This is a genomic window from Nesterenkonia sp. PF2B19 (assembly GCF_001758425.2).
GTDB lineage: Bacteria > Actinomycetota > Actinomycetes > Actinomycetales > Micrococcaceae > Nesterenkonia > Nesterenkonia aethiopica.
In genome coordinates, this window is sequence record NZ_MDSS02000002.1 from 1 (window position 1) to 115,343 (window position 115,343).

The window sequence follows — 115,343 nt, forward strand, 5'->3', positions numbered from 1 at the left end:
CGCCCAGCAGCCCGGGCACGGTCGCCAGCGGCAGCAGCGGGGCCGCGAGCACGTTGGCGAGGACTGTATAGGTGGTCACCCCGCGCAGCGGCAGCAGCAGCGGCGTGACGAACAGCTGAGCGGACACAGCCAGCGCCAGCGGACCGGCGACCACCCCGGGCAGCACCCGGGCGAAGGCCTCCTGGATGCGAGCCCCGGTCAGCACGATCCCGGCGGTCGCCGCCGCTGACAGCTGCATGGCAGCATCCACTGCGTACCAGGGATCCCAGATGAGCATGCCCAGCACGCAGACGCAGAGCAGCGAGAACGAGACCCTCCGACGTCCCGCGAACAGGGACAGTGCCCCGAGCGCGCCCATCACGGCGGCCCGCACCACGCTCGGAGCCTGATCGACCAGGCCGACGTAGAGCATCAGACCCGCCAGGGCGAGCACGAGCCCGGGACCCCGCGGCACCCGCAACAGACGCAGCAGCGCCAGCAGTGCCCCCATGACCAGTGCGCAGTGGGTCCCGCTCACGACTGTCAGATGCGTCATCCCTGCCACCTGCATGGCTTCCGACAGTTCGCGAGACTGAACACTTCTGTCACCGAGGATGAGTCCGGGCAGCAGCTCAGGACCGTCGCCCACCGTCTGCGAGGACAGCTCGATGGTCCCGCGGCGAACGTCGCTCCGCCATCCCTCCCAGGTCTCGGCCGCCCGGGCCGCGATCCCTCCGACCTGTGCTGGCGCATCCGCAACCGGCACCAGAGCACCCTCCCCGAATGGGGTCAGCAATGCTGTGCTCCTGCCTCCCGAGTCCGCAGGGGTCGACCGCACCATTCCTTCGAACCGGACGGCACGATCGGCATGATCCCGGTTGAGCCCAGCGGCCTCCGCTTCAGTGAGCAGCACGACGGCCGCGGCGTCCACCTGGCGCCACGTCGGCTCCTCTTCGCCCGAGCGAGCCGCGCCAGAGCCTGATGGAGAGGCTGAGTCGGGTGGGGAGGCTGAGCTCGGACCACGGGGCCGCTGCGCGTAGGCCCGCACGGTCACCGGCACGATGACTCGAACCGTGCCGTCAGGACCGGGGCGGACCGTCTCCCGCGCGGGCCCTGTCGGCTCGAGCTGCACCTGGACAGGAATGTCCTCGCTGACGGTCGTGGGCCATCCGCTCAGGTCGATCTGCCGCTGAGCGCCGGAACAGCTCAGTGCGACGGCGGCTCCTGCGACGCAGCACACCGCCAGCTGCACCGCCGGGGCTGATGACCGTCGTCCCCGTGGCATGAGGTGGCGCAGCAGCACCAGGACCCCGAGCAGCGCCAGACCGGAGATCCCCAGCAGAGCTCCCAGGGCTGCCGAGATCGCAGAGCTGCTGTGCACTGCGGCCCAGGCCACTGCCCAGGCCGTCGCGGCAGCGGGCAGCAGCCGAAGGTCCACCGGGCGCACAGGACCGGCGGCGTTCCCCGGAGGGTCGGTCGCCCGGCCCGCGGGGTCGTCGTCCCGTCGGTGAGCCGCGATCACCAGGTCACCTGATCGGCCACATCCTCCAGGATCGCCGGTCCGATCCCGCGGACCGCGGCCAGCTCCTCGAGCGAGCCGAAGGGACCGTGCCGGGCCCGGTGCTCCAAGATCCTTTCGGCAAGCGCCGGTCCGATCCCCGGCAACTGTTCGAGCTCTGCGGCCTCGGCCGTGTTGAGGTCCACCACCGGTGTCCCGGGCGCACCACCATCGTGGTGACCGGAGTCGTGCGGCCCCAGGGACTCAGACTCTTTCCCCTCGTCGCCGCCGTGGCCGTCCTGGACCCACGACGCCCCCGGCTCGGCGGCGTCGACGTCAGCGTGGGTCGGGACATGGATCAGCGAGCCGTCCACGAGGGGCGCGGCCAGGTTCACGACCTCCAGCGCCGCGTCCTCCTCGGCCCCGCCGGCCTGCTCCACCGCGTCATGGACCCGCGCCCCCGGGTCAAGCTCGACGACGCCCGGCTCCTGGACTGCGCCGACGACGTGGACCACCAGCTGCCCCCCGTCGTGGTCAGCCCCGTCATGGTCAGCACCGTCGTGGTCAGCTCCGTCGTCACCCGTCTCATCCGAGCGCTGCTCGGGCACCTCATCCGGCCGCGTGCCCTGACCAGGGGCGGGGCGCCCTCCGCACCGGGCGGCGTCTCCCGCGGACGCGCCTCCCCCCGCCCCGCCTCCTGGGCACCCTCCTGGGCACCCTCCTGGGCACCCTCCTGTGCGCTGTCGAGCGCCGGCGCCTCCGGCAGCGGCTCAGACGAGGACGGGCTGCTGATCAGCCACGAGACGAGCAGCCAGGCGAGCAGCGCCACCACCAGCGCGACCGCCGCTGTGATCCGCAACCGGGTGCGTGCAGGACGTCGCAGAGCGGCCTCTCGTTCCTGCCTGAGGCGCTCCCGGCGAGAGAGCACCGGCGCCTCGTCCCAGAGCCCATGATCCTCCATGCCGTCAGGCTAGGACCACGGCGATGCACCGTTCAGCCGCGCCCCGAAGGATGTGGAGACGTCGGCGTGTCAGTCCCGCAGAGAACCCCGCTGTGGAGGACACCACAGGGCAGGACACCACAGGGAAGGACACTGTGACTCAGGCGCCTTCCGCCGACGCCGGCCTCCTCAGGACCGGGCCGCGCTCGGCCCCTCACCGCGGCGACGGCGTCAGACACACCGCCAGCGCCCCCAGGCCGAGATGCGCTGCGAGCGAGGGAGGCAGGTCGACCACCGGCACCGGCCGGGCCGAGAGCCCCGAGACCCGGTCCGCCAGCTCGAGCGCCTCCGGAAGATTGCCGAAGCCGTGGACCACCAGGCGTGGGTCGTCCATCGCGGAGGCCGCCTCCTCCACGCGGGCCATGAGCCGCTCCATCGCTCGCGGCATCGTGCGGGGCCGCTCCACCAGCTGCACCTCGCCGTCTTCAAGCCCCAGAAGAGGCTTCACCCAGAGCAGGCCGCCCACCAGGGAAGCCAGGGCATTGATCCGGCCGCCTCGCCGCAGCTGCTCCAGATTCGGCACCACGAAGAAAGCGCTCGCCCCACGCGCGCACCGCTCGGCCGCGTCAGCGACGGCGTCGATCGACCCACCGCGACCAGCCACAGCGGCGGCGTCCAGCACGGCGTCCCCCAGTGCGGCTCCGGTGAGCTGCGAGTCGACGACACGCACCGGGACGCCCACGGCCTCGGCAGCCAGACGCGCGGCGTCCACGGTGCCGGAGAGCTTGGAGGACAGGTGCACCGCCACGATGCCCTCACAGCCGGCCGCCTCGGCAGCGCGGAACGCCTGAAGGAGGCGGCCCGGAGAGGGACGGGAGGTGCGCACCGGTGCACCCTGAGCGACCGCAAGGGCCAGATCGCGCTCCAGTTCGGCACCTTCGCCGCCGCCTGCCGACGCCCCGGTCTCCCCCGCGTAGATCTGATCACCGATCATCACGGGGATCGGCACCGAGGTCACCGGGGGCCGGGCGGCGTTCAGCAGGGCCGGGGGCAGCGAGCAGGAGGAATCCGTCACCACTGCGACGCCGCCCTGCCGTCGCCGCGGCCCCCAGAGCCCGGATCGACGGGGTCCGCCGACCGTGAGGGCGTATTCACAAGACCGGATCCAGGCTGCCAGGCCTTGGTCCCTGCGCTCCCGCGAGACCTGGTCCATCGGGTCAGCCCGTGACGACGTTGACGAGCTTCGGAGCCCGGACGATCACCTTGCGAACCCCGCCGTCGGCCTCGATGTACTTCTGGATCTTCGGCAGCGCCAGTGCGCGGGCCTCGAGATCGTCCGCCGTGATGTCCGTGGACACCTCCAGCTTGTCCCGCAGCTTGCCCTTGACCTGCACCACGGCGGTGACCGTGTCCTCGACCAGCAGAGCCTCATCGACGGTGGGCCAGGTCGAGTTCGCCACGGAGGCCTCATGCCCGAGCATCGCCCACATGTCCTCAGCGGTGTAGGGGGCCACGAGGCTCAGGATCTGTGCGGTGACCTCCGCCCCCTCCCGCACCGCGGCGTCGGCCGCGCCGGCCCCGGAGTCGATCTCCTTGCGGATGGCGTTGACCAGCTCCATGAGCCGCGCCACGACCACGTTGAACTTCTGGTCCTCGAGCAGCTGCTCCACCTCGTGGACGGTGCGGTGGGTGACCGCACGCAGTGCTGCGGTCCCGCTGGTCGGATCCGTGCCGGGGGCGCTGGCCACATCCTGGGCCACACGCCACGCCCGGGCCAGGAACTTCGCCGACCCAGCCGGCGAGACGTCGGCCCAGTCGACATCGTCCTCGGGCGGTGAGGCGAAGACCATGGTCAGCCGGACCGCGTCGACGCCGTAGGCGTCCAGCTGCTCACCGAGGTCGACACCGTTGCCCAGCGACTTCGACATCGCCTTGCCGCCGTTGAGCACCTGGCCCTGGTTCATCAGCGCCTTGAAGGGCTCGTCGAAGCGGATCAGGCCCATGTCATGGATGACCTTGGTGAAGAAGCGTGCATAGAGCAGATGGAGGATGGCGTGCTCCACGCCGCCCACATACTGGTCCACCGGCATCCATCGGTCGGCCTCGGACGAATCGAAGATGCGCTCGTCGTTCTGCGGGTCCAGGAATCGCAGGAAGTACCAGGAGGAGTCCACGAAGGTATCCATGGTGTCAGTGTCCCGGGTGGCAGGCTCACCGCACGAGGGGCAGTCCGCCGTGACCCAGTCGCTCGCCGCGGCCAACGGGGACTGGCCCTTCGGAGCCAGCTGCTCGCCTCGCAGGTCGGCCGGCAGCCGCACCGGCAGCTCGTCCTCGGGCACCGGCACCTCGCCGCAGCTGGGGCAGTGCACGATCGGGATCGGGGCGCCCCAGAAACGCTGACGGGACAGCAGCCAGTCGCGCAGCCGGTAGTTCACCGTGGCCTGTCCGAGCTGGCGCTCCGCCAGGACGTCCACCGCGCGAGCGATGGCCTCCTGCTTGCCCAGCCCCTCCCAGGCGGGCGAGTTCACCAACGTCCCTTCGCCGGCCGTGGCCGTGCCGGACACCGCGGGATCCTCTTCTCCGGTGTCCACCACGACGCGGACATCCAGCCCCATCGTCCGGGCGAACTCGAGATCCCGCTGGTCATGGGCCGGCACAGCCATGACCGCGCCGGTGCCGTAGTCGGCGAGCACATAGTCCGAGGCCCAGATGGGCAGGCGCTCTCCCGTCAGCGGGTGGGCCGCGTACCGGCCCAGGAACACGCCGGTGCGCTCCCGGTCGGCCGACTGACGCTCGATGTCGGAGACCGAGCCCAGCGCCGCGCGGTAGCGCGCCAGCTCCTCCCGGTGTTCCTCGGTGACCAGCTGCTCGGCCAGCGCCGCATCGGCGGCGACCACCATGAACGTCACCCCGTACAGGGTGTCGGGGCGGGTGGTGAAGACCTCGATCGGCTCGACGTCGGCGCCGTCCTCGGCAGGCTCGACCTCGTACCGGACCGTCGCACCGGTGGAGCGGCCGATCCAGTTGCGCTGCATGCTCAGCACGCGCTCCGGCCATCGTCCGGCCAGCTGCTCCATGTCGTCGAGGAGCCGGTCCGCGTACTCGGTGATCTTGAAGTACCACTGGTTCAGGGCCTTCTTGGTGACCTGAGTGCCGCAGCGCTCACAGGCGCCGTCGACGACCTGCTCATTGGCCAGCACCGTCTGGTCCTTCGGGCACCAGTTCACCGGGGAGTCCTTGCGGTAGGCCAGGCCCCGGCGGTGGAACTGCAGGAACAGCCACTGGGTCCACCGGTAGTAGGACTCGTCCGAGGTGTGCAGGCGCCGCGACCAGTCCGCACTGATGGCATAGCGTTTGAAGGACGCCGCCTGGGTGTCGATGTTGGTGTAGGTCCAGTCCGCCGGGTGCGCGTCGTTCTTGATCGCCGCGTTCTCCGCCGGAAGTCCGAAGGAGTCCCAGCCGATGGGGTGCAGCACGTTGTATCCTCGCAGCCGCGCATAGCGGGCCGGGATGTCGCCGATGGCGAAGGCCTCGGCATGCCCCATGTGCAGGTCGCCCGACGGGTACGGGAACATGTCCAGCACATAGCGCCGCTCGCGAGTGTCGTCGGGGTCCACCTCGAACGTGCCGTCCTCCTCCCAGAAGGGCAGCCAGCGCGCCTCGATCTCGGCGACGTCATACTGCTGGGGCTTCTCGGAGGCCTGCGCGGACTGGGCCGCGGCGGAACCGCTCGCGTTGCTCACCTGGGGGCACCTCGTGGTCGTTCGATGGGATCGGGCAAAGGGCATCTCGGGACGTCATGGACGGGGCTCGCCGCGGTCGGCTCACCCAGCACGGTCGCAGGCAGGACCTCGTCCCGCCCCACGATCCCGTCGGGTTCGACCGCCGGCCTCAGAGACGACGTCCGGCCCACCCAGTCTAAGTGACGATGCCGACCTGAGTGACGATGCCGCCGATGCCGACCTGAGTGACGACGCCGCCGATGCCGCCGACGCCGCCGACGCCCGCACCGCTACCCTGGTGAGGTGCCGCTGTCGACGCCTTCCTCCTCTGACCTGCCCGCCGCTCCCTGGGTGCCGCATCCACGTCGCGAAGGGGAACGCCGCACCGTCCCCGTTGGGGTCCGCCTGTCCGACGGGCGCGCGGCGACCGCTGACATCACCCTGTGGCACTACCGTGCCCGGCATCAGGTCCCCGGGCCGGCGCGCCGGCTGCTGGTCATCCATGGCTTCCGAGGCGACCACCACGGGATGCAGCTGATCGTCGACGCCCTGCCCGACCAGGAGCTGCTGGTCCCCGACCTGCCGGGCTTCGGCGCCACCGCCCCGCTGTCCCACGGCGTCCACGACGCCGAGACCTACGCGCGCGTCGTGGAGGCCCTGGCCCAGGCCCTGGCACTCGACGACCAGGACGTCCTGGTCGGCCACTCCTTCGGATCCATCGTCGCCGCGGCGCACACCGCCTGGCAGCAGGGCATCCCGGAGGGCCGACGCTGGGCTGGGCTGGGACTGCTCAACCCGATCAGCGACGACGTCTTCACCGGGTCGCTGCTGCCCGGCGCCGTCGCCGTGGAAGCCTACTATCGGGTCTGCGGCCGACTGCCTGAGCCCTGGGCGCTCTCCCTGCTGCGCTCACCCCTGATCCTGGCCGTGACGAATCTCACCATGATCGTGTCGCGGGACCGGGACGTGGTCGAGCATGTGCGCCGTGAACACCGGGAGCACTTCGGGGGCTTCACCGACCGGGACACCGTCCTGCAGGCCTACCGGTCCTCCAGCCGCACCACCGTGACCCAGTTCGCCCGCGAGCTGGACCTGCCGACCCTGCTGGTGGTCGGGGCGCAGGATCAGCTCTCCACCCTGCGCGGACGACAGCGCCTCGCCCGACTGCTCCCCCAGGCCCGACTGGAGGTCCTCCGCGGGGTGGGCCATCTGCTGCACTATGAGAAGCCTGCCCCGACCGCCCGGGCCATCCGCCGCTTCCTCAGCGAGCTCTGAAGGTCTCAAGCGTCCGAGTGTCAGCGTCCCGCCAGACACCCCCAGTCCTCGAGCCCTGAGGAGTGCCTCAGACCTGCAGGGCCGCCACGTCGTCCACGGCGATCCGCACGGCCCGATCCCCACGCTGGGCGCTCTGGGTGCGACGCAGCCGCCGCATCTCCTCGACGACCTCGGCGGCCTGCGCATAGCCGAAGAACAGCAGGTACCGGTGACGACCGTCCTCGAGAGGGCTCGGCCCGATCCAGCTGACGCCCTCGGGCAGGTTCGCCGCCCGGATGAATGCCTCGGCCTCCTCCGGTTCCGCCGTCAGGCTCAGCATGCGCTTCGCCGGGGGAAGACCGAGCTCCAGCCGACGGTAGAGCTCCCGACGGGCATAGGTGACCGGGTCCCAGCGCACCAGCGCCGCGGTGAGCTCCTCGGCCTCCGCGGTGACCACCACCGCCCCCGAGCGTGCCGGGTCAGCTCCGTGCGGCCGGACCAGAGACGCCGCACGGAACCAGCGAGCCAGGACCCTGCGCGGCACGTCCAGTCCCTCACGGCTGAGCTGGGCGTCCCCGTCGAGGAGCAGTGCGGCGGCATATCCTCCAGCGGCCACGGGCTCCACCCCGGGAGTGCTCACCACCACGGCCGGAGCCGCCGAGACCTCACGCACCGGGTGGTCCCCGGTGGAGGAGATCACCGTAGTGTTCGGGAAGGCCCGGCCAAGCTCATGCGCGGTGCGGTCCGCTCCCCTGACACCTGCCCGGAAGCGATCGTGCCCGCACTCCGCGCAGCGGTGGCCCCGGTGATGCAGCCCGCACCAGCGACACCTCAGGGTCCGGGACTGCTCATGGTGGGGCGGCAGGCTCAGCGGCCCATGACAGCTGGGACACTGCTGCCGGACGCGGCAGCGCTCGCACAGCACCGCCGGGACGAAGCCGGCCCGTGCCACCTGCACCAGCACCGGCCCGTGCTGCAGAGCCTGCTGGGCCGTGCGGTACGCCGCGGCCGGAAGCCGCGCCCCGCGTGCCATCGGGTCCCGTTCCGTGTGGTGAGAATCGGCGGTGGCCATCATCAGCGGGGAGGCCTCCCTGCGAGACTCGCGGGACGGGGCGACGTCCTGGAGCCATCCGCGCTCCACGAGGCGCTGCACCTCCAGGCTGCGGGAGGTGGACAGGAACAGCAGGCCGCATCCGGTCAGCACCGTGCGCAGCAGCGCCACCTCACGCACGTGATGGTAGGGCGCGCGCGGCTCGGCATGCGAAGGGTCGTCGTCGTCGACCACGATCAGCTGCCGCAGGCGCGGCACCGGGGCGAAGACGGCCGACCGGGTCCCCACCGCGATGCGAGCCTGCCCGTGGCGCAGGCGCAGGAACGCCCGGTATCGGGGTGTGGGGCCGACGTCGGCGGTCAGCCGGGCCACCTGCTCCGCGCCCCACACGTGCTCGAGCGCCTCCGCCACCTGCTCGACGTCGCGCGCATCGGGCAGGACCACCACGGCATCGCCGTCCTGCTCCAGGCAGCGACGCACCGTGTCCAGGATCTGGGCGACCCAGCTCTGCTCCCCATAGCCGGTCAGCGCCAGGGCCGCCTGGCGGGGTCTCGGGGTCTCGGGGTCGCACACCGGATCCGGGGCGGTCAGCCCGGCGAACTCCTTCTCCACCCGGGCCACGCGCGGGGGGATCGCCGCCCGCAGCACATCCGAGGTGACCCCGGCACCGCGCTCAGCCACCTGCCGGGCCAGCTGGAGCACCTCCGGGGACAGCACCGGGACCGCCGAGACCACCTTGTGGATCAGAGAGAGCCGGGACGCCGTCTCCGCCGCCTCACAGCGCTCGACGACGAAGCCCAGCATCTCGCGACCGGAGAAACGGACCTTCACCCTCCCCCCGGGCACGACGGCGGCGTCGTGGTCCCGCGGCACCACATAGTCGAAGGTTCGGTCCAGATGCGGGACTCCGGAGTCCAGCAGCACCCGCGCCACCGGCAGCTCCGGGGCCGCCCCCGCCGGCAGACGCGCAGGCGGCGGCGGAGCCAGGGCGTCGAGGAGCGCCGGCTGGCTGTCCTCCCGCTCCGTCATCGCCTGTCTCCCTCCACGGCACTGGGACCTGTTCACCGGATGATGCTACGCGCCCGGGCTGACAGGCACGAAGTCCCCGGTGGCCGTCTGGTGCCGGTGCAGGCACGGCAGAGGCCGCACTGGACACAGAGGCCGCACCGGACACAGAGGCAGGGAGGACAGCACGCGCCCCCGCCCTGGGGTGGGCGGGGGCCGCGTGCTGCAGGGTCGCCGGGCCTCAGGCGCCGAAGTACGACTTCAGAGCCTCGACACGGTCGAGACGCTCCCAGGGGAAGTTCTCGCCCTCACGGCCGAAGTGGCCGTTGCGGGCGGTCTCGCGATAGATGGGCCTCTTGAGGTCCAGATCCTCGATGATCCCCAGCGGGCGGAGGTCGAAGATCTCATCGATGGCCGCGGAGATGCGCGCCGGATCCACCGTCTCCGTGCCGAAGGTCTCCACATAGATGCCCACCGGACGCGCCCGGCCGATGGCGTAGGCGATCTGGATCTCGGCGCGCTCGGCCAGCCCGGCGGCGACCACGTTCTTCGCCACCCAGCGCATCGCGTAGGCGGCCGAGCGGTCCACCTTGGAGGGGTCCTTGCCGGAGAACGCGCCGCCTCCGTGCCGAGCGAAGCCGCCGTAGGTGTCGACGATGATCTTGCGGCCGGTGAGTCCGGCATCGCCCACCGGACCACCGACCACGAAGGGCCCAGAGGGGTTGATGATCTCGGAGACCGCGGAGATGTCCAGCCCGGAGGCCTCGATCACCGGCGCCACCACGTGCTCCGACATGTCAGCGTGCAGCTGCTCCTGGGCGGTCTCCTGCGTGTGCTGGGTGGAGACCACCACAGTGTCCAGGCTCACGGGTCGCGCTCCGTCGTAGCCGACCGTCACCTGGGTCTTGCCGTCGGGGCGCAGATAGTCCAGCTCACCCGTCTGCCGGACCTCTGTGAGCCGGGCCGAGAGACGGTGGGCCAGCGCGATGGGCGTCGGCATATAGGTGTCGGTCTCGTTGGTGGCGTAGCCGAACATGATGCCCTGGTCGCCGGCTCCCTGGGCGTCCCGGCGATCTTCGGCTCCGCCGCGGGCCTCCATCGAGTTGAACACGCCGGCGAAGATCTCCGGGGACTGCTGGCCGATGCTGACGGAGACGCCGCAGCGGGCGCCGTCGAAGCCGTTGGCCGAGGAGTCGTAGCCGATGTCCAGCAACGTGGAGCGCACGATCTGCGGGATCTCCACATACCCCGAGGTGGTGACCTCCCCGGCGACATGCACCAGGCCGGTGGTGGTGAGGGTCTCCACCGCGACCCGAGAGTCGGGGTCTACGGCGAGCATCGCATCGAGCACCGCATCGGAGATCTGGTCGCAGATCTTGTCCGGATGACCGATGGTCACGGACTCGGAGCTGAACAGCCGCAGTCCCTGCGGCAGGGGCATGTCAGAAGAGGCAGCGCTGGTGTTGGTCACCGGCTCATCCTACGCGAGCGGCCAGCGTCGAGGCTGGCCGGTCAGCCAGCGGCTTCACAGAGCGTAAGGCGATCGCGCCCGGCGGGAGATCAGCTGCGCGGCACGGTCGACCACGGCCTGCGCGGCCTCCTGCTTGGTGCCCACCACATGGACCGGATCGGCGTCACCGAGGAGCCCCTGGACGCCGAAGGACGCCAGGATATGGATCTCTGTGTCGTCCTGACCGAACACCAGGTTCCGGCCCACGCGATTCAGCACGAGCAGCTCGCATCCCTTGCGCAGCAGTTTGGCCTGTGCGAGGTCCAGCGGATCGTTCTCCGCGTCGCCGGTCTCGGCGGCGAAGCCGACGATGACGGTGGGACCGGTCCCTCGCTCGGCGCGCCTCCGCACCGTCGTGGCCAGGATGTCCGGATTGCGCTGCAGGTGGATGACCGGGTCCGTGCCGTCGTCGGTCTTCTTGATCTTGGCCTCGGCATAGTCGGCCGGACGGAAGTCGGCGACTGCCGCCGCCATGAGCAGCATGTCTGCTGCGGCGGCCGCGGACTCGACGGCGGCATGCAGCTCCTCGGCCGTCTCGACGGTCTCCACCGTCAGCCTGTCCTGAGCCGCCGGTGCCGGGACGTCCATCACCCCGGCGATGAGGTGCACCTGCGCACCCGCGGCCAGCGCGGCCTCGGCCAGTGCCAGTCCCTGTTTCCCGGAGGAGCGGTTGCCCAGGTATCGCACAGGGTCCAGCGGCTCGCGGGTGCCCCCGACGGTGACGACGACGGCTCGCCCGGACAGCGGGCCCTCCGACGGGGTCACGGCGCCCGACGGCGGCGCCGGGTCTGCGTCACCAGGGCCCTCGGCGAGGACCCTGCGGAGGTGCGCGTGGATGTCGTGGGGCTCGGGCATCCGGCCCGGACCCGAGTCGGAGCCTGTCAGCCGCCCGACAGCGGGCTCCATGATGTCGACCCCGCGCCGACGCAAGGTCTCGACGTTGTCGGCGGTGGCGGCGTTGCGCCACATCTCGGTGTGCATGGCCGGCACGAGCACCACCGGCGCCTCGGTGGCCAGCAGCGTGGACGTGAGAAGATCATCGGCCATGCCGGCCCGCACCCGGGCCATCAGGTCGGCGGTGGCCGGTGCCACCACGACCAGGTCCGCCTCCTGGCCGAGGCGGACATGCCGCACCTCGTCCACATGAGAGAAGACGGAGGTGCTCACCTTCCGCCCGCTGATGGCCTCCCACGTGGGACGGCCCACGAACTCTTCCGCGGCGGCGGTCGGAACGACGTCGACCTGATGGCCGTCCTCACGGAGCAGTCGCACCAGGTGCACGGCCTTGTAGGCCGCGATGCCTCCGCTGACTCCCAGGACGATGCGCATCAGGTCGATCGGTGCTCTCCGGACCGTAGGGTCAGGATGCCGGGTTCTCGGCGGGGTGGTTGACCAGCAGGTCCTGGTCGATCTCCCGCAGAGCGATGGACAGAGGCTTCTCGTTGAGCTTCGTGTCCACCAGCGGGCCGACGTACTCGAAGAGCCCCTCGTGGAGCTGCGCGTAGTAGGCGTTGATCTGGCGGGCGCGCTTGGCGGCGAAGAGCACCAGGGCGTACTTCGAGTCGCTCTTGCCCATCAGGGAGTCGATCGGCGGGTCGATGATGCCTTCGAGCTGCTCAGTCACGGAAGAAAGGTCCTTGTCGGTCGCGTGTGGTGGGCCGTCGATCAGACGGCGTCCTTCTGGAAGCCCATGAGGGCGACGAGTTCGGCGGCGGCGCGGTCGAGGTCGTCGTTGATCACGGTGACGTCGAACTCCGATTCTGCCGCAAGCTCCATCTTAGCGGTTTCCAGGCGCCTCTGCTGTTCCTCGGGCCCCTCCGTACCCCGCCCTGTGAGGCGAGACACCATCTCGTCCCACGACGGCGGCGAGAGGAACACGAACTGCGCCTCGGGCATGGTCCGCCGCACCTGCCGGGCCCCCTGGAGGTCGATCTCCAGCAGGACGCTGCGTCCCTGGCCCAGGGCCTCCTCCACGGTGGATCGCAGGGTCCCGTAGCGGTGCCGCCCATGGACGGTGGCCCATTCGAGGAAGGCGCCCTCCTCCACCAGGCGGTCGAACTGCTCGGGCGCGACGAAATGATAGTCGACGCCGTCAGCCTCCCCCGGTCGCGGATCGCGGGTCGTCGCAGAGACCGAGAAGCAGACCTGCGGATAGTTCTCTCGGATGTAGCGGCTCATCGTCGACTTCCCCACAGACGTGGGGCCTGCGAGCACGGTGACCTTGGGCTCGTTCACTGCGGTGGACTCCTCGGCGCGGTCCGAGCCGCTCGACGGCGGCCGCGGAACCTCGGTGTGGTCGGTGGGCCGAGGCGGAACAGTCCCGGCCGGAGCAGGACCGACGCACCTCAAGCCTGGGCATCAGGATGTCGTCCATCCTAACGTCCGGACGAGGCCCCGCCGACCGAGACGCGGGGCAGCACGCGGGCCGCTTCAGGCCAGCTGAGCCAGATGTCGGGCCAGAGCGGTCCGCTGCTTGACGCCGAGTCCACCGATGCGCCGGTTCTCGGAGATCCCGAGATCCTCCAGCGTCCGGGCGGCCGTGACCTTCCCCACGCCGGGCAGCGCCTCCAGCAGCTCCACAGTCTTCAGCCGGGCCACCGCCTCGGACGTCTCGGCCTTGGCCAGCACGTCGTCGAAGCTGATCTTCCCCGCTCCGAAGGCCTCCTTCAGCTCGGCCCGCTCGATCCGGGCCGCGAGGGCCTTCTGCCGGGCGATGTCGCGCTCTTCCTTGCTCAGTTCTCGCAGGGCCACGGTGTTCTCCTCTGCTGCGCCGCCTATGACATGTGGCAGAATCTAGCCTCATTTGTGCCCAGGGGCAATAGCCAGTTCCCCCAGATCAGGCGGCGACAGCCCCGGACGCGGCGCGGTCGAGCGTCCAGACGGACCTGGACGGTCAGTCGCCCAGATCGGCCACGGTGCGGTCGATCGCAGCGGTCAGCGAGGCGACGTCGGGTCCGTGCGCGAGGATCCCCCGGGAGGAGTTGACGACCACCTGCCGGTGAGCCGGGCCGAAGCCTCGCCGCAGGTCCTGCGCCGTCGCCCCCTGCGCCCCGTATCCCGGAGCGAGCAGCGGCATCGCCCCTGCGGTCAGGTCGACACCTGCTTCTTCCGCCAGGCCCGCCGTCGTCGCGCCGACCACCAGGCCGATGTCTCCCAGGGCGCCGTCGTCGACCACGTCGTTCTCCGCGGCGGCCCGAGCGGCGATGCCTGCGGCCACCGTCCCGTGGGCGTCCCGTGCCAGCTGGACCTCCCGCCCTTCGGGGTTCGAGGTCAGCGCCAGCACGAACAGCCCGGCGCCATGGCGGCGGGCCGCCTCGACGGCGGGGCTCAGCGAACCGAAGCCCAGGTACGGGGAGACGGTGAGCGCATCGGCGGCGAGGGCGGCGTCGGGGTCCAGCCACGCCTCGGCGTAGCCGGCCATCGTCGAACCGATGTCGCCCCGTTTCGCATCGGCGATCACCAGCAGCCCCTCCCGGCGGGCGGCCTGCTGCAGCTCGGCCAGCACGCTCAGGCCCGCAGGCCCGAACCGCTCGAAGAAGGCGACCTGCGGCTTGATGATGCCGACCCGACCCACCGCGGCATCCAGCACGCGGCGGCCGAACTCCCGGAGCCCGGCGACGTCGTCGGCCAGGCCCCACTGAGTCAGCAAAGCGGCGTGCGGATCGACGCCGACGCACAGCCGACCGTGGCGACGGATCGCCTCGGCCAGCCGTGCGCCGAACTGCGGAGGGCGCTCGCTCATGAGGAGAGCTCCGCGAGCCGTGCCGCGTGGTCCTGCAGGGAGGTGACCGACCAGCTGAACTGGCGCAGCGCCTCGATCGCCAGGACCGCGGCGCCGAACTCCGCCACCGTGGTGATCACCGGAGTGCCCACCGACGTCGCCGCCGCACGGATCTCGTAGCCGTCGCTGCGGGCGTCCCCACCCGAGGGCGTGTTCACGATCAGGTCGATCTGCCCGGACTCCACGAGGTCGAGGATGGTCTCCCCCTCCCCCGGGGCGTCGGCGATCTTGCGCACCACCGAGGGGTTCAGGCCGTTGCGCCGCAGCACGTCCGCGGTGCCCCCGGTGGAGACGACCTCGAAGCCGAGGTCCACCAGGCGCTTGACGGTCATGATGACGGCGCGCTTGTCCCGGTTGGCCACCGAGACGAAGACCTTGCCGGAGGTCGGCAGCGGGTTGCTCGCCGCCTGCTGAGACTTCGCGAAGGCCGTGTCGAAGTGCTTGTCGATGCCCATGACCTCACCGGTGGAGCGCATCTCCGGACCCAGCAGCGAGTCCACCACACGCCCCTCAGGGGTGCGGAACCGGTTGAACGGCAGTACGGCCTCCTTGACGGACACCGGGGCGCCCGGGGGCAGCAGGGATCCGTCACCGAAGGTCGGCAGCAGCCCGCCTGCCGGGTGGCCGGAGCCCGCCCGCAGCTCGCTGATCGAGACGCCCGTGCCGATCAGCGCGGCGGCCTTGGCCAGCTGCACGCCGGTGGCCTTGGAGACGAACGGCACCGTGCGTGAGGCCCGCGGATTGGCTTCGATGACGTAGAGGACGTCGGAGGCGACGGCGAACTGGATGTTGATCAGGCCACGGACCCCGACGCCGGCGGCGATCGCGGCGGTCGCCTCCCGGACCCGCTCCAGCACGTCCGGTCCCAGGGTGATCGGAGGCAGGGCGCAGGCCGAGTCGCCCGAGTGGATCCCGGCCTCTTCGATGTGCTCCATGACACCGCCCAGGTAGAGGTCCCGGCCGTCGAAGAGGGCGTCGACGTCGACCTCGATCGCGTCCTCCAGGAACCGGTCCACCAGCACGGGATGCTCCGGGGTGACCTCGGTCGCGTTGGCGATGTACCGGGCGAGTCCAGGCTCGTCGTAGACGATCTCCATGCCGCGTCCGCCCAACACATAGGAGGGCCGCACCAGCACGGGATAGCCGATGCCGTCGGCCACCCGCTTGGCGTCCTCGAAGCTCACGGCCGTGCCGTTCTTCGGCGCGATGAGCCCGGCCTGCCGCAGCACCTGGTCGAACTCGCCACGGTCCTCCGCCAGATCGATGGCCTCCGGCGACGTGCCCAGGATCGGCACCCCGGCGTCGGCCAGCTGCTGGGCGAGCTTCAGCGGCGTCTGACCGCCGAGCTGGACGAACACCCCGTGGACGCCGCCGGTCCGCTCCTCGGCGGCGATGACCTCCAGGACGTCCTCCAGGGTCAGCGGCTCGAAGTAGAGCCGTGTGGAGACGTCGTAGTCGGTGGAGACGGTCTCCGGGTTGCAGTTGACCATGACGGTCTCGTAGCCCGCATCCCGCAGCGCCATGGTGGCATGCACGCAGGAGTAGTCGAACTCGATGCCCTGGCCGATCCGGTTCGGCCCCGAGCCCAGAATGATGACCGAGGGCTTCTCGTGGTCGCTGATCTCATCCTCACGGTCGTAGGACGAATAGTGGTACGGCGTGTAGGCCTCGAACTCGGCCGCACAGGTGTCCACCGTCTTGAAGACCGGCCGGATGCCCAGTGCGTGGCGCACACCCCGCACCACGGCGGGGTCCATGTGGCGCAGGGCGCCGATCTGCTCGTCCGAGAAGCCGTGCCGCTTGGCGGTGCGCAGCACCTCCGGGCTGAGCTCACGTGCCTCAGCGATCGTCTGGGCGGTCTCGTTGATCAGCTCCAGCTGGTCCAGGAACCACGGGTCGATGGCGGTGATCTCGTGCACCTGCTCCAGGCTGGCCCCGGAGAGCAGCGCACGCTGCACCTGGTGGATACGCTCGGTGGTCGGCGTGGCCATCTTCTCCAGCAGCTCGGCGAGCTCCTCCTGGCCGGCGGGGGTGAAGTCGAACTCCGAGCCCCGCTGCTCCAGGGACCGCTGGGCCTTCTGCAGCGCCTCGCTGAAGTTCCGCCCGATGGCCATCGCCTCACCGACAGACTTCATGGTGGTCGTCAGCGTGGTGTCGGCGGCCGGGAACTTCTCGAAGGCGAAACGTGGGACCTTCACCACCACGTAGTCCAGCGTGGGCTCGAAGCTCGCCGGGGTCTTGCGGGTGATGTCGTTGGGGATCTCGTCGAGGGTGTAGCCCACCGCGAGCTTCGTGGCGATCTTGGCGATGGCGAACCCGGTCGCCTTCGAGGCCAGCGCTGAGGAGCGCGAGACCCGGGGGTTCATCTCGATGACGACCACCCGCCCGGTCGCCGGGTCCACTGCGAACTGGATGTTGCAGCCGCCCGTGTCGACGCCGACCTCGCGGATCACGTTGATCGCGATGTCGCGCAGCTTCTGGTATTCCCGGTCGGTCAGCGTCAGCGCCGGGGCCACGGTGATGGAGTCGCCGGTGTGCACACCCACCGGGTCGAGGTTCTCGATCGAGCAGACGACCACGACGTTGTCGTTGGCGTCGCGCATCATCTCGAGCTCGTACTCCTTCCACCCGAGGATCGACTCCTCCAGGAGCACCTCCGTGGTCGGGCTGTACTGCAGTCCCGTCCCGGCGATGCGCCGCAGGTCCTCGGCGTCGTAGGCGAGCCCGGACCCCAGCCCTCCCATGGTGAACGACGGCCGCACCACCATCGGGTAGCCGAGGTCCTCGGCCGCCTCGAACGCCTCCTCCATGGAATGGACGATCCGCGAACGGGCGGACTCGCCGCCCGAGCGCTCCACGACGCCCTTGAACTTCTCGCGGTCCTCACCGAGCTCGATAGCGGCGATGTTCGCCCCGATCAGCTCCACGCCGTACTTCTCCAGGACGCCGTCCTTGTCCAGCGCGATGGCGGTGTTCAGCGCCGTCTGCCCGCCCAGAGTGGGCAGGATCGCGTCGGGACGCTCCTTCTCGATGATCTTGGCGACGACGTCGGGGCTGATCGGCTCCACATACGTGGCGTCGGCGAACTCCGGATCGGTCATGATGGTTGCCGGGTTGGAGTTGACCAGGATGACGCGGATGCCCTCTTCCTTGAGCACGCGCAGGGCCTGGGTCCCCGAGTAGTCGAACTCTGCCGCCTGGCCGATGACGATCGGGCCGGAGCCGATGACCAGCACGGAGTTGAGGTCTTGACGCTTAGGCATTGTCCTTCACTTTCATCAGCTCGACGAAGCGGTCGAAGAGGTAGGCGGAGTCGTGAGGTCCGGCGGCGGCCTCCGGGTGGTACTGCACCGAGAAGGCCGGGATGTCCAGGCAGCGCAGCCCCTCCACGACGCCGTCGTTGAGGCTGGAGTGGCTGACCTGCACGCGGCCGTATCGCGACTCCGGGGCGGTGGTGGTCTCCCCGACGGGTGCGTCCACCGCGAAGCCATGGTTCTGCGAGGTGATCTCCACCTTGCCGGTCAGATGGTCCATGACCGGCTGGTTGATCCCGCGATGCCCGAAGGGCAGCTTGTAGGTGCCGAAGCCCAGCGCGCGGCCGAGGATCTGGTTGCCGAAGCAGATCCCGAAGAACGGCACTCCGGCGTCGAGGACCTCCCGCAGCAGGCCCACCTGGGTGGCTGCCGTGGCAGGGTCCCCGGGGCCGTTGGAGAGGAACACGCCGTCGGGCGAGACGGCCTCGATGTCCGCGAAGGACGCCGTCGCCGGCAGGACGTGGACGCGCAGCCCGCGCTCCGCCATGCGGACCGGCGTCATCGTCTTGATGCCGAGGTCGAGCGCGGCCACGACGGCGAGGGGCTCCCCCTGCCAGCCGTGGTCGGACGGCTCCACGACGTAGGCCTGCTCCGTGGTGACCTCCTCGGCCAGGCGTGCGCCCTTCATCGACGGCTGGGACCGGACCTCGTCGACGAGCTCCGCCACGGGACGCGAAGCGGCCTCCCCGGAGAAGATGCCGGCCTTCATGGCGCCGGCGGTGCGCAGATGACGGGTCACCGCACGGGTGTCCACTCCCTGAATCCCGACGACGTCCTGCGCGACGAGCTCCTCGTCCAGGCTGCGTCGGCTGCGCCAGTTCGAGGGACGCCGCGCGGCGTCACGGACCACATAGCCGGCCACCCAGATCCGGCGGGACTCCGGGTCCTCGTCGTTGACTCCGGTGTTTCCGATGTGCGGGGCCGTCTGCACGACGATCTGACGTGCGTACGACGGGTCGGTGAGGGTCTCCTGGTAGCCGGTCATGCCGGTGGCGAAGACCGCCTCCCCCAGACGGGAGCCTCGGGCCCCGTAGGCGGTCCCCTCGTGGACGGTGCCGTCCTCGAGGACGAGGAGGGCAGGATCGATGGTGCTCATAGGTGGGTTCACTCCTCGGTCAGTCTCTTCAAGTGGCTCAGCAGCTGCTCATGGGCCTCGGCGTGCCGCGCACGGAAGGCCGTCTCCACGGACTCCTCCCCCAGCTTCCAGCCGATGATGAGGGCGCCGTCGCGCTCGACGAACTTACCCACCACCCCGCGGTCGGTGCGCGTATGGGTCAGCTGGTCTCGGGTGATGAGATAGTTCCGCGCTCCGGCACGGAACACGGCCACACCCTGGTCATGGACCTCGATCCGACCGTCGGTGCGGATCCCCAGGCCGTGCACGGCCACGCGGTCCAGGTAGTCCGAGGCCTTCACCGTGCCGATGACCATGCCCTCGCCGGCGGCCAGCGGCTCGGCGTCGATGATCTCCGGCACGATCGTGGCCGGCTCCGGCAGCCCGGCCTGTCGTCTCTTGCGTCCTCGCCAGCCCCACCAGAGCATCAGGGCCGCGACCACGATGATCGCGAAGGACACATAGAAGTAGTTCAGATAGACCTGCGTCATGCGGGGTCAGTCCGCCTCTCTGCCGGTGAGCGAGGTCTGCAGCGCACCGTCGGCGACGACGCGGTGTCCCGCCAGGAAGGTGGAGTGGACCCGGCCCGGCAGCTCCATGCCGGAGAACGGGGAGTTCCGGCCCTTGGTGGCATGCTCCTCAGGACGCACGGTGCGGCGCGCCTGCGGGTCCACCAGAATCAGATTCGCAGGCTCGCCGACGGCCAGCGGGCGGCCCTGGTGCCCGTGGCGTGCGATCTCCGCCGGACGCACCGAGGTGACCTCCGCGAAGCGCCGCCAGTCCATCATGCCGGTCTCGACCATCGTGTGCTGCACCACCGAGAGCGCCGTCTCCAGCCCGGTCATCCCCATCGCGGCCTGGTGCCACTCGCACTCCTTGAGCTGCGTGGGGTGCGGGGCGTGGTCGGTGCCGACGACGTCGATCGTGCCGTCGGCCAGCGCCTCGCGCAGCGCCTGGACGTCCTCAGCCGTGCGCAGCGGCGGATTGACCTTGTACACCGGGTTGAAGCTGCGGACCATCTCCTCGGTGAGGATCAGGTGGTGCGGAGTGACCTCGGCGGTCACGTCGATGCCCCGCTCCTTGGCCCAGCGGATGATCTCCACCGACCCCTTCGTGGACACGTGGCAGACATGGAGACGCGACTCCACGTGCTGAGCCAGCAGCACGTCACGGGAGATGATCGCCTCTTCGGCCACTGCCGGCCAGCCGGGAAGCCCCAGCACCGAGGACACACAGCCCTCATTCATCTGAGCACCCTCGGTGAGCAGCGGCTCCTGGGCGTGCTGGGCCACGAATCCGTCGAAGGACTTCACGTACTCCAGTGCCCGACGCATCAACACCGGGTTGTGCACGCAGATGCCGTCGTCGGAGAACATCCGGACCTGGGCGGAGGACTCGGCCATCGCGCCCAGCTCAGCCAGGTTCTCACCGGCCAGCCCGACCGTGACGGCCCCCACGGGATGCACCTCGGTCCAACCGGACTCCAGCCCCAGACGGTGGACCTGTTCGACGACGCCGGCGGTGTCCGCCACCGGTGAGGAGTTCGCCATGGCGTGCACGGCGGTGAAGCCGCCCAGGGCGGCCGCGCGGCTGCCGGTCTCCACGGTCTCGGCGTCCTCGCGCCCGGGCTCGCGGAGGTGCGTGTGCAGGTCCACCATGCCGGGGAGCGCGATGAGGCCGGTGGCGTCGATGGTCTCCAGCGGCACGCCCTCCCGCGGCGCGGCCGTGTCGGCCCCGAGAGTGGCGATCTTCCCGTCCCGCAGCACCAGGTCGGCAGTCGTCTCCCCGAGGATCTTGGCACCGAGGATCAGGTGGTCGGTCATGCGGAACTCCCGTCGTCGTGACTCTGTGAAAGCAGCAGGTGCAGCACCGCCATGCGCACCGAGACTCCGTGCGAGACCTGGTCGAGCACCCGGTTCAGCGGAGAGTCGGCGGCGGCTGCGGAGATCTCCACGCCTCGGTTCATCGGCCCAGGGTGCAGGATCATGGCTCCGTCCCCTCCGGGGCCGTTGAGACGTTCCACCCGTGCGAGGCGCTCGTCGGTCAGGCCCCACCGGCGCGTGTACTCCGCCGGTGTGGGGAAGAAGGCTCCGCCCATGCGTTCGGCCTGCACGCGCAGCATCATCACGGCGTGCGGTCCCGAGGCCAGCGCCTCGTCGAAGCTGTAGTGCACGCTGACGGGCCACTGCTCCACACCCACAGGCAGCAGGGTCGGCGGAGCGACGAGGCCGACCTCGGCGCCGAGAGTGTTCAGCAGCCACACGCCGGAGCGGGCGACCCGAGAGTGCAGGATGTCCCCGACGATCAGCACCCGCATACCGGTCAGGTCCGTGCCACGAGGCCCGTGGCCCCGCCCAGCGGCCCAGCCTCGGCGCAGCGTGAGCGCATCCAGCAGCGCCTGTGTGGGATGCTCATGGGTGCCGTCTCCGGCGTTGACCACCGCGCAGTCCGTCCAACCCGAGGCCGCCAGCTGTGCCGCGGCGCCGGAGGCCCAATGGCGCATCACGATCGCGTCCGCTCCGATGGCCTCCAGGGTCTGGACTGTGTCCTTCAGCGACTCGCCCTTGGAGACGGAGGAGCCCTTCGCCGAGAAGTTCATGACGTCCGCGGAGAGGCGTTTCGCGGCGGCTTCGAAGGAGATCCGCGTCCGCGTGGAGTCCTCGAAGAAGAGGTTCACCACGGTGCGGCCCCGCAGCGTGGGGAGCTTCTTCACCTCGCGGGTGGCCACCGCGCTCATCTCCTCGGCGGTGTCGAGGATGCTCAGCGCGTCGCTGTGGGACAGGTCCGCGGTGGAGAGCAGGTGCCTCATGGGCGTGGCCCCCTCTCGATGAGCACGGCCTCGTCCTCGGCGGCGACGCCGTCGACGTCGGCCAGGCGCACCGAGACGCGTTCGTCCCGGGAGGTCGGCAGGTTCTTGCCCACGTGATCGGCACGGATCGGGAGCTCGCGGTGGCCGCGGTCCACCAGGACGGCCAGGCGCACCGCACGGGGCGTCCGAGGGCGGAGAGGGCGTCCAGCGCGGCGCGGACGGTGCGGCCGGAGTAGAGCACGTCGTCGACCAGGACGACGGTGGCGTCGTCGACGCCGGCCTCGGGCACCCGGGTGGGCTCCGGGGTGCGTGCGCTGCCGGTGCGCAGATCATCCCGATACATGGTGATGTCGAGGGAGCCGACCGCACGCACGGGGTCGAAGGCCCCGTCGATGCGGGCGAGCCGTTCGCCCAGCCGGCGGGCCAGCGGGGCACCCCTGCGGGGGATGCCGAGGAGAAGCAGATCGTCGACACCGCGATGGGCTTCGACGATCTCGTGCGCGATGCGCGTCAAGGCCCGCTCCACATCGGAGGCGGACATGACCTGTGAGGTCTCTGGTGTGGTCACCAGGCGACTCCTTCCTCGCCTCACGGGACGATCATTAAAGGAGACAGCAGGGTATTCAGCTGTTCAGACCCACTCTAGCGGATCCCGGAGCCCCGTCCGCCCGCGGTGACATCGCGGTGACATCGCGGTGACGTGGCGCGGGCGTGGGAGCACGGTTCAGTCGAGCAGAGTCGACTTGAGCTTCTGCAGCCGCCCCAGGACCCCGTTGACGAAGGGCGGGGACTCGTCCGTGGAGAGTTCCCGCACCATGGCGACGGCTTCGGCGACGGCGACGCCGTCGGGGATGTCGTCGTTGTAGAGCAGCTCCCAGGCGCCGATGCGCAGCGCCATCAGGTCCACGCGCGGCATGCGCTCCAGGCTCCAGCCCCGGGAGTAGGTGGTCAGCAGCTCGTCGATCCGCTCGCGGTGGGAGACGACGCCGTCGAGGACGGTGACGACGTAGTCATCGACCACGAGATCGGCCTTCTCCCGGCGGACCCGGAGGACTTCGAGCGGCTCGGCTCCACGCTGCTCCGACTCGAAGAGCACCTCGAGCGCACGGCGGCGCGCCTTGCTTCGACGGGCCACAGGTCAGTCCGTCACGCGGCCGAGGTACTCGGAGGACCGGGTGTCCACCTTGACCTTCGTGCCCTGGTCGACGAAGAGAGGGACCTGGATCTCGTGGCCGGTCTCCAGGGTGGCGGACTTCGTGCCGGCCGAGGACCGATCGCCCTGGAGGCCCGGCTCCGTGTAGGTGATCTCGAGGACCACGGACGGGGGCATGTCCAGGTACAGCGGTGTGCCCTCGTGCAGCGCGATGCTGACTTCCTGGGACTCCAGCAGGAAGTTCGCCGCATCGCCGACGACGGCGCCGGGGACGGTGATCTGGTCATAGTCCCGCAGGTCCATGAACACGTAGTCGTCGCCGTCGGCGTAGAGGTACTGATAGTTGGAGCGGTCCACCGTGGCGAACTCCACCTTGGCGCCGGCGTTGAAGGTCTTGTCCACGACCTTGCCGGAGGTGATGTTCTTCAGCTTGGTCCGGATGAACGCTCCGCCCTTGCCGGGCTTGACGTGCTGGAACTCCAGGGTGTTCCAGAGCTGGCCCTCGAGCTTGAGGACGGAACCGTTCTTGATGTCGTTGGAGGTGGCCACTGATTGCCCTTCTTCACATCGGATGCGGGTGTCCGCGCGCCGGTCGGCACACGGCACGGCTGTGCGCGGTTGTCGATTCTACAGGGAGACCGTGGTGCCCTCGTCCGACTCCGCGATCTCCTGATATGTGGCGAAGAGGATCGAGGCGTCGGGGATCTCCACCGTGGCGGGCTGGCCCTGCCCGGCCAGGAGCACGAAGCGCAGCTGGTCGCCGCGGTTCTTCTTGTCCCGCCGGATGCCTTCGAGCAGCTGGTTCCAGCGGTCGTCCCGGTAGGTCACCGGAAGGCCCAGCGAGGTCAGCACCGACCGGTGACGGTCCGCCGTGGCATCGTCCAGACGGCCCAGACTGCGCGCCAGCTCGGCGGCGAAGACCATGCCCACCGAGACGGCGGCCCCATGGCGCCACTGGTAGCGCTCGGCCAGCTCTATGGCGTGGGCCAGGGTGTGCCCGTAGTTCAGCGACTCGCGCAGCCCGGACTCCTTCGGGTCCTGGCCGACCACCGAGGCCTTGACCCGGATGGCGCGTTCGATGAGTTCCCGCAGCTGTCGCGAGTGCGGATTCTGGGCCTGTTCCGGCGAGGACTCGATGATCTCGAGGATCCTCTCGTCGGCGATGAAGCCGCATTTGACCACCTCGGCGAGTCCGGCGACGAGCTCGTTCCGCGGCAGCGTCAGCAGAGTGTCCAGGTCGGCGAGCACCGCGGCGGGCTGGTGGAACGCTCCCACCAGGTTCTTGCCCTCGGCGGTGTTGATGCCGGTCTTGCCCCCGACGGCGGCGTCGACCATGGCCAGCAGCGTGGTGGGCATGTGGACCACCCGGACCCCACGCAGCCAGGTGGCGGCCACGAACCCGGCGACGTCGGTCACCGCTCCCCCTCCGACGGCGACGACGGCGTCGGAGCGGGTGAAGTCGTTCTGCCCCAGGACCTGCCAGCAGAAGGCGGCCACCTGGATGTGCTTGCCCTCCTCGGCGTCCGGGATCTCCGCGACCACGGCCTTGTAGCCGGCGTTCTCCAGGTCTTCGCGGACGACGTCGCCGGTGGCGCGCAACGCACGGGGGTGGATGACCAGCACACGCTCGGCCTGAGATCCGATCATCTGCGGCAAGCGTCCGAGCAGCCCGTTGCCGATGACGACGTCATAGCCGAGCTCCTGGCCGCCCGTGCCTCGGCCGTCACCGACAGTGATGACCGTGGGCTCGGCGGCCTGGTCCGTCTCGGCGGCCGGCCCCGCACCTGTTCCAGGGCTGTTCTCGGGCACGGGGTTCTCGGGTGCGGTGTCTGCCTGGGGGCTCATGGAGTGAGGTCTTCTCCTCGGCTGGGTCAGTGGACGGCACGGAGTGCCGACACGATGGTATCGACTCGCTCGTCGATCGTCCCCTCAGCAGGCGGGACGACGACGTCCGCGCATTCACGATACAGGGCCTCGCGCTCGGCGTAGATCCGCCGCCAGGAGGTCACCGGATCGTCTCCGAGGACCGGGCGGGTGGAACCGTCGCCGAGACGCTGGGCAGCCTGCTGCGCGGTGAGGTCCAACATGACGACCAGCTGACGGCGCAGCGCCTCGCGGGTGCGGGCACTGAGCACGGAGCCTCCCCCGAGGCTGAGCACCGAGGGGCGCGGCGAGTCCAGAAGTTCCGCCACGATCTTCTCCTCCTCGGCGCGGAAAGCCTCCTCACCATGGGTGATGAAGTACTCAGCGATGCTTCCATGACGCGCGACGAAGAAATGGTCGGTGTCCACATGAGGCCTGCCCAGCCGGCGTGCCAGAGCGGAGCCGACGGTCGACTTGCCGGATCCCATCGGCCCGATGAGCACGATGTTGCGCGCCGGCTCCTGCATACGTCCGGTTCCCACCATCGGCTGTGCCCGCCGTCAGTCCTGCATCGCCGCAGGAGCCTGCAGCGGATCGCCGTCGGTGCCGGCGCTCCCCGGCCGGGAGCCGAGCTCCGGGAGCTCGGAGACGTAGGACTTGAGGTTCCGACGCACCTCGGCGAGGCTGTCGCCGCCGAACTTCTCCAGGACGGCCTGAGCGATCACCAGCGACACCATCGCCTCGGCCACCACACCGGCCGCCGGGACGGCACAGACGTCAGAACGCTGGTGGTGAGCGGTGGTCGGCTCGCCTGTCGCGGTGTCCACAGTGCGCAGCGCGCGCGGCACTGTGGCGATCGGCTTCATGGCGGCGCGCACGCGCAGCGGCGTGCCGATGCTCATGCCCCCTTCGATGCCTCCGGCCCGGTTGGTCGCACGGCGGGCCGTGGAGCCCTCGGGCTCGATCTCGTCATGGGCCTCGGAACCGCGCCGGCGCGCCGTGCGGAAGCCGTCGCCGACCTCCACACCCTTGATCGCCTGGATGCCCATCAGCGCACCGGCCAGCCGGGCGTCGAGGCGCCGGTCCCAATGGACGTAGGACCCCAACCCCGGAGGCAGTCCGTCGACGACGACCTCCACGACGCCGCCGAGGGTCTCCCCTGCCTTGTGGGCGTCGTCCACCTCAGCGACCATCCGCTCGCTGGTGGCCGGGTCGGTGCAGCGCAGCGGATCGGCGTCCAGACGCTCGACGTCGCGCGCCGACGGCGTCTCGACCTCTTCCGGGATCTCCACGGTTCCGATGGCGGTGGTGTGGGAGACCGTGGTGATGCCCAGGTCGTCCAGGAAGGACTGGGCGACGGCCCCCAGGGCGACACGGGTGGCGGTCTCGCGCGCCGAGGCGCGCTCCAAGACCGGTCGGGCCTCGTCGAAGCCGTACTTCTGCATACCGGTGTAGTCGGCGTGCCCAGGACGCGGACGCGTCAACGCGGCGTTGCGGGCGAGCCCTTCGAGCTCATGGGCGTCGATCGGGTCGGCCGACATGACCTTCTCCCACTTCGGCCACTCGGTGTTGCCCACCTCGATTGTCACCGGCGCGCCGATGGTCAGACCGTGCCGCACACCGGCCAGCAGCCTGACTTCGTCCTTCTCGAACTTCATCCGGGCTCCGCGCCCGTAGCCGAGACGACGGCGCGCCAGGGCATCCTGGACCGCCTCGGTGGTCAGCCGCACCCCGGCGGGAAGGCCCTCGATGATGCCGACGAGGGAACGGCCGTGTGATTCTCCGGAGGTCAGCCAGCGCAACATGGCCTCCATGATGCCATGTCGCAGGGCGCACGGCGGCGTCGTCGGGCACGATTCCGCCTGGTGGACGCCTGGTGGGCCTCGGAAGGACGTGCAGGGCGCGCCGCGGGCACCTTCCCGACCGATCAGTCGGGCAGCACCGACCGCATGCGGGCGACCATCTGCTCGTGTTCCGCCGACGGCAGCTCCGCCGCCGGGCGCGCGGTGCCTGCGGTGAATCTGTGGACCTGTTCCACTGCCTGGTGGAGCAGCATGGTCAGCCCGGAGACCACGTGGCCACCGGCCCGCTCCCAGGCGTCCGCCAGCGCGGAGGGCCAGGGATCGTAGGCGACGTCGAGCAGCGGCAGGCGACGTCTCAGACGGGGCACCTGCGCGGCGAGGCCGTCCGCCGCCCGCGGAGGCAGGGTGGAGACCACTGCACCGAGCTCGTCGCCGGCGACGTCACGGGTGAGCGCTCGAGGGTCGCCGTCCGGAGACGGATCCCCAGGGCCTCAGCCACGGGCTCGAGCGAGACGGCCCGCTCCGGGGAGCGGGCGTAGGCGCACACCTCGGTGAAGCCCAGCTCGGCGGCAGCGGCCAGCGCTCCGCCGCCGTCGAGCCCGCCCCGATGACGCCGAACCGGCCCTGCGTCCCCTCGGTGGGCGGACGCTCCGTCGCCGCCGTCGGGAGCCCGGCCTTCTGGAGCCCGGCCTCCTCGAGCGCGGCCACGATTCCGTCCACGTCGGTGTTGTCGCCGGCCAGGCCATCTGGACGATGGACCACCGTGTTCAGCACCCCCAGGGTCTCCACTCGCGGAGAGAGGGTGTCCATATGCGGCACCATGCAGATTTCAGGGGCATGGTCACTGACCACCCGACCCAGCCGCGCTGCGCCCCTTCCCCCGCCAGGAAGTCGGGGAGCTCGGCGACGTCGACGTCGCGGCGTGAGTAGGTGATATCCGCTCCCAGCATCGCGTAGGCGGCACCGTGCAGCGCCGGAGAGAGGGAATGGCCGATGGGGTGCCCGAGCACCGCGGCGCGGGGCCGACTCATTCGCCCTCCTCCACCTCGGCCTCTGCAGCCTCCTCCTCGGCCGGGCTGCAGACCCCGGGGTTGTCGTCGCAGTAGTCGTTGAACACCGCGACATCCTCCAGATGCTCCGCGTAGGTCTCGTTGAAGCGGGTCTCCCCGGTCTCGACGTTCACGGTGACCCAGTAGTAGTAGTCGGTCTCGGCCGGGTCGACGGCGGCCTCCAGCGTGCCCGGCGTCGGCGCGGCGATGGGGCCGGGTGGCAGTCCCTCGTGCACGTAGGTGTTGTACTCGTTCTCCGGGTTCAGCCGCTCGGACTCCGGGAAGTGCAGGTCGCCGGACAGGCCGAGGCCGTAGTTCACGGCTGCATCGATCTGCAGCAGGCCTCCGGTCTCCGTGTTGTCCGGGTCCAGCCGGTTCTCGATCGCGCTGGCGATCACCCGGTAGTCATCGGGCTCGGAATGGTTGGCCTCCCCGGTGATGAGTGAGGCGATGATGACGGCTCGCCACTGCTCGTCCTCGTCGGTGATGCCGGCATCCTCGAACTCCTCGAACGTCCGGTCCACCATGGCCTGCAGGATCTCTGTCGGCTCCGGGTCCTCCTCCACGCTGAAGCGGTACTCGCCGACCGCCAGATAGCCCTCCAGAGTCTCCGCCTCCTCGGGCAGGCCGAAGTCAGCAGGGTCCTCTGCGGCCTCGCGGAAGTCGGCCTCGGGGATCCCTGTGGCGTCAGCGACTGCGGAGAAGACCTCATCGATCCGCCATCCGGCGTTGACCCAGACGACTCCCTGAGCCTCCCGGTCCGGGGTCAACGCGCTGACCGCGTCGGCGGCCGGCATCTCCTCGCGGACCTCGAACTCTCCGGCCTGCAGGACGCCGAGGTCGTCGGCGTCGCGCAGGGCATCACGCAGAGCCTCCTGGCTGGCGATGATCCCCTGTTCGGCGAGCCGTCGGCCGACGACCTCCCAACCCTCGCCCGGGTTCACCTCGAACGTGACCGTGTCTCCGGCCTGGGTCTCGTAGTCCTCGGGGCCGGAGAGCAGCCCGCCGAACACCGCGTTGAACACGACGGCCACGATGACCAGCAGCGCGGCGAATCCGCCGAGCACGAGCCCGAGGGCGAGATTGCGCCGACGGCGCCGCTCCCGACGCCGCGTGAGGATCTCGCGGCTGGCGCCCGTGTCGAGGGGGGTGACGGTCTGGTATCCGCGGCCATAGCTCGAGGAGGTGATCAGCAGCGGCGTCCCGTCCGCGTCGTGCTCGACATGCTCCTCCAGCACGTGTTCCTCCGGCCCCAGGACGGCCTCGTCCGGAGACACAGGAGAGGCGGCGGATTCCGGGTCAGACACGACCTCCACAGGATCCGCCGTGCGGGAGGGCTCCGGGTCGGCCGGCGCCCGCCGATCCGTCGAAGCCACTTCTCCGGAGGCGGCGCCGGGGGCGCCGATGGCCTGCTCGAAGGGAACCCGCCTCGAGGGCGCCTCCGCCGCCTGCCGCTCCCGCTCGGCCCTCGCGCGCTCCCGGGCCTCCCGGATCTCACGACGGCGACGGCGGGAGCCCACCTGATGCGGCATGTCATCGCTCACGCGGGGGTCCTCACTGGTGTCGGCGGCACATGTCGATGCGATTGTAATCTATTCGTGATCCGGATTCCGGGACGTCGGGAGACCTGAGGACCGGGAGACCTGAGGACTCAGCCCGACTCCTCGATCATCCGCCGCCAGCTGCGCCGCGCCTCCAGAGCCTCCTCCGCCTCAGCATGGTCCGGGCGTCGCCCGCGGACCGTGCCTGCTCGAGCTCCTGCTCCAGGCCGGCGATGGTCTCGTCGAGCTGGGTGAGCATCGAGTTCTGACGCGCGACCGTCTCAGGGTCAGTGCGCCGCCAGTGGGCCTCCTCCGCCTCACGGAAGGCGTCCTGGACGCGCTTCAGAGCCCCTTCCATACGCTTGACGTCACCCCGCGGCACCCGACCGGCCGCATCCCAGCGTTCGAGCAGCGCATGGTAGCGATCACGGACGGTCTCGGGGGCCGTGAACGGCATGAGCGCCTCGAGCTCCTTCAGGAGCTGCTCCTTGACCTCCAGGTTCGCCTGGTATTCGGCGTCGATCTCCGCGTTGACCGCGTCTCGGGAGGCGAAGAACACGTCCTGGGCCTTCCGGAACCGCGCCCACTGCGCGTCGTCGGTGCGGCGTGCCCCGCGGCCCGCCGCCTTCCATTCGTCCATGAGGCGGTGGTAGGCCTTCGTGGTGGGCCCGAAGTCGGTGCTGTGCTGGAGCTCCTCCGCACGCGCGATGAGCTCCTCCTTGATCCGCTTGACCTCGCCGTGTTCCTTGTCCCGCCGGCTGAAGAAGGCCCGGCGTTCCTTGTCGAACGTGTTGCGCGCGGCACGGAAGCGCTTCCAGTACGGGTCTTCCTGGGCCTTGGTCAGTCGCGGCGGCTTCTTCTGCTCGGCCTTCCACGCCTCGAAGAGCTCGGACATGCGCTGCTGCGCCGACTTCCAATGCTGGGCTCCGGGATCGGTGGCGGCGATCTGCTCCGCCTCAGCCACGATCCCCTCACGCACCGTCAGGTGCTCGGCCACGGCCTGCTCCGCCTCCTCCTTCTCCCGGGCGGCCAGGGCGTCGATGCCCTCGGCCAGCTCGGCGAGCATGCTGCGCAGAGCCGGGACGTCGCCGACCCACGCGCCGCCGTCCAGCTCGGCGAGGAGCGCCTCCCGGCTCTCTCTGAGCGCCTTGGCACCGTCAGCGGCCGCCTCCACTCGGGCCTTGAGCAGCAGAGCGCGGTTGAAGAGCTCGTCGAACTTGCGGGTGAAGTACTGCAGAGCCTCCTCCGACGTCGCGCCGGGGTACTGGCCGACGTAGACCTCCCCGGCGGACGGCCGGCCGGCGCTCTGATCACCCTCGGGTTCCTGGGGCTGGCCGGTCTGCTCAGCAGGCGTCTGCTCAGCCGACTCCTCCTGCCGGACGGCAGGCTCGGGCGTTCCCGACGACGTCGGCGCCGTCGCGTAGACATGGCCGTCCTCGTCGACGCGGGCCAGCTGCCGCGCCTCGTCGAGAGTGGTCTCGTGGTGTCCGGGTCTGACTGCGGGACTCATGGGCACCACCCTACCGGCACCGCACACGACCTGCGACGCGGCCGCTATGATGGACCGGTCTGTCGACCCCGTCACCTCCAGTGAGGAGCGCCCACCCCGCATGGCACGCACAACGTCCCTCTCCGGCTTCACCGAGTGGCTTCCTGAGGAGCGGCTCGTGGAGCTCCATGTGCTCGACACGCTCCGCGAGGTCTTCGAGCGCCATGGGTTCGCCTCCATCGAGTCCCGCGCCGTGGAGACCGTGGACACCCTGCTGCAGAAGGGCGAGATCGACAAGGAGATCTACGGGGTCTCCCGGCTGCAGGCCGACGAGGACGCCGAGGCTCGCCTGGCGCTGCATTTCGACCTCACGGTGCCCTTCGCACGCTATGTCGTGGAGAACGCCGGCCACCTCTCCTTCCCCTTCCGTCGATACCAGATCCAGAAGGTCTGGCGCGGAGAACGCCCGCAGGACGGCCGGTACCGCGAGTTCACGCAGGCGGACATCGACATCGTCGGCGACGGCGCCCTGCCCTTCCGCTGCGACGTGGAGCTCGCCGTCGTCATGGCGCGGGCCCTGGAGTCCCTGCCCATCGGTGATTTCCGGCTGCGGATCAACAACCGGAAGCTCTCGGAGGGCTTCTACCGGTCGATCGGCCTGGAGGACACCGCCGCGGTGCTGCGTGCCATCGACAAGCTCGAGAAGATCGGCCCGGAGAAGGTCGCCGCCGAGCTGGCGGAGACGGCCGGCGCGACGGAGGAGCAGGCGCAGAAGGCGCTGGCGCTGGCCCAGATCCGCACGCCGGACCTCTCCTTCGTGGAGCAGGTGCGCGCCCTGGGCGGATCGCACGAGCTGCTCGACGCCGGACTGGCCGAACTGGCCGACGTCATCGGGGAGCTCGAACGACGCGTTCCGGGGCGCGCCGTCGCCGACCTCTCTATCGCACGGGGCCTGGACTACTACACCGGCACCGTCTATGAGACCGTCCTGGAGGGCCACGAGTCCCTGGGCTCGATCTGCTCGGGCGGCCGCTACGAGTCGCTCGCCTCGAAGGGCAAGCGCACCTTCCCCGGTGTGGGGCTGTCCATCGGCGTGACCCGTCTCGTCTCGCGGCTGCTGGCCGAGGAGACCGTGAGCGCGAGCCGATCGGTGCCCAGCGCCGTGTATGTGGCCCTGCGCGCCGATGAGGAGTGGGGCGCCGCTCAGGACGTCGCCGACCAGCTGCGGTCGCGCGGGATCAACGTGGAGGTGGCGCTGCGGGCCGAGAAGTTCGGCAAGCAGATCCGTCACGCGGATCGACGCGGCATCCCCTTCGTCTGGTTCACCGACGAGGACGGTCGCCATGAGGTCAAGGACATCCGGTCCGGGGACCAGGTCTCGGCCGATCCGCAGACCTGGACGCCGCCGCAGGAGGATCTGTCCCCGCGGGTGGTCCCCGCGGGCTGACCCCGGTCGCCGACGCTCCGTGTCGGCGCAGCAGAGCACACGACGACATCAGCACACATCCAGACAGCTACAGACATCGGCCCATCAGGCCCCAGGACAGAGGCAGCACCGAGGTCGGCCGGCAGAACCCGGACCGACAGCGGGCCCTCCAGGGAGGACATCGTGCTTCGCACACACCACAACGGCGCACTCCGCGCCGAGCACATCGGACAGACTGTCACGCTGACGGGGTGGGTCGCCCGCCGTCGCGACCACGGGGGCGTGGCGTTCCTCGACCTGCGGGACGCCTCAGGCGTCGCCCAGGTCGTCGTGCGGGACGAGGAGGACTTCGCCCCGCTGCGCAATGAATTCGTCCTGCAGATCCGCGGGACGGTCGAGCGCCGCCCGGAGGGCAACGAGAACCCGAACCTGGCTTCCGGCGAGGTGGAGGTCATCGCGGACGAGGTCACGGTGCTGAACACTGCCGACCCGCTGCCGTTCCAGGTGGACGAGCACGTGGAGGTCGGTGAGGAGGCGCGCCTGCGGCATCGCTATCTCGATCTGCGCCGCGAGGCACCGCAGCGTGCCCTGCGGCTGCGCTCGGAGGCCAACCGTGTGGCCCGGGAGTTCCTGCACACGCAGGACTTCACCGAGATCGAGACGCCGACGCTGACCCGGTCGACGCCGGAGGGTGCGCGCGACTTCCTGGTCCCCGCCCGCCTGGCCCCCGGCTCCTGGTACGCACTGCCGCAGTCGCCGCAGCTGTTCAAGCAGCTGCTGCAGGTCGGCGGTTTCGAGAAGTACTACCAGATCGCCCGCTGCTATCGGGACGAGGACTTCCGCGCCGACCGTCAGCCGGAGTTCACCCAGCTGGACATCGAGGCCAGCTTCGTGGACCAGGAGGACATCATCGCGCTGACGGAGGACCTGATGCGGCGGCTGTGGCGCCTCATCGACGTCGAGCTTCAGGCTCCCCTGCCGCGGATCACCTATCGGGAGGCGATGGCGCGCTACGGCACCGACAAGCCGGACCTGCGCTTCGGCCTGGAGCTCGTGGAGCTGACCGACTACTTCGCGGAGACGCCGTTCCGGGTGTTCCGGGCCCCCTATGTGGGCGCGGTCGTGATGCCCGGCGGTGCCGACCAGCCGCGCCGCACCCTCGATGCCTGGCAGGAATGGGCCAAGCAGCGCGGGGCCAAGGGTCTGGCCTACGTGCTCGTCTCGGAGGACGGAGAACTGGGTGGCCCGGTGGCGAAGAACCTCTCTGACCAGGAGCGCGCCGGCCTCGTCGAGGCGGTGGGCGCGAAGCCCGGCGACTGCATCTTCTTCGCCGCCGGAGAGGTCAAGACCTCCCGCGCCCTGTTGGGAGCGGCTCGCGTAGAGATCGCCGAGCGCACCGGCCTGATCGACCACGACGCCTGGTCCTTCGTGTGGGTCGTCGACGCCCCCATGTTCGAACCCGCCGCCGAGGCCACCGCGGCAGGCGACGTGGCCGTCGGCTCCGGCGCCTGGACCGCAGTCCACCACGCCTTCACCGCCCCGAAGCCGGAGTTCGCCGAGACCTTCGACCAGGACCCCGGTGAGGCGCTGGCCTACGCCTACGACCTGGTCTGCAACGGCAACGAGATCGGCGGCGGCTCCATCCGTGTGCATCGACGCGAGATTCAGGAACGGATCTTCGCCGTGATGGGCATCGCGGAGGACGAGGCCAGGGAGAAGTTCGGCTTCCTGCTGGACGCCTTCAAGTTCGGAGCTCCTCCCCACGGCGGAATCGCCTTCGGGTGGGACCGCGTCGTCGCTCTGCTCACCGGTGAGGACTCCATCCGCGAGGTCATCGCCTTCCCGAAGTCCGGAGGCGGGTTCGACCCGCTGACCGCCGCACCGGCGCCGATCACCGCGCAGCAGCGGAAGGAGGCCGGAGTGGACGCCCGCCCCGAGCCGAAGGGCGGCTCCTCGGACGGAACCCCGAAGCAGGCGGTCGAGGCGGCGTCCTGACCCAGGGCATGCCCTCCTCCTGAGTTCGCCTGTCCTGTACCCACGGGATGACATGAGGCCCGGCCGGAGTTCGCTCCGGCCGGGCCTCGCGCTGTGCGGAACCTGAGGCGCGGAGAGCCCGTCCGTATGGGGCAGTCCGTGGGTGGGGCAGTCCGTGGGTGGAGGCAGTCCGTGGCGAGCGTGTCGACTCGGCTGAGCTCAGCTGCGCCGAGGGCGGCCCAGCTCTTCGGTGTCGAGCAGAAGCGTGACGGGCCCGTCATTGACGATCTCCAGATCCATGTGCGCCCCGAAGACCCCGGTGTGGACCATGGCGCCGAGCTCGCGCAGATGGTGGACGTAGCGCTCGTAGAGGGGCTCTCCCACTGCCGCCGGAGCGGCGCTGCTCCAGGAGGGACGTCTCCCCCTCCGTGCGTCGCCGTAGAGGGTGAACTGGCTGACGGCGAGCACGGGCGCCTGCGCCTGTTCGGCGGAGCGCTCCTGATCCAGCAGGCGCAGCCGCCACGTCTTCTCCGCGAGCAGGCGGGCCTGGTGATCGGTGTCGTCGTGGGTGACACCGAGCAGGACCACCAGGCCCTCGCCATCGAAGCCGGCCACATGCTCACCCCCATCGACGTCTCGGGCACGGACCTGGGCACGGGAGACTCGCTGGATCACGGCACGCATGGGCACCATTCTGGCATCCGCGCCGCACCGCCGTGCCACCCGGTCGGCGACGCCGACGATCTGCCTCGCGGTCGGTGTCCCTGCGCGGGGCGTCCCAGCGGTAGAGTGGAGCCGACCGACTCGAACATGTCTACGAGGAGCTCCGGTGACCGACCCCCTGACCGGCGATCTGTTCTCCGCCGCCGCCCACCAGGAGGGGGGCGGACGACGTCGACATGTGCCCCTGGCCGTCCGCCTGCGGCCCCGCCACCTGGACGAGATCGTCGGACAGCAGCACCTGCTGGAGCAGGGCTCCCCGCTCCGGGTGCTGGCGGAGGGCTCACGAGGCCCCGCCGGCGCCTCGTCGGTGATCCTCTACGGCCCGCCGGGCACCGGCAAGACCACGCTGGCCCACGTGATCGCACGCGGAGAGTCCCGCACCTTCGTGGAGCTCTCGGCCATCCGAGCCGGCGTGAAGGACGTCCGCCGCGTCATGGATCAGGCCCTCGAGGACCGGGACCTGCGCGGCAAGACGACGGTGCTCTTCCTCGATGAGATCCACCGGTTCAACAAGGCCCAGCAGGATGCGCTGCTCCCCGGGGTGGAGAACGGCTGGGTGATCCTCGTGGCCGCCACCACCGAGAACCCGTCCTTCTCCGTGGTCTCTCCGCTCCTCTCCCGGTCCCTGCTGCTGACCCTGCGCCCGCTGACCGACGATGACCTCTCCGGACTCATCGACCGCGCCCTGTCCGAGGAGCGCGGTCTGGACGGCGCCTTCGCCCTGGACCCGGAGGCGCGCGGGCACATCCTGCGCATGGCCGGCGGTGACGCTCGGCGGGTGCTCACCACTCTCGAGGCGGCCGCTGCGGTGGCCGCGGGACGGACTGATCGCTACGCGCCGGGCGGACCGGCGGACGGGGGCTCGCCCGACGCGGAGGCCGCGGACGCCGACCCGCAGGGGGACGTCTCGCACCCGACGGAGGACGATCCGGAGGGTGCCGACGTCGTCACGATCACCTCCGAGGACGCCGAGCAGGCGATGGACCATGCCGTCCAGCGGTACGACCGGGACGGGGATCAGCACTATGACATCGTCTCCGCGTTCATCAAGTCCCTCCGCGGCTCCGACCCCGACGCGGCGCTGCACTACCTGGCACGCATGGTGGTCGCCGGTGAGGATCCCCGATTCATCGCCCGCCGTCTGGTGATCGCCGCCGGTGAGGAGGTCGGGATGGCCGATCCCAGCGCTCTGCAGACCGCCGTCGCGGCCGCCCAGGCCGTCCAGCTGATCGGCATGCCCGAGGCCCGAATCCTCCTGGCGGAGGCCACAGTGCACATCGCGACCGCGCCCAAGTCCAACGCCTCCTACCGCGCCCTCGACGCCGCCATAGCCGACGTCCGCGCCGGCAAGGGCGGCCCGGTCCCGCTCCATCTGCGGGATGCGCACTACGCCGGAGCCCACCGACTGGGCCACGGCCGCAGCTACGTCTACGCCCACGACGAACCCCATCATGTGGCCGCCCAGCAGTATCCTCCCGACGACCTCGTCGGAGTGGACTACTACCGCCCCACCGGGAACGGACAGGAGCGGACCGTCGCCGATCGGCTCGAACGGCTGCGTGCCATCACCCGACGAGGCTGAGCATCCGTCACCGGCGAACCCGGCCTGAACGAGCGACCACCACGCTCCCCCGGACGACCGCCGCAACGCCCCCACAGACGACGGCGGGGCCGCACCCTCCGAGGAGAGTGCGGCCCCGCCGTCGACAGCTCCGCCAGCCCGAGCTGCGGTCGATCGGTCCCTTCGGACTCAGCTGCGGCTCAGTGGCTGGCCTCGATCGACCGACGATCCGTCGCCTCGAGGCCGCCCTCGTGACCGTCGCCGTGGTGGTCGTGTTCCAGCGCCTCGAGGTACTCCTCGCGGCTGACCGGCTCGACGCGGTCCTGGTAGAACCACTGGTTGAGCCTGGCCCGGAGCTTCTCCGTGCGCGTGATCTTGCCCTTCGCGTTCGGCTGCGGGCCGGACGGGGCCGGCGACTCGAAGGCGACCAGCGTGTACAGCTCGTAGTCCGAAGGCCGGGTGTGCTTCTCGCGGAACTCGCCGTGCGGCAGCATCTCGATGACGCCGGCCTCGTGACCGTGCAGGACCGTCTCACGGTCCTTGCGCTGCAGCGAGAGGCAGATGCGCTTGGTGAGCACGAACGCGATCACCGGGCCGACGAAGATGAGCACCCGCGACCAGTAGGTGATGTCGTTCAGCGAGAGCATGAAGTGCGTCGCAATGAGGTCGTTGGACCCCATGCCCCACATGATGCAGTAGAACGTGACGCTCGCGGCGCCGATCGCAGTGCGCGTCGGGGCGTTCCGCGGACGGTCCAGGATGTGGTGCTCCTTCTTGTCCCCGGTGATCCAGGCCTCGATCCAGGGCCAGATGAACATGACCAGGAACATCACCGCGATGGGGATCATCGGGATGAGCACCGGCGTGGCCACCGAGTTGCCTCCCCACGGAGTCGGGATGACGAACTCGAGCGGGATCTCGCCGACGAAGCCGGGCATGAGACGCAGGACGCCCTCGAACGGACCGATGTACCAGTCCGGCTGAGCACCGGCCTGCACCGGAGACGGGTCGTACGGACCGTAGTTCCACAGCGCATTGATCTGGAACGTCCCGGAGATCACGGCCAGGATGCCGAAGACGATGAAGAAGAAGCCGCCGGCCTTGGCCGCGTACACCGGGCCCACCGGGTAGCCGACCACATTTCGCTCAGTACGGCCCGGGCCGGGGTACTGGGTGTGCTTGTGGGTGACCACCATGAACAGGTGCACGGCGATCAGCACCAGGATCAGGGCCGGGATGACCATGATGTGCAGCACGTACAGGCGCGGGATCACCTCGCCGCCGGGGAACTCCCCGCCGAAGAGGAAGAACGACATGTACGTGCCGACCACCGGGATGGCCTTCATCATGCCGTCGATGATCCGCAGGCCGTTGCCGGAGAGGACCTCGTCCGGCAGCGAGTAGCCGGTGAAGCCGGCGGCCAGGCCCATGATCAGCAGGGCGCAGCCGACCACCCAGTTCAGCTCTCGGGGCTTGCGGAAGGCACCGGTGAAGAACACGCGCAGCATGTGGATGGACATCGCCATCACGAAGAGCAGGGCGGCCCAGTGGTGCAGCTGGCGCATGAAGAGCCCGCCGCGCACGTCGAAGGACAGCTCCAGAGCCGTGGCGTAGGCCGTGGACATCTCCAGGCCCTGCAGCGGCGCGTAGGAGCCGTCATAGCGGGTGGAGGCCATCGACGGGTCGAACCAGAAGGTCAGGAACGTCCCGGAGAGGATCAGGATGACGAAGCTGTACAGCGCCACCTCGCCGAACATGAAGGTCCAGTGGTCGGGGAAGATCTTCCGCCCGAACTCCCGGACGATGCCAGTGCCCCCGACCCGCTGGTCCACATAGTTGGTGATGCGGCCGGTGCGGGTCGCCGGCTGGTACTGCTCTGCCTCGAGGTACTGGGCCTCGGTGTATTTCTCAGTGGTGGCGCTCATGCGTTGTAATCACCCTCGGGGTCGGTGGAGCCACGCTCCCAGTAGGTCGGGCCGACAGGCTCGGTGAAGTCGCTGCGGGCGACGAGGAAGCCCTCGTCGTCGACGGTGATCGGCAGCTGCGGCAGCGGGCGGCCTGCAGGTCCGAAGACCACCTTGAACTCCTGCGCCGCGTCGAAGGTCGACTGATGGCAGGGGCAGAGCAGGTGGTGGGTGTGCCGCTCATACAGCGCCACCGGGCAGCCGACGTGCGTGCAGACCTTCGAGCAGGCGATGATGCCGTCGTAGGTCCAGTCCTCGCGGCCGGGGGTCACCTGCTGGATGTCGTCAGGGTTCATCCGGACCACCAGCACCACGGCCTTGGCCTTCTCGGAGAGACGGGCCGCGTGGCCGGAGACCTCACGCAGGTTCTCCGGGATCACGTGCATCGCCGAGCCGATGGTGATGTCCGCCGCACGGATGGGCGTTCCGGTGGGGTCGCGCACCAGACGCACGCCCTCGTCCCACATGGAGTGGCGCATGCGCTCCACTCCGAAGTCCTCGGAGCGATCCAGGTCACGCAGGGTCAGGACGAACGGCAGCGGTGCCAGCACGGCCGCGCCGATCAGCGTGTTGCGGATCAGCGGGCGGCGCTTGATCCCAGACTCCTCGAGCACATCATCGATGATCTGCTCGGCCTCCTGCCGCTCGGCCTCCTTGCGCAGCGGCTTGCGGTCCTCCACGAGCTCGTGGTCCGGCATGAGCGTCTTGGCCCAGTGGACCACGCCCAGGCCGATGCCGAGCATGGCGAAGCCGACGCCGACGCCGAGCAGCGTGTTCTGCAGACGCAGCGCCTGCAGGTCCTCGCTGAGCTCCACGGCGAAGTAGCCGATGAAGAAGATCACGGTGCCGATGATCGAGATGAGGAACAGGGTGGCCACCTGGCGCTCGGAGCGCTTCTCGGCCTTGGGGTCCTCATCTGCCACCCGCGGGCGGTGCGGCGGCAGACCGGGGTTGTCGATGGCGTACTTGCCCGACTCCCCGTCACCGGCTTTGATGACGGCCCCCGACTCGGTCGGGTCGCCGTGACCGTGCTCGCCCATATGGTTCTCGTCCTTTGCTTGAGTGATTGCGTAGTGGGTGCGTGTGCGGCGTCTGCGGTCCACCGCGACCGGCGGCTCAGGAGGAGCGCGAGGTCAGCCAGACCATGGAGCGATGAGCACCGCCAGGCCACCGGTCCAGATGAACAGACCTTCGGAGACCGGGCCGAGGAAGCCGAGCGAGAAGCCGCCCGGGGTGCCCTGAGAGTCATAGGTCTTCAGGAAGGCGATGATATCGCGCTTGTCCTCCGGCGGGATGTTCGAGTCCGAGAAGACCGGCATATTCTGAGGGCCGGTGACCATCGCACCGTAGATGTGCCGCGCTTCGACCCCATGAAGGGACGGCGCATATTTGCCTTCGGTGAGAGCGCCTCCAGCAGCGGCTGCGTTATGACACATGGCGCAGTTGATCCGGAAGAGCTCACCACCCCGGGCAGGGTCGCCCTGGTCCACGTCTAGATACTCGTCATCGGGCACGGCCGGCCCTGCCCCGAGGGAGGCCACGTAGGCGGCCAGCTGCATGGTCTGCTCGTCGTTGAACTGCCGCGGCTTCTCCTGCGCCTGCGGACCGTGCATCTGCATCGGCATGCGGCCGGTCCCGACCTGGAAGTCGACCGAGGCCGCGCCGACGCCGATCAGGGACGGTCCGGCGTCCGTCCCCTCGGCGTTGATGCCGTGGCAGGTGGCGCAGTTGGCCACGAAGAGGCGCTCGCCCTCATCGACATCCGCGGCGGAGTATCCGTCCGCCTCCTGAGAGGCCTGGGCCTGGTTGATGGTCGTGGCCGCGGCATACAGGCCTCCTGTGATCAGGAGGCCCAGGAGGAGCAGTGCCACGCCTGCGAAGGGGTGGCGGCGCTTCTGTGAGAGTGCCTTCACGTGCCGGTTCCTAACTTCTCGGTGCGGGCCCGCCTGCGGTGCCTGCGGGCGAAAGTGATGGGTGGTGGATGGTCGTCGTCCGTCGGGAATGGACGGTCACGCCCGTCAGACGAACATCGGCAGGATGTAGACGACGCCGAACAGAGCGATCCACACGACGTCGACGAAGTGCCAGTAGTACGAGATCACGACGGCGGCGCTGGCCTCCTTGTGAGTGAACTTCACGCTGAAGTACGCCCGGGCGATCACATACAGGAAGGCGATGAGCCCGCCGATCACGTGGAGGCCGTGGAAGCCGGTGGTGATGTAGAAGGCGGAGCCGAAGGAGTTGGTCTGGACCGCCACGCCGTGGCTGACCAGCTCGGCGAACTCGAAGGTCTGGCCGGCGATGAAGATCGTGCCCATGAGGAACGAGAGGATGTACCACTCGACCATGCCCCAGTTCTTGACGTTCATCAGGGAACCGGTGCGGCGGGGCTGGTGACGCTCGGCGGCGAACACTCCGAACTGCGCCGTCACGGAGCTCGCCACCAGGATCACCGTGATGATCGTGGCCAGGGTGATGTCGAGTCGCGAGCTGTACTCCGCCCACATCTCGGGCTGCGTCGAGCGCAGGGTGAAGAACATCGCGAACAGGCCGGCGAAGAACATGAGCTCGCTGGTCAGCCAGACCATGGTGCCCACGGACACCATGTTCGGGCGGTTCGGCAGCGTGCGCGCCGGAGCATTGGGGGCTTGGGTTGCAGACGTCACGAGGACATTATTGCCTGAATCGACGCCCGTTCGCCATCGACGAAGGGTGCGTGGCGCGTCCCCCAGTTCCTTGTCAGACCGGCGATCCCCGTCATTCCCAGGAAGTACCAAGGTCGGGGCCCGCGAGAATGTGTCAGAAATTTCTACGAAATGTAGAGAAACGGCGTGTCGTGGGCCGGGATATCCTGGTCCGGTGACTGAGACCTCCCCCGCCTCACAGACCACCTGGCCGCATCTGTTGGACGCCCTGCTGGGCGGCGAGGACCTCACCGCGGAGACCTCCGCCTGGGCCATGGAGCGCCTCATGGGAGGCGAGCTGACCGACGCCGAGATCGCCGGCTTCCTGATCGCGCTGCGGGCGAAGGGCGAGACCGCAGAGGAGCTCGTCGGGCTCTCGTCGACCATGATGGCCAAGGCCGTGGAGATCTCCATCCCCGGCCCCACCCTCGACATCGTGGGCACCGGAGGCGACCGTCTGGGCACGGTGAACATCTCCACCATGTCCTCCCTGGTGGCCGTCGGGGCAGGCGCCCGGGTGGTCAAGCACGGCAACCGCGGCGCCTCGACGACGGCCGGAGCGGCCGATGTCATCGAGGCTCTCGGGGTGGACCTCGCCATGAGCCCTGAGCGTGTCGCCCAGGCGGCCACCGAGGTCGGCATCACCTTCCTCTTCGCCCAGAGCTTCCACCCGTCGATGCGCTACGTGGCCCCGGCACGACGCCAGCTCGGTGTGCGCACCATCTTCAACTTCCTCGGCCCGCTGTCGAATCCCGCGCGGGTGGATGCCCAGGCGCTCGGCTGCGCTCACCGCGGCCTCGCACCGAAGATGGCCCAGGTGCTGGCGGCTCGGGGAACGCGGGGACTCGTGTTCCGCGGACAGGACGGCCGGGACAAGATCACCACCTCCGCGCCCACGGACGTCTGGGAGGTGCGCGAGGGCATCGTGGAGCACCACGAGATCCGCCCCTCCGACCTCGGAGTGGCGCAGGTGGAGGTGGACGCGCTGCGCGGCGGCGCCGGCGACGACAACGCGGAAATCGTCCGACGGGTGCTCCGGGGTGACCGGGGCCCCGTGCGGGACGCTGTGCTGATCAACGCCGCCGCCGGACTGACCGCGGCCGATGAGAGCTCCGACGGCTCGCTGTTGGACCGCCTGCACGCGAACAGAGAGCGGGCTGCGGCCGCTCTCGACTCCGGCGCCGCAGCTGCGGTGCTCGAGCGCTGGGTCGAATTCAGCCGCGCCTGAGCCGCCCGCCTGATCCCAACAGCTGGACCCGACAGCTGATCCCGCCGACGGGCCAGGCGGTCAGTCCTCGCCCTCGGGCTCCCCATGGCCGAACGGGTCAGGGTCGACACCGGGCATCCAGGTGTTCCCCTCCTGCGTCCAGCCTTCCTTCTTCATCGCCTTCTTCCAACGACGCGCCCACTTCTGATCGAGACGATTCACGTAGAGATACCCGTCCAGGTGGTCGTACTCATGCTGCATGATGCGGGCGAACCAGCCGGTGGCCTCGAGCCGTCTGAGCTGACCGTACTCGTCGAGCCCGGTGATCTCCACGTGGTCGCTGCGTTTGAGGGGGAAGCCGTATCCGGGCACCGAGAGGCAGCCCTCGGTCTCCTCATCGGGGTCGGGCGCGGTCTTCGAGACCCTGCCGATGAGCCGCAGCGTGGGGTTGACGAACGCTCCCCGTGAGGGGGCGTCGCCGGAGTCGGCGTAGGTATAGGTGAAGATCCGCAGCCCGACGCCGATCTGCGGGGCGGCCAGGCCCACCCCGTGGGCGGCGTCCATGGTCTCGTACATGTCCTGGACCAGTTGACGCACCGTGTCGTCGACGGCCTCGACCTCTGCGGCTCGGCGATGCAGCACCGGCTCGCCATGGATGGTGATGGGGCGGATGGTCATGGAGAGATCCTAACGGTGGAGGCACGCACGCCGACGCCCGCCGGGCCCTGAAGGCGCCGACGGGCGTCGCTGCGGCATGCGGGGCGACATCGCCCTGGAGGGGCGGTCAGCCCCGCCTGATCGGGTCAGTGCGCGTAGCGCTTCCGGTTGTACTCCAGCACCCAGCCGGTGACGAAGAAGATGGCCGGAATGGCGCCGATGAACACGACCCACCAGTCGAAGGCCATGCCGAAGAACACGAAGGCGCAGGAGAAGCCGAGACCCAGCGGCCACCAGCTCCACGGGGCGAACTCGCCGTAGTTGCCAGCCTGCTGGTGGATCTCACCCTCCGGGTTGTCCCCGTCCATCACTTCAGAGTGCTTGTCCGTCTGGCGCAGGTAGAACCAGAGCATGAACCCGAGGCCCGCGGTGAGCAGCAGCAGCGGGAAGCCCGCCAGCTCCTCGAAGCCGGTGAGGAAGCCGTAGATGAAGGCCACGACCAGGACGAAGACGCCCAGGAGGCCGAAGAGTCCGGTGTTCGTCTTCATCAGATACCTGCCTTGTCCTTCTGATCAGCGGGACCGAACACCTTGCCAGCTGGCGTGTGCAGGCTGTGGCGGTCGGAGAGCTCCGGGTGGTGCAGGTCCAGCGCGGGGCGCTCGGACCGGATCCGCGGCAACGAATAGAAGTTGTGCCGCGGAGGCGGGCAGGACGTCGCCCACTCCAGGGATCCGCCGAAGCCCCACGGGTCGTCCACGTGGACCTTGCGGCCCTTGCGGTGCGTGATCCAGACGTTCCAGAAGAACGGAATCAGGGACGCCCCGAGGATCATCGAGAAGACCGTGGAGAACTGGTTCATGGCGGTGAAGCCGTCCTCGACCAGGTAGTCGGCGTACCGACGAGGCATGCCCATCACGCCGAGCCAGTGCTGGATCATGAACGTCCCGTGGAAGCCGATGAACAGCATCCAGAAGTTGATCTTGCCCAGACGCTCGTTGAGCATCTTTCCGGTCCACTTGGGCCACCAGAAGTAGAATCCGGCGAACATCGCGAACACCACCGTGCCGAAGACCACGTAGTGGAAGTGCGCCACCACGAAGTAGGTGTCGGAGAGGTGGAAGTCCAGAGGCGGTGAGGCCAGGATGATGCCGGTCAGACCGCCGAAGAGGAAGGTCACCAGGAACCCGAGGCTCCAGAGCATCGGGGTCTCGAACGTGATGGACCCTCGCCACATGGTCCCGATCCAGTTGAAGAACTTCACTCCGGTGGGCACGGCGATGAGCATGGTCATCAGCGCGAAGAACGGCAGCATGACCGCACCGGTCACATACATGTGGTGCGCCCAGACGGTCACCGACAGCGCCGCGATGGCGATCGTGGCGTAGACCAGACCCTTGTATCCGAAGATCGGCTTGCGGCTGAAGACCGGCAGGATCTCCGAGATGATCCCGAAGAACGGCAGCGCGATGATGTAGACCTCAGGGTGCCCGAAGAACCAGAACAGGTGCTGCCACAGGATGGCGCCGCCCGACTCCGGATCGAAGATGTGCCCGCCGAAGCGACGGTCCAGCCCCAGGCCGAAGAGTGCAGCGGCCAGCGGGGGGAACGCCATGAGGATCAGGATCGCGGTGATCAGGGTGTTCCAGGTGAAGATCGGCATGCGCCACATGGTCATGCCGGGAGCACGCATGCAGATGATCGTGGTGATGAAGTTGACACCACCCATGATGGTCCCGAAGCCGGACAGCGCCAGGCCGAAGACCCAGAGATCCCCACCCACACCGGGCGAGTAGGTGGTGTCCGACAGCGGCGCGTAGGCGAACCAGCCGAAGGACGCAGCCCCCTGCGGGGTCAGGAAGCCGGAGACGGCGATCAACGACCCGAAGAGGAAGAACCAGAACGCCAGGGCGTTGAGCCGGGGGAACGCGACGTCGGGTGCGCCGATCTGCAGCGGCATGATGACGTTGGCGAAACCGGCGAACAGCGGCGTGGCGAACATCAGCAGCATCACCGTGCCATGCATGGTGAACAGCTGGTTGTACTGCTCCTTGGTCTGCAGCAGCTGCATGCCGGGCTCGAAGAGCTCCGCGCGGATGATCAGCGCCATCACGCCGCCGATGCAGAAAAACAGGAAGGAGGCGATCAGATACATGTACCCGATCGTCTTGTGGTCGGTCGTCGTCAGCCAGTTGACGACGATGCGCCCCTTCGACCGGGGTACGACGCGCGACTCGACCGCGCGTTCGTCAGCGGTGTATTCATAGGTCGCCACGATCAGTCCCCTTCGGTCGCGGTCACGTCGTCGTGAAGGTTGATGTTGCGGTCGTACTCGTCGCCCAGGTGGCCCTCGGGCAGAGTCTGCAGGTAGTCGCGGAACTCCTGCTCGGAGACGACCTCCACGTTGAACAGCATCTCGGAGTGGTACTCGCCGCAGAGCTCGGCGCACTTGCCGTCGAAGCTGCCCTCCTCCTGAGGAGTCAGGTGGATCTCGGTGGTGCGTCCGGGGATCATGTCGCGCTTCTGCAGGAAGGCGGGGATCCAGAACGAGTGAATGACATCGCGGGAGTTCAGCTCGAACGTCACGGACTGGTCGACCGGGAGGTACAGGGTCGGCAGCGTGTCACGCACGCCGTCCTCACCGGTGAGGTGGGCCTGGGTGCCGGCGAAGTAGCGCTCGTCGCCGTCATAGCTGTAGTTGAAGTCCCAGGCCCACTGCTTGCCCCGGACGTCGACGACGAGGTCCGGGTCCTCGTTCGGCTCGTCCACGGAGCGCTGCACCTGGTCGGTGTAGAAGAACAGGACGCCCACCATGACCAGCGGCACGATGGTGTACATGATCTCGAGCGGGATGTTGTACGCCAGCTGGCGCGGGTAGCCCGTCTCACCCTTGCGACGCCGGTAGGCCACCATGCACCACAGCATGAGGCCCCACGTCAGCAGACCGACAGCCAGAGCTGCGATCCAGGAGTTGACCCACAGGTCGGTCAATTCAGCAGTGTTGCTGGTGGTCTCACGGCTGCCGGGGAGCCAGCCACGCTGGACCTGCTCCGAACAGCCGGTCAGCACCAGTGCCGCCGCGGTGGCCAGCACCATCCCTTTGACGGCGCGCTGGCCTCGGCTGCCGGTTCGTTTCTGCGAACTCACAGACGGCCCTTCCTCTTCCTCGGTGTGCGAATGCGATCGGCACGTTATGGGGCCGCCCTGGGGACTGCTGGTCGCACGGGGACGAGCTGCGCTGGACGGCCTTGGACGCTTCGACGACAAGATTACTACCAACTGTAGTAGTTCGCCCCCCGCCCGCCGCGGCTATGACACGGCGGGAACCGCTGTGACCGCCGTCAGCATCCTCCGGAGGCCTCCGTGGTGACCAGGGCAGATGCACGAGAACTCCGCTTCTACGCCGCGTAGAAACGCGGGAGAGGCGGAGTTCTCGTGAGCTCGGAGACGACGATCGGCACAGCCATCTGTGACGTCCCGCCGTGTCGTGAATATGACGCCGATGTCGGCATCGCCCGCCCGCCTGCTGATCGGTCAGTCGATCCGACGTGGCTCAGGCGCGTCGCGCAGTGGAAGGAGTCGCCGCAGGCGCAGGAGCCCGTTCGGCCGACGTCCGCACCGCGCTGGCGCGCGGCCCGGGTCCCTGCGGCCTCTCTTACACGGAGTCTCCTGCGCAGTCTCAGTGGAAGGAGTCGCCGCAGGCGCAGGAGCCTCCGGCGTTCGGGTTGTCGATCGTGAAGCCCTGCTTGGAGATGGAGTCCTCGAAGTCGATCGTGGCGCCCTCCAGGTACGGCACGCTCATCTTGTCGACCACGACCTGTACGCCGCCGAACTCACGCAGCGCGTCACCGTCGAGGAGGCGCTCGTCGAAGTACAGCTGGTAGATCAGGCCCGAGCAGCCGCCGGGCTGCACGGCCACACGCAGGCGCAGGTCCTGACGGCCCTCCTGCTCGAGCAGCGAAGCGACCTTCTGGGCGGCCGTCTCGGTCAGCTCGACCTGGTGAGGCTTGTGCCCCTCCACGGTTCCTGCGATCTCCTGGGCCTCCGGAGCGGCCTCCGCGGTGGTGTCCTGGGTGGGAGTGGTCATCCGTGCACCTCTTCCGATCTCGACGGGTGTCGGTCTGGGTCGGTCTCTGGGTCTCACCGTATCAACGCCGGAGGAGTCCGCGATCATTCCCGGTAGACTGGCACGGTGCTAGGACGAAAGAAGAAGCAGCAGGAAGAGGCCGAGGCCGCCCACCGCGACGCCGAACAGGCCGAGCAGGAGGCGCACAAGCGCCTCCCCCAGCCCAAGGGGCAGCCCACGCCCCGGCGGAAGGACCAGGTGGCCGCAAGGAAGCGCCCACTGGTGCCGGACGACCGACGCGCCGCCAAGCAGGCCCAGCGCGAGCACATGCGCCAGCTGCGGGAGAAGCAGCGCGTGGCCATGGAGACTGGCGACGAGCGCTACTTGCCTGTGCGGGACCGGGGCCCCCAGCGCCGATTCGTGCGGGACTGGATCGACGCCCGCACCGGGGTCGGCGAGTGGATGCTGATCGTGGTGCTGCTGTTCCTCTTCGTCTCCCTCGCCGTGCCTGAGCAGATGCGCATCATCATGAGCCAGTTCCTGTGGCTGCTGGTGCTCGTGGTGCTCATCGAATGCTGGTGGGTGGCCCGCAGCGTGCGCCGGAAGATCGAAGAGCGCTTCGGGGAGAAGGAGAAGGGGATCCGCTTCTACGCCATCATGCGCGCACTGCAGATCCGCCGTCTGCGCCTCCCCAAGCCGCTGGTCAGCCGCGGCGAGTTTCCCGCCTGAGGCGTTCCGGCGCCATCGCGGCCAGTCCACGGTTGATGCGCCGGACCCACAGCGGTCCCTGATAGATGAAGGCGCTGTAGCCCTGCACCAGGTCCGCGCCGTGCCGGAGCCGCTGGGCGACGTCCTCGGCGCTGACCACTCCCCCGACGGAGATCACCGTGGTCTCCTCCGGCAGACGCTCACGCAGCCGACGCAGCACCTCGACGGAGCGTGCGGCGAGCACCGGCCCGCTCAGTCCGCCCGCCCCGGCCTTCTCGACCGCCTGGCGCGACGAGCGGAGCCCTTCCCGGGAGATCGTCGTGTTGGTGGCGATGACGCCGTCGAGCCCCAGATCCGCCACGAGGTCGGCGACGGCGTCGACGTCCTCGTCAGCCAGGTCCGGCGCGATCTTCACCAGCAGCGGCACGTGACGCCGGGCTACGGAGTCAGCTTCCCGTCCGACGGCCTCAAGGAGCGGGCGCAGCGCTTCGATGTCCTGCAGCTGGCGCAGACCCGGGGTGTTCGGCGAGGACACATTGACCACCAGATAGTCGGCCACCGGCGCCAGCCGGCGAGCAGACAGCAGGTAGTCCTCCACTGCATCCTCGAGTGGGACGACTTTCGTCTTGCCGATGTTCACCCCCACCACGGGAGCGTGCCTCCCAGCGGACTTCAGGTTCTCGATCCGATGACGCACATCGTCGAGTCTCCCCCGGACCACCTCGGCGCCGTCGTTGTTGAAGCCCATGCGATTGATCAGGGCACGGTCCTGCAGGAGCCGGAACAGCCGGGGCCGAGCGTTCCCTGACTGCGCCTGGGCCGTCACGGTGCCGATCTCCACATGTCCGAAGCCCAGGGCCGCCAGCGGCAGCACCGCCACGGCTCCCTTGTCGAAGCCTGCGGCCAGGCCGAAGGGCGACGGCCAGCGGCGTCCCAGGACGTGGCGCTCCAGCTCGGGCGCTGGCCGAGTGGCCTTCTCCAGCAGGCGGGTGGCCCCCAGCGACTCCGCGAGGCGCAGCCCACGGACCACCAGGTGATGCGCATCTTCGGGGTCCATGCGGGAGAACACCCGGCGGAACAGGAACGAGTACAGCGGATCCGGGGCCTCGGCCGCGGTGGCCGCGCGTCGCGCGGCCCGAGTGGGTTCCGAGGGCGTGGCGGCGGAGGGGGCGGATGCTGCGGGATTCTCAGCGGCGATGTTCTCTCCAGGCATGTTCCTATCCTATGTCGGCCACCGCGCAGGACGGACCCCCTCAAGCTCGGCGGCGCATGTCAGCGGCGGCTCCCTAAGATGGTGGAATGGCGCACACGCACGACACAGCACCACACGACACAGCACCACACGACACAGCACCACACGACTCAGCACCGCACGACTCTTCGCCCGACCCCTCCCTCGGGTCCGAGGGCCTGATGGAGGACGCTCCGGACGGAGACTGGGTTCCCGACATCCTGCCGGGATGTGTCAGGCGCACCCTGCCGCTGGGCGAGGACGAGGAGGGACCGCTCAGCGCCACGCTGGTCCGTTACGACGGAGCCCCCAAACACGACACCGCCCATGACACCGCCCACGACGGCGGTCCGCTCGCGCCGGTGCTGCACCTGCACGGCTGGTCCGACTACTTCTACAACACTCCGCTGGCCCGCTGCTTCGCCGCCGCGGGTCGGCCCTTCTACGCGCTGGACCTCCGCCGCTACGGACGCAGCCTGCGCCGCTGGCAGACTCCGGGGTACATCGATGACCTCGTCGAATACGACGCCGACCTCGAATCCGCCCTGGAGGTCATCCGGTCCGAGCATCCTCAGGCCCCGGCACCCCTGATCCACGGCCACTCGACCGGCGGACTCGTCGCCGCACTGTGGGCGCACCGGCACCCCGGCCGCGCCTCGGGCCTGATCCTCAACAGTCCGTGGCTGGAGCTGCCCGGCGATGCGGCCGCACGGGCCGCCGTCGAAGGTCTGCTCGCGCCGCTGAGCCATCTGAATCCCCGGCGCCCGCTGCGGCTGCCGCGGGTGGACAACTACTGGCAGTCCCTCTCGGACCAGGCCCACGGAGAGTGGAGCCTGCACCCGCTCTGGCGGCCCCGTCAGTCCTTTCCCATGCCGGCCGGATGGCTGCGTGCAGTCCTGGCGGGGCACCGTCAGGTCCACGACGGGCTCGACGTCCAGGAGCCGGTGCTGGTGCTGCTGTCGACTCAGACGGTGTACAGCCGCCAATGGAAGGATCAGCTGCGCGAGTCCGATATCGTCCTGGATGTGGAGCTGCTGGCGCGCCGTTCCGTCCGGCTGGGCGGCCGCGTCACCGTGGTGCGACTCGCCCGGGCGATGCACGACGTCTTCGCCTCTCCCGAACCGGTCCGGCTGCAGGCCTTCGACGAGGTGCGCCGGTGGCTGCGGGCCTACGCCCCGGAAGCCGAGTCGGCCGACCCCGCCGATCCTGCCGAGGGGGCCACCCGGTCCACGGCCGCACCGTAGCGGCGATCCCGTTGAGCATAGAGCTCGATGGCATGCCACAGCGTGGTGCGGTCCACATCGGGCCACAGCACATCGAGAAAGACCATCTCGGCATAGGCGGACTGCCACAGCAGGAAGTTCGAGATGCGCTGCTCCCCCGAGCTCCGCAGGAAGAGGTCCACGTCCGGCAGATCGGGCTCGTCCAGGTGCGCCGCGATGGTGGATTCGCGGATGCGGGCCGGATTCAGCTCCCCTGCGGCGACCTTCTCGGCGATGCGCCGTACACCGTCGGTGATCTCGGCCCGGCCTCCGTAGTTCACGCACATCGTCAGAGTGCACCGGTCGTTGCCCCGGGTCTGCTCCTCGGCGGCCTCCAGCTCCTTGATCACCGAGCGCCACAGCCGCGGGCGCCTCCCGTTCCACCGGATGCGCACGCCCCAATCGTGCAGGACGTCCCGCTGGCGACGCAGCGCGTCCCGCGAGTAGTTCATGAGGAAGCGCACCTCCTCTGGCGAGCGGCGCCAGTTCTCCGTGGAGAAGCCATAGACGGAGACATGCTCGACGCCGATCTCCACCGCTCCCGCCATGACCTCCATCAGCGAGGCCTCGCCGGCCCGGTGGCCGTCAGTGCGCGGCAGTCCGCGCTGGTTCGCCCACCGTCCGTTGCCGTCCATGACGACGGCCACGTGACGGGGGATCAGTTCTGTCGGCAGCGTCGGAGGTCGTGCGCCGTCGCGATGGGGCCAGGGGTCCGAGTACGGGCGCCGGGCGGCGCTGCGCTGTGAAGCCATGGACTCCATTATCACCCGAGCGAGCTGAGTCTCCGCTCCAGATGATGCTGGACGTAGCTGGTCACCACGGAGGAGGCCTCATGACGTGCCTCCGGAGCGGCCGCCGATGCGCTCTGCCACGATCCGTGCTGCAGCGCGTGGAGCAGATCCGTGGTCGCCGGAGCCAGAGTCCGCGTCCCGGGCGGACGACAGTCCGGGCAGACCGGCCCCCCGAGGCCCGCATGGAACCCCGGCTGGGGGCCGGGCCGGCCGCAGGCCACACAGGCGGTCCAGGTCACAGCCCATCCGGCGGTGCTCAGAGCCCTCAGAAGATAGGAGTTCAGCACCAGGTCCGGAGCGTGCACCCCACGGGCCAGGGCAGAGAGCGCCCCGTGCAGCAGCCGGAACTGCGGCCGACTGTCCTCGGGATCAGACTCGGTCAGCCGTTCGGCCGCCTCCGCCATGACGTGCGCGCTGGTGTACTTCTCATAGTCGGCGACGATCATCGCCCCATACGCGCCCTTCGACACGGCCTGCGTGACGATGTCCAGGCTGCGCCCATGGACGAGCTGCACGTCGGCCACCATGAACGGCTCCAGGGTGGCGCCGAACTTCGACGACGTCCGGCGCACACCCTTGGCCACGCCGCGCACCAGACCGTGCTCGGCGGTGAGCATCGTGATGATGCGGTCCGCCTCCCCCAGGTTGCGGGTGCGCAGGATCAGGGCGTTGTCGCGATAGCTGCGCGAGGCGAAGGTCGATCCGGCCACGGATCGAGTCTACGACTCCGTGTCGCGGATCGCTCGGTTCACCGCCGAGACCACCGCCTGCAGGGAGGCCGCCGTGGTGTTGTGGTCGATGCCCACGCCCCACAGGACGCGTTCCCCGATGGCGCATTCCACGAAGGCCGCCGCCTGGGCGTCGCCTCCCTGACTCATCGCGTGCTCGGTGTAGTCGAGCACCCGGACGTCGACGCCGTCGCGGCCCAGGATCTCCACCAGCGCCGCGACAGGGCCGTTGGCTTCGGCGTGATGCTCGACCACCGACCCGTTGGTCTGCAGCTGCAGGTCCATGGAGAAGGCGCCCTCCGCCGTCGAGGAGGTGCGGACCTCCCCGATGCGGTAGTGGCCCCAACGGCGGGCCGCGCTGTCCACCGGCAGATACTCGTCCCGGAAGACCTGCCAGATCTCCTCCCCGGAGACCTCGCCGCCGTCGGCATCTGCACGGTGCTGGATGACCTGGGAGAACTCAACCTGGGCACGGCGCGGCAGATCGATCCCGTGCTCCGACTTCAGCAGGTAGGCCACCCCACCCTTGCCGGACTGCGAGTTCACCCGGATGACCGCCTCATAGCTGCGGCCGATGTCCTTCGGGTCGATGGGCAGGTACGGCACAGCCCAGGTGACGTCGGCGACGTCCTGTCCCTGCTCCTCGGCCCTCCGCTCGATGTGTTCGAAGCCCTTCTTGATGGCGTCCTGGTGAGAGCCGGAGAAGGCGGTGAACACCAGATCGCCGCCGTACGGGGAGCGTTCCGGCACCGGCATCTGGTTGCAGTGCTCGACGGTGCGGCGGATGTGGTCCATGTCCCGGAAGTCGATCTGAGGGTCCACACCCTGGCTGAAGAGATTCATGCCCAGCGTGATCAGGTCCACGTTGCCGGTGCGCTCACCGTTGCCGAACAGGCATCCCTCGATGCGGTCCGCCCCGGCCATGTAGCCCAGCTCGGCGGCGGCCACGCCGGTGCCCCGGTCGTTGTGCGGGTGCAGGGAGAGGATGATCGAGTCGCGGTTGCGCAGATTGCGGTGCATCCACTCGATGGAGTCCGCGTACACGTTGGGCGTGGCCATCTCCACCGTGGCCGGCAGGTTCACGATGACCTTCTTCTCCGGGGAGGCGCCGAAGACGTCGACGACCTCGTCCGAGATGTGCGCGGCGAACTCCAGCTCGGTGCCCGTGAAGGACTCCGGCGAGTACTGGTAGACGACCTCAGTGCCCGAACGCATCTGCTCTTCGTACTTGAGGCAGAGGCGGGCACCCTGGGTGGCGATGTCCACGATGCCGTCCTTGTCCTGGCGGAAGACGACCTCGCGCTGCAGCACCGAGGTGGAGTTGTAGAGGTGGACGATGGCTCGTGGGGCGCCGTCGATCGCCTCGAAGGTCCGCTCGATGAGGTGCTCCCGGGCCTGGGTGAGGACCTGGATGTAGACGTCATCGGGGATGCGGTCCTGCTCGACGAGCTGCCGCACGAAGTCGAAGTCCGTCTGCGAGGCCGCCGGGAATCCGACCTCGATCTCCTTGTAACCCATCGCGACCAGCAGGTCGAACATCCGGTGCTTCCGCTCCGGAGACATGGGATCGATCAGCGCCTGGTTGCCGTCACGGAGATCGACGGCGCACCACCGCGGAGCGGAGGTGATGACCTTGTCCGGCCAGGTCCGATCCGGCAGGGAGACGGTGATCTGGTCCTGGAAGGGCACGTACCGGTGATACGGCATCGGCGAGGTCTGCTGCAGAGTGCGCATGGTTCATCCTTGGGTCGAGAGAGTGCGGTCGAGAAGCCGAGGCGCCGGTCAGCAGGACCGGGGTATGAGACTCCGCAACGGGGTTCGGCTCGTCAGGATGCTGCGCCGTGGATGATGTGCTGCACGCGCGACAGCTGGTCCCCGCTGCGGCGGAGAAGCTGTAGTAGTCGCGGTGCGGTCGTGAAGGTCAGCACGTCTCTCACGCTAGCACGTCATCTGCGCGCTGCCCATGACCTGACGCCGGACGTTCCAGAGTATGGACCGGCCGGACGCCTGGTGCCCCGGGCCTTCAGAATCCCAGACGGCCCAGCTTCTTGGCGTCCCGCTGCCAGTCCTTGCTGACCTTGACGTGGAGATCCAGATAGACGGGCGTCCCGAGCAGCTTCTTGATGCCCTCGCGGGCCTGTGTGCCGATCTGTTTCAGCCGCGCGCCCCGGCGGCCGATGATGATCGCCTTCTGCGAGTCACGCTCCACGTGGATGCTGACCCGGACGTCGAGCAGCGGGCGGTCCTCCGGGCGGCCCTCGCGGGGGACCATCTCCTCCACGACGACGGCGATCGAATGCGGCAGCTCGTCGCGGACGTCCTCGAGAGCGGCCTCCCGGACGAGCTCCGCGACCATGACCGCCTCGGGCTCATCCGTGAGGTCCCCCTGCGGGTACAGGGGCGGGGAGAGCGGCATCATGGCCGCCAGCTCATCGGCGACGACGTCGACCTGGTCCCCCGCGACCGCCGAGACGGGGATGATGGCGGAGAAGCCGTCGGCCTGGCGGCCCTCGCCGGCGAGGTGCTCACGGCCCAGCTGGTCCACGGCCATCAGCTGCTCGGCCAGGGCATCCCGCGGCACGGTGTCGGTCTTGGTCACCAGGGCGACCACCGGCTTATGCGGGACCTTGGTCAGCTGCCCGGCGATGAACCGGTCCCCCGGGCCGATCTTCTGGTCCGCCGGCAGGCAGAAGCCGACCACGTCGACCTCGGAGAGCGTGTCGATGACCAGATCGTTGAGCCGCTGGCCCAGCAGCGTCCGGGGCCGGTGCAGACCCGGGGTGTCCACCAGGACCAGCTGGGCATCCTCCCGATGGACGATCCCGCGGATGGTGTGGCGCGTGGTCTGGGGCTTCGAGGAGGTGATCGCCACCTTCGAGCCGACCAACGCGTTGGTCAGCGTCGACTTCCCGGCGTTGGGGCGCCCCACGAAGCTGGCGAATCCCGCGCGGTGGTTCTCATCATGCTCTGCGAAGGTGATCTCTGCGTCGGTGCTCACCGCTGCTCCTGCCGGTCGGTCCTGTGGTCCTGGTCGTGTGGGTCGTGCCGGTCCTGCGCGTCCTGCTCTCCGGCGTCGTGCTGGTCGGCGTCGTGCTGAGCGGCGTCGTGCTGAGCGGCGTCGTGCTGAGCGGCCGATCCTGTGGCGGTGGTCGGTCCGGGGGTGGGTGCCTCCGCGCCGGCCTCCCGACGATCCTGGGCCTCATGGGCGAAGACCTCGGGGGCGTCCTCGGTGCCGAGCCCGGCCCGGGCCCCGCGGCGACCTTCGACCTCCCAGGCGAGCACATGGCTCACCCGGTTGCGTCGACCCTCGAGACGGTCGGCCCGCAGCACGACCCCGTCGATCTCGACCTCGGAGCCCGCGATCGGCACTCGTCCGAGAGTCTTGGCGAGCAGCCCGCCGAGCGTGTCGACCTCGTCCTCGTCGTCGAGGTCGAGGTCGAAGAGGTCGGCGAAGTCGTCCACCGCCATGCGGGCCGCGAGGCGACGGCGTCCGTCCTCGAGCTCCTCCACCTCGGCGGACTCGACGTCGTATTCGTCGACGATCTCCCCCACGATCTCCTCGATCAGGTCCTCCAAGGTCACGAGACCGGCGGTGCCGCCGTACTCATCGACCACGACGGCCACATGCGTGGACTCCCGCTGCAGCTCGGAGAGGAACTCGGAGACCATCTTGGACTCGGGCACGTACCGCACGTCACGCTGGACCTCGTCCACCGTGATCGTGTCCGCGGTCCGGCCGCGGAACTCATCGGAGACCTCGCCGGCGCGCAGCTGGTGCTCCAGGAATGCCACGTCCTTGAGGTACACCATCCCCGTGATGTCGTCGGCGGATCCGCGCACCACCGGCACACGCGAGTATCCGGACCTCAGGAACAACGTCATCACCTCCGGCAGCGTGGCTCCGGTGTCCACGGTGACCATGTCCGTGCGCGGCACCATGACCGCCCGGACCCGAGTCGCGGAGAGGTCGAAGACGGACTGGATGAGCTCTGCCTCGGCGTCCTCGAGGATGTCCGTCTCGGAGGCACGGGCCACGAACTCTCGGAACTCCTCGTCATCGAAGAACCCCTGGTATGCGTCATCCGTGCCGGGTGCGATGCGGGCGCCGACGCGGGCCAGCACGACCGGGACGGGGCCGAGCGCCAGCCGCAGCCCCCGTACCAGTCGGGCGGTGGCGGCAGAGACCACCAGGTGATGTGCCCGCCCGAGTCGGCGTGGAGAGAGCGTGGCCAGCACGACGCCGCCGGCCAGCAGCACCAGCGCGGCGACGAGGGCTGCCAGGCGACGTCATCGAGGAGGAACAGCACCGCCACCGTGACCAGCACGACCGCCGCGCTGGCGAAGATCCACCGCCACAGCTGCAGCGCCACGGTGTGCGGCACCGGCTCCAGCAGGATCTTCTGGACGGCTCGCGAGCCCTGCCTCTCTGCGATGTCCTCCGCCTCGCGCCGGGAGAGACGCATGAAGGCGGCCTCGGCGGTGGAGAGCACCGCGGCGACGGCGGCGCACAGCAGACCCGCCAGGGCGAGCAGAACGCTGCTCATGGTCCGTCGACGGTCGGGGTCGGGGCCCGTCGCCCGAGGAACTCTTCCAGGAGCCGTGCCTGGAGCGCGAACATCACCTGACGTTCGTCCTGCTCGACATGGTCGTGTCCGAGCAGGTGCAGGACCCCGTGGACCGTGAGCAGGGCGAGCTCGTCACCGGTCCCGTGTCCGGCCGCCTCCGCCTGCCGCCGCGCCACCTCAGGGCAGATCACGATGTCACCGAGCATGCCCTCGGCCACGGGCTCCTCGGCGGTGCCCGGGCGCAGCTCGTCCATGGGCAGGCTCATCACGTCGGTGGGACCGGGCAGGTCCATCCAGTCGAGGTGCAGCTGCGCCATCCGGGCCTCGTCGACGAGGGTCACGGTCAGCTCGACCTCCCGAGAGAGATGCAGCCGGGCATAGAGCATCCCGGTGAGGCGCCCGAGCATCTCCTGCACGTCCTCCGCCAGCGCGGAGGAGCCGGACTCATCGCTGATCGCCACACCCGCCGGCCGCGTGCAGGCAGATTCCGAGGACGGCATCAGCGCTCGTCCTCGGCCATGGCGGCCCTCTCGCTGCGGGGCCGCCGTCGGTCCTGCGGGCTCCGACGAGCGCCCTGGGGCCCACCGCCTGTCCCCGTGGAACGTCGGCTGTCCTGCCGCTGCTGGAAGGACTCATAGGCGTCGACGATCCGGCCCACGAGCTGATGCCGGACGACGTCCTGGGAGCCCAGGCGGGAGATCGTGATGCCCTCGACGCCGTCGAGGATGTCCAGCACGGTCCGCAGGCCCGAGTCGGTGCCATGCGGCAGGTCCACCTGGGTGATGTCTCCGGTGACCACGATCTTGGAGTTGAAGCCCAACCGGGTCAGGAACATCTTCATCTGTTCGGCGGTGGTGTTCTGGGCCTCGTCGAGGATGATGAAGGAGTCGTTGAGCGTCCGGCCACGCATGTAGGCCAGCGGAGCCACCTCGATGATCCCGGACTCCATGAGCCGCGGGATCGACTCCGGGTCGATCATGTCGTGCAGCGCGTCGTAGAGAGGGCGCAGATAGGGGTCGATCTTCTCGTTGAGGCTGCCCGGCAGGAACCCGAGCCTCTCCCCCGCCTCGACGGCGGGCCGCGTGAGGATGATGCGGTTGATCTCCTTGGCCTGCAGGGCCTGTACGGCCTTGGCCATGGCCAAGTAGGTCTTGCCGGTGCCGGCGGGTCCGATCCCGAAGACCACGGTGGCCTCGTCGATCTGATCCACATAGGTCTGCTGGTTCGCCGTCTTGGGCCGGATGGTCTTGCCCCGGTGGGACAGGATATTGGTGGTGATCATCCGGGCGGAGGCTCCGGCCTGGTTCGCCCGCACCATGGTCGCGACCTGCTCGACGATCTCCTCGCCCACCGTGGTGCCGGAGGCCGCCAGGCTCTTGAGCTGCGAGAGGATCTCCACGATCTGCCGGACGTCCTGCTCGGGGCCCGCGACCGTGATCAGCTGGTCCCGCAGGCCGATGGACGCCGCCGGGCAGATGCCCTGGAGGATGCGGATCGCCAGATCCTGCGGGCCGAGGGCACGGAACATCGTGTCGGAGTCGGCGAAGTGCACCGTGCGTTCGATGCTGCCCACCGGAGAGGCCGCGGCGCCGGCGGCCACACCGGAGGTGGAGTCGGCGGGGGTGAAGGGAGTATCAGTCATCGGTGCTCAGTCTACTGGTGATGTCGTCGGGAGCTTCCTCGCGCTCCCACCTGCCCAGCAGCACCTGGACGCCGGCCAGGGCGGCCGGCCCTGCGGTCGACGAACGCAGCACAGTGCGCCCCAGGCGCGCCACCCGAGCACCTGCGGCGACCAGCCGCTCGATCTCGCCCCGCGAGATCCCTCCCTCCGGGCCCACCAGCAGATGCAGCTCCTCGACGCTGGACGCATCGACGTCCTGCAGCGCGCCGGCCAGAGTGTGCTCGTCTGACTCATGGAGCACCACGACGGCCCGCCGCGGATCCGCGGCAGCTGCCGCCGCATACTGCGCGGTGGTGTGCAGCTGCTCCACCTCGGGGACGGCGGTGCGGCGCGTCTGCTTGGCCGCGGCCCGGACCGTCGAGACCCACTCCGCGTGCTTCTTCGCCTCCCGACCCGCCTTCCAGCGGGCCACGGAGCGCTCGGCCTGCCACGGCACGATCCGGTCCACGCCGAGCTCCGTGGCGGACTCGATCGCCTGCAGATCCCGACGGTCCTTCGCCAGCGCCTGGACCAGCACAAGACGGGGACGCTCGTCGGGCTCCTCCTCGACGGCGGAGACCTCCACCGTCAGCACACCGGCCCCCGTCTCGACCACCGATCCGGTGACCCGCAGCCGGCGCGTGTCGGAGAGGTGGACCTCCTCCCCGACCTCGAGGCGCATCACCGTGGCCGCGTGGTGGCCCTCCGCGCCGTCGAGCCGGACGTGGTCGCCGCAGGAGACGCCGTCGAGCCGTCCCGGCGCCAGGTGGAACAGCGGAGCTGTCACAGGCTGTCCCAGGCCTCGCGGAGTTTGGCGAACATCCCCCGGTGCTCCGTGGTGGACTCCCCCAGCTCCTCGTCACGCTCGGCGGCCAGCTCACGGAGCAGCTCGCGCTGGCGATCGGTCAGCTTGGTGGGGGTCTCGACCTTCAGATGCACCTTCAGCGCACCGCGGCCGCCGCCGCGCAGGTGCGCGACACCGCGGTCCCGCAGCGTCAGCACCTCGCCCGACTGCGTGCCCGGCTTGACCTCGATCTCCTCGGTCCCGTCGAAGGTCTCCAGACTGACCGTGGTGCCGAGGGCGGCGGCCGTCATGGGGATGGACACGGTGGCGTGCAGGTCGTTCCCGCGTCGGGTGAAGACGTCGTGGGGCCGGACGTCCACCTCGATGAACAGGTCGCCGTGCGGCCCGCCGGCCAGTCCGGCCTCCCCTTCCCCGGCGAGGTGGATGCGGTTGCCCTTGTCCACGCCAGCGGGGATCTTGACCTTCAGCGTGCGGCGTTCGCGCACCCTGCCCTGTCCGTCGCACTCCTGACACGGGTCCTCGATGATGCTGCCGAAGCCGGAGCACCGGGCGCAGGCTTCGGTCTGCAGGACGGTGCCCAGGATGGAGCGCATGGGCCGCTGGACCTGGCCCTGACCGTGGCAGTCGGGGCAGGTCGTCGGGCTGGTCCCCTCCCGCGTGCACGAGCCATGGCAGACAGAGCACGTGACCGCCGTCTCGATCTCCACCTCCTTGGTGGTGCCGAACACGGCGTCCTTGAGATCGACGCGCACGCGGATGAGGGAGTCTTGGCCGCGCCGGGTGCGGGAGGCCGGACCCGAGGCTCCGGCGCCGAAGAACGTCTCGAAGATGTCGCTGAAGCCGCCGAAGCCCTGGCTCCCTCCCCCGAATCCGCCGCCGAAGGGCGACCGGCCGTTCTCGTCACCGGTGGCGTCATAGTTGCGGCGCTTCTCCGGGTCGGAGAGCACCTCATAGGCGCGTCCGATGAGCTTGAACTGATCGGCGGCGTCCTCCGAGGGGTTCACATCCGGATGCAGCCTGCGCGCCTTCTTCCGGTACGCCTTCTTGATCTCGTCGGTCGACGCCTCTCGGCTCACGCCGAGCGCCTCGTAGTAGTCAGTCACTTCTCACCCTTCAGAGAGAATCCGGGACAGGTACCGTGCCATGGCTCGCACCGCCGACATGGTGGAGCCGTAGTCCATGCGTGTGGGCCCGACGACGCCGAGCTTCGCGGCGTCGCCGCCGTCGCCGACCGCGTACTCCGCAGCGACCACCGAGGTCTCGGACAGCGAGTCATGGCTCGTCTCATGACCGATCCGCACGGAGAGGCCACGGCGGTCCTGCTCCATCTCGGTGAGCAGGCGCAGCAGGACCACCTGCTCCTCGAGGGCCTCCAGGACGGGACCGAGCGAGGGGCCCAGGTCGCGGTCAGACCTGGCGAGGTTAGCAGTGCCGGCCATGATGATGCGATCCACCCGTCCGGACTCCAGCACCGCCTCCACCGTGTGGGCGACGATCGCGAGGCTGGAGCGCAGCGACGGCTCGACCGAGCCGAGCAGGCGGTCCACCGGCAGCGGCAGCGCCGAGGCGGACCGGTTGTGGAGCTCCCCGGCGAGCCGCTGACCGAGCACCTGCAGCGAATCGTCGTCCACAGGCTCCGGCAGTGTGGCCATCCGCTGCTCCACCTTCCCGGAGGAGAGGATCACGACCACCAGCACCTTGAGCGGCCCCATGGACAGGACCTCGATGTGCCGGATGCGCGCCGTGGACTGCTGGGGGTGCTGCAGGACGGCGACCTGGTTGGTGAGCATGGCCAGGAGACGCACGGTCTGCTCCAGCATGGCGTCATGGTCGTCTGCGGCCTCCACCAGGATGTCCATCGCGCGACGCTCGGCCCGCGACAGCGGACGGACCTCGGTGATGCGGTCCACGAAGAGCCGATACCCCTGGTCGGTGGGGATCCGGCCCGCGGAGGTATGTGGGGCCGCGATGAGGCCCTCGGCCTCCAGGAAGGCCATGTCATTGCGGATGGTGGCCGGAGAGACCTCGAGGTTGTGGCGATCCACCAGCGCCTTGGACCCGACAGGCTCCTGGGTCTGGACGTAGTCCTCCACGATCGCGCGCAGCACCTGCAGGCGACGGGTGTCAGACATCGCTGGTCTCCTCTCCCGGCGGCGATTGGCACTCTCCTGCGACAAGTGCCAATTCTAGCGCGTGTCGTCGGGATCCGCCGAAGTCGGCGCCGCCGCTGCTAGGCTCCCGGGCTGTGACATCTCCTCACTTCCCCACCGACTGGTCCGCCTGGGGCCCCGCGGACATGGCCGAACGGCGTCGCGCCCAGTACCGTGAGGTTCCGCCGCTCCCCGCCGACCACGGCACCGTGGTGGAGGAGACCGAGTCGGGGTGGGTCGGTGCCGTGGTGGGTGTGGAGGCGGCCGGCGGCATCCGCGTGGTCCGCCTGGAGGACCGCCACGGCCGCAGCCGGGCCTTCCCACTGGGGCACGGGTTCCTGCACGACGGCGCCCCGGTGGAGCTGGTCCCGCCGAAGCCTCGCACCGCCCCGCAGGGCCCCCGCCGCACCGCATCGGGCTCGCTGGCTGTGGAGGGCGCCCGGGCACGAGTCGCCCGGGCCTCCCGGATCTGGGTGGAGGGCACCCATGACGCCGAACTGGTCGAGAAGGTCTGGGGCGAGGACCTGCGGCTCGAGGGAGTCGTCGTCGAACCTCTGCACGGCGCAGACGACCTCGTCGGGGCCCTGCGGGAGTTCGGACCGAGCCGGGACCGTCGAGTGGGTGTGCTGCTGGACCACCTCGTCCCGGGCTCCAAGGAGAGCCGCATTGCGGCCGAGGCCATGTCCATGCCGGGGGCGGCCGGCAACGTGACAGTACTGGGCCACCCCTATGTGGACGTCTGGCAGGCGGTGAAGCCCCAGCTCGTGGGACTTCAGGCCTGGCCCGACATCCCTCGGCACATCGACATCAAAGTGGGCACCCTCCAGGCACTCGGCTGGCCGCATTCCGGGCAGCGGGACATCGCCGCCGGCTGGAAGCGGATCCTGGGGACGGTCTCCAGCTACACCGACCTGGAACCGGCCCTGCTGGGACGGGTCGAGGAGCTCATCGACTTCGTCACCGGCTGACGCCTGCGCCCGGCGGCTCCGCGGGGGTGTCGCCGGCAGCCCACGTCCAGGAGGGGGCGGTAGAATCTGCCTCATCCGTGCAGGCCCCCCGGGTCCGCACGACCGCCATCCCACGAGCATCAGAGAGGGGCGCCGTGCCACAGTCCGAGCCGCCACATCCGCAGCAGCCGAACTCGGGCGACCGTCACCGGCCTGCGGACCGACGCCGCCAGCACGCCGGGGACTCCGAGCGCGTCGAGGGCTCCGCCGACGCGGCGCTGCCACTGACCCCTTCGGAGGACCGTCGCTGGGCGACGCTGTCCCACTTCGGCGGGCTCATGGGCTGCGTGCCGTCGCTGATCATCTACCTCGTGTTCCGGGACCGAGGTCCGTTCACCGCACAGGAGTCCAAGGAGGCCCTGAACTTCACCCTGCCGCTGACCGTGGTGATGCTCGTCTGCTACGTGCTGGCGCTGATCCCCGCCATCGGGTGGATCTTCGGACTGGCCGCCGTCTTCCTGTGGGTCGTGATGACGATCTCAGGTCTCGTGGCGGGCATCGAGTGCAACAAGGGTCGCCCCTACCGGTACCGGATGAACCTGCGCCTCATCCACTGAGGCGACGGGTCACCGCATCGGCCAGCAGGCGGCCCTGCAGCGTGAGCACCACCCGTCCGCGCGGGCTCCGTTCGTCCGGGTTCAACGGTCCCTCCTGCGCCAGCCCCTCGTGGACCAGGGCCCGCAGGACTCCGTCGTCGAGGCGTCGAGCCCCAGGCAGCGCCTCATGCTCGGCCACGTCGAGGCCCTCGGCGATCCGCAGGCGCAGCATCAGGTGCTCCAGCGCCTGTGCGTCGTCGTCGAGAAGCTCCCTGCCGTGGCCCGGGGTGATGCCCTGGTGGAGCCGCTGGGCGTAGGCGGCGGGGTGCTTGACGTTCCACCAGCGCAGTCCGCCCAGGTGGGAGTGGGCGCCCGGCCCCGCACCCCACCAGTCGGAGTCCCGCCAGTAGTTCAGGTTGTGCTGCGACCGGGTCGACTCATCCCGCGAGAAGTTCGAGACCTCGTACCACTGGTGTCCGGCCGCGCTCAGCAGCTCGTCGGTGAGCAGGTACTTGTCCGCATGGTCATCCGGATCCACATCGGGCAGCTCGCCGCGGCGGACCTTCGCCGCCATCGCGGTACCCTCCTCCACGATCAGCGAGTACGCCGAGACATGGTCCGGATCCATCGCGACCGCAGTCTCCAGGCTGGTGCGCCAGTCCTCCAAGGTCTCTCCCGGCGTGCCATAGATCAGGTCCAGGCTGACCTGAAGGCCCTGGCTCCGGACGGCGTCGACCGCACGGGTGACATTGGCAGGATCATGGGTGCGGTCCAGTGTGCGCAGCACCTTCGGCACCGCCGACTGCATGCCCAGACTCACCCGGGTGAATCCGGCCTCGGCCAATGTGGCGGCGGTAGCTTCGTCCACGGTGTCGGGGTTCGCCTCCGTGGTGACCTCCGCCCCCGGGGCCACCCCGAACAGGGACCGGGCGCGCTCCAGGATGCGGGCCAGGGACTCGGCCGGGAGCAGCGTGGGGGTGCCGCCGCCGAAGAAGATCGTGCGCAAGGGGCGCTCGGGCGCCCCGGAGCGTGCCAGCAGATCCGCGGCGAACTCCAACTCCCGGATCAGCGTCTCCGGGTAGGACTCCCGGGACGCACCCGGACCGAGGTCCTCAGCCGTGTAGGTGTTGAAGTCGCAATAGCCGCAGCGCACCGAGCAGAAGGGGATGTGCACGTACAGCCCCAGCGGCGCTGAGGCGCGCCCGCCCAGCCCGGCGAGCACCCGCGCGGGCAGCGCGCCGTCGGCCGGGACCGGATCGCCCACCGGAAGCGTGGCAGGCACTGCCTACTTCTTGCCCTTCTCGCCGCCACCCTCGTCGGAGGACAGAGCAGCGATGAAGGCCTCCTGAGGCACCTCCACGGTGCCCACCATCTTCATGCGCTTCTTGCCCTCCTTCTGCTTCTCCAGCAGCTTGCGCTTGCGGCTGATGTCTCCGCCGTAGCACTTCGAGAGCACGTCCTTGCGGATGGCGCGGATGTTCTCACGCGCGATGATGCGCGAGCCGATGGCCGCCTGGATCGGAACCTCGAACTGCTGGCGCGGGATGAGCTCCTTCAGACGGGAGGCCATCCTCACTCCGTAGGCATAGGCATGGTCGCGGTGGGTGATCGCGGAGAAGGCGTCCACCTTGTCCCCCTGCAGCAGGATGTCGACCTTCACCAGGTCGGCCGCCTGATCACCCTCGCCCTGCCAGTTCAGCGAGGCGTAGCCCTTGGTGCGGGACTTCAGCTGATCGAAGAAGTCGAAGACGATCTCCGCCAGGGGAAGCCTGTACCGCAGCTCCACACGTTCCTCGGAGAGGTAGTCCATGCCCTCCATGGTGCCGCGACGAGCCTGGCAGAGCTCCATGACAGCTCCGACGAACTCACTGGGGACGATCACCGTCGCGGCGACCACCGGCTCACGGATCTCCGAGACCTTGCCGTCGGGGAACTCGCTGGGGTTGGTCACCACGTGGACCTCGCCGTCCTCCGCCGTGACGTCATAGATGACGTTCGGCGCGGTGGAGATCAGGTCGAGGTTGTACTCGCTCTCCAGACGCTGGCGGGTGATCTCCAGATGCAGCAGGCCGAGGAACCCGACGCGGAACCCGAACCCGAGAGCCGCCGAGGTCTCCGGCTCGAAGCTGAGGGCGGCGTCGTTGAGCTGCAGCTTCTCCAGCGCCTCGCGCAGCACCGGGAAGTCCGAGCCGTCGATGGGGAACAGCCCCGAGAACACCATCGGGCGGGGCTCGTCATAGCCACCGATGATCGCGTCGGCAGGCTTCGCCTGCGAGGTGACGGTGTCACCGACCTTGGACTGACGCACGTCCTTGACGCCGGTGATCAGATAGCCGACCTCTCCGACGCCGAGCCCCTTGGTCGGCTCCGGCTCCGGGGAGGAGACGCCGATCTCGAGCAGCTCATGGGTGGCTCCGGTGGACATCATCTTGATGCGCTCGCGATGCCCAAGACTGCCGTCGACGACGCGGACGAAGGTCACCACGCCGCGGTAGGTGTCGTAGACCGAGTCGAAGATCATCGCGCGTGCCGGTGCCTGCGCGTCGCCCTCCGGGGCGGGGATCTCCTCGACGATGCGGTCCAGGAGCTCCTCCACGCCTTCACCGGTCTTGCCCGAGACGCGCAGCACATCGGCGGGGTCGCCGCCGATCAGGTGGGCGATCTCCTCGGCGTACTTCTCGGGCTGGGCCGCCGGCAGGTCGATCTTGTTCAGCACCGGGATGATCGTCAGGTCATGCTCCATGGCCAGGTACAGGTTCGCCAGCGTCTGGGCCTCGATGCCCTGGGCGGCGTCCACCAGCAGCAGCGCCCCTTCGCAGGCGGCCAGCGAGCGGGAGACCTCATAGGAGAAGTCCACGTGGCCGGGCGTGTCGATCATGTGGAAGGCGTAGGTCTCGCCGTCGTGCTCCCAGGGCATGCGCACCGCCTGGGACTTGATGGTGATGCCCCGTTCACGCTCGATGTCCATGCGGTCCAGGTACTGGGCCTTCATCTCGCGGGGCTGGACGACTCCCGTCAGCTGCAACATGCGGTCCGCGAGTGTGGACTTGCCGTGGTCGATGTGCGCGATGATGCAGAAGTTCCGGATCACGCCAGGATCGGTCGCGGCGGGCACCAGAGGAGTGCGGGCCTTCGGAGACACGTGCGAGTGGTCCTTCCCTCGGGGACGGGATGTCGGGCTGACGCTCCATTCTTCCATGAAACGGGCGCAGCACCGTGCGGAGGACGGACTCGGCGCCCGGAAGACGCGACCCGGACGCCGCGGGCCCGCCGCACCATGTGCGACGGGGCCCGCGGCACCCGACTCCCGCGGCTGCGAGACGAGCGTGATCCGGGATGGATCAGAGCGCGTTGACCTTGGCGGCCAGACCGGACTTGCGGTTGGCGGCCTGGTTCTTGTGGATGACGCCCTTGGAGACGGCCTTGTCCAGCTTGCGCGCGGCCTCGCGGTGCGCCGCCAGCGCGGCGTCCTTGTCCTCGGCCGCGACGGCCTTGCGGACCTTCTTCACCGCGGTCTTCAGCTCGGACTTGACGGCCTGGTTGCGCAGGCGAGCCTTCTCGTTGGTGAGGATGCGCTTCTTCTGAGACTTGATGTTTGCCACGTGTTGTCTTTCTGTCTGGGTTCACTGTGTGGTGAGGGCTGCATCCCTGCTTGGGCGGCAGAAGACAGACTGAGTGGCGTGGGGTTGCCATGGCGAATGCGCGACGTCATCAGGCAGAGGGGCCTGACGCCGCGCAGAGAGCTCTCTGCCGCAGGGAGTGCCGACCGCGAGGGCCGTAGACACTGCCTATAGATCGTAGCAGAGAACACGGGGCTCGTCTCACCTGGGGCGGTGCCGACGCTGGACTCACCGCCCGACGGACCCGGCGATGATCCCGATGGCGCGCTCCACGGCGTACTCGGGCGTCCGGGAAGCTCCCTTGGCCTCCGCGTCGGCGCGTGCCACCGCTTCCACGGCGGCCGCCGCCCGGTGGGACTGCCAGCGTCGGGCCGTCTCGGCGGCCTGACGCAGCTGCCAGGGAGGCACGCCGAGGTCCGAGGCCAACCGGTCGGCGCTGCCCCGATGGTCCACCAGGGCGGCGATCTGGCGCCCCTTGCGGGCCAGCGCGGCAGTCACGGCGATCGGCGAGACTCCGGTGGCCATCGCGTGGCGGTACAGCCGGGTGGCGGCGTCACGCCGCCCGTCGAATGCCGCGTCGGCGACCTTGAAGGCCGTCGCCTCCACCCGGCCGCCGTGGTACCGGTCAACGTCCTCCTCCGTGATCGCTCCCGGCACGTCCCGGATCAGCTGCTGGCAGGCTCCGCCGAGGTCCGACAGGGAGGATCCGGCGGCTGCCACGAGTGCTCGGGCGGCGTCGGGCTGGATCTCCCGACCCGCGGCACGGAACTCGCGCCGGAGGAAGTCCATCTTGTCCGTGTCGGACTTCGCCGCCGCGCAGTCGACGACGACGGCTCGCCCGGACATCGCATCCAGGAGCTTCTTGCCCCGGTTGCCGCCCGAATGACGCATCACCACGGTGACTTCGGCGTCAGGGGCCTCCCCGAGATAGGAGAGGGCGTCCTCCAGGAAGGCGTCGTTCATCTGCGCGAGATCCTCCGCCAGGATCAGGCGCGCCTCGCCGAAGAGCGACGGTGAGGCCACGGTGGCCAGCTCGCCGCGGGCTGCCGCACTGACGTCGAGCCGGGTGTACTCCAGGTCAGGGTGAGCACTGCGCAGCGTGGCTTTGATACGGTCCATCGCGCGGGACGCCAGATAGTCCTCAGGTCCACGCAGCAGCATCAGCGGCGCAGGTTCGACGAGACGGAAGTCCTCACCGGCGCGTGGTGACGCACCCTTGCGCCCGGCGGAGCCTCCGCCCTGGGTGCGCTGCCCCGCCCCCCGTCGCCCTGCTCCTCGCTGTCCTGCCCCGCGCTGTGCCGCTGCCATGTCTCCATCCTAGGCGGTGTCCAGGACTCGGACGAGGTGACCGCGCTCGCGACGCGGCGGCCGCCCCACGCAGGGTCGACAGCGGCCGGGCCCCGTCGATGTCTCGACGGGGCCCGGCCGGTGTCTGCGTACCTGCGGGTTGCGGATCAGGCAGGACTGGCGAGCTCTCCGGTGAAGTGTCGGCGCCCCTTGCGCGGATCCCATCCGGTGAAGGTCTCCACAACCTGACCTGCGGAGGCATCGACGCCTCGGCGCTCGGCGTGGAAGGCGACGGTGCAGGGCAGGCGCATCGGTGCCTCGAAGGTGATGCGCCACCGGTGCCCCGCGTCGTCGGGCTCACGCCCCTCCAGCATCCGGCCGGCGGCGTACATGCCATGCACGATCGCCCGGGGCATGCCAAGCATGCGGGCGCTGACGGAGCTGATGTGGATCGGGTTCCAGTCTCCGGAGACGGCGGCATAGCGGCGGCCCATGTCGGCGCCCAGACGCCACTGTCCGGTCTTGGCGGGCGGAATGAACTCCTCACGCTCCGACGACTCCGGCTGCCTCTCAGGCTCACCGTCGCCCGGGCGACCGGCCAGGTGCGCGCCCCGGCTCAGATAGGTCGACACCCCCCGCCACAGCACCTCCGACTCCGCGGGGCGCCCGACGTCCGCGGCGTCCGCGAGCACCTCCACGACGGCGTCGAACTGTGTGCCGCGCCGGTGCGGGCGCAGACCTTCGGTCCAGGCCTTGATCTGCACCGGCTCGTCCACCGTCACCCGGCGACGATGCTCCACCGCATTGCTCAGGTGGACCATGCCCATCAGCGGCAGCGGAAACGCCTCCTCGGCGAGCAGACCCATCTGGACCGGGAAGGCCAGGATGTGGGCCAGCACCGAGGGCAGGCCCCGACGGTGCACGCCGTCGAAGGGCTCCCCGCCGAAGAGCAGGCGGTACTGCTCCAGCTGCTGGGCCGAGGCACCGGGATGCCGCGCGACCACGGCGTGCCCCGGCAGCTCGTCCGCGGCTCCCGAGGATCGTGGGGCCACGGCCGAACGGGCGGACTCCCAGCCGGCGTGGACGTAGATGTCCTTCAGCGCGGGCAGCTCGATCCGACGGACGTCGACAGGACCTGTGCTCTGCTCCTCGATCCGATCAGTCATACCGGCTCAGGCCCCCACCAGGTTCTGACCACAGACACGCAGCGTCAGTCCGCTGGTGCCGCCGGCCGCAGGGGACGCCAGGTACGCGATGGTCTCCGCGACGTCGTCGGGACGGCCTCCCTGGTTGAGGGAGTTCAGGCGTCGGGCCACCTCACGCGTGGCGAACGGGATCTTCGCCGTCATCTCCGTCTCGATGAACCCGGGCGCCACGGCGTTGATGGTCCCGTGACGAGCCTCCAGCTGAGCCGAGCTCGCCGCCACCATGCCCATCACCCCAGCCTTCGAGGCCGCGTAGTTGGTCTGCCCCCGGTTGCCCGCGATGCCCGAGGTCGAAGCCAGGGAGACGATGCGCGGCCCGGACGTGCCCTCCGGCCGGTTGAACAGGTCATCGGCCAGCAGCGCGCGGTTCATCCGCAGCTGGGCCTCGATGTTGACCGCGATGACCGAGTCCCACCGCGCCGGGTCCATGTTGGCCAGCAGCTTGTCGCGGGTGATGCCGGCATTGTGCACCACGATGTCCAGCCGGCCATAGTGCTGCCGCGCGTGGGCCAGGATGCGTTCCCCGGCGTCGTCGGCCGTGATGTCCAGTTGCAGGGCCGTGCCGGAGACACGGTTCGCCGTGGCGGCGAGCTGCTCGCCCGCCGCGGGGACGTCCACGACGATGAGCTGGGCACCGTCGCGATGCAGCACCTCCGCGATGGAGGCGCCGATCCCTCGGGCCGCGCCCGTGACCACCGCGACCTGACCCTCCAGGGGGCGATCCCAGTCCCCAGGGAGCACACCGTTGACGGAGTCCACGGTGAGGAACTGCCCAGAGACGAAGGCCGACCGCCCGGAGAGCAGGAAGCGCAGCCCTCCTGCCACGGAGGGTGCGCCGGCGTCGAGGTCCTCAGCGAGGACCAGTCCGTTGGCCGTCGCGCCGGCCCGCATCTCATGGGCCAACGACCGGGTGAGGCCCTCCACGCCCTTGCGTGCGGCCCGCAGCGCCGGGTCCGAGGCGGCATCAGGGCTGCGGAAGACCGTGACGACCCGCCCGGACGGTGCGACCTGCTTCAGCATCCGACCGAGGCCGAGTGCGGTCTCGCTCAGGTCCGCCGGAGTGGAGATCGCGTCGAAGCAGGCGATCACGGCCGAGACCCGCTCGCGGGGCTCCACATGCCGGCGGACGTCCAGGTCCCACGTCAGCAGCAGTGAGGCGATCTCATCCGAGACCGTCCCTGTGCCCACGACGACGACGGGCCCCGGCACCACGGGCGCGCCGGGTCGATGCCGTCGCAGCCTGGCCGGCTGCGGCAGGCCCAGGGCGGAGGTCAGCCGGCGCCCCAGCGGCGTATTGGCGAACTCGGTGTAGGTATCGCGTGCCATGGACTGCTCACCGCCCTTCCAGAATCGCGGTGATGCCCTGCCCGCCTGCGGCGCAGACCGAGATGAAGCCGAGCTTGCCCGGCTTGCCGTGCAGCATCTTGGCCAGGGTGGCCACGATCCGTCCGCCCGTGGCGGCGAAGGGGTGGCCCGCGGCCAGGGATGAGCCGTGGATGTTGAGCCGGCTGCGGTCGATGCGCCCCAGAGGCGCATCGAGGCCGAGCTTCCCGCGGCAGAACTCCTCGTCCTCCCAGGCGGCGATCTGCGCCAGCACGGTCGAGGCGAAGGCCTCATGGATCTCGAAGTACTCGAAGTCCTCGAAGGTGAGGCCGTTGCGCTCCAGCATCCGGGCGGCGGCATAGGCGGGAGCCATCAGCAGCCCCTCGGCACCGTCCACGAAGTCCACGGCGGCCTGCTCATAGTCGACGAAGGTCGCCAGCTGCGGCAGGTCGTGGGCCTCGGCGTAGTCCGCCGAACCGAGCAGCACGGCGGAGGCGCCGTCGGTCAGTGCGGTGGAGTTGGCCGCCGTCATGGTGGCCTCTTCCCCCAGATCGCGTCCGAAGGCGGGGGCGAGCTTCCCGAGCTTCTCCAGCGTGGAGTCAGCACGGAGGTTGGTGTCCCGCTGCACACCCTTGAAGGGGGTGACCAGGTCGTCGAAGAAGCCGTCGTCATAGGCGGCGGCCAGGTTCTGATGGGAGGCCAGGGCGAGCTCATCCTGCTCCTGACGCCCGATGCCCCAGGCGTGGGCGGTCACCGCCATGTGCTCCCCCATGGACATCCCGGTCCGGGGCTCGTTGACGCCGGGAGCCTGCGGGGCCAGGTGCCCGGGACGGATCTTCGCCAGCGCCTTGAGCCGCTGTCCCGGCGTCTTGGCCCGGTTGGCCTCCATGAGAATCCGGCGCAGGGCGTCGGTCACCACGATCGGGGCGTCCGAGATGGAGTCCACCCCGGCCCCGATGCCGGACTCGATGCGGCCCAGCCGAATCTTGTCCGCCAGCGAGCCGATGGCCTCCATGCCGGTGGCACAGGCCATCTGGACGTCGGTGGCCGGCGTGGCCGGATCCAGCGGAGTGCCCAGCACGGACTCCCGCACCAGGTTGAAGTTCTTCGAATGCTTCATCACCGCGCCGCCGGCGACCGACCCGATCCGCTGTCCCTGCAGCCCGAACCTCGCCACGAGGCCGTTGAGGCCCGAGGTCAGCATGTCCTGGTTCGATGCGGTGGCATAGGCGCCGTGAGCGCGGGCGAAGGGGATGCGGTTGCCGCCGATGACGACGACGTCGCGCGTCTGGACGGTGCGTGTCTGGGCGCTCGTCCGGTCAATGGTGGTCACGAGGGGTTCTCCTCCAGTCGGTGGACCAGGACTTGTCTTTATTACTGCTCAGTATCTTAGACTATCTGTGTTGATCATCACTGTCACACTCCCCACGCGGGCGTAAGGAGTCGGACCATGAGTCAGACCACGAGTCACACCACCACTGACACTACTGAACACGAGGTGTCCTCACCATCCCTGGACACCGGTCTCCTCGAGGAGGTTCTGCTCGGACGGTGGGCGGACACCCGCCGAGTCTCTCGCGCCCTCGCCGCCGAGGACCGGTTCCATAAGATCGAGGGCCTGACCAAGGAGCAGCACCGCGAGCGCGTGCTCGGTCAGCTCCACGAGCTCGTCGCCGCCGATGCGGTCCACCGCGCTTCCCGAAGGAGTTCGGGGGCCAGGACGCGCCGGGCGGGAACATCGCCGCCTTCGAGGAGCTCGTCACCGCCGACCCCTCGCTCCAGATCAAGGCGGGCGTCCAGTGGGGACTGTTCGGCTCCGCCGTGCTGCATCTCGGCACCGAGGAGCATCACCGACGCTTCCTGCCGGGCATCATGGACCTCAGCGTGCCGGGCGCCTTCGCGATGACGGAGATCGGCCACGGCTCGGACGTGGCCTCCATCGGCACCACGGCGACCTACGACCCGGCCGCCGATGAGTTCGTGCTCCACACGCCGTTCACGGCAGCCACCAAGCGGTTCCTCGGCAACGCCGCCGTGGACGGCAAGGACGCGGTCGTCTTCGCCCAGCTCATCACAGGGGGCGTGAACCACGGGGTGCACTGCTTCTACTGCCACCTGCGGGACGACGACGGCCAGCCGCTGCCGGGCATCACCATCTGGGACGACGGCCAGAAGGGCGGCCTCAATGGGATCGACAACGGTCGGATCGCCTTCGACTCGATCCGGATCCCGCGCACCTACCTGCTCAACCGTTATGGGGACGTCGCCGCCGACGGCACCTACACCTCCTCCATCGAGAGCCCCGGCCGCCGGTTCTTCACCATGATCGGCACCCTGGTCCAGGGGCGCGTCTCGCTGTCCGGCGCCTCAGTGGCGGCCTCCAAGCTGGCCCTGATCGGCGCCGTCACCTACGGCAACCAGCGGCGCCAGTTCAACGCCTCCTCCCCCGTGGAGGAGGAGGTCATCATGGACTACCAGCTGCACCAGCGCCGGCTGATCCCTCGCCTGGCCACCACCGTCGCACTGACCTTCGCCCAGGAGAAGCTCCTGGCGAAGTTCGAGGACGTGTTCTCCGGCGCCGACGACTCCGACGAGAACCGCCAGGAGCTCGAGACGCTGGCCGCGGCCATCAAGCCGATCGCCACCTGGCACGCCCTGGACACGCTGCAGGAGGCCCGTGAGGCGTGCGGTGGAGCAGGGTTCATCGCGGAGAACCGTTTCGCGACGCTCCGCGCGGACCTCGACATCTACGTCACGTTCGAGGGTGACAACAACGTGCTGCTGCAGCTGGTGGCCAAGCGGCTGCTCAGCGACTTCGCCGCCGAGTTCAAGGACGCCGACGTCGGGGCGCTGTCCCGGTACGTGGCCTCGCAGGCCCAGTCGACGGTGCTGCACCGCTTCGGCCTGCGGCGGGCGATCCAGTCCGTGCAGGACACCGGCGACGAGCGTCGCAGCGCGAACTGGTTCAAGCAGACCGAGGTGCAGCGGGATCTGCTCACCGACCGGGTCCGGCAGATGGTCACCGATGTGGCCGGGGAGCTGCGGAGCGTGGCCCGCAAGCCCGCCGCCGAGCAGGCCGCCACCTTCAACGAGCACCAGCACGAGATCATCCAGGCGGCGACGGCCCACGCCGAGCTCCTCATCTGGGAGTCCTTCACCGAGGCGCTGGACGGAGTGGAGCACGCGGGGACCCGTCAGGTGCTGACCTGGCTGCGCGACGTCTACACGCTGACCAGGATCGAGGAGAACCTGGACTGGTATCTGCTCAACGGCCGGATCTCCTCCCAGAGGGCCCGCACGCTGAGCCCCTACATCAACCGGCTGCTGGCCCGCCTGCGCCCGCTGGCGCAGGACATCGTGGACTCGTTCGGCTACACCGCCGATCATGTGCGCATGGAGGTCGCATCCGGTGCCGAGCAGCTGCGTCAGGAGGAAGCGATGGAGCACTACCGCGTGCTCCGCGCCTCTTCGGACGCACCCGTGGACGAGAAGATCCTGCTCAAGCGGCGCCAGCAGGAGCGTCGGGGGCGACGCACGGAACGCTGAGGCTCGGAGACGGGGCGGGCAGGGCCGCACAGAGCCGGACTGGGCTGCACAGAGCCGGACTGGGCTGCACAGGGCCGGACCGGGGTCGCGACCCGGCTTTGCCCGCCCCGTCGGATGCGGCTTGAATGGGGTCATGACGATCACTGACACTGACGCATCCCCCGGAGCGGAGACCCCGTTCCCCCGGGCTGCGGAGGAGAACCTGACCAGGGACGAGGCCGCGTCCCGCTCTGCGCACCTGACGGTGGACGCCTATGAGGTCGACGTGGACCTCTCGGGCGCCGCCGCCGAGGGCGCCTCGACCTATCCCGTCTCCACCCGGATCCTGTTCCGCAGCGCCTCGCCCGGGGCAGAGACGTTCCTCGACTATCTGGGCGCCGCGGTGGAGGAGGTCATCCTCAACGGCGCTCGCCTGGACCCGGCGGACCATGTGGGCTCCGCACGGATCCGACTCCCCGAGCTGGCGGCCGAGAACGTGGTGGAGATCCGGTCCTCCTCCCGCTACTCCCGCTCCGGGGAGGGCCTGCACCGCTTCGTGGACCCCTCCGACGGGCAGGTCTACCTGTACACGCAGTACGAGCCCGCCGACTCCCGGCGCGTGTTCCCCGTGTTCGAGCAGCCGGACCTGAAGGCCACGTTCCGCTTCTCCCTGATCGGCCCCCAGAGCTGGGAGCTGCGGTCCAACGGCGCGGAGGTCTCCCGGGAGTCGGTCTCCGGCACCGCCGCAGGGCTCGACGGTGAAGGCCTGGTCCGCGTCAGCTTCGCCGAGACGCGACGGATGTCCAGCTACATCACCGCGCTGCTCGCCGGACCGTACCACCGCGTGGACGGCTCCTGGGCGGGCGGGGTGGAGGGAGAGTCCCCGATCGAGGTCCCGCTGGCGGTGCTCTGTCGAGCCTCCCTGGCCGAACACCTCGACTCCGAGGAGCTCCTCGAACTGACCCGCTCAGGCTTGGACTTCTTCCACGCCGAGTTCGCCTTCACCTACCCGTGGGGCAAATACGACCAGGTCTTCGTCCCCGAGTACAACCTCGGCGCCATGGAGAACCCGGGCCTGGTCACATTCACCGAGAAGTACGTCTTCGACACCGACGCCACCGACGCCCAGCGCGAGACCCGAGCCAACACGCTGATGCACGAAATGGCTCACATGTGGTTCGGCGACCTCGTCACCATGCGCTGGTGGGACGACCTGTGGCTCAAGGAGTCCTTCGCCGACTACATGGGGTCACTGGCGGTGGACGAGGCCACCGACTGGACCACCTCCTGGATCTCCTTCGCCAACGGCCGGAAGGCCTGGGCGTATGTGCAGGACCAGCTGCCCACCACGCATCCGATCGTCGCAGACATCACCGACCTGGAGGCGGCCGACCAGAACTTCGACGGCATCACCTACGCCAAGGGCGCTTCGGTGCTCAAGCAGCTCGCGGCCTTCGTCGGCCGCGAGGCCTTCCGCGAGGCTGCCCGTCGGTACTTCGTCCGGCATGCCTTCGGCAACGCGAGCCTGGACGACTTCCTGTCGGTGCTCGGCGAGGTCTCCGGCCGCGACATGACCAGCTGGGCCGCGGCCTGGCTGCAGACCGCCGGCGTGCCGGAGCTCGCCGCATCGGTGGACGACGCCGGCCGCGTCGTGGTCGAGGAGCGCGGCACTGATCCCGCCACGGGTGGACCGATCAGCCGTCCGCACGTCGTGGAGGTCGGCGTCCACGTGCTCGACGAGACCACCGGGACCCTGCGGCGCACCGGATCAGAACGCATCGCCCTCGAGGGCCCCCGCGTGCTCCAGGAGCTGACCCTCCCCGCTGCGGGTGCTCCGCGGCTGCTGCTGCCCAACGAGGAGGACCTCACCTACGCCAAGCTCAGCCTGGATCCGGAATCCGTGGCGGCAGTCCTGACCCACCCCGTCGAGGACCCGCTCGCGCGTGCCACCGTGTGGGCCGCCCTGTGGTCCATGGTCCGCGACGGCGAGCTGCCCGCGGCCCGGTTCCTGGAAGCGGTGATGACTCTGGGCCTGCAGATCGAAGAGGTCGTCGTCGTCCAGGCGCTGCTGCGGCAGAGCGACCGTGCCCTGGAGGCCTTCACGCCGGCGGAGGAGCGGGAGCGGCTGCAGGAGCAGTTCGCCGCCCGCCTGGCCGAGTTCATCGCCGAGTGCCACGGCGGTGACCGCAGCGCGCAGCGGCCCGCACCCTGGCCACGATCTCGCGTCGCACGCCCGCACAGCTGGACCTGCTGGCGGCGCTGCTCGACGGCGAGGCCGCCTCCCTGGGGATCACCGGCCTGGCGCTGGACGAGGAGCTGCGTTGGGCGTTCCTGCAGGCGCTCACCACCCACGGACGGGTGGAGCGCAACGCCCTCGACGCCGAACTGGCCGGCCGCACCACGCGCGCGGACGGATCGCCCACCGGCTCGCACTGGCGGCCCGCCCTCGCCCCGCGGTGAAGAAGGAGGCCTTCGCCCAGGCGATCTCCGGCCGGGACGACGACGGCGAGGAACTGTCCAACGATCACCTCACCGCCACGGTGGAGGGCTTCCGCTGCGGTCCGGCCGAGCTCGTGGACGCCTATGAGGAGGACTACTTCGCCGCCGTCGTCGACGTGTGGGAGCGGATGAGCCAGGGTCAGGCCACGCGTGTGGTCGCCGGGCTGTTCCCCGGCACTCAGGACCTGACGGCCGGAGAGAAGCCTCAGGAGCACCCGACGGCCCGCCGCACGGCCGACTGGCTCGCCGCCCATCAGGACGCTCCGGCGGCGCTGCGGCGGTTGCTCATCGAGGAGCAGGACCATCTGCTGCGCAGTCTGCGCGCCCAGCAGTCGGCGCGGCGGTAGACCGGGCTCAGCAGAACCGGGCTGGGCTGGGCGGGACTGGGCAGAACCGGGCTGGGAGGACCCTGGGCTGACCAGTCCTCGGCTGATCAGTCCTCGCCCCTGCGGCCCGCAGAAGATCGTCTCTCCGTGAGAGATCGCCCCCTGATTCGGCGACGATCTCTCACGGAGAGACGATCCGCACCCCGCTCAGGTGCGGGTGATGAGATCCTCGGTGGCGGCCTCGCGAGCGGCCACCCGCTTCTCCCGGCGCTTGTCATTGAGCAGACACAGCACGATCGCGACCCCGAAGAGGACCACGAGCGGACCGGCGATGAAGAACATGGTGATCGCATCGCCGCCGGGGGCCGCCATGGCCGAGATCAGCGCGATGAACATCAGGGTCCCCCGCCAGCTCTTGAGGACCCGACGCCCGGTGATCAGCCCCATCATGTTCACTCCCACCAGGATCACCGGGATGACCATCGCGACCCCGAAGGCCAGGAAGAGGTGCAGCACGAAGGTGAAATAGACGTCCGGAGCGATGATGTTCGACGTGCCCTCGGGGTTCAGGGTGAAGAAGAATCGGATGGCCTGCGGCAGGACCACGTAGGCCAGGCCGATGCCGATCACGAACAGCGGCACCGAGGCGGCGATGAACCCCAGGGCGTAGCGCTTCTCCTTCTTCTGCAGCCCGGGCATGATGAAGGCCCACAGCTGGTAGAGCCACACCGGCGAGGAGATCACGATCCCGACGAACAGCGAGATGCGGATCATCAGGTCCAGCGGCTGGCCGACCGTGTTGAAGGCGATCTCGGTGCTGCGGTCCACATCGTCGAAACCGATGACCGGCGCGCTCAGCAGCGCGAAGATCGTGTCATAGAGGAAGAACCCCGCGACGGCACCGACCACGATCCCCAGGCAGGCCTTGATGAGCCGATTGCGGAGTTCGCGCAGATGCTCCTTCAGGGGCATCTTCCCCTCAGGGTCTCTGCGGCGTCTCGACTTCCTGCGACGTCGTGGCGATGAGGTGCGGGGAGCGTCGTCGTGCGTCCCTGCCATCGGTCCTCAGGCGTGGTCGCGGCGGTGCTGTGAGCTGCCGCGCGGGGTGTCGGTGGGGTCCACCACACGGCCCTCCACCGCGGGACGCTCGGCGTCGCCGGTCTCGGGGTCCTTGGAGTCAGACTCGTCCTGCATCGTGCGGACCTCGGATTTGAAGATCCTCATCGACTGACCCACGGACTTGGCCAGCTGTGGAAGCTTCGGCGCACCGAACAGCAGGATGATGAGCAGGGCGATGATGGCGATCTGCCAACCGGTGATGTTCATGGAGTGCGTCCTTTCGTCTGGCCCCCAGGATACTCCACCGAGCTGGACACACCGTCGCCCAGGGCCGCCAGCCCCCGTTCGGCTCGACGCACGACCTCCCCGGCAAGCTCCTCCGGCTGCAGCACGGTGACGTCGCCCCCGGAGCGCAGCGCCAGATCGACGGCGATGGACCCGCTGCGCAGGGCGACCTCCACCGTCCGCGCGCCGTCCTCTCCCCAGACCTCCCGCACGGGCGCCCAGGCATCAGCGTCGGCCGCCGCCGAGGGGGCGAAGCGCAGGATCACGAGCTCGTCATCGCGACGACGAGGGACCTCCGGGCGGCGCGCAGGCTCGGTCGCGAGCGCGCGGGCCTGATCGCTCAGCGGCGTGTCCGGCATCGGCGTCAGGTCCAGCACCCGGCCGAGCAGGAAGTTCCGCTCCCCCTCCACCGACCGGCACCAGGCCCGCAGGTAGGTGCGGGCGCCGTCGTGCAGCAGCGTCACGGGGTCCACGACGCGACGGGTCCGGCGGTTCTGGACATCTTCGTAGAGGAGTTCGACGGCGTGCTCGCCGTCGAGGGCCTCGCGCAGAACGGCCTCGTGGCCGAACTCGTCGGCGCTCTGCCAGGCCACACTCAGCTCGGCGGCAGTGGCGTCGAGCTCAGCCGGAACGATCGCACGGATCCTGTCGCGCAGGCGCGCGGCGGCCTGCCGGACCGGCTCGGTGTCCGGATCCTGGGAGGCGATGAGACCCTCCAGGGCGATCAGCACCGAGAGCGCCTGCGGTGCGGTCAGCCGCAGCGGACGCCCCAGCGTGTCCTGAAGCCGCGGGCCCGGCAGGGCGATGCGGATGACCGGGTCCTCTGCCAGCAGCTGCTTCTCGAACACGCGACGCGTCAGCGGAAGCTCTGGGTCGATGTCGATGTAGTGCCCGAACTGCGCGGAATCGAAGGCGGCCGACTGCTGCAGGGAGAGAAGATCCCGGTGCAGCTGACGAGGCGTGATGCTGTAGCGCTCCAGCAGATCGCTGGCCCGTGCACCGCCGGTGGCGTGCAGGTAGGCGGCCATCGACATGACCCGGGCGATCTTCGCTCCGGCGTCGTTGGTCGTCGAGGTCCGCGGCGCCCTCAGCTCCTCCGCCGGAACCGGGCTGTCCCGATGCGCCCGGCGCACAGCTTCCAGGTGACGCCGGACCAGCGCCGTGAGTCGCTCCCCGGAGAGCACCCGGACCCGCGGCAGCGCGACGGCGATCTTCCCCAGGAAGCTGTCGTGGAGCGTGGTCTCGACCGTAAGTCGGACAGCTTCGTCGTGGGACGCCTCAGAAGACACAGGATCGTGACGCGCATGCGGCAGGAAGGTGGCCGCGACGTCGGCGTCGGCCTCCAGCTCCACCGTCTCCGTCCCGTGGGCCGGGCCGAGGGTCTCGAGCTGCTCGCGGGTCACCTGCGGGGGGTCGATGCGGCCGTCGGCGATCTGCTCCAGGACGGTCCTGATGGAATCGTCCGGCGCCGTGAGCCGGGTGATGTCGCCACGGATGCGGTCCAATCGGTAGACACGGACGGCGTCGCGGTCAAGATCGTGGCCCACCAGATACCAGCCGCCGCGGGAGCCTACGCCCAACGGCACCGTGCGGCGCTGTTGGGCGCGATGCCGGCCTCGCGGACTGTAGGTGAACGCCACTGCCGCAGTCGTCAGGGAGTCGGCGAGGGTCCCGAGGTGGTCGAGCACGTGGTCGTCGGCCAGACCCAGTCTCACCGATGCCGGAGGCGGCAGAGCGCCGGGCGTGGGCGCCTCCGGATCGCAGTCGAAGCGGCCGCGGCACGGTCGCCCGCCGGCTCCGAGGCCTGCAGGGCCGTCAGCGCGCCGGCGGCCTGCCGTATGGCCGCCTGTGCCCGGGTCCCGCTCCACAGCAGCTCGGCGTGTCGCAGGGCGATGACCTCGTCCGCCGGAATCCGCAACGGGGGCAGCCCGTGGGCCTCCGGATCGATGACGTAGCGGAAGTCGTGGTCACCGCCGTGGCCGTCCCGCCCCTCGTCCTCGGAACCCAGGGACGTGATGTCGATGCCGAGCCGCCGCAGCGTCCGCTTGTCCCGGTTGAACTGCTGCTCGAAGGCCTCCCGGGAGGTCTCGCCCTCGGGACGGTAGTGCTCGACCCGCTCCCGGATCTCTGCCTTGGAGAGGCCCACGGGGGCGGCGTCGATCAGCGTCGCCGCCAGCGAGAGCGCGCGGCTGACGCCGGTGTCGGCGAAGGCGTCCTGTCGCTCCGCCTCAGGAGCATGCGGCGTCGTCCCGTAGACGAAGCCCCCCTGCCCCTCGGCGCCGATCCGGTCCGGCCCGCCTCGGCTGCGGTGGCGATACCCGACCACGGCGGATCAGCCGGCTCGACGGACGCGGACCAGGTCGACCACGAAGATCAGGGTCTCGTTCGGCCCGATGGCCGCACCGGCGCCACGCTCGCCGTATGCCAGGTGCGGCGGGATCTCCAGACGCCGCCGAGCGCCCTCCTTCATCCCGATCAGCCCCTGGTCCCAGCCTGCGATGACCTGTCCGACGCCGGCCGTGAAGTCCAACGGCTGGCCACGGTTCCAGGAGGCGTCGAACTCCTCGCCGGTGGACCAGGACACCCCCACGTAGTGGCACGACACCTGGTCGCCCGGCTCGACGGCGCGGCCGCCGCCGGGGATGAGCTCCTCGACGACGAGCTCCTCAGGCGGAGTGTCTCCGGGGAAGTCGATCTCCGGGCGTGTGCGGTCGTAGGTGCGCTGACCGAAAGACATAGGTGCTGTTTCCTCTCCGACAGGGATCTTCTGCATCCAGCCTATCGGAGACCGCACAGCAGAGACGGCACACGCCCCGGGGCCGGACCATCAGGTCGGGCCCCGGGGCGTGGGATCGTCAGGGTCGGGTCCTCACGGAGCGCCCGTCACGCGCCGGCGGCCGCGGGGCCCCTCTCACTCGTCGTCGTCGCCGGCATCGTCCTCAGCGTCGTCCTCAGCCTCATCCTCAGCGTCGCCCTCAGCATCGGCGTCGTCGGCTCCGCTCTCCGCGGCGCCCTGCTCCTCGAGCATCTCCTGGAGCTCCTCAAGCTCCTCCTCGCTGAGCTCCGGCTGCTCGGGCATCTCCTGCTGCGTCTGCTCCGGCATGGGTGCGGCCTCGATGACGTCGACGACGAAGATCAGGGTCTCGTCCTGGAGCTCGTGGCCCTCGGACTCCCCGTAGCCCTCCTCCGGCGGGATGACCAGCAGCACGCGGTCACCGACATGCTTGCCTTCCAGACCCTCGGCCCATCCGGCGACCAGGTTGTCCAGCGGGAAGCTCGCGGGCGGTGCCGGCGGGGTCTCCTCCCCCTCGGCCTCGTCCTCGGAGTCGTCGGCGTCATCGGCCTCATCGTCCTCATCGGCCTCATCGGCCTCATCGTCCTCCGCGGCCCCGGCGGTCACACCGGGCCAGGCCGAGTCGAAGACCTCGCCGTCGGACCACTTCCACCCGGTGTAGCGGACCACGACCTGGTCGGTGGCGCCGATCTCTTCGCCGTCGCCGGCGATCAGCACCTCGCTCGCGGTCTCCTCGGGGGCGTCCTCGTCGTCGCCGGGCGCCTCGGCGAGCTCGGGAGCCTCGCCCTCCACAGACGTGATCTCCGGGAGGTCGCCGCTCTGCTCCTGCTCCTCACCGGTGGCATAGGCGGGAACCTGATCATCGATGCGCAGGATGATCAACGAGTCGACGCCGCCCGTCTCCGGCGTTCCCGGCTCGTAGAGGGCCAGATCGGAGCCGACGGTCGCGCCCGTCTCCATGAGCGAATCGTAGATGAACTCGCTCTGCTGCTCGATCATCGGCAGGAACAGCAAGGAGGGCAGATCCTCGCTGAAGTTCTCCTGCTGGACGGCACCGCTCGAGGGGTCCACCGTCGCCGAGGAGACGTGCAGGATCTGTTCCGGATCCAGTTCCTCGCCATCGCCCTGGGAGAGGATCACCGAGGACTCCTCGTCCGCCTCGACCGGGTTGCTGATCAGCACCTCCGGGACGCCTTCATCCGTGAAATGCAGGTCGATCCCCGACAGCGCTGAGGTGTCGCCGAGGCCGTCGCCGGAGCAGGCGGCCAGCAGCAGCACGGCAGGGGCGGCCAGGGCGGCGTGATGCTTCTTTCGCACGAAGGGTGTCCTCCAGTGTTGATCGGGGCAGACGGTGGTCCCGCCAGTGTTCTCGCCAGGGTGAACTGTACAGGTTCCCGCTGGACGGCCGCGTGCCGTTCCTCCGTGTCGAGCCCGTGCGCCGATCACACCAGCGGGGGCTCGGGCGGTGCCGCGGGCTGTGTCCGCACGTAGCGCTCGCTGAGCGCCAGCGGCACCGACTGAGCCTCCCGCTCGGCGGGGTTCAGCTCGAGCAGCTCGCCGCCGAGGCGAGCCAGCAGCGTCTCGATCCGAGGGTCCTCGGTCACGAAGGGATCCTTGACCATGACCGCCTCCAAGGGGCGGTCCACCAGCTTGTGGTGGACCCAGTCCACGGTGTGGCCGACGCCGTGGGCACGAGCCGCTGAGAGGAAGCGCCCCCGGACGACGGCACGCGTCGTCGCGGGCGGGTCGGTGATCGCCCGACGCAGGCGGGCGTCGTCGAGCAGCCTCTCGGCGCGGCCCCGTCGGACCAGCAGGTGGAACAGGCCCCGTTCCGGGTGGATGTCATGGTAGGCGAAGTCGATCTGATCCAGCCGGGGCGCCCCGAGGTCGAGCCCTGAGCGGGCGGCGACCTCGTCGATCAGCCGCTTCTTGATGGCCCAGTCGATCTCCCGGTCGATGAGCGAGTGATCGCCGGTGGCGACCGCCTCCACGGCTCTGCCCCAGAGGTCGAGGACCTGCTCGACCCTGTCGTGGTGGGCTCCGTGCCGGGCGACGAAGCGGCGCGCCTTCTCGAGCAGAGCGGCCTGCACGTCCACAGCCGTCACGCGCTTGCCCTCGCGGGTGCGCACCGTCGCGCGCCCGGAGAGGTCGTGGCTGATGTGGCGGATCGCGCTGATCGGGTTCTCCAGCTCGTGGTCTCCCAGCGGCTGGCCGGCCTCGATCATGCGCAGGACGAGGTCTGTCGCACCGAAACGCACCAGCTGGGTGGTCTCCGACATGTTCGAGTCGCCCACGATCACATGCAGCCGCCGATGCACCGACGCATCGGCATGCGGCTCGTCCCGGGTGTTGATGATCGGACGGGACCGGGTGGTGGCCGAGGAGATGCCCTCCCACATGTGGTCGGCACGCTGCGAGAAGGCGTAGTGCGCCGGTGCGTCCTCCGTCGCGGGGACGATGCGCCCGGCACCGGCGATGATCTGGCGGGTCACCAGGAAGGGCAGCAGCACGGTGGACAGTCGCCGGAAATGCGTGGTCCGAGGGATCAGGTAGTTCTCGTGCGAGCCGTAGGAATTGCCCTGCGAGTCGATGTTGTTCTTCAGCAGGTAGACCGATCCGGGAAGCCCGTCGGCGCCCATCGCCGCCTCGGCCCGCTGGCCGAGGTCATGCATGATCAGCTCCCCCGCCCGGTCCGAGGCGATGAGGTCGAGCAGGTCATCACATTCGGCGGTGGCGTACTCCGGATGGGATCCGACGTCGAGGTAGAGCCGGGACCCGTTCGGAATGAAGACGTTCGAGCTGCGCCCCCAGTCGATCACCGGACGGAACAGGTACCGGGCGGCCTCGTCCGGCGCCAGTCCGCGACGTCCCTGGCCGTGGTGCGCCAGGCCGAACTCGGTCTCCACGCCGAAGACGCGACGCTCCATGCTGCTACTGACCGCCCTTCTGGACGAATCCCTTCACGAACTCCTCGGCGTTGCTCTCCAGCACCGAGTCGATCTCGTCGAGCAGGCTGTCGAGCTCTTCCACCCGTGCCTGAGACTGGGCGTTTCCGCCGGCAGGGGCCGGCGCTCCACCGTCCCCGGGGGCTCCCGGGGTGTCCTGCTCGGTCTGGCCGGGACGGCGCTGCGGCTGAGTGGCCATGATGTCTCCCTTCCTCGTCCCCGGACCCGGCGCCGAGCACCAGGGGTCCGGGACCTTCTCCGCACGGCGGGGCGCCGTGCGACGGACTGACTTCCGAGTCTACGACTGCCGGCGGCTTCTGCGTGTCCCGCCGGGCCTGACGGGGCGTTCAGGACTCCAACAGACGGCGCAGCCCGGCCACCAGGTCCTCAGGGGCTTCGGCGGCATACAGGACAGGCTCCGCGTCGGCACGGGAGCCGCGGGTCGCTCCGCCATCGTCAGACGCGTGACGCGTCCCAGCGGATCGGGACGCAGCAGGATCTGGTCCCAGCTGGCGCCGACCACGTGGTCGGCATGCTGGGACACGAGCTGGCCGCGCAGCCAGGCCCGGGTCTCCTCGGGCGGGTGCGCCGCCGCCCAGGCGACCTGATCGTCGGTGAACAGCCGCCGCATCCGCCCGGCCCGGGCCAGCTTGTGGTAGAGCCCGCGCTCCGGCCGGAGGTCGGCGTACTGCAGGTCGATGAGCTTCAGCTGCGGGGCATCCCAGTCCAGCCGGTCCCGCCGACGGTAGGACTCCATGAGGGTCAGCTTGGCCACCCAGTCCACGCGGTCCGCGGCCAGGGTGAGGTCGTTCTCGAGGTCCTCCAGCAGAGTCTCCCAGGCCTCGAGCACCTCCGCGGTCTCGGTGTCCGGGGCGGTGTGGGCCGACTTCGGTCCGGACTTCTCGGCCGCCCGGGAGGCCGCGGCCCGCAGGTAGAGCCGCTGGATCTGCAGGGCGGTCATCTCGCCCCGATTGGTGCGCACCGTGGTGGTGAGGCTCGGGTCATGCGAAACGGCCTTCAGCGCATCGACCGGGTCGTGCAGGCGCAGCTGGGGAGCCCGACCGGACTCGATCAGGTCCAGGACCAGCGCCGTGGTGCCCACGCGGAGCCAGGCCGAGTACTCACTCATGTTCGCGTCGCCGATGATCACGTGCAGGCGCCGATGCCGGTCGCGTCGGCGTGCGGCTCATCCCGGGTGTTGATGATGGGGCGCCGCACCGTGGTCTCCAGACCCACCTGCTCTTCGAAGAAGTCGGCCCGCTGAGAGATCTGGAAGCCGCTGCGAGAGGCTCGCTGACCGATGCCCACGCGACCGGCTCCACAGATGATCTGCCGGGTCACGAAGAACGGGATCAGCCCGGCGACCAGCTGATCGAAAGGCACCTCCCGGGGAACCAGGTAGTTCTCGTGGGCGCCGTAGGACACGGATTTGCCGTCGGTGTTGTTCTTGTAGAGCAGCAGCTCCGGGCTGCCATCCTCGCGAGCGAGCCGCTCCACGGCCCGCCGGACGATCACGTCCCCGGCGACGTCATAGAGCACCGCGCGCTTGGCGCCGATCGTCTCCGGCGCGGAGTACTCGGGGTGGGCGTGGTCCACGTACAGCCGCGCCCCGTTGGTCAGCACCAGGTTCATCAGCAGCTGCGGCTGCCCCTCCCGGAGCTCGAAGAAGTCGCCGCGCCAGTGCGCCGATCCCGGCGCATGGAACTCCGAGTCCCCACTGTCCTCCTGTCCTTCCGAGAGGTCTGCGGGACTCGCCGTCGAGGCGGTCCTCGGCGTGGCCCGCACCGGGACGTCGGCCGGGGAGGGGTCTCCCCCGCTGACCCCCTCGAGGGCCTCGCCGGTGTCGGTCAGCTGGCTCGGATGCGCCGCCGAACGGGGCAGCACCCAGCCGCGGGCGTCCACCAGGGGGGACTCCGAACGGTAGTCCCACTCCGTGCCGGCCACCGCGCCGCCGTCCTCCGTGACCGCCGCCGCATAGGCGTTGACCAGCTCGATGGACAAGGCCACGTGGCTCGCCCGGGGGTTGTTCGGGGCGTGGATCCCGTACTCGGTCTCCATGCCGATCAGACGCCGTACGCTCATCGGGCTCCTCCGGCCAGTCGTTCGACCCGCACCACCGGGGACGGGGCGGCGCCGAGCACCCGCGCCCATTCCTGGGGGTCCGCGGTGTTCACCAGGTCCTCCTGGTCACGCAGCTCGGCCTCGGCCGCTGCCAACAGCTGCTCCTCCGAGAGCCCCTTGGCCTCCACACTGCGGTCAGCGGCGAGGAACTGCTTGATGGCGGACTTCTTGGCCCGGTCGACGATGTTGCTCAGCACCGCTCCCGAGATGAAGTCCGCGGCGGTGAAGTCCGTGGTGGCGCCGTCCGCGTGCACCAGGCGGAGACGCGCCGCCGAGTCCTGCGGATAGAGCCGGTCGACGACGGCGTCGACCATCGCCTCCACGGCCTCGGCATGCCCGCCCTTCTCCGCGACATAGTCGGCCCGCAGCGGCAGCCGACCGCCCAGATGGATCCCCAGGATCTCCCGGGCGCGGCGGCGCCGGGACGGCGGACTCGGATCTTCACGTCCAGGCGCCCGGGGCGCAGGATCGCCGGATCGATCATATCCTCCCTGTTGGAGCGCCGATGACGATGACGTTGTCCAGGGACTCGACGCCGTCGATCTCCGCCAGAAGCTGCGGGACGATCGTGGTCTCCACGTCCGAGGAGACGCCGGTGCCGCGCGTGCGGAACAGCGCCTCCATCTCATCGAAGAACACCACCACCGGGTGTCCCGCCGAAGCCCGCTCCCGCGCCCGAGAGAAGATCACCCGGATATGACGTTCCGTCTCGCCGACGTACTTGTTCAGCAGCTCGGGCCCCTTGATGTTGAGGAAGAAGCTGCGGGCCGACGTCGTCCCGGGGGCCCCCGCGCCGTCTGGCGCTTCGACGCCCTGCAGCGAGGAGGCCACGGCCTTGGCGATCATGGTCTTCCCGCAGCCCGGAGGGCCATAGAGCAGGATGCCCTTAGGCGCGCTGAGCCCGTGCTCGCGGTAGAGGTCCGCGTGCAGGAACGGCAGCTCGACGGCGTCGCGGATCTGCTCGATCTGCTCGGAGAGACCACCGATGTCCGCATAGGAGACGTCCGGCGTCTCCTCCAGCACGACGTCTTCGACCTCGGAGAGCGGCACCACCTCGGTCGCGGTGCCGGTGCGCAGGTCCACCGTGACGGCGTCGCCGACCCGCACCGGAGTCTCGTGGTCACCGGCGAGGCGCACCAGACGCTCATCTTCGCCCCGGATGAAGACCACCAGACGACCGTCCGGCAGCACCTCCTTGACCCGAGCGAGCTCCCCGGTGTCCTCGGCCGGCAGCACCGCCACCACGGTGAGGTGCTCGTTGAGCAGCACCTCAAGCCCGGGCCGCAGCTGCTCGGGGTCGAGCAGCGGGGACACGCTGACCCGCATCTTCCGGCCGCCGTGCAGGATGTCCGCCCCGGGTCCGGTGGCCGCGTCGATCTCCCGTCCCTCGACCAGCTCATGGGCCGGCCGGTAGCCGATCACGGTGCCGAAGGTGAAGGGTGCCTGGCCGTCGGCGTGCAGCGCGGTGCGCAGCTCGTCCATCTGGTTCCGCGTGGTCTCCAGCAGTCGAGCCATCCGCTGGTTCGTGCTCCCGGCGGTCTGCAGCTGCTGCTCCAGCTGGCGGCTGCGCTGGCGCAGCGAGTCGAGCTGCCGGTGGGCGCGCTCCAGGCGCTCCTGCAGCTGCTCGGCCGTGGCCTCTGCCGGCGAGGACTCTCCAGTGGGCGGTCCCTGTGCGGCGTCTGGCTCATGTCTCCTCCTGCTCCACGGCCCCGCCCCGGGGCCCGCGGCCGGTCTCGGCTGTGTCCGCTGTGTCCTGGGCGGCGTCCTGCACAGTGTCCTGCACAGTGTCCTGCACAGTGTCCTGTGACGGCTCCTGGGACGGTGCTGGGTCGTCGGCGCCGCGCGCGGCCTCTGCGAGCTTCTGTGAGTGGGCGGCGGCTTTGCGGGCCTTGCGCCCAGTGACGGTGCGCCGTTTGAGCGTCTCCTCGTCCCAGGCGGCGTCCTCCGGGAGCCAGGCCTGCATGTCCTCCGTGGTGACCTCGGACTGCTTCTCCCGCTTCTTCAGCTGCAGCGGCGTCTGGTCGTCGGCCAGTCTGCGGGCCGAGAGCAGGAATCCGGTGTGAGCCACCATGCGATGGTCCGGGCGCACCGCCAGACCGTCGAGATGCCAGGTGCGCAGCATCGTCTCGTGGGCCTCCGGCTCGGTGAAGGCCCCGGAGGCGCGGATCGCCTCAGCGAGCCGAGACAGCTGGGTGACGGTGGCGACGTAGCTGACCCACACGCCGCCCGGAGCGAGCACATGCCGCACCGCGTCGAGGCACTCCCACGGGGCCAGCATGTCCAGGACCACCCGATCCGCCGCTCCGGCGCTCTCCTGGTGGGGCACCTGCTCCTGCATGTCGCCCACCAGGACCTTCCAGCCGGGATGCGGCTGGCCGAAGAACGCCTCCACGTTGCCGCGGGCGATCTCGGCGAAGTCCTCACGACGCTCATAGGAGTGCACCGTGCCGTGATCTCCGACGGCGCGCAGCAGGGAGAGGGAGAGCGCACCCGAGCCCACCCCGGCCTCGATGACGTGCGCTCCGGGGAAGACGTCAGCCACCTGGACGATCTGGGCCGAGTCCTTGGGGTAGACGACGGTGGCGCCGCGCGGCATCGACAGCACGAAGTCGTTCAGCAGCGGGCGGAGCACCTGGTACTCGTGGCCGGCGTCGTTGGCCACCACGATGCCCTCGGGCTGACCGATCATCGTGTCATGGCGCAGCACCCCCTGGTGGGTGTGCCACTCACCTCCGCGCTGCAGGGTGATGGTGCTGGGCTTCCCCTTCCGGTCGGTGAGCTGCACGCGCTGGCCCGGCCGCAGCGGGCCTTTGCGCATGTGCACGCCGATCGGAGCGCCCTGCTCGTCCGCGGGGCCTGTCGGTGCCGACTCGGGGTTGGTGCTCACGGATCTCACTCTCGTCGTGGGGGTCTGGTGGCGCGACGACGGACCGGTGCCGGCGCCGACGCATTCGTCATCTCGAGCCTATCGCTCCCCGGGGCCCTGAGGCCCGCCGGCCCCGCCTCCGCCGTCGTCGTCGTGCCGCTGACGCGTCAGCCGAGCTCGGGCCGTCCGGACCGCATCCCCAGCACCCTGCCAGAGGAAGAAGCACACCATCGTCGCCACGACGACCAGCACGAGGCTGATCCGCGGCGAACCCGTGGCGGCCAGGACCAGGACCGTCGCGGCGAGGGCGACGACGACGGCGCGGCCCGCCCAGCCGGCCGCCAGCATCCCGCGGTCCTGACTCCCCGTGGCCCGCCAGACTGCGGACTCTACGAGGCGCCCGCCGTCGAGGGGATGCCCCGGCAGCAGGTTGAACAGCCCCACCAGGAAGTTGACGAGCACGGTGACCGAGGCGAGCATGCCGAGCACCCCGACCGGCTCCAGGGCTTCGATCAGCGCCCAGCCCACGGCGGCGATCAGCAGATTCGCAGCCGGCCCGGCGAGAGAGACGGCCAACGACTTCCCGGGAGTCGCCTCCCGGGTGAGGAACTGGGTGTGACCGCCCCAGAGGTTCAGCTCGATCTCGGTGGACGGCCAGCCGAAGGCACGGGCGGTGAGCGCATGGGCCAGCTCATGGGCGAGCACCGAGAGCAGCAGCAGCACCGCATAGGCGGCCGCGACCAGGTGGGCCCACACCCCCAGCCCGGGGAAGATGCGGGCCACCTGGGGTCCGAACAGGATCACGATGACCCCGCCGATGAGGAACCAGGAGTACTGCAGCCGCACGGGCGTGCCGGCCACGCGGGCGACCGTGATCCCGCCCCGTCCCGTTCGAGGTCTCATGGTCGGGCCAGCGAGCCGATGGCCGAGCCGGGAGCCACCGAGATCAGCTGGTCCAACCCATCGGCGTCGAGGCCGCGGAGAGTGGGCAGAGTGTGCCAACGTCCCGACTCGGGCAGCGGACTCATATGCGGCACCGCCAGGGTCACGATCCCGGAGTCCGCGGCGGCGGCCGTGCCGGGCACCGAGTCCTCCACCGCCAGGCAGCGTCCGCGCTCCAGAGGCTCCGGATGGTCGGCCGCCATCCGCTCGAACGCCACATGGTAGGCCTCCGGGTCAGGCTTGCCACGGCTGACCATGTCTCCCGAGACGACGAACTCGAGCCTCCCCTCCGGCAGGGCGGCGACGACCTCACGGGCGAGCGGCCCTTCGCTCATGGTCACCAGGGCGCAGCGCACTCCCGCGGAATGGAGGTCCTCCAACAGCTCGCGGGCGCCGGGACGCCACGGCATCTGCTCTCGGACCCTCTCCACCACCTGTCCGATGAGATGGTCGATGATCTGACGGACCGACAGGTCCACTCCGGCACGCTGCAGCACGGCGGCACTGTGCGTCAGAGCCTGGCCCACCAGCGAGTGGGCCTGTTCGTCGCTCCAGGAGCCGCCGTGGGCCGCGACGAGCTCATACTCGGAGGCGATCCAGTAGGGCTCCGTGTCGACGAGGGTGCCGTCCATGTCCCAGAACACGGCCTGGAGCCGTCGGGACGCGCCGGGAGAGGTCTCAGAATGCATGCTTCCATCGTAGGCGTGATGACGCGCGGCACGCCGTCGCGGACGTCACACGCCCACGTCAGCACTTCCCTCCCCCCAGGGCCGGAGCTAGTGTGAGAGCTGTGGATCAGCAGAACCAGCCCGAGGACGCACCCGAGCAGACCGAGGCCCGCGCCGCCCGGTTCGCCCGGCATCTCCGCGAGTCCACCGACGTGGCAGACGAGCGGCCCACCGTGATGGTGCTGGCCTTCGAGGGTTGGAACGACGCCGGCGGGGCCGCCTCCTCGGCCGTGCGCTCCATCACCACGGCCGCCGACGGAGAGCTGGTCGAGCGCATCGACGACGAGGACTACTACGACTACCAGTTCACCCGCCCGCGGGTCCGTCGGACCGGGTCGCACCGGGAGATCGTCTGGCCCGCGACGAAGATCTACCGGGCCCGCCCGCAGACCTGTGAACTGGACCTGCTGCTGGTCAACGGCGTGGAGCCGAGCTTCCGCTGGCAGGCCTTCACCGCCGACATCCTGACCAAGGCCGCCGAGCACGACGTCGCCGCGATCGTGCTGGTGGGCGCGCTGCTGGCGGACGTGCCGCACACCCGGCCCATCCCTGCCGCACTGTCCAGTGAGGACCCCGCTCTGCAGGACGCCCTGGATGTGGACGAGCCGACCTATGAGGGGCCCACCGGGATCGTCGGAGTCCTGGCACACACGGCGAACCAGGCCGGCATCCCCGCGGTCTCGCTGTGGGCGGCCGTGCCGCACTATGTGGGTCAGGCGCCCTCCCCGAAGGCCCAGCTGGCCCTGATGCGGCAGCTCGAAGACCTGCTCGGGCTGACCCTGGACGTCGAGGAGGTCTCCGAGGACGCCGAGGCGTGGGAGCGCGGCGTGGACGAGCTGGCTCAGGAGGACACCGACATCGCCGAGTATGTGCAGCGGCTGGAGGAGGCCACCGACACACCCAATCTGCCGGAGGCCAGCGGCGAGGCGATCGCGCGCGAGTTCGAACGGTATCTGCGCCGTCGCCGGCCGCCCGAGCCCGGCGACTCCTGACGCCGGCCCGTCGGGCCGGCTCCCGCGTCAGCCGAGTCGGATGCCCAGCATCGACTCGACGACGGCGCGCACCCGGTCCTGCCCGGTGCCGCCGGCGATGTGCCCGGCAGCCCACTGGTCGAGCTGGTCGAGCGCGGCAGGGCCGTTGAGGTTCAGCGACAGTGCCGCATGCAGGGCATACTGCAGGTCTTCTGCGGTGTCCGCCGGACCCTCATGCACGGCGGGAGCACGGCGCAGCGCCTCCTCCCAGCGGGTGAGCCGGGCACGGGCCTGCTCGAGGTGCTCCTCGGTCCAGCTCCAATCATGGCGCCAGTGCTGGCCCAGCAGCGCGATGCGGATCAGCCGCGGATCCACCCCCCGCTCCCGGAGCTTCGAGACGAGCACCAGGTTCCCGCGCGACTTGGACATCTTCTCGCCGTCCAGGCCCACCATGCCGGTGTGCACATAGGTCTCGGCCAGGGGGACGCCGTCGGCCGCCGTGGCATGGGCCGCGGAGAACTCGTGGTGCGGGAAGCGCAGGTCCGACCCTCCTCCCTGGACCGTGAACGGGGCCGGGAGATGACGCCTCGCGATCACCGAGCACTCGATGTGCCAGCCGGGACGACCGTCGCCGAGCGAACCACCCTCCCACCACGGCTCGTCCCGCCGGCGGGCACGCCACAGCAGCGGATCCAGAGGATCGCGCTTCCCGGCCCGCTGCGGATCCCCGCCGCGCGTCGGGAAGAGCTGCTCCATGGTGGCGCGGTCATAGGCGCCGATGCTGCCGAGGCGCCAGTCGGTGCGAGCCTCCGCCGCGGCGATGTCGAAGTAGACGTCCTCGCCATGGTCCACTCCGGCAGGCAGCTCCTCGGCCGGGACGACGACGGGGTACCCCACGCCGAGGGCCACCAGCGATTCGACGTCGGCGACGACGTCGGGAATGGACTCCACGGCGCCCAGGTAGACGTCCGGGGCGACGACGTCGAGGGCCTCCATGTCGGTGCGGAAGAGCTCGGTCTGCTCCTCGGCCAGCGCCTGCCAGTCCACGCCGGTGTCCCGGGCTCGCTCCAGCAGCGGGTCGTCGATGTCGGTGACGTTCTGCACGTACCGCACGTCCAGTCCGCAGGCCCGCCAATAGCGGACCAGCAGGTCGAACTGGACGTAGGTGTTCGCATGTCCCAGATGTGTGGCGTCGTACGGGGTGATCCCGCAGACGTAGAGCGACCCGATCCCGTCCCGCGCGACGACGTCGACGGCGGCGCCACCGGCGGTGTCGTGCAGCTGCAGGGCCTCCGGCAGCGGTGGGAGGGTCGGCACGGCCGGGGAGGTCCAGGGTTTCACGCGGCGGGGTCCTTTCTGCACGGGCAGTCCGGTCAGTGGACAACGTCGGCTCTGGCCAGGGTATTTCCGCCCTGGGCATGCCGACGATCACGGGTCAGGCGTGGATGATGCCCAGGCCCAGCAGCACGAAGACGATCAGCCCCACGATGATGCGGTAGTTGACGAACAGCGTGTACGAGTTCGTGGACACGTAGCGCAGGAACCACCCGATGATCACATAGGCCACGAAGAACCCGACCACGGTGGAGACCATCGTCTGCGCCATCGAGTACGGGCCCTGCTGCTCGCCGAGGGACCCGACGAGCTTGTACAGCCCCGAGCCGAAGACCGCGGGCACGGCCAGCAGGAAGGAGTAGCGGGCGGCGGCCTCACGGGTGTAGCCCATGAGCAGCCCGGCGGTGATCGTACCGCCGGAGCGGGACACGCCCGGGATCAGTGCCAGCGCCTGCGCGAAGCCGAAGAGCACACCGTCGCGGATGGAGAGCTCAGCCAGCGGTTTGCGCTGTCGGCCGTAGGCGTCCGCCACAGCCAGCAGCACGCCGAAGACGATCAGCATGGTGGCGACCAGCCACAGCGTGCGGAAGGTGGTGTCGATCAGCTCTTCGAAGAGCAGCCCGAGCACCACGATCGGGATGGTGCCCACGATGATGAGCCACCCCATCCGGACGTCGGGGTCGCGGTGGGAGAGCCGTCCGGCCAGCGCGGCGAACCACGCCCGCAGGATGCGCACGATGTCGCGCCAGAAGTACACGAGCACCGCGGTCTCGGTGCCCAGCTGAGTGATCGCGGTGAAAGCCGCCCCGGGATCGGCCGCGCCGGGGAGGAACTCCCCCACGATGCGCAGATGTGCCGACGAGGACACCGGGAGGAACTCGGTGAGGCCCTGGACCAGCCCCAGGATGATCGCTTCTATCCACTGCACAGGCTGAGCTTAGATCATCCTGGGCGTCCTGCCTGACCACGACGTCGGGTGAGATCCCCCACGGCCCCGCGCGAACCGCCTCGGGACGTGCCCCCGGTCGGGCTACTGCCGAGGCTCGTCGTCGGGTCCGCCCTCGTCGTCGAAGTCGTCGTCCTCATCGTCGTCATCGTCGTCGAGCGACTCCTCGAGGTCATCGTCCTCGTCGTCCTCGTCCAGAACGTCGTCGGAGTCATCGTCCTCGTCATAGAGGTCCAGGGGCGTGACCTCCCCGGTGGCCGCGAAGAGGGCGTCCTCATAAGCCTCGAAGGCGTCGGCCACCCCGTAGAAGGCCGACTCCACCGCCGGGTCCTCCTCGCCGCGGCGGTTGAGTGAAGCAGAGAGATGCTCTTCGAGAGCGTTCGTCAGCGTGCTCAGTGCGACGCGGGGATCCATGTTCATAGCCCACACGGTACCAACGCCCGAGGGTTTCGGTAAGACCTCTCGGAGAGATTCGGGACATGATCGGCACACCCTTGACGACACGGATGTGACCAGGTGCTAAGGTGCACTCAATCGCAGAGGCGATGCCGCGCTGACATCGCCTTCAGTCGCACATCAGAGAGCGAGCGTGATCGGCCGGAATGTCTCAGCAGTTCTCCGCGATCCCGTCCCCCGCAGCCGCCCGCTACACCACCGACAACGCCTCTGGCCCGAACTGGGAGTACCTGGTGATCACCTGCCAGCCCCGGGAGTCTCTGAAGGAGGTCCGGCGGCGCCTGGCGGACCACGCCGAGTACGGCAAGTGGGAGCTGCGGCGCAGCCGCATCTACACCGGCGGCGTCCGGAAGTACTGGCTGCGGCGCCGCATCATGAAGGTCCGGGCCACACTCTGAGGCCGCGGCGCGGACACCGGCGGGTCAGCCGTCGAGGGGCCCCAGCAACGACGTCGCCAGCGTCCGATGCGCGGACTCGTCGTTTGACGGATGGTGCACCCCCGCCAGCACGTCACGATACAGCCGACTCAGCTCGCTCTCCCGGCGATACTGGCCTCCGCCGCTGACGTGGAGCGCGGCGTCCACCGCCGCTCGAGCCGTACGGGTCGCCGTGGTGCGCAGAGCCACCAGCCGCGGGAACCACAGGTCACCATGCTCGACCCTGTCCTCGATCTCGCGGGAGAGCTGACGCAGCTGAGCGTCCAACCCCAGCTGCTGCAGCTGGGCCTCGGCCAGCCGGTATCGGATGTCCGGGTCCTGGCTCAGCGACTCCCCCGTGATGCGGCTCCTCCGGTCCTCCGCCAGTCGGGCGGCCAGCTGCAGAGCACGGTCCCCCAGCCCTGTGTACACCGCCGAGAGCAGCCCCAGGAAGGACGAGAAGATCGCGAACACCAGCGGATCCCGGTTCGGCCCCTCGGGAAGACGCCGCACGATCCTGTGTGCGGGCACCCGGGCACCTTCCAGGACCGTGGTCTGGGACTGCGTGGCCCGCATGCCGAGGGTGTCCCAGTCGTCCAGGCTCCGCCAGCCCGGCGCCTCCCGCTCGAGGAAGCCGAAGATCAACGGCGCATCACCGCCCTCGACGTCTCTGCCGAACAGCCCCAGGCGAGTCCACACGGGCGCCAGCGTGGTGAAGATCTTCGTGCCGGTGAAGCTCACTGCGCCGTCCTGGTCCACCCGGGCCTCGGTCGCTGAGTCGAAGAGCACCGCGTCGTTGCCCGGTTCCGAGATCCCGAAGGCGAAGATCTCCCCTGCTGCCGACTCCCGGAGCACCGGGTGGAACTCCTCATGGCCGCTCGCGGTCATCTGCCGGGCCACGGCGACCCAGACATGATGCATGTTGACCGCGAGCGCTGTGGCCGGCGCATGCGCGGCCAGCAGCCGTTGAGCGGCGACCAGCGTGGGCAGGTCCCAGCCGAGGCCCCCGTCGGCTTCGGGCACCAGAGCGCGGAGGTATCCGACGTCCATGAGCTCCGCAAGGTCTTCGTGGCAGAACTCGTTGCGCTCGTCGTAGCCGGCGGCGCGCTCGTGGATCCGTGCCAGCAGCTCGGGGGTCAGGACGGCCGCGACGCGGTCACGCACGGCGGCGTCGGGGTGGGTGGCCATCGTCATGTCCTGTGCCCTCACTGCGCGGCGAGGAACCGGTGCAGGACCCGGACGCCGAAGATCAGCGAGTCCACCGGCACCCGTTCATCGACTCCGTGGAACATGCCGGTGAAGTCGAGCTCGGCCGGCAGCTGCAGCGGCGCGAAGCCGTAGCCGGCGATGCCCAGTGCCGAGAGATGCTTGTTGTCGGTGCCGCCGCCCAGCATGTAGGGCAGCACGACGCCGTCGGGGTCCTCGGCGCGCAGGGAGGCGACCATGTCCTCCACCAGCGCCCCGGAGAACGGGACCTCCAGGGAGGGCCCGCCCTTCTGCAGCTCGAACCGCACCTTCTCTCCGGCCAGCTCCTGCAGCGTCGCCGCGACCTTCTCGTCCTGCTCGGGCAGGGTCCTGGCGTCCACGAGGGCCTCGGCCGTCCCAGGCACGACGTTGTGCTTGTAGCCGGCGTCGAGGGCTGTGGGGTTGGAGGTGTTCTGGAGCGTGGCGGCGATGAACTTGGCCGTGCTGCCGGTGGCCTCCAGCAGCGCCGAGGGGTCCTCCTCGTCGAAGGGGATGCCGGTGAGCTCGGAGAGCTGCTCCATCAGCGCCCGGGTCGTCTTGGTGTACTCGATCGGCCATTCGTGGGCGCCGATGCGGGCCACCGCCTCCCCCAGGGTGACCACGGGGTTGTCGTGCTGGACGGCCGAACCGTGTCCGGCGGTGCCGGAGGCGATCATCTTCGTCCAGTGGAGACCCTTCTCTCCGGTCTGGATGAGGTAGGCCCGGGTGCCGGCGATCTCGGTGGAGAACCCGCCGACCTCGCTGATCGCCTCGGTGGCGCCGGCGAAGATCTCCGGGTGGTTCTCCACCAGCCATCCGGCTCCGTAGGTGCCGTTGTCCTCTTCGTCGGCGAAGAAGGCGAAGATGATGTCCCGCACGGGCCGGTGGCCCTCGCGGTGCATGCGGAGCATGGCGGCCAGGATCATGGCGTCCATGTCCTTCATGTCGACCGCGCCGCGGCCCCAGATCATGCCGTCGACGACCTCGGCGGCGAAGGGGTCCACCTGCCAGTCCTCCGCCTGGGCGGGGACGACGTCGAGGTGGCCGTGGACGACGAGGGCCCCGGCCTCAGGGTCGGTCCCGGCCAGTCGCGCCACCACGGAGGCCCGACCCGGCGCCGACTCGAAGATCTGCGGCTCGAGTCCTGCACGCCGCATGATCTCGGCGCAGTACTCGGCGGCCGCCCGCTCCCCGTTGGAGCGGCCGTTGCCCCAGTTGGTCGTGTCGAGGCGGATCAGGTCCCGGCAGAAGTCGACGACGTCCTGCTCAGCGAGGGCTGCGGGGTCGAGTGCGTCAGTCATGGCACCACCTTATCGCCCGCGTCGTCGTGCGTCCGACAGAAGGTATGGTGCTGTCATCCCGATGGTCGGCTCGTGAGGTGGAGATCTCCGGTGGTGGTGTTCGACGTCCTGGGGCCCGTGCAGGTGCGTCGGCCCGACGGCCCCTCCTGGACGCCGACCGGCCTGCAGGGGCTGCTCCTGGGGCTGCTGCTCGTCCACGCCGGCCGGCCGGTGTCCGTGGACGAGATCATCGATGCGCTGTGGGGCGGACTCACCGACTCCCGAACCACCCACCGCCTGCAGACCCATGTGCACCGCCTGCGGCGCGCGCTGGGCCCAGGCGTCGCCATCACGGCGGAAGGCGGAAGCTATTGCCTTGCGGCGCAGGGCTGCGACCTGGACTCGGACCGTTTCCGTCGGCTCATGCGGGAGGCCCACCAGGTGATGGCCTCAGATCCGGCCCGTGCCGTGGACCTGCTGCGCACCTCCCTGGACCTGTGGACGGGACGCCCCTACCAGGGGCTGGACCATCCGCTGCTGACCGGGGAGGCGGAGCGCCTGGAGGAGCTGCGGCTCTGCGCTCTGGAGGATCTGCACCACACGGAGATCGTGCGCGGGCGCACCGACGCGGTGACGGCGGAGCTCCCGGCGCTGCTGCGGGAGCATCCGCTGCGGGAACGCCTCTATGAGATCCAGATGCTCGGGCAGGCGCTGACGGGCCGCCGCGCCGATGCGCTGGCCACCTACCGGAAGGCCCGGCGCACCCTGGCCGAGGAGCTCGGCGTGGAGCCCGGCGTCCGCCTGCGCCGCCTGGAACAGGATGTGCTCGACGGCCGGGACCTCAGCGGCGTCGCCCCTGCGCCGCATCAGGCCGGAGAGGCTGTTTCCGGAGCCGCCGACGGCGTCGCCGACCCGCCCGAGGCGCACGTGCAGGTCCAGCAGGTCAGCAGGCCTTCGGAGCTGCCGGGTCCCCCGGCCCGGCTCTGCGGCAGGACGGACGAGTTGGCTCTGGTGGATCACGCCGTCCGTTCACGGGCAGGGGTCATCGCCTTCACCGGCGTCGGCGGAGTCGGGAAGACGACCCTGGCCCTGCACTGGGCGCACACAGCAGTGAACGCCTTCCCTGACGGTCAGCTCTACGCCGCACTGGGCGGCTTCGGCCCGGACGCTCCGCTGCCCCCGGAACGCGTGCTCGGCGGGTTTCTCCGTGCGTTGGGCCTGGACTCCAGGGAGCTGCCCGAGTCGACGGCAGAACGGGCCGCCATGTTCAGGTCCAGGGTCGCGGGACGTCGGATGCTGATCCTGCTCGACGACGCGGCGACGGCAGATCAGGTCCGTCCCCTGCTCCCCGGCACGGACCACTGTCAGGTGGTGATCACCAGCAGAGATGCGTTGTCCGGACTCGCCGTCACCGACGGCGCTCTCCGCGTGCCCGTGAGGCCCCTGCCGACGGCCGAGTCGCGGCATCTCCTCACCGAGGAGCTCGGCGGCGACGCGGCCGCCCTCTCACCGGACACCTTGACGGAGGTCGCCGAGGCGTGCGGCGGCATCCCACTGGCCGTGCGGCTCGCCGCTGACCTCGTCCGTGATCAGGCAGCAGACCGGCTGCAGGACCTCCTCGCGGAACTGCGCGCGCCCGACGGCCGCCTGGGCGCACTCTCCCGCCGTTCCGGCAGCGGGTCATTGCGGGAGGTCCTCGCCCGGTCGGTCCACCGGCTCGACGACGATGCGCACCTGGTGCTGCGCCGTCTGGGCGATCTGCCGGGGCACAGCCATGACCTGCGGAGCGTCCGCGTCGTCACGGGGTTGGAACGGCGAGCCGCCGCCCGTGCGGTGGACTCGCTGGTGCGCGCACATCTGGTCGACAGGCTGCCACCGCGGCGGCTGATGCTCCACGACCTGGTCCGCGACTATGCCCGCGAACTCGCAGCAGTCCAGGACGGGGGCCGACCCCTCGGCGAGGCGTTCGCCGCGTACTGCGAGCAGCAGCTCAGGACCGCCCGGTCAGCGCAGGCGATGGTCACTCCGGTCGATCATCAGGATCCCCGCACGGTGGCTCCGCTCTTCGACGATCGCGCCTCGGCTGCGCGCTGGCTGGACTGCACCCTCGAGACGCTGCTGGCCACCGCCGAACGTGCGGCCGCGCACGGCCCCCTGGACTTCGCGCCGCAGCTCTCCGCCCTGCTGCGTCGTCACCTGGACGAGCATCATCGTCACGATGAGATGGAACGCCTGCACCGGGCCGCGCTGCGCGCCGCCCAGGCCCAGGGGAGCCCCTCCGGGGAGGATACGGCCCAGCACAACCTGGGCATCCTGGCGCTGCGCCGCGGGCTGCCATCCGTGGCGCGGGAGCACCTGCGGGCCTCCCTGGAGATCGCCGAGCGGATCGAGGACGACGAGAGGTCCGCAGCCTCCCGAAACTTCCTCGCCGGCGCCTATGCCGCAGAGCGCGACCTGGGGAAGGCGGTGCATCATCTCCAGGAGTCCATCGGCATCTACCGCCGGCTGAAGCTCCCGACGGTGATCCACCCGCTGACGAACCTGGCCACCATGCGCCGGTGGACCGGGAGATCCCATCTGGCGATGCCCCTCCTCCAGGAGGCATTGGCCCTCGCCGAGCAGGCCGAGCCCGCCGACCGACCCCGGTACCGTCTGGGCCCCCAGAACGAGATGACCGCGGTGCAGGTGGCACGGCGCGATCCCCAGGGCGCACTGCACGCCGCCGAGGAGGCGCTGGAGCTGTCCCAGCGGCTCGGCAGGTGGCCCAAGGCCTCTGCCACGTTGGCCTGGCGCGGGACCGCCCTGTGGCAGCAGGGCCGGACCGAGGAAGCGGTGCGGCAGATCCGCGACGCACTCGATCTCGCCGAGGCCCACCAGGTGTCTCTGGGCCTCGCCACCGCTCACAACGGTCTGGCGGAGGTGTTCCGTGACCTGGGCCGACTCACCGCGTCCGAGGAGCACCACCGGGCCGCCCTGGAACACGCCGGCGTCGCCTGGGAGGAGGGGCTGCGGGCCCACCGCGGGCTGTCCGAGACGTGCCGTCTCACCGGCCGGGTCACCGAGGCCGAGGCGCACCTCGCAGCGGGACTACGGATCTGCGAGGCAGTGGACCACCAGGACACCGCGGACCTGCGCCGGATGCTCTCCGCCGGCTGAGCGGGGGTCGGGGGACGCGCCGCGCGAGGTCGAGGCATGCGTCCAGGGATTCCCACGACGGCCGGGACGTGACGCCGGTCGACCTGCTGATCGCTGGTGCCGCGGCGTCTGACCACCTCCCTGTGAGCCACCGGTCACGCCGAGGACGGGCCGCTGGCCTGGATGACGAAAGACCCCGGTCTGGTCAGGATCTCGCCTGATCAGACCGGGGTCTCGAGTCGTGCGCGGAGCGGGACTTGAACCCGCACCCTCATTAATAGAGGACTAGCACCTCAAGCTAGCGCGTCTACCTATTCCGCCACCCGCGCAGGGGGTGAATGCCTTGCGGCAACGACATGAGACTCTAGCACGGCCTCCAGGCGCTCCACCAATCGAGTGACCTGCCTCTCACTGGGAGCCGCGGTGTGCGGGCCGAGCCGATCAGGCACTCGCGCCGTCCATGCCTCGGTGCTGAACTTCTCGTCCACGAGCTGATGCGCGCGAGCCAGTTCGTGCTCACGGATCTCCGCGGTGCGCGCGCCGTAGCGGCGGCCGAAGACCTCCATGAACGTCTCGAAGATCTCCAGGCGGCTGCGTCCTGTCTGGCTGCGCAGCGGGTCCACCCGCTTGACCGCCGAGGCGATGCCCTTGTCGGAGATCTTCTCCCGGCCGATGCGCAGGACCTGGAGCATCTTCGCCGCGTCGATGTCATAGCTCATGGTGACGTGGTGCAGCATCCCACCGTTGGCGAGACGCTTCTGAGCGGCCCCGCCGATCTTCCGCCCCTGTCCCTCGCCCTCGGCGGCGGACACGATGTCGTTGAGCGGCTTGTAGGCTGCCTCCACGCCGATCTCTCGCAGCGCCTCCATGACCCAGGAGTCCAGGAACGGATAGGAGTCCGCGAAGCTCATGCCGTCGACCAGGGACTGCGGGAAGCACAGGGAATAGGTCACGCAGTTGCCGGGCTCCATGAACATCGCGCCGCCTCCGGAGATGCGACGCACCACGGTGGTCTCCGTGGCGCGGGCCGCTTCGGCGTCGACCTCATTGGCCAGCGACTGGAAGGAGCCGATGACCACGGCACGTTCGTTCCAGTCCCACAGCCGCAGCAGCGGCGGGCGGGCACCGCGTCCGACCTCCTCGGTGAGGACCTGATCCAGAGCCACGTTGACCGCGATCGGCAGCGCCACCGGCGGCAGGATCTCCCACTCGTGGTCGGTCCAGGTGGTGGCGTGCCCGAGCGCCCGCCGGACCGCGACGCCGACCGCGTCGGCGTCGAATCCGACCATCTGCGCATCCACGGGCAGCCCGGCCTCCACGGCGCGGGCGATGGTCTCACGGGTCGAGCCGACGTCGAGCCCGACCAGCGAGCGGTTCAGGTCCTCGAGCGCCTCGTCGGGCTCCAGGAAGAAGTCACCGTTGACCGAGGCCGCGGCGATGCGCCCGGCCTCCTCGTCGACCGTCAGATCGACCACCACCAGCTTGCCGCCGACGACCTTGTACTCTCCGTGCCGGGTGGTGGACGCGGTGGGATCCACCGGGCCTGCCGCCGGCGCAGGGACACTGGACGCCGGACCTCCAGACGCCTGACCTGCGGATGCCTGACCTGCGCTGCTCTGCTGTTCGCTCGTCACGGCCTCCATCCTACTGACGCTGGGCACAGCCGGTGCACGAGACAGCACTCCTGAGGGGCCTGCGACGGTGCACGGGCCGGTCGTGCGCCCGCAGACACGACGAGGGCCGCGGCAGATGCCGCGGCCCTCGTCCGTGCTGCCCCCGACGGATCGTCAGGGGCGGCGGCGCCATGTCACTTGCTGCCGCCGAAGCCCTTGAAGCGCTTGTTGAACTTGTCCACGCGACCGGCGGAGTCCATGATCCGCTGCTTGCCGGTGTAGAACGGGTGCGAGGCCGCGGAGATCTCGACGTCGATGACCGGGTAGGTGTTGCCGTCCTCCCACTCCATGGTCTTCTCGGAGGTGGCCGTCGAGCGGGTCAGGACCTTCTCGCCGGAGGAGAGGTCGTGGAAGATGACCGGCCCGTAGGTGGGGTGGATGTCAGACTTCATGGTTCGGATGTCCTTCGTGTCTGCCGCTGGATTTTGCCAGAAGCTCGTGGATCAGGGGGCCCTCTGCGGACCAGCACACCATGCTATCCCAGACCGGTCCGCCGACCCAACTCCCCTGGCCCGATTCTTCCGGGCACCCTCAGGCCCCCGTCCCCTGCTCTGCGGCGGCCCCGCCGCCCGCGCCCGCCCACGTCTCGCAGATCGGGATCGGGCGGCCCAGCACGTTCTCGGCCGCGCGGTGACCGGAGCACAGGGCCGCGGTGACGGTCGCTGGATCATCGCTCCAGGTCGCCTCGCCGGCGAGGTGCAGCACACCGCCGACCGGAGTCGCGAGGGTGTCATGGTCCTCCGGTCGGGACCCGACCGGCAGATAGGCGTAGGACCCTTGGGCGAACGGATCCTCGCTCCATTGGGTGACGTGCACCTCGGTGGGAGCGGGGACGTCCGGATGCAGCCGTCGCAGCTGATTCAGCACGGACTCGGCGACCTCCTCCTCGCTCCAGGAGCGGATGGCCTGCGCGGCCGGTCCGGCGGCGAAGGTCAGCAGGGTGGGCACGCCGTCCAGCCGGGTGAGGTCATACCAGGAGTGCCACCAGTGCCCTGCGGGTCCCAGCTGTCGCAGGGCATAGGCCTCCTCGTCCCAGAACCGGTGCGGGAAGCGCAGGATGATCTTCTCGAAGGCGTTCATCTCCAGGCGCCCGAGGGCTGTGGAGACCGGCTCGGGCAGCGGGGGCTCCACCCGGAGCAGGTCGGACCTCAGCACACCGACAGGAACGGTCAGGACCGCGGCGTCCGCGGCGAACCTGCCCCGGTCGGTCTCGGCGACGACGCCGTCGCCGCCCCAGACGAGCCGCGAGACCGGGTGCTTCAGGCGGACGTCGAGTCCGGAGGCGAGATGCGCCGGCAGCGCGGCATAGCCGCGGGGGAAGATCACCTCGTCGCCGATGATCTCATCGTCGTCGAGTCCGTGCGCGGCGAGCTCCTCGATCCCGACGCCGTACTGCTCCTCGCTGCGGTGCGCGAGATGCTCGCGGACCCTCTGGGCGCGATCAGGGGGCCACGCCTGGGCAGCGAGGGCGGCCTCGGTGACGTCGTGGTACGAGTCGGCCGGGCCGGAGGATTCGATCAACGGCAGGAGCTCCCGGTCGATCGCATGCACGTCCGCCGCGAAGGCCCGCACCTCCTCGACCGGCAGACGCGCGCCGTCGGGCCCGAAGTACGCGATCGGGCGGCCGTCCACCTGGTACCCGCCCACCGTGAACTCAATCATCGGCATGCCGAGTGCCGCCGCGGCCGCGGCCACCGGGTTGTCGTCCACCCCGTGGATCCAGCTGGCCCCGAGGTCGAGCCCGTGGGCGGTGTGCACCCGCCCACCGATGCGGTCCCGGGCCTCGAGCACGATGACGGACCGTCCGGCCCGGGCGAGCAGCCGGGCTGCGGTGAGACCGGCGACGCCGGCCCCGACGACGATCGTGTCGCCACGGGTCATGGGCGCCAGGTGTGCCGTGGCTCGAAGCCGAGCAGACGGCGTGCCTTGGCGATGGAGAGCATCGTGTCGTGCTCACCGAGGTCGCCGCGGATCGGCACGTCGGGGAACACGTCGGCCACGAGGTCGGCGTTGCTGCGCGTGGTGACGGTGTCCGCGGCGGCGATGATGAAACGGTCGAAGCCGGCAGGTGCGGACTGCAACGCTCTCTCGACGGCCTGCGCGCCGTCACGGGCGTCGATGTAGCTCCACAGGTTCCACTTGCGCTGCCGCGGATCCTCATCGAAGGGGAACGCGGCGTAGTCCTCGGGCCACATCACGTTGGAGAAGCGCAGGGCCGTGATGGACACCTGCGGATTCCACCGGACGAGCTCGATCGCCATCTGCTCCTCGAGGTGCTTCACCAGCGAGTAGACCGACTCGGGGCGCGCCGGGTACTCCTCGTCCACCGGGATGTAGGGCGGGGGCACGTCGAACGGCAGGCCCAGCACGGTCTCACTGGACGCATGCACGATGCGCGTGATCCCCAGCTTCGTCGCCGCCCAGAACACGTTGAACGTGGCGAGCATGTTGTTGTGGAAGGTGGCGACGTCGGGCGCGAGCCCCGGAGCGGGGATGGCGCCGAGGTGCACCAGCGCGTCCACTCCGTCGTGTGTGTCGTTGACGGAGGTCAGGGCGTCGACGACCTCGCCGTAGTTCATCAGGTCGATCTGGACGAAGTCAGGATCGCGCTCACCGACGCGATCGAGCCCGACCACCCGGTGGCCTGCGGCACGGAGCTCGCGGGCCACCACAGATCCGAGCTTGCCTGAGGACCCTGTCAGTGCGATGCGCATGCGCACCAGTGTGGCACAGGTCATGGACCCATGAGCCTGTGAGCCGGAGCGCGGACGTCCAGCACTCCCCCGCCGCCGTGCCCTCTGGCAGGATCAGATCACGGAGCCATCCCCTGAGAGACCCTGGAGGACCTGATGAAGCTGCTGCTGACCTCCGGAGGCATCACCAACGCGACCATCCGGTCCGCGCTCACCGACGTGCTAGGCCGACCGACCGACGAGAGCCGGGCGCTGTACATCCCCACTGCGATGCATGGCCATCCGTCGTGCACGCCGCAGATGACCTGGCAGGGCATCGCCGGACAGGGTCCGGCGGGCCGAGGTCTCATCGACGCACGGTGGGGCTCCGTCGGCGTCCTGGAGCTGACGGCGCTGCCCAGCATCGCCCGTGAGCGCTGGCTGGGCTGGGTCCAGGAGGCCGATGTCCTGCTGGCCGCCGGCGGTGACACGATGTACCTGTGCCACTGGATGAGGACCTCCGGGCTCGCCGAGGTCCTGCCCGAGCTGTCAGAGACCGTCTGGGTGGGGATGAGTGCGGGCAGCATGGTGATGACGCCGCGGATCGGCGAGCGCTTCGTGACCTGGCCCGAGCCGCGCGGCGACGATCAGACGCTCGGGTTCGTGGACTTCTCCCTCTTCCCCCATCTGGACTACCCGGGATGGGACCATCAGACGGCAGAGAAGGCCGCGGAATGGGCCGAGACTCTCACGGGAGGGGCCTACGCGATCGATGACGACACCGCGATCCGCGTGGTGGACGGCGACGTCGACGTCGTCTCCGAGGGACGGTGGCTGCGCCTCGGCGCAGTCTGACCGCAGTCTCACCACAGTCCGACCACAGTCTGACCACGACGCCTCCGCGCCGCGCACGTCACCGGGTCGAACAGCGGATCACCGGGTCGAACAGCGGGTCACCGGGTCGAATAGAACGCCACGGCGGAGGCGGCGGCCACGTTGAGGGAGTCCACGCCGCGCATCATGGGGATCGTCACCCGCGCGTCCAGACGCCGCTCGGTCTCCTCCCGCAGCCCGTCTCCCTCATTGCCCAGCACCAGGGCGAGCCGACTGTGGTCCTGAGCCACCAGGTCGTCCAGCGGCACCGAGCCCTCCCCCAGCGAGAGTCCGGCCACCACGAAGCCGGCGGCCTGCAGGGACGCCAGGCCGTCCGGCCACGGGTGGACCCGGGTCCACGGCATCTGGAACACCGCCCCCATCGAGACCCGGATCGCCCGCCGGTACAGCGGGTCGGCACACGCCGGGGAGAGCAGCACCGCATCCACGCCCAGCGCCGCCGCCGAGCGGAACACGGCCCCGACGTTCGTGTGGTCGGTCAGATCCTCCAGGATGCCGACTCGCAGGCGCGCGTCCTTCTGATCCGCATCGATGCCGTCCAGCACCTCGTCCAGACGCAGCTCGGCCGGCCGATGCATCGCTGCGAGCGCGCCACGGTGCAGATGGAATCCGGTGATGTCCTGCAGGACCTGCTGCTCCCCCAGGTACACGGGCGCCTGCGGCCAGCGGGCGACGACGTCGGCGAGACCGGCCAAGTGACGGTGCTCCATGAAGAAGGACCGTGGCCGGTGCCCGGCGTCGACCGCCCGGCGCACCACCTGGCTGGACTCCGCCATGTACATTCCGTGGGCGATGTCCTGGCGGCGCCGCAGCGCCGCGTCGGTCAGGGACCGGTAGTCCGTGGCCCGCGGATCATCGGCGGAGTCCAGCACCACGATCGGATTGGGGACCGACGCCACAGCGTCGCGCTCGAGCCCGGAGACGCCGCCGCTCATGCGCCCAGCAGGTTGCGGATCATGACGACCAGGGCCACCACGCCCAGGGTGACGATCACCAGCCGCAGCACCAGCGGCTTCATCCGCCGCCCGACCCAGGCTCCGGCGAAGCCGCCGATGGTGGAGCCCACGGCGATGATCGCGACCACGATCCACTCGATCCGGTCGATGGCCAGGAACAGGTAGCTCACCGCGGCGGTGAGGTTCACGGTGAGGACCAGGGCGTTCTTGACCGCGTTGGCCTGCTGCAGGGTCGCGGCCAGGAAGACCCCCAGGATGCCGACCAGCAGCACGCCCTGGGCCGCGACGAAGTACCCGCCATAGACGCCGGCGAAGAACACCAGGGCGATCAGCAGCGAGCCCACCTCGGGCCGCTCAGGCGGCGGAGCCTCCCCGTTCTGCACGGCGATCTCGGTGCGGCGCTCCTGTTCGGCGGTCTTGCGGGCCCGGACCCATCGCTGCAGCCGCGGCTGGAAGATCACGAAGAACAGCGCGACCACGATGAGCGCCGGGGCGACGGTCTCGAAGACCTCCTCGGGCAGGGTCAGCAGCAGCAGGGCACCGACCACGCCACCGAGCAGCGAGACCGGCACCAGACGCAGCAGCGTCCCACCGACCTGGGCGATCTCCCGTCGATAGCCCCAGGTGCCGGTGATGTTCCCGGCGATGAGCCCCATGGCGTTGGAGATCGTCGCCGTCACCGGGGGAAAGCCCATGGCCACCAGCACGGGGAAGGTCACCAGTGTCCCGGAGCCGACGACGGTGTTGATCGCCCCGGCCCAGACGGCGGCCAGCGCGATGATCAGGACCTGGTCCAGGCCCAGCCCGAAGATGTCCACGCCCACGTCAGCGGGAGTCGGCGAACGCCGAGAAGCGCCCGTTGCGGGTGTGGAGCTCCAGCGGCATGTCGAAGGTGGTCGACAGGTTCTCCGAGGTCAGCACCTCGTCGATCGGCCCTTGGGCGACCGACCGGCCGTCGCGGAGCAGCAGCACGTGGGTGAAGCCCGGAGGGATCTCCTCCAGGTGATGGGTGACCAGCACCGTGGTGGGAGCATCCTCGGAGGCCACGAGCTCGGCGGTGCGGTGCACCAGCGACTCCCGCCCGGCGAGGTCCAGCCCTGCTCCCGGCTCGTCGAGCAGCAGCAGCTCCGGGTCGGTCATCAGTGCCCGGGCGATCTGCACCCTCTTGCGCTCCCCCTCGCTCAGCGTGGCGAAGGGGCGGTCGAAGACGGTGCCCACTCCCCAGGTGTTGAGCAGCTCGAAGGCGCGGCGCTCGTCCAGGCGCTCGTACTCCTCGCGCCAGCGGCCCGTCACCCCGTAGGCGGCGGTGACGACCATGTCCAGGGCCTTCTCCCGGGTCGGCATCGTGGAGGCCAGGGCGTTGGAGCACAGGCCGATGCGCGGCCGCAGCTCAAAGACGTCGACCGCACCGAGACGCTCGTCCAGGATGCCCACCTGCCCCTGGGTGGGGTGGAGACGCGCCGCGGCGATCTGCAGCAGAGTGGTCTTGCCCGCACCGTTGGGGCCGAGCACCACCCAGCGCTCGTCCTCTCCCACGGTCCACGTGACGTCGTCGAGCAGATGCTTCCGGCCGCGGCGCACACTGACGCCCTGGATGTCGAGGACAAGACTCATGAGCCCCAGACTATCGAAGCCCGATACCCTGGTCGCACTATGACTGCTTCCTCCGGCCGCGTGTCTCCCAGCCCCTCGTCAGCACCTTCCACCGAGGCTCCCGCCTCTCCGGATCTGCCGCCCGGCACCGTCGCGATGATCGCCGCCCGGCGCCTCGACGTGCCGCTGCTGCGCTCGCTCACTGCGGAGCTGGAGCGCCGCGGGGCCGTGCACAGCGTCGAGTCCCGCACGGTGGCCGTGCGGGACGCCGCCGGTGACGGCGAGGTCGAGGTGGCCCGCTGGTCGGTGACGTTGGATGACGCCGACGACTCGTACGGCACGCAGCTGCTGATCGCCCTGCTGCAGGACGTCGCGGACCGCATCGGTGACCTGCTGGAGGCCGAGGGCCTCGGCGAGGAGGGCCTCGACGGCGCGGCCGCGGTGACCACCACCGTCCTTCCGGCGGCCATGCGCCCGCCGGGTCCGCGGATGCTGCTCATGGACGTGGACTCCACCCTCATCGACCAGGAGGTCATCGAGCTGCTCGCCCGGCATGCCGGCCGTGAGCAGGAGGTCGCCCAGGTCACGGAGCGGGCGATGCGCGGAGAGCTGGACTTCGCGGCCTCGCTCCACGAGCGGGTCGCCGCGCTCCAGGACCTGCCGCTGTCGGTCATCGACTCCACTGTCGACGCGGTCTCCCCCACCTGCGGCGCCGAACGGCTCATCTCCGGATTCCAGCGTCGCGGCTGGACGGCCTGCGCGGTCTCCGGAGGATTCGTCCAGGTCCTGGACCCCCTGGCGCATCGGCTGGGCCTGGACCGCGCCGACGCCAACACCTTGGAGATCGAGGCCGGCCGCCTGACCGGTCGTGTAGCCGGCGCCGTGGTGGATCGTGCGGCGAAGCGGGACCGTCTGCTCCGCTGGGCCGCCGAGGACGGCGTCGACGCCTCCTCCGTGGTGGCCGTGGGCGACGGCGCCAACGACCTGGACATGGTCGCCGCCGCCGGCGTCGGCGTCGCCTTCTGCGCCAAGCCTGCCCTGGCGGAGCAGTCCGACCTGGTGATCCGACACCGCTCCCTGGAGCTGGTGTCCCTCGCGCTCGGTCTCGACTGACCCTTCTGCACGCTCATGTGCGCCGCTCATCTGAGCATGTTCCCTCCGATGACGCCCCCTGGCGAAGAAATCGGAAACCGCATTCCCATTGCCCTCACCCCCGTGGAGATTCCCGAGAATCCGCGGAAGTCCTCGTCTCGCCTGGCCAGACGCGCGATCGGAGCACCCACCCACCCCTTCTCACCTCACCCATGCGCTCGCGTGAGCAAACGGCAATCCCCACATGATGCGAGACACATATGCTCGACCCCGGTAGTCTGGACACGCGCGGCACGACGATGTGCAGCCTCGTTGTCATCCGTCAAAACCTTGGAGGAACCTCAGTGACCGAAACAGCCGTGAACGACTCCGCCGTCTTCAGCGATCTCGACGAGCGGGCCGTCGACACCCTGCGCGTGCTGGCCGCCGACGCCGTCGAGAAGGTCGGCTCCGGCCACCCCGGTACGGCCATGTCGCTGGCTCCCGCCGCCTATCTGCTCTTCCAGAAGGTCATGAGGCATGACCCGAAGGATCCCACCTGGATCGGTCGTGACCGGTTCATCCTCTCTCCGGGGCACACGTCGCTGACTCTCTACCTCCAGCTGTTCTTCTCCGGCTACGGCCTGGAGCTGGACGACATCAAGGCCCTGCGCACCTGGGACTCGCTGACCCCGGGGCACCCCGAGTACGGCCACACCGACGGTGTGGAGATCACCACCGGCCCGCTGGGCCAGGGGCTCGCCTCCGCCGTCGGCTTCGCCTACGGCCAGCGCCGCATGCGGGGTCTGCTGGACCCCGACGCCGCTCCGGGCGAGAGCCCCTTCGACCACACCGTGTGGGTCATCGCCTCCGACGGCGACCTGCAGGAGGGCGTCACCTCCGAGGCCTCCTCGCTCGCAGGCCACCAGCAGCTGGGCAACCTCGTCGTCATCTACGACGACAACAAGATCTCCATCGAGGACGACACGGACATCGCCTTCACCGAGGACGTCTCGGCCCGCTACGAGGCCTACGGCTGGCACGTCCAGCGGGTCGACTGGCTGAAGACCGGCGACTACGTCGAGGACGTGGCCGAGCTCGAGCGTGCCATCGCCGAGGCGAAGGCGACCACCGACAAGCCCTCGCTGATCAGCCTGCGCACCATCATCGGCTGGCCGGCCCCCACCAAGCAGAACACCGGCGGCATCCACGGCGCCAAGCTCGGCGGCGACGAGCTGGCCGCGCTGAAGACGGTCCTCGGCGTCGACCCCGAGGCACACTTCGGCGTCGACGACGAGGTCCTCGGCCCACGCCCGCCAGGTGGTGGACCGCGGGGCCGCCGCCCACGCCGAGTGGGACCAGTCCTACCAGGCCTGGCGTCAGCCAACCCCGAGGCCGCCGCGCTGCTGGACCGCCTGACCGCCGGCGAGCTGCCCGAGGGCTGGGAGGAGAGCCTCCCCGAGTTCCCGGCCGGCGAGGCCGTGGCCACCCGCGCCGCCTCCGGCAAGGTCCTCAACGCCGTCGGCGACGTGCTGCCCGAGCTCTGGGGCGGCTCCGCAGACCTGGCTGGGTCCAACAACACGCTGATCGCGGCCTCCCCCTCCTTCGTTCCGGAGGAGCGATCCACCTCGAAGTTCTCCGGCAACCCCTACGGCCGGAACCTGCACTTCGGCGTCCGGGAGCACGCCGCAGCGGCCATCACCAACGGCATCCAGCTCTCGACGCCGCTGCGCACCTACAACGGCACCTTCCTCATCTTCTCCGACTATCAGCGTCCGGCGATCCGCCTGGCGGCGCTGATGGGGATCGGCTCCATCTTCGTGTGGACCCACGACTCCATCGGCCTCGGTGAGGACGGCCCGACCCACCAGCCGGTGGAGCAGCTCGCCTCCCTGCGGGCGATCCCGGGACTCGACGTGGTCCGTCCCGGTGACCCGAACGAGGTCGTCGTCGCCTGGCGCGAGGTGCTGCGCCGCGGGGACCGTCCGGCCGGCCTGGCGCTGACGCGTCAGGGCATCCCCACCTACGAGCGCGGGGAGGGTGCGGCGACCGCGGAGTCCTTCGGCTCGGTCGAGGGGGCCGCCCGGGGTGCCTACGTGCTCGCCGAGGCCGTCAGGGATGGCCAGGCCGTCACCCCCGATGTGATCCTGATCGGCACGGGGTCCGAGGTGCAGCTGGCCGTGGAGGCTCGCGAGCAGCTGGCCGCCAAGGGCGTCGCCGCCCGTGTGGTCTCCGCTCCCTGCCTGGAGTGGTTCGCCGAGCAGGACGGCGCGTACCGGGAGCAGGTCCTGCCCTCCTCGGTGAAGGCCCGTGTGGCGGTGGAGGCGGCGCACCCGATGAGCTGGCACCGGCTCGTCGGCGACGCCGGCCGCGTGGTCGGCCTCGACCACTTCGGCGCCTCCGCCGACTATCAGACCCTGTACCGCGAGTTCGGCATCACCACCGAGGCCGTCTCCGCGGCCGCCGAGGAGTCCGTCGCGGCCGCGCGCTGACCGCCGCCCCGCAGTTCCGACCCCCAGGGCGACGCCGTCGCCCGCTGACATGTCATCAGGAGACATACCCATGACGAACCCGAACACCCAGGCGCTCTCCGACCAGGGCGTCTCCATCTGGCTGGACGACCTCTCCCGCGAGCGTCTCGACTCCGGCTCGCTGGCCGAGCTCATCGAGAGCCACCACGTGGTCGGTGTGACCACCAACCCGACGATCTTCGAGAACGCTCTGGCCAAGGGCGAGGCCTACGAGAAGCAGCTCAGCGAGCTCGCCGCCGCCGGCGCCGATGCGGAGAAGGCCGTCTTCGAGATCACCACCGCCGATGTGCGCCAGGCCTGCGACGTCTTCGCCGGCGTCTACGAGCGCACCGACGGCGTGGACGGCCGGGTCTCGATCGAGGTCGACCCCCGTCTCGCCCGCGACACCGAGGGCACCATCGCGCAGGCCAAGGAGCTCGCGGAGGCGGTCGGGCGTGAGAACGTGCTGATCAAGATCCCCGCCACGGTGGAGGGCATCGAGCGATCGCCGCAGTGCTCGCCGAGGGCATCAGCGTCAACGTCACGCTGATCTTCTCCCTGGAGCGGTACCGCGCGGTCATCAACGCGTTCATGCTCGGACTGGAGAAGGCCCACGCCGAGGGCAAGGACATCTCGACTATCCACTCCGTGGCCTCCTTCTTCGTCTCGCGCGTCGACTCCGAGGTGGACAAGCGTCTGGAGCTGGCTGCGGAGGAGGGCAAGCCGGGCACTGAGAAGCTGCGCAGCGCCGCGGCACTCGCCAATGCCCGGCTGGCCCACCAGATCGCCGGCGAGTCGTTCAGCTCCGAGCGCTGGCAGCTGCTGGCGGATCGCGGCGCGCGCCCCCAGCGCCTGCTGCTGGCCTCCACCGGCACCAAGGACCCCAACCTCTCGGACACGCTGTACGTGACCGAGCTGGTGGCCGCCGGCGTGGTCAACACCATGCCGGAGAAGACCCTCATGGCGCTGGCCGACCACGGCGTGGTCGAGGGCGACACGATGACCGACACCTACGTGGAGTCCAACCGGGTCCTCGACGGCATCGCCGCGGCCGGCATCAGCTACCGCGACGTCGTGGACACCCTCGAGACCGAGGGGCTCGACAAGTTCGTGCAGTCCTGGGAAGGCCTGCTGGGCACCATCGACGCGGGTCTGCGTCGCGTGGTGGCCTGACCCTCCCACGGACTCGACCGTCCCCGGACGCCCGGGAGACGCCGCAGACCGCGGCGTCTCCCGGGCCACGGGGCCGGTCCCCCGGCCCGCCCCACGGCGTCCGCTCGCCGCGGACCAGCCTCTGCTCCACGAGACCCGGCGCCGCAGCCACAGCGCCTCCTCCTGCTCCACCCCTGATTCCCCGCTCCACCTCTGACCCTCGCCGACGCTCGCTGACGCGGAGTCGGCCGTTCCGGGGCTCCCGTCAGCGGCCCGCGCCGGCGAGGGCACTCCCCGAACCCGTCCGGCAGCTTCCGCTTCGAAAGGATGCACACCATGAGTTCGCTCTCCCTCACCCTGCGCGGGGCCGCCCGCGACGCCGTGGACGCCCAGGTCCCTGGACTGATCGACCACGAGTTCGCCAGCCGTCTGGCCGCCCAGGACCACACCCTCTGGGGTGCGGCCGCCGAGGACGAGGCCTCGCAGCGTCTCGGCTGGGTGTCCCTGTTCGCCGACTCCCGGGAGCTGCTCCCCCGCATCGCCGAGCTGCGTGACCAGCTCGCCGCCGAAGGAGTCGACCGTGTGGTGCTGGCCGGCATGGGCGGATCGTCGCTGGCCCCCGAAGTCATCTGCGCCACCGAGGGGGTGGAGCTGACCGTACTGGACTCCACCGACCCGCAGCACGTGGCCGCCGTCGTCGGCACGGCTGTGGAGCGCACCGTGCTGGTGGTCTCCTCCAAGTCCGGCTCCACCGTGGAGACCGACTCGCAGCGCCGGATCGTCTCCGCGGCGTTCGCCGCGGCCGCCATCGACGCCGCCTCCCGCACCGTGGTCGTGACTGACCCCGGCTCCCCGTTGGCCGAGTCCGCGGCGGCCGACGGGGTGCGGGCGGTCTTCGAGGCCGATCCCACCGTCGGGGGTCGCTACTCCGCCCTCACCGCCTTCGGCCTCGTCCCCTCCGGGTTGGCCGGCGCCGACATCGAGGCCCTCCTCGACGACGCCGAGGAGGCCTTCACGGTCCTGGCAGGCGACGACGACGCCAACCCGGGGCTGCAGCTCGGCTCCGCGATCGGCGGCACCCAGCCGCTGCGCAACAAGCTGGTCATCACCGACGCCGGCTCCCCGCTGGTGGGCCTGGGCGCATGGATCGAGCAGCTCATCGCCGAGTCCACCGGCAAGGAGGGCACCGGCGTGCTGCCGGTGATCGTCTCCGACGGCGAGCCGGAGCTCACCCGCGAGCTGGACGACGTGCTCGTGGTGCAGATCGTCGACGCCGACGCCGAGGAGGGTTCCTCGGTGGACGGCGACACCGCGGACACCGTCGTCACCCCGCATGTCGTGCGCACCGGCGGGAGCCTGGGGGCGCAGTTCGTGCTCTGGGAGGTCGCCACCGCCGTCGCCGGGGCACTGCTGGGCATCAATCCCTTCGACCAGCCTGACGTGGAGTCCGCCAAGACCGCAGCCCGCGGTCTGCTGGACTCCCCCGCGCCTGAAGCCGGCGACGCCGTGACCTGCGGTGCCGTGGAGATCCGTACCGCCGGAGGAGCACCGGTCGGCGAGGACCTGGGCTCCGCCCTGCGCGGCCTGCTCGCGCAGGTGCCCGGGGACGGCTATGTGGCCGTCATGGCGTACCTGGACCGCACCTCCGAGGCGCGTCTGGAAGATGTGCGCGCGCAGTTCGCCGCCCACACCGGACGACCCGTGACCTTCGGCTGGGGGCCGCGCTTCCTGCACTCCACGGGCCAGTTCCACAAGGGCGGCCCCCACGTGGGCGTCTTCCTGCAGATCACTGCGGACACCGCCGAGGACCTCGAGGTCCCCGGCCGGCCGTTCACCCTGCAGAAGCTCATCGGCGCCCAGGCGGCCGGTGACGCCCAGGTGCTGGCCGGTCACGGGATGCCGGTGCTCCAGCTGCATCTGACCGACCGCGCCGCCGGGCTCCAGCAGGTGCTCGACGCCGTCGACGCCCTGTCCTGACCCACGGTCCAGATCCTGCCCTGACCAGGAGAGACACAGAGAGAGCTCGCATGAATCCGACCCTTCGGAGCACCCCGCGCAGCAGCCGCACCTCCCGCGGAGGCAATCCGCTGCGCGATGTCCGCGACAGGCGGCTGAACCGCATCGCCGGGCCCAGCGCCATGGTGATGTTCGGCGTCACCGGTGACCTGGCCCGGAAGAAGCTGCTGCCGGCGATCTACGACCTCGCCAACCGAGGACTGCTGCCGCCGAGCTTCTCCCTGGTGGGCTTCGGCCGCCGAGACTGGACCCACGAGCAGTTCGCCGCCGAGGTCCTCGACCATGTGAAGGCCTCGGCGCGCACCAGCTTCGACCAGCGGGTGTGGGACCAGCTCTCCGCGGGGCTGCGGTTCGTCCCGGCCGCAGGATTCGACGACGACGACGCCTACGCCCGCCTGGGCGAGACGCTGCGGGAGGTCCAGGAGTCCCGCGGGACCCGAGGCAACCACGCCTTCTACCTGTCGATCCCGCCGAACTCCTTCGACGTGGTCTGTGAGAAGCTCTCCGCCCATGGCCTCGCCTCCCGCCAGGAGGAGACGGCCGCCCGCAACGGGCGTTCCACGCCGTGGAGCCGAGTGGTCATCGAGAAGCCGTTCGGCCACGACCTGGCCTCCGCCCGGGAGCTGAACCGCGTGGTGGAGAAGGTCTTCCCCTCAGACTCGGTGTTCCGCATCGACCACTACCTGGGCAAGGAGACGGTCCAGAACCTGCTGGCCCTGCGCTTCGCCAACCAGCTGTTCGAACCCCTCTGGAACGCCCAGCACGTGGACCACGTGCAGATCACCATGGCCGAGGACATCGGCATCGGCGGACGTGCCAGCTACTACGACGGCGTCGGCGCGGCCCGCGACGTCATCCAGAACCACCTGCTGCAGCTGCTGGCGCTCACGGCCATGGAGGAGCCGATCTCCTTCGACGCGCGACCTGCGCGCGGAGAAGGAG

At 69.8% G+C, this 115,343-nt stretch carries 96 protein-coding genes, 1 tRNA gene and 6 pseudogenes (1 of these 103 running past the window's edge); 21 read left to right on the top strand and 82 right to left on the bottom strand.

Annotation, left to right across the window (positions count from 1 at the left end; all coding sequences use genetic code 11):
- The 4 genes from BCY76_RS00635 to leuS all read right to left on the bottom strand — a co-directional run.
- On the bottom strand, positions 1-1,501 hold a 1,501-nt coding region (locus tag BCY76_RS00635; protein WP_085437046.1), incomplete at its 3' end, for a ComEC/Rec2 family competence protein.
- Complete coding sequence (locus BCY76_RS00640) at positions 1,498-2,085, bottom strand: helix-hairpin-helix domain-containing protein (protein WP_085437047.1); 588 nt, start codon at positions 2,083-2,085, stop codon at positions 1,498-1,500. The genes BCY76_RS00635 and BCY76_RS00640, both read right to left, overlap by 4 nt.
- A gap of 546 nt (positions 2,086-2,631) precedes the next feature.
- The gene (locus BCY76_RS00645) at positions 2,632-3,492 is read right to left on the bottom strand and encodes a DegV family protein (RefSeq protein ID WP_170922539.1); all 861 of its coding nucleotides are present in this window, start codon (positions 3,490-3,492) and stop codon (positions 2,632-2,634) included.
- Positions 3,493-3,634: 142 nt separating this feature from the next.
- Complete coding sequence (leuS, locus tag BCY76_RS00650; protein ID WP_070160281.1) at positions 3,635-6,205, bottom strand: leucine--tRNA ligase; 2,571 nt, start codon at positions 6,203-6,205, stop codon at positions 3,635-3,637.
- 237 nt (positions 6,206-6,442) lie between these two features.
- Here leuS and BCY76_RS00655 point away from each other — a divergent pair, with 237 nt between their 5' ends.
- Positions 6,443-7,414: an alpha/beta fold hydrolase gene (locus BCY76_RS00655; protein ID WP_083277510.1), complete on the top strand. Its 972-nt coding sequence runs from the start codon at positions 6,443-6,445 to the stop codon at positions 7,412-7,414.
- A 67-nt stretch (positions 7,415-7,481) separates the two neighbouring features.
- Here BCY76_RS00655 and BCY76_RS00660 read toward each other — a convergent pair whose 3' ends face one another.
- From BCY76_RS00660 to BCY76_RS00760, 23 genes and pseudogenes are all read right to left on the bottom strand, one after another.
- The gene (locus tag BCY76_RS00660; RefSeq protein ID WP_070160279.1) at positions 7,482-9,473 is read right to left on the bottom strand and encodes a hypothetical protein; all 1,992 of its coding nucleotides are present in this window, start codon (positions 9,471-9,473) and stop codon (positions 7,482-7,484) included.
- 217 nt (positions 9,474-9,690) lie between these two features.
- Positions 9,691-10,890 carry a methionine adenosyltransferase gene (gene metK, locus BCY76_RS00665; RefSeq protein WP_070160294.1) on the bottom strand — a complete coding sequence of 400 codons (1,200 nt, stop codon included), beginning with the start codon at positions 10,888-10,890 and terminating at the stop codon, positions 9,691-9,693.
- An 84-nt stretch (positions 10,891-10,974) separates the two neighbouring features.
- Positions 10,975-12,288, bottom strand: coding sequence for a bifunctional phosphopantothenoylcysteine decarboxylase/phosphopantothenate--cysteine ligase CoaBC (coaBC, locus tag BCY76_RS00670; RefSeq protein WP_085437048.1), 1,314 nt, complete (start codon positions 12,286-12,288; stop codon positions 10,975-10,977).
- A 31-nt stretch (positions 12,289-12,319) separates the two neighbouring features.
- Positions 12,320-12,583 (bottom strand): DNA-directed RNA polymerase subunit omega, encoded by a 264-nt coding sequence (rpoZ, locus tag BCY76_RS00675; RefSeq protein ID WP_070160277.1) that lies wholly within the window; start codon positions 12,581-12,583, stop codon positions 12,320-12,322.
- A gap of 41 nt (positions 12,584-12,624) precedes the next feature.
- Complete coding sequence (gene gmk / locus BCY76_RS00680) at positions 12,625-13,194, bottom strand: guanylate kinase (RefSeq protein WP_083277509.1); 570 nt, start codon at positions 13,192-13,194, stop codon at positions 12,625-12,627.
- 195 nt (positions 13,195-13,389) lie between these two features.
- Positions 13,390-13,710, bottom strand: coding sequence for an integration host factor, actinobacterial type (mihF, locus tag BCY76_RS00685; RefSeq protein ID WP_070160275.1), 321 nt, complete (start codon positions 13,708-13,710; stop codon positions 13,390-13,392).
- 142 nt (positions 13,711-13,852) lie between these two features.
- Positions 13,853-14,701 carry an orotidine-5'-phosphate decarboxylase gene (gene pyrF, locus BCY76_RS00690; RefSeq protein WP_070160273.1) on the bottom strand — a complete coding sequence of 283 codons (849 nt, stop codon included), beginning with the start codon at positions 14,699-14,701 and terminating at the stop codon, positions 13,853-13,855.
- Positions 14,698-18,003: a carbamoyl-phosphate synthase large subunit gene (gene carB / locus BCY76_RS00695; RefSeq protein ID WP_070160271.1), complete on the bottom strand. Its 3,306-nt coding sequence runs from the start codon at positions 18,001-18,003 to the stop codon at positions 14,698-14,700. The genes pyrF and carB overlap by 4 nt, the downstream gene beginning before the upstream one ends.
- Positions 17,996-19,150: a glutamine-hydrolyzing carbamoyl-phosphate synthase small subunit gene (gene carA, locus BCY76_RS00700; RefSeq protein ID WP_070160269.1), complete on the bottom strand. Its 1,155-nt coding sequence runs from the start codon at positions 19,148-19,150 to the stop codon at positions 17,996-17,998. Before carA ends, carB begins: the two co-directional genes overlap by 8 nt.
- An 8-nt stretch (positions 19,151-19,158) precedes the next feature.
- Positions 19,159-19,659 (bottom strand): PH-like domain-containing protein, encoded by a 501-nt coding sequence (locus tag BCY76_RS00705; RefSeq protein WP_070160268.1) that lies wholly within the window; start codon positions 19,657-19,659, stop codon positions 19,159-19,161.
- A 6-nt stretch (positions 19,660-19,665) separates the two neighbouring features.
- Positions 19,666-20,991 (bottom strand): dihydroorotase, encoded by a 1,326-nt coding sequence (locus BCY76_RS00710; protein WP_070160266.1) that lies wholly within the window; start codon positions 20,989-20,991, stop codon positions 19,666-19,668.
- Positions 20,988-21,977, bottom strand: coding sequence for an aspartate carbamoyltransferase catalytic subunit (locus tag BCY76_RS00715; protein ID WP_070160264.1), 990 nt, complete (start codon positions 21,975-21,977; stop codon positions 20,988-20,990). Before BCY76_RS00715 ends, BCY76_RS00710 begins: the two co-directional genes overlap by 4 nt.
- Positions 21,974-22,518: pseudogene (pyrR, locus tag BCY76_RS00720) on the bottom strand (bifunctional pyr operon transcriptional regulator/uracil phosphoribosyltransferase PyrR). The gene BCY76_RS00715 and the pseudogene pyrR overlap by 4 nt, the downstream one beginning before the upstream one ends.
- Before the next feature lie 183 nt (positions 22,519-22,701).
- Positions 22,702-23,112, bottom strand: coding sequence for a transcription antitermination factor NusB (gene nusB, locus BCY76_RS00725; protein WP_070160262.1), 411 nt, complete (start codon positions 23,110-23,112; stop codon positions 22,702-22,704).
- Between the two features lie 3 nt (positions 23,113-23,115).
- On the bottom strand, positions 23,116-23,679 hold the full coding sequence (gene efp / locus BCY76_RS00730) for an elongation factor P (RefSeq protein WP_070160260.1): 564 nt from the start codon (positions 23,677-23,679) through the stop codon (positions 23,116-23,118).
- Between the two features lie 78 nt (positions 23,680-23,757).
- The gene (aroB, locus tag BCY76_RS00735) at positions 23,758-24,975 is read right to left on the bottom strand and encodes a 3-dehydroquinate synthase (protein WP_083277508.1); all 1,218 of its coding nucleotides are present in this window, start codon (positions 24,973-24,975) and stop codon (positions 23,758-23,760) included.
- 26 nt (positions 24,976-25,001) lie between these two features.
- A complete protein-coding gene (locus tag BCY76_RS00740) occupies positions 25,002-25,520 on the bottom strand; it encodes a shikimate kinase (protein WP_170922540.1) in 519 nt (172 codons plus the stop codon).
- Positions 25,521-25,553: 33 nt separating this feature from the next.
- Positions 25,554-26,798: a chorismate synthase gene (gene aroC / locus BCY76_RS00745; RefSeq protein ID WP_070160257.1), complete on the bottom strand. Its 1,245-nt coding sequence runs from the start codon at positions 26,796-26,798 to the stop codon at positions 25,554-25,556.
- 122 nt (positions 26,799-26,920) lie between these two features.
- Entirely contained in the window at positions 26,921-27,211 is a 291-nt protein-coding gene (locus BCY76_RS17310; RefSeq protein WP_070160255.1) for a hypothetical protein, read from the bottom strand.
- 25 nt (positions 27,212-27,236) lie between these two features.
- Positions 27,237-27,605: a hypothetical protein gene (locus BCY76_RS18420; protein WP_201791054.1), complete on the bottom strand. Its 369-nt coding sequence runs from the start codon at positions 27,603-27,605 to the stop codon at positions 27,237-27,239.
- Positions 27,563-27,826 carry a hypothetical protein gene (locus tag BCY76_RS18425; protein WP_070158566.1) on the bottom strand — a complete coding sequence of 88 codons (264 nt, stop codon included), beginning with the start codon at positions 27,824-27,826 and terminating at the stop codon, positions 27,563-27,565. The genes BCY76_RS18420 and BCY76_RS18425 overlap by 43 nt, the downstream gene beginning before the upstream one ends.
- Positions 27,823-29,388, bottom strand: a complete 1,566-nt coding sequence (mltG, locus tag BCY76_RS00755) for an endolytic transglycosylase MltG (RefSeq protein ID WP_085437049.1) — start codon at positions 29,386-29,388, stop codon at positions 27,823-27,825. Before mltG ends, BCY76_RS18425 begins: the two co-directional genes overlap by 4 nt.
- 124 nt (positions 29,389-29,512) lie before the next feature.
- Complete coding sequence (locus tag BCY76_RS00760) at positions 29,513-30,895, bottom strand: DUF349 domain-containing protein (protein ID WP_070158568.1); 1,383 nt, start codon at positions 30,893-30,895, stop codon at positions 29,513-29,515.
- 100 nt (positions 30,896-30,995) lie between these two features.
- Here BCY76_RS00760 and hisS point away from each other — a divergent pair, with 100 nt between their 5' ends.
- The gene (gene hisS / locus BCY76_RS00765; RefSeq protein WP_070158569.1) at positions 30,996-32,321 is read left to right on the top strand and encodes a histidine--tRNA ligase; all 1,326 of its coding nucleotides are present in this window, start codon (positions 30,996-30,998) and stop codon (positions 32,319-32,321) included.
- A 162-nt stretch (positions 32,322-32,483) separates the two neighbouring features.
- Entirely contained in the window at positions 32,484-34,295 is a 1,812-nt protein-coding gene (aspS, locus tag BCY76_RS00770) for an aspartate--tRNA ligase (RefSeq protein ID WP_070158570.1), read from the top strand.
- A gap of 198 nt (positions 34,296-34,493) precedes the next feature.
- Here the strand turns inward: aspS and dtd are convergent, their stop codons facing one another.
- Positions 34,494-34,958, bottom strand: a complete 465-nt coding sequence (gene dtd / locus BCY76_RS00775; RefSeq protein ID WP_070158595.1) for a D-aminoacyl-tRNA deacylase — start codon at positions 34,956-34,958, stop codon at positions 34,494-34,496.
- A gap of 145 nt (positions 34,959-35,103) precedes the next feature.
- Here dtd and BCY76_RS00780 point away from each other — a divergent pair, with 145 nt between their 5' ends.
- Positions 35,104-36,579, top strand: coding sequence for a replication-associated recombination protein A (locus BCY76_RS00780; RefSeq protein WP_083277230.1), 1,476 nt, complete (start codon positions 35,104-35,106; stop codon positions 36,577-36,579).
- A 179-nt stretch (positions 36,580-36,758) separates the two neighbouring features.
- Here the strand turns inward: BCY76_RS00780 and qcrB are convergent, their stop codons facing one another.
- The 4 genes and pseudogenes from qcrB to ctaE all read right to left on the bottom strand — a co-directional run bounded on the left by qcrB (position 36,759) and on the right by ctaE (position 41,188).
- A complete protein-coding gene (gene qcrB, locus BCY76_RS00785; RefSeq protein WP_085437050.1) occupies positions 36,759-38,483 on the bottom strand; it encodes a cytochrome bc1 complex cytochrome b subunit in 1,725 nt (574 codons plus the stop codon).
- On the bottom strand, positions 38,480-39,562 hold the full coding sequence (qcrA, locus tag BCY76_RS00790; protein WP_085437051.1) for a cytochrome bc1 complex Rieske iron-sulfur subunit: 1,083 nt from the start codon (positions 39,560-39,562) through the stop codon (positions 38,480-38,482). The genes qcrB and qcrA overlap by 4 nt, the downstream gene beginning before the upstream one ends.
- A gap of 76 nt (positions 39,563-39,638) precedes the next feature.
- Positions 39,639-40,435: pseudogene (gene qcrC / locus BCY76_RS00795) on the bottom strand (cytochrome bc1 complex diheme cytochrome c subunit).
- Positions 40,436-40,540: 105 nt separating this feature from the next.
- Positions 40,541-41,188: an aa3-type cytochrome oxidase subunit III gene (ctaE, locus tag BCY76_RS00800; protein ID WP_170922541.1), complete on the bottom strand. Its 648-nt coding sequence runs from the start codon at positions 41,186-41,188 to the stop codon at positions 40,541-40,543.
- 193 nt (positions 41,189-41,381) lie between these two features.
- Here ctaE and trpD point away from each other — a divergent pair, with 193 nt between their 5' ends.
- Positions 41,382-42,434, top strand: a complete 1,053-nt coding sequence (gene trpD, locus BCY76_RS00805) for an anthranilate phosphoribosyltransferase (protein ID WP_070158571.1) — start codon at positions 41,382-41,384, stop codon at positions 42,432-42,434.
- A gap of 60 nt (positions 42,435-42,494) precedes the next feature.
- Here the strand turns inward: trpD and def are convergent, their stop codons facing one another.
- From def to BCY76_RS00830, 5 genes are all read right to left on the bottom strand, one after another.
- Positions 42,495-43,091: a peptide deformylase gene (gene def / locus BCY76_RS00810; protein WP_070158572.1), complete on the bottom strand. Its 597-nt coding sequence runs from the start codon at positions 43,089-43,091 to the stop codon at positions 42,495-42,497.
- A 125-nt stretch (positions 43,092-43,216) separates the two neighbouring features.
- Positions 43,217-43,618 carry a cytochrome c oxidase subunit 4 gene (locus BCY76_RS00815; protein ID WP_070158573.1) on the bottom strand — a complete coding sequence of 134 codons (402 nt, stop codon included), beginning with the start codon at positions 43,616-43,618 and terminating at the stop codon, positions 43,217-43,219.
- Positions 43,618-45,342, bottom strand: a complete 1,725-nt coding sequence (gene ctaD / locus BCY76_RS00820) for an aa3-type cytochrome oxidase subunit I (RefSeq protein ID WP_070158574.1) — start codon at positions 45,340-45,342, stop codon at positions 43,618-43,620. Before ctaD ends, BCY76_RS00815 begins: the two co-directional genes overlap by 1 nt.
- A 2-nt stretch (positions 45,343-45,344) precedes the next feature.
- A complete protein-coding gene (gene ctaC, locus BCY76_RS00825) occupies positions 45,345-46,214 on the bottom strand; it encodes an aa3-type cytochrome oxidase subunit II (RefSeq protein ID WP_070158575.1) in 870 nt (289 codons plus the stop codon).
- Between the two features lie 532 nt (positions 46,215-46,746).
- Positions 46,747-47,154, bottom strand: a complete 408-nt coding sequence (locus tag BCY76_RS00830) for a HesB/IscA family protein (protein WP_070158576.1) — start codon at positions 47,152-47,154, stop codon at positions 46,747-46,749.
- A 105-nt stretch (positions 47,155-47,259) separates the two neighbouring features.
- Between BCY76_RS00830 and BCY76_RS00835 the strand changes: the two genes are divergently transcribed.
- Positions 47,260-47,862, top strand: coding sequence for a DUF3043 domain-containing protein (locus BCY76_RS00835; protein WP_070158577.1), 603 nt, complete (start codon positions 47,260-47,262; stop codon positions 47,860-47,862).
- On the opposite strand, the gene BCY76_RS00840 is transcribed toward BCY76_RS00835, so the two are convergent.
- Positions 47,837-49,054, bottom strand: a complete 1,218-nt coding sequence (locus tag BCY76_RS00840; protein ID WP_083277233.1) for a quinone-dependent dihydroorotate dehydrogenase — start codon at positions 49,052-49,054, stop codon at positions 47,837-47,839. The genes BCY76_RS00835 and BCY76_RS00840 overlap by 26 nt on opposite strands.
- Positions 49,055-49,254: 200 nt before the next feature.
- Between BCY76_RS00840 and BCY76_RS00845 the strand changes: the two genes are divergently transcribed.
- Positions 49,255-50,316, top strand: coding sequence for an alpha/beta hydrolase (locus BCY76_RS00845; protein ID WP_070158578.1), 1,062 nt, complete (start codon positions 49,255-49,257; stop codon positions 50,314-50,316).
- Here BCY76_RS00845 and BCY76_RS00850 read toward each other — a convergent pair.
- The 10 genes from BCY76_RS00850 to hrcA all read right to left on the bottom strand — a co-directional run bounded on the left by BCY76_RS00850 (position 50,241) and on the right by hrcA (position 61,015).
- A complete protein-coding gene (locus BCY76_RS00850; RefSeq protein WP_070158579.1) occupies positions 50,241-51,095 on the bottom strand; it encodes an isoprenyl transferase in 855 nt (284 codons plus the stop codon). The genes BCY76_RS00845 and BCY76_RS00850 overlap by 76 nt on opposite strands.
- 2 nt (positions 51,096-51,097) lie before the next feature.
- Positions 51,098-51,835, bottom strand: coding sequence for a DNA repair protein RecO (gene recO, locus BCY76_RS00855; protein WP_070158580.1), 738 nt, complete (start codon positions 51,833-51,835; stop codon positions 51,098-51,100).
- 9 nt (positions 51,836-51,844) lie between these two features.
- Positions 51,845-53,587, bottom strand: coding sequence for a 2-isopropylmalate synthase (leuA, locus tag BCY76_RS00860; protein ID WP_070158581.1), 1,743 nt, complete (start codon positions 53,585-53,587; stop codon positions 51,845-51,847).
- Between the two features lie 289 nt (positions 53,588-53,876).
- Positions 53,877-54,851 (bottom strand): GTPase Era, encoded by a 975-nt coding sequence (gene era, locus BCY76_RS00865; protein WP_070158582.1) that lies wholly within the window; start codon positions 54,849-54,851, stop codon positions 53,877-53,879.
- On the bottom strand, positions 54,848-56,110 hold the full coding sequence (locus BCY76_RS00870; protein WP_237089885.1) for a hemolysin family protein: 1,263 nt from the start codon (positions 56,108-56,110) through the stop codon (positions 54,848-54,850). Before BCY76_RS00870 ends, era begins: the two co-directional genes overlap by 4 nt.
- Positions 56,111-56,393: 283 nt before the next feature.
- The gene (ybeY, locus tag BCY76_RS00875; protein ID WP_085437052.1) at positions 56,394-56,918 is read right to left on the bottom strand and encodes an rRNA maturation RNase YbeY; all 525 of its coding nucleotides are present in this window, start codon (positions 56,916-56,918) and stop codon (positions 56,394-56,396) included.
- On the bottom strand, positions 56,918-58,060 hold the full coding sequence (locus BCY76_RS00880) for a PhoH family protein (RefSeq protein ID WP_083277234.1): 1,143 nt from the start codon (positions 58,058-58,060) through the stop codon (positions 56,918-56,920). Before BCY76_RS00880 ends, ybeY begins: the two co-directional genes overlap by 1 nt.
- Complete coding sequence (locus tag BCY76_RS00885; protein WP_070158584.1) at positions 58,053-58,865, bottom strand: 16S rRNA (uracil(1498)-N(3))-methyltransferase; 813 nt, start codon at positions 58,863-58,865, stop codon at positions 58,053-58,055. The genes BCY76_RS00880 and BCY76_RS00885 overlap by 8 nt, the downstream gene beginning before the upstream one ends.
- Positions 58,862-59,986, bottom strand: coding sequence for a molecular chaperone DnaJ (gene dnaJ, locus BCY76_RS00890; RefSeq protein WP_070158585.1), 1,125 nt, complete (start codon positions 59,984-59,986; stop codon positions 58,862-58,864). Before dnaJ ends, BCY76_RS00885 begins: the two co-directional genes overlap by 4 nt.
- 3 nt (positions 59,987-59,989) lie before the next feature.
- Positions 59,990-61,015, bottom strand: coding sequence for a heat-inducible transcriptional repressor HrcA (gene hrcA / locus BCY76_RS00895; RefSeq protein ID WP_070158586.1), 1,026 nt, complete (start codon positions 61,013-61,015; stop codon positions 59,990-59,992).
- A gap of 164 nt (positions 61,016-61,179) precedes the next feature.
- On the opposite strand from hrcA, the gene BCY76_RS00900 reads away from it, so the two are divergent.
- Together BCY76_RS00900 and BCY76_RS00905 are read left to right on the top strand one after the other, a co-directional pair.
- A complete protein-coding gene (locus tag BCY76_RS00900; protein ID WP_070158587.1) occupies positions 61,180-62,001 on the top strand; it encodes a DUF3097 family protein in 822 nt (273 codons plus the stop codon).
- A 134-nt stretch (positions 62,002-62,135) separates the two neighbouring features.
- Positions 62,136-62,597 (top strand): DUF4870 domain-containing protein, encoded by a 462-nt coding sequence (locus tag BCY76_RS00905; RefSeq protein ID WP_070158588.1) that lies wholly within the window; start codon positions 62,136-62,138, stop codon positions 62,595-62,597.
- Here BCY76_RS00905 and hemW read toward each other — a convergent pair.
- The 7 genes from hemW to BCY76_RS00940 form a co-directional block, all read right to left on the bottom strand.
- Positions 62,587-63,858 (bottom strand): radical SAM family heme chaperone HemW, encoded by a 1,272-nt coding sequence (gene hemW / locus BCY76_RS00910; protein ID WP_085437053.1) that lies wholly within the window; start codon positions 63,856-63,858, stop codon positions 62,587-62,589. The genes BCY76_RS00905 and hemW overlap by 11 nt on opposite strands.
- Positions 63,859-63,861: 3 nt before the next feature.
- Positions 63,862-65,718 carry a translation elongation factor 4 gene (gene lepA / locus BCY76_RS00915; protein ID WP_070158589.1) on the bottom strand — a complete coding sequence of 619 codons (1,857 nt, stop codon included), beginning with the start codon at positions 65,716-65,718 and terminating at the stop codon, positions 63,862-63,864.
- Positions 65,719-65,917: 199 nt separating this feature from the next.
- Positions 65,918-66,178, bottom strand: coding sequence for a 30S ribosomal protein S20 (gene rpsT / locus BCY76_RS00920; RefSeq protein ID WP_070158590.1), 261 nt, complete (start codon positions 66,176-66,178; stop codon positions 65,918-65,920).
- A gap of 246 nt (positions 66,179-66,424) precedes the next feature.
- Positions 66,425-67,504 (bottom strand): DNA polymerase III subunit delta, encoded by a 1,080-nt coding sequence (gene holA, locus BCY76_RS00925; protein ID WP_139827546.1) that lies wholly within the window; start codon positions 67,502-67,504, stop codon positions 66,425-66,427.
- A 146-nt stretch (positions 67,505-67,650) separates the two neighbouring features.
- Positions 67,651-68,649, bottom strand: coding sequence for a MaoC family dehydratase (locus tag BCY76_RS00930; protein WP_085437054.1), 999 nt, complete (start codon positions 68,647-68,649; stop codon positions 67,651-67,653).
- Between the two features lie 6 nt (positions 68,650-68,655).
- Complete coding sequence (locus BCY76_RS00935; protein ID WP_085437055.1) at positions 68,656-70,014, bottom strand: 3-oxoacyl-ACP reductase; 1,359 nt, start codon at positions 70,012-70,014, stop codon at positions 68,656-68,658.
- 7 nt (positions 70,015-70,021) lie between these two features.
- On the bottom strand, positions 70,022-71,344 hold the full coding sequence (locus tag BCY76_RS00940) for an acetyl-CoA C-acetyltransferase (RefSeq protein WP_083277235.1): 1,323 nt from the start codon (positions 71,342-71,344) through the stop codon (positions 70,022-70,024).
- 117 nt (positions 71,345-71,461) lie between these two features.
- Here BCY76_RS00940 and BCY76_RS00945 point away from each other — a divergent pair.
- From BCY76_RS00945 to BCY76_RS20165, 3 genes and pseudogenes are all read left to right on the top strand, one after another.
- A pseudogene (locus BCY76_RS00945) lies at positions 71,462-73,557 on the top strand (acyl-CoA dehydrogenase family protein).
- A 133-nt stretch (positions 73,558-73,690) separates the two neighbouring features.
- Positions 73,691-76,123 (top strand): aminopeptidase N, encoded by a 2,433-nt coding sequence (pepN, locus tag BCY76_RS00950; RefSeq protein ID WP_336581672.1) that lies wholly within the window; start codon positions 73,691-73,693, stop codon positions 76,121-76,123.
- Positions 76,110-76,382: a hypothetical protein gene (locus tag BCY76_RS20165; RefSeq protein ID WP_336581673.1), complete on the top strand. Its 273-nt coding sequence runs from the start codon at positions 76,110-76,112 to the stop codon at positions 76,380-76,382. Before pepN ends, BCY76_RS20165 begins: the two co-directional genes overlap by 14 nt.
- Before the next feature lie 186 nt (positions 76,383-76,568).
- Here the strand turns inward: BCY76_RS20165 and tatC are convergent, their stop codons facing one another.
- The 14 genes and pseudogenes from tatC to BCY76_RS01015 all read right to left on the bottom strand — a co-directional run bounded on the left by tatC (position 76,569) and on the right by BCY76_RS01015 (position 90,062).
- Positions 76,569-77,333 (bottom strand): twin-arginine translocase subunit TatC, encoded by a 765-nt coding sequence (gene tatC, locus BCY76_RS00955; protein WP_237089886.1) that lies wholly within the window; start codon positions 77,331-77,333, stop codon positions 76,569-76,571.
- A 93-nt stretch (positions 77,334-77,426) separates the two neighbouring features.
- On the bottom strand, positions 77,427-77,687 hold the full coding sequence (gene tatA, locus BCY76_RS00960) for a Sec-independent protein translocase subunit TatA (RefSeq protein WP_085437056.1): 261 nt from the start codon (positions 77,685-77,687) through the stop codon (positions 77,427-77,429).
- Complete coding sequence (locus tag BCY76_RS00965; protein ID WP_201791055.1) at positions 77,684-79,420, bottom strand: WYL domain-containing protein; 1,737 nt, start codon at positions 79,418-79,420, stop codon at positions 77,684-77,686. The genes tatA and BCY76_RS00965 overlap by 4 nt, the downstream gene beginning before the upstream one ends.
- Entirely contained in the window at positions 79,417-80,031 is a 615-nt protein-coding gene (locus BCY76_RS18430) for a hypothetical protein (protein WP_201791056.1), read from the bottom strand. Before BCY76_RS18430 ends, BCY76_RS00965 begins: the two co-directional genes overlap by 4 nt.
- 6 nt (positions 80,032-80,037) lie before the next feature.
- Positions 80,038-80,442, bottom strand: a complete 405-nt coding sequence (locus BCY76_RS00970; RefSeq protein WP_070158792.1) for an FKBP-type peptidyl-prolyl cis-trans isomerase — start codon at positions 80,440-80,442, stop codon at positions 80,038-80,040.
- Between the two features lie 174 nt (positions 80,443-80,616).
- Positions 80,617-81,816, bottom strand: a complete 1,200-nt coding sequence (locus BCY76_RS00975; protein ID WP_070158791.1) for an FKBP-type peptidyl-prolyl cis-trans isomerase — start codon at positions 81,814-81,816, stop codon at positions 80,617-80,619.
- A gap of 125 nt (positions 81,817-81,941) precedes the next feature.
- Positions 81,942-83,426, bottom strand: a complete 1,485-nt coding sequence (gene pafA, locus BCY76_RS00980; RefSeq protein WP_070158790.1) for a Pup--protein ligase — start codon at positions 83,424-83,426, stop codon at positions 81,942-81,944.
- 4 nt (positions 83,427-83,430) lie between these two features.
- The gene (locus tag BCY76_RS00985; protein WP_070158789.1) at positions 83,431-83,643 is read right to left on the bottom strand and encodes a ubiquitin-like protein Pup; all 213 of its coding nucleotides are present in this window, start codon (positions 83,641-83,643) and stop codon (positions 83,431-83,433) included.
- 148 nt (positions 83,644-83,791) lie between these two features.
- Positions 83,792-85,526 (bottom strand): annotated as a pseudogene (gene dop, locus BCY76_RS20585) (depupylase/deamidase Dop).
- Positions 85,523-85,879 carry a hypothetical protein gene (locus BCY76_RS18780; protein ID WP_237089887.1) on the bottom strand — a complete coding sequence of 119 codons (357 nt, stop codon included), beginning with the start codon at positions 85,877-85,879 and terminating at the stop codon, positions 85,523-85,525. The pseudogene dop and the gene BCY76_RS18780 overlap by 4 nt, the downstream one beginning before the upstream one ends.
- Before the next feature lie 166 nt (positions 85,880-86,045).
- Positions 86,046-87,080 carry an AAA family ATPase gene (locus tag BCY76_RS18785; protein WP_237089888.1) on the bottom strand — a complete coding sequence of 345 codons (1,035 nt, stop codon included), beginning with the start codon at positions 87,078-87,080 and terminating at the stop codon, positions 86,046-86,048.
- Positions 87,081-87,249: 169 nt separating this feature from the next.
- Complete coding sequence (locus tag BCY76_RS01005) at positions 87,250-88,383, bottom strand: tRNA (adenine-N1)-methyltransferase (protein ID WP_139827552.1); 1,134 nt, start codon at positions 88,381-88,383, stop codon at positions 87,250-87,252.
- A gap of 147 nt (positions 88,384-88,530) precedes the next feature.
- Positions 88,531-89,292 carry a site-2 protease family protein gene (locus tag BCY76_RS01010; protein ID WP_070158787.1) on the bottom strand — a complete coding sequence of 254 codons (762 nt, stop codon included), beginning with the start codon at positions 89,290-89,292 and terminating at the stop codon, positions 88,531-88,533.
- Positions 89,293-89,330: 38 nt separating this feature from the next.
- Complete coding sequence (locus tag BCY76_RS01015) at positions 89,331-90,062, bottom strand: HAD family hydrolase (protein WP_070158786.1); 732 nt, start codon at positions 90,060-90,062, stop codon at positions 89,331-89,333.
- Between the two features lie 101 nt (positions 90,063-90,163).
- Here BCY76_RS01015 and BCY76_RS01020 point away from each other — a divergent pair, with 101 nt between their 5' ends.
- Positions 90,164-91,093 carry a proteasome assembly chaperone family protein gene (locus tag BCY76_RS01020; RefSeq protein WP_070158785.1) on the top strand — a complete coding sequence of 310 codons (930 nt, stop codon included), beginning with the start codon at positions 90,164-90,166 and terminating at the stop codon, positions 91,091-91,093.
- A gap of 27 nt (positions 91,094-91,120) precedes the next feature.
- On the opposite strand, the gene mshC is transcribed toward BCY76_RS01020, so the two are convergent.
- From mshC to BCY76_RS17905, 3 genes are all read right to left on the bottom strand, one after another.
- Positions 91,121-92,413: a cysteine--1-D-myo-inosityl 2-amino-2-deoxy-alpha-D-glucopyranoside ligase gene (gene mshC, locus BCY76_RS01025; RefSeq protein WP_070158784.1), complete on the bottom strand. Its 1,293-nt coding sequence runs from the start codon at positions 92,411-92,413 to the stop codon at positions 91,121-91,123.
- Between the two features lie 94 nt (positions 92,414-92,507).
- Positions 92,508-93,335, bottom strand: a complete 828-nt coding sequence (locus BCY76_RS01030) for an undecaprenyl-diphosphate phosphatase (protein WP_070158783.1) — start codon at positions 93,333-93,335, stop codon at positions 92,508-92,510.
- A 102-nt stretch (positions 93,336-93,437) separates the two neighbouring features.
- Positions 93,438-93,773 carry a primosomal protein gene (locus tag BCY76_RS17905; RefSeq protein WP_070158782.1) on the bottom strand — a complete coding sequence of 112 codons (336 nt, stop codon included), beginning with the start codon at positions 93,771-93,773 and terminating at the stop codon, positions 93,438-93,440.
- A gap of 182 nt (positions 93,774-93,955) precedes the next feature.
- Here BCY76_RS17905 and BCY76_RS01040 point away from each other — a divergent pair, with 182 nt between their 5' ends.
- Entirely contained in the window at positions 93,956-94,207 is a 252-nt protein-coding gene (locus BCY76_RS01040) for a DUF5703 family protein (RefSeq protein WP_237089889.1), read from the top strand.
- Between the two features lie 24 nt (positions 94,208-94,231).
- Here the strand turns inward: BCY76_RS01040 and BCY76_RS01045 are convergent, their stop codons facing one another.
- Both BCY76_RS01045 and BCY76_RS01050 read right to left on the bottom strand, forming a co-directional pair.
- Positions 94,232-95,413, bottom strand: coding sequence for an acyl-CoA dehydrogenase family protein (locus BCY76_RS01045; protein ID WP_139827549.1), 1,182 nt, complete (start codon positions 95,411-95,413; stop codon positions 94,232-94,234).
- Between the two features lie 17 nt (positions 95,414-95,430).
- Positions 95,431-96,750 carry a M20/M25/M40 family metallo-hydrolase gene (locus BCY76_RS01050; protein WP_070158781.1) on the bottom strand — a complete coding sequence of 440 codons (1,320 nt, stop codon included), beginning with the start codon at positions 96,748-96,750 and terminating at the stop codon, positions 95,431-95,433.
- 90 nt (positions 96,751-96,840) lie between these two features.
- Between BCY76_RS01050 and BCY76_RS01055 the strand changes: the two genes are divergently transcribed.
- On the top strand, positions 96,841-99,885 hold the full coding sequence (locus tag BCY76_RS01055; RefSeq protein WP_070158780.1) for an AfsR/SARP family transcriptional regulator: 3,045 nt from the start codon (positions 96,841-96,843) through the stop codon (positions 99,883-99,885).
- A 221-nt stretch (positions 99,886-100,106) separates the two neighbouring features.
- Here the strand turns inward: BCY76_RS01055 and BCY76_RS01060 are convergent.
- From BCY76_RS01060 to BCY76_RS01080, 5 genes are all read right to left on the bottom strand, one after another.
- Positions 100,107-100,193, bottom strand: a tRNA-Leu gene (locus BCY76_RS01060).
- A complete protein-coding gene (locus BCY76_RS01065; RefSeq protein WP_237089890.1) occupies positions 100,176-101,402 on the bottom strand; it encodes a lipoate--protein ligase family protein in 1,227 nt (408 codons plus the stop codon). The genes BCY76_RS01060 and BCY76_RS01065 overlap by 18 nt, the downstream gene beginning before the upstream one ends.
- A 269-nt stretch (positions 101,403-101,671) precedes the next feature.
- On the bottom strand, positions 101,672-101,929 hold the full coding sequence (locus tag BCY76_RS01070; protein WP_070158779.1) for a type B 50S ribosomal protein L31: 258 nt from the start codon (positions 101,927-101,929) through the stop codon (positions 101,672-101,674).
- A 139-nt stretch (positions 101,930-102,068) separates the two neighbouring features.
- A complete protein-coding gene (locus BCY76_RS01075) occupies positions 102,069-103,418 on the bottom strand; it encodes a flavin monoamine oxidase family protein (RefSeq protein WP_070158778.1) in 1,350 nt (449 codons plus the stop codon).
- Entirely contained in the window at positions 103,415-104,251 is an 837-nt protein-coding gene (locus tag BCY76_RS01080) for an NAD-dependent epimerase/dehydratase family protein (RefSeq protein ID WP_070158796.1), read from the bottom strand. The genes BCY76_RS01075 and BCY76_RS01080 overlap by 4 nt, the downstream gene beginning before the upstream one ends.
- 135 nt (positions 104,252-104,386) lie before the next feature.
- On the opposite strand from BCY76_RS01080, the gene BCY76_RS01085 reads away from it, so the two are divergent.
- Complete coding sequence (locus BCY76_RS01085) at positions 104,387-105,064, top strand: Type 1 glutamine amidotransferase-like domain-containing protein (RefSeq protein WP_070158777.1); 678 nt, start codon at positions 104,387-104,389, stop codon at positions 105,062-105,064.
- Between the two features lie 98 nt (positions 105,065-105,162).
- Here the strand turns inward: BCY76_RS01085 and BCY76_RS01090 are convergent, their stop codons facing one another.
- Genes BCY76_RS01090 through BCY76_RS01100 form a run of 3 tightly spaced genes read right to left on the bottom strand, consistent with a single transcriptional unit; the run spans position 105,163 to position 107,673 of the window.
- Complete coding sequence (locus tag BCY76_RS01090) at positions 105,163-106,038, bottom strand: TrmH family RNA methyltransferase (RefSeq protein WP_083277274.1); 876 nt, start codon at positions 106,036-106,038, stop codon at positions 105,163-105,165.
- The gene (locus tag BCY76_RS01095) at positions 106,035-106,877 is read right to left on the bottom strand and encodes a sulfite exporter TauE/SafE family protein (protein ID WP_085437066.1); all 843 of its coding nucleotides are present in this window, start codon (positions 106,875-106,877) and stop codon (positions 106,035-106,037) included. The genes BCY76_RS01090 and BCY76_RS01095 overlap by 4 nt, the downstream gene beginning before the upstream one ends.
- A gap of 7 nt (positions 106,878-106,884) precedes the next feature.
- Positions 106,885-107,673: an ABC transporter ATP-binding protein gene (locus BCY76_RS01100; RefSeq protein WP_085437062.1), complete on the bottom strand. Its 789-nt coding sequence runs from the start codon at positions 107,671-107,673 to the stop codon at positions 106,885-106,887.
- Positions 107,674-107,712: 39 nt separating this feature from the next.
- Here BCY76_RS01100 and serB point away from each other — a divergent pair, with 39 nt between their 5' ends.
- From serB to zwf, 5 genes and pseudogenes are all read left to right on the top strand, one after another.
- Positions 107,713-108,765: a phosphoserine phosphatase SerB gene (gene serB, locus BCY76_RS01105; protein WP_237089891.1), complete on the top strand. Its 1,053-nt coding sequence runs from the start codon at positions 107,713-107,715 to the stop codon at positions 108,763-108,765.
- A 323-nt stretch (positions 108,766-109,088) separates the two neighbouring features.
- On the top strand, positions 109,089-111,215 hold the full coding sequence (gene tkt / locus BCY76_RS01110; RefSeq protein ID WP_237089892.1) for a transketolase: 2,127 nt from the start codon (positions 109,089-109,091) through the stop codon (positions 111,213-111,215).
- Positions 111,216-111,285: 70 nt separating this feature from the next.
- Positions 111,286-112,406: pseudogene (gene tal / locus BCY76_RS01115) on the top strand (transaldolase).
- A 315-nt stretch (positions 112,407-112,721) separates the two neighbouring features.
- Positions 112,722-114,362, top strand: coding sequence for a glucose-6-phosphate isomerase (locus tag BCY76_RS01120; RefSeq protein WP_085437063.1), 1,641 nt, complete (start codon positions 112,722-112,724; stop codon positions 114,360-114,362).
- Between the two features lie 50 nt (positions 114,363-114,412).
- Positions 114,413-115,343, top strand: a pseudogene (zwf, locus tag BCY76_RS01125) (glucose-6-phosphate dehydrogenase) (it continues 666 nt past the right edge of the window).

What these genes read in the sequence shown, in the direction of transcription:
- tatA (WP_085437056.1), bottom strand. Translation starts at nt 77,687, where the DNA reads ATGAACATCACCGGTTGGCAGATCGCCATCATCGCCCTGCTCATCATC.
- leuA (WP_070158581.1), bottom strand. Translation starts at nt 53,587, where the DNA reads ATGCGCACTCTGCAGCAGACCTCGCCGATGCCGTATCACCGGTACGTG.
- BCY76_RS00935 (WP_085437055.1), bottom strand. Translation starts at nt 70,014, where the DNA reads ATGGCACGCGATACCTACACCGAGTTCGCCAATACGCCGCTGGGGCGC.
- BCY76_RS00830 (WP_070158576.1), bottom strand. Translation starts at nt 47,154, where the DNA reads ATGACCACTCCCACCCAGGACACCACCGCGGAGGCCGCTCCGGAGGCC.
- BCY76_RS18780 (WP_237089887.1), bottom strand. Translation starts at nt 85,879, where the DNA reads ATGGTCGACGCCGTCGTCGACCGGCTCTATCCGCAGGACTCGGCGGCG.
- pepN (WP_336581672.1), top strand. Translation starts at nt 73,691, where the DNA reads ATGACGATCACTGACACTGACGCATCCCCCGGAGCGGAGACCCCGTTC.
- BCY76_RS00710 (WP_070160266.1), bottom strand. Translation starts at nt 20,991, where the DNA reads ATGACCGACCACCTGATCCTCGGTGCCAAGATCCTCGGGGAGACGACT.
- tatC (WP_237089886.1), bottom strand. Translation starts at nt 77,333, where the DNA reads ATGCCCCTGAAGGAGCATCTGCGCGAACTCCGCAATCGGCTCATCAAG.
- qcrA (WP_085437051.1), bottom strand. Translation starts at nt 39,562, where the DNA reads ATGGGCGAGCACGGTCACGGCGACCCGACCGAGTCGGGGGCCGTCATC.
- leuS (WP_070160281.1), bottom strand. Translation starts at nt 6,205, where the DNA reads ATGCCCTTTGCCCGATCCCATCGAACGACCACGAGGTGCCCCCAGGTG.
- BCY76_RS00760 (WP_070158568.1), bottom strand. Translation starts at nt 30,895, where the DNA reads ATGAGTCCCGCAGTCAGACCCGGACACCACGAGACCACTCTCGACGAG.
- BCY76_RS01090 (WP_083277274.1), bottom strand. Translation starts at nt 106,038, where the DNA reads ATGAGCGGCGGCGTCTCCGGGCTCGAGCGCGACGCTGTGGCGTCGGTC.
- BCY76_RS00985 (WP_070158789.1), bottom strand. Translation starts at nt 83,643, where the DNA reads ATGGCCACTCAGCCGCAGCGCCGTCCCGGCCAGACCGAGCAGGACACC.
- holA (WP_139827546.1), bottom strand. Translation starts at nt 67,504, where the DNA reads ATGGCAGCGGCACAGCGCGGGGCAGGACAGCGAGGAGCAGGGCGACGG.
- BCY76_RS00900 (WP_070158587.1), top strand. Translation starts at nt 61,180, where the DNA reads ATGGCCGAACGGCGTCGCGCCCAGTACCGTGAGGTTCCGCCGCTCCCC.
- BCY76_RS01100 (WP_085437062.1), bottom strand. Translation starts at nt 107,673, where the DNA reads ATGAGTCTTGTCCTCGACATCCAGGGCGTCAGTGTGCGCCGCGGCCGG.
- coaBC (WP_085437048.1), bottom strand. Translation starts at nt 12,288, where the DNA reads ATGCGCATCGTCCTGGGAGTCAGCGGAGGCATCGCGGCCTACAAGGCC.
- BCY76_RS00930 (WP_085437054.1), bottom strand. Translation starts at nt 68,649, where the DNA reads ATGACTGATCGGATCGAGGAGCAGAGCACAGGTCCTGTCGACGTCCGT.
- BCY76_RS00850 (WP_070158579.1), bottom strand. Translation starts at nt 51,095, where the DNA reads ATGGAGTCCATGGCTTCACAGCGCAGCGCCGCCCGGCGCCCGTACTCG.
- BCY76_RS18785 (WP_237089888.1), bottom strand. Translation starts at nt 87,080, where the DNA reads ATGGCTCGACTGCTGGAGACCACGCGGAACCAGATGGACGAGCTGCGC.
- BCY76_RS00705 (WP_070160268.1), bottom strand. Translation starts at nt 19,659, where the DNA reads ATGACGCAGGTCTATCTGAACTACTTCTATGTGTCCTTCGCGATCATC.
- carA (WP_070160269.1), bottom strand. Translation starts at nt 19,150, where the DNA reads ATGAGCACCATCGATCCTGCCCTCCTCGTCCTCGAGGACGGCACCGTC.
- BCY76_RS00740 (WP_170922540.1), bottom strand. Translation starts at nt 25,520, where the DNA reads ATGCAGGAGCCGGCGCGCAACATCGTGCTCATCGGGCCGATGGGATCC.
- pafA (WP_070158790.1), bottom strand. Translation starts at nt 83,426, where the DNA reads ATGGAGCGTCGCGTCTTCGGCGTGGAGACCGAGTTCGGCCTGGCGCAC.
- BCY76_RS01080 (WP_070158796.1), bottom strand. Translation starts at nt 104,251, where the DNA reads ATGCGCATCGCACTGACAGGGTCCTCAGGCAAGCTCGGATCTGTGGTG.
- pyrF (WP_070160273.1), bottom strand. Translation starts at nt 14,701, where the DNA reads ATGAGCGAGCGCCCTCCGCAGTTCGGCGCACGGCTGGCCGAGGCGATC.
- BCY76_RS00845 (WP_070158578.1), top strand. Translation starts at nt 49,255, where the DNA reads ATGGAGGACGCTCCGGACGGAGACTGGGTTCCCGACATCCTGCCGGGA.
- BCY76_RS01050 (WP_070158781.1), bottom strand. Translation starts at nt 96,750, where the DNA reads ATGACTGACGCACTCGACCCCGCAGCCCTCGCTGAGCAGGACGTCGTC.
- def (WP_070158572.1), bottom strand. Translation starts at nt 43,091, where the DNA reads ATGACCATCCGCCCCATCACCATCCATGGCGAGCCGGTGCTGCATCGC.
- BCY76_RS00880 (WP_083277234.1), bottom strand. Translation starts at nt 58,060, where the DNA reads ATGACTGATACTCCCTTCACCCCCGCCGACTCCACCTCCGGTGTGGCC.
- aroC (WP_070160257.1), bottom strand. Translation starts at nt 26,798, where the DNA reads ATGTTGCGCTGGCTGACCTCCGGAGAATCACACGGCCGTTCCCTCGTC.
- BCY76_RS17905 (WP_070158782.1), bottom strand. Translation starts at nt 93,773, where the DNA reads ATGAACATGGATCCCCGCGTCGCACTGAGCACGCTGACGAACGCTCTC.
- BCY76_RS01085 (WP_070158777.1), top strand. Translation starts at nt 104,387, where the DNA reads ATGAAGCTGCTGCTGACCTCCGGAGGCATCACCAACGCGACCATCCGG.
- hisS (WP_070158569.1), top strand. Translation starts at nt 30,996, where the DNA reads ATGGCACGCACAACGTCCCTCTCCGGCTTCACCGAGTGGCTTCCTGAG.
- serB (WP_237089891.1), top strand. Translation starts at nt 107,713, where the DNA reads ATGACTGCTTCCTCCGGCCGCGTGTCTCCCAGCCCCTCGTCAGCACCT.
- BCY76_RS01015 (WP_070158786.1), bottom strand. Translation starts at nt 90,062, where the DNA reads ATGCATTCTGAGACCTCTCCCGGCGCGTCCCGACGGCTCCAGGCCGTG.
- BCY76_RS00970 (WP_070158792.1), bottom strand. Translation starts at nt 80,442, where the DNA reads ATGTCTTTCGGTCAGCGCACCTACGACCGCACACGCCCGGAGATCGAC.
- hrcA (WP_070158586.1), bottom strand. Translation starts at nt 61,015, where the DNA reads ATGTCTGACACCCGTCGCCTGCAGGTGCTGCGCGCGATCGTGGAGGAC.
- BCY76_RS01040 (WP_237089889.1), top strand. Translation starts at nt 93,956, where the DNA reads ATGTCTCAGCAGTTCTCCGCGATCCCGTCCCCCGCAGCCGCCCGCTAC.
- carB (WP_070160271.1), bottom strand. Translation starts at nt 18,003, where the DNA reads ATGCCTAAGCGTCAAGACCTCAACTCCGTGCTGGTCATCGGCTCCGGC.
- BCY76_RS01005 (WP_139827552.1), bottom strand. Translation starts at nt 88,383, where the DNA reads ATGCGCAAAGGCCCGCTGCGGCCGGGCCAGCGCGTGCAGCTCACCGAC.
- dtd (WP_070158595.1), bottom strand. Translation starts at nt 34,958, where the DNA reads ATGCGTGCCGTGATCCAGCGAGTCTCCCGTGCCCAGGTCCGTGCCCGA.
- BCY76_RS01045 (WP_139827549.1), bottom strand. Translation starts at nt 95,413, where the DNA reads ATGGCCACCCACCCCGACGCCGCCGTGCGTGACCGCGTCGCGGCCGTC.
- BCY76_RS00815 (WP_070158573.1), bottom strand. Translation starts at nt 43,618, where the DNA reads ATGAAGACGAACACCGGACTCTTCGGCCTCCTGGGCGTCTTCGTCCTG.
- BCY76_RS18420 (WP_201791054.1), bottom strand. Translation starts at nt 27,605, where the DNA reads ATGGACACCCTCTCTCCGCGAGTGGAGACCCTGGGGGTGCTGAACACG.
- BCY76_RS01070 (WP_070158779.1), bottom strand. Translation starts at nt 101,929, where the DNA reads ATGAAGTCTGACATCCACCCCACCTACGGGCCGGTCATCTTCCACGAC.
- BCY76_RS18425 (WP_070158566.1), bottom strand. Translation starts at nt 27,826, where the DNA reads ATGAGTCGGCCCCGCGCCGCGGTGCTCGGGCACCCCATCGGCCATTCC.
- BCY76_RS01075 (WP_070158778.1), bottom strand. Translation starts at nt 103,418, where the DNA reads ATGACCCGTGGCGACACGATCGTCGTCGGGGCCGGCGTCGCCGGTCTC.
- aroB (WP_083277508.1), bottom strand. Translation starts at nt 24,975, where the DNA reads ATGAGCCCCCAGGCAGACACCGCACCCGAGAACCCCGTGCCCGAGAAC.
- BCY76_RS00660 (WP_070160279.1), bottom strand. Translation starts at nt 9,473, where the DNA reads ATGACGGAGCGGGAGGACAGCCAGCCGGCGCTCCTCGACGCCCTGGCT.
- BCY76_RS00715 (WP_070160264.1), bottom strand. Translation starts at nt 21,977, where the DNA reads ATGAGGCACCTGCTCTCCACCGCGGACCTGTCCCACAGCGACGCGCTG.
- BCY76_RS00840 (WP_083277233.1), bottom strand. Translation starts at nt 49,054, where the DNA reads ATGCCTGGAGAGAACATCGCCGCTGAGAATCCCGCAGCATCCGCCCCC.
- qcrB (WP_085437050.1), bottom strand. Translation starts at nt 38,483, where the DNA reads ATGAGCGCCACCACTGAGAAATACACCGAGGCCCAGTACCTCGAGGCA.
- BCY76_RS01120 (WP_085437063.1), top strand. Translation starts at nt 112,722, where the DNA reads ATGAGTTCGCTCTCCCTCACCCTGCGCGGGGCCGCCCGCGACGCCGTG.
- metK (WP_070160294.1), bottom strand. Translation starts at nt 10,890, where the DNA reads ATGCCCCTGCCGCAGGGACTGCGGCTGTTCAGCTCCGAGTCCGTGACC.
- ybeY (WP_085437052.1), bottom strand. Translation starts at nt 56,918, where the DNA reads ATGCCGTCCTCGGAATCTGCCTGCACGCGGCCGGCGGGTGTGGCGATC.